This is a genomic window from Mucilaginibacter sp. SG564 (assembly GCF_013149275.1).
GTDB lineage: Bacteria > Bacteroidota > Bacteroidia > Sphingobacteriales > Sphingobacteriaceae > Mucilaginibacter.
This window is the reverse complement of sequence record NZ_JABGNA010000005.1, coordinates 403701-494044: the sequence shown is the minus strand read 5'-3', so window position 1 is coordinate 494044 and position 90344 is coordinate 403701. Positions and strand designations below refer to the sequence as shown.

85 protein-coding genes and 1 tRNA gene (1 of these 86 only partly in view) are annotated in these 90344 nt (G+C 42.8%); 55 read left to right on the top strand and 31 right to left on the bottom strand.

Annotated elements, in window-relative coordinates:
* Window positions 1-125: 125 nt before the first annotated feature.
* The 3 genes from FHW89_RS14550 to metK all read right to left on the bottom strand — a co-directional run bounded on the left by FHW89_RS14550 (window position 126) and on the right by metK (window position 2810).
* Window positions 126-980: an NAD(P)-dependent oxidoreductase gene (locus FHW89_RS14550; RefSeq protein WP_172335769.1), complete on the bottom strand. Its 855-nt coding sequence runs from the start codon at window positions 978-980 to the stop codon at window positions 126-128.
* Between the two features lie 161 nt (window positions 981-1141).
* The gene (locus tag FHW89_RS14545) at window positions 1142-1480 is read right to left on the bottom strand and encodes a hypothetical protein (protein ID WP_172335768.1); all 339 of its coding nucleotides are present in this window, start codon (window positions 1478-1480) and stop codon (window positions 1142-1144) included.
* Window positions 1481-1559: 79 nt separating this feature from the next.
* On the bottom strand, window positions 1560-2810 hold the full coding sequence (gene metK, locus FHW89_RS14540; RefSeq protein WP_172335767.1) for a methionine adenosyltransferase: 1251 nt from the start codon (window positions 2808-2810) through the stop codon (window positions 1560-1562).
* Window positions 2811-3029: 219 nt separating this feature from the next.
* Between metK and FHW89_RS14535 the strand changes: the two genes are divergently transcribed.
* The 31 genes from FHW89_RS14535 (at window position 3030) to FHW89_RS14385 (ending at window position 33542) form a co-directional block, all read left to right on the top strand.
* A complete protein-coding gene (locus FHW89_RS14535; protein WP_172335766.1) occupies window positions 3030-3920 on the top strand; it encodes a diacylglycerol kinase family protein in 891 nt (296 codons plus the stop codon).
* A gap of 95 nt (window positions 3921-4015) precedes the next feature.
* On the top strand, window positions 4016-4351 hold the full coding sequence (locus FHW89_RS14530) for a translation initiation factor (RefSeq protein WP_172335765.1): 336 nt from the start codon (window positions 4016-4018) through the stop codon (window positions 4349-4351).
* Between the two features lie 379 nt (window positions 4352-4730).
* A complete protein-coding gene (locus tag FHW89_RS14525; RefSeq protein ID WP_172335764.1) occupies window positions 4731-5570 on the top strand; it encodes a MotA/TolQ/ExbB proton channel family protein in 840 nt (279 codons plus the stop codon).
* A gap of 114 nt (window positions 5571-5684) precedes the next feature.
* Entirely contained in the window at window positions 5685-6308 is a 624-nt protein-coding gene (locus tag FHW89_RS14520; RefSeq protein ID WP_172335763.1) for a biopolymer transporter ExbD, read from the top strand.
* Between the two features lie 6 nt (window positions 6309-6314).
* Window positions 6315-6848, top strand: a complete 534-nt coding sequence (locus FHW89_RS14515) for a biopolymer transporter ExbD (protein WP_172335762.1) — start codon at window positions 6315-6317, stop codon at window positions 6846-6848.
* Window positions 6849-6898: 50 nt separating this feature from the next.
* Window positions 6899-7726 carry an energy transducer TonB gene (locus FHW89_RS14510; protein ID WP_172335761.1) on the top strand — a complete coding sequence of 276 codons (828 nt, stop codon included), beginning with the start codon at window positions 6899-6901 and terminating at the stop codon, window positions 7724-7726.
* Window positions 7727-7945: 219 nt separating this feature from the next.
* Window positions 7946-8872, top strand: a complete 927-nt coding sequence (locus FHW89_RS14505; RefSeq protein WP_172335760.1) for a PstS family phosphate ABC transporter substrate-binding protein — start codon at window positions 7946-7948, stop codon at window positions 8870-8872.
* Window positions 8873-8878: 6 nt separating this feature from the next.
* Entirely contained in the window at window positions 8879-10591 is a 1713-nt protein-coding gene (locus FHW89_RS14500; protein ID WP_172335759.1) for a hypothetical protein, read from the top strand.
* A gap of 114 nt (window positions 10592-10705) precedes the next feature.
* The gene (locus tag FHW89_RS14495; RefSeq protein ID WP_172335758.1) at window positions 10706-11077 is read left to right on the top strand and encodes an NADH-quinone oxidoreductase subunit A; all 372 of its coding nucleotides are present in this window, start codon (window positions 10706-10708) and stop codon (window positions 11075-11077) included.
* Window positions 11078-11335: 258 nt separating this feature from the next.
* Window positions 11336-11878 carry an NADH-quinone oxidoreductase subunit B gene (locus tag FHW89_RS14490; protein ID WP_172335757.1) on the top strand — a complete coding sequence of 181 codons (543 nt, stop codon included), beginning with the start codon at window positions 11336-11338 and terminating at the stop codon, window positions 11876-11878.
* Entirely contained in the window at window positions 11878-12381 is a 504-nt protein-coding gene (locus tag FHW89_RS14485; protein ID WP_172335756.1) for an NADH-quinone oxidoreductase subunit C, read from the top strand. The genes FHW89_RS14490 and FHW89_RS14485 overlap by 1 nt, the downstream gene beginning before the upstream one ends.
* Window positions 12382-12508: 127 nt before the next feature.
* The gene (locus tag FHW89_RS14480; protein ID WP_172335755.1) at window positions 12509-13720 is read left to right on the top strand and encodes an NADH-quinone oxidoreductase subunit D; all 1212 of its coding nucleotides are present in this window, start codon (window positions 12509-12511) and stop codon (window positions 13718-13720) included.
* The gene (gene nuoE / locus FHW89_RS14475) at window positions 13713-14237 is read left to right on the top strand and encodes an NAD(P)H-dependent oxidoreductase subunit E (protein WP_172335754.1); all 525 of its coding nucleotides are present in this window, start codon (window positions 13713-13715) and stop codon (window positions 14235-14237) included. Before FHW89_RS14480 ends, nuoE begins: the two co-directional genes overlap by 8 nt.
* A 5-nt stretch (window positions 14238-14242) precedes the next feature.
* On the top strand, window positions 14243-14578 hold the full coding sequence (locus tag FHW89_RS14470; RefSeq protein ID WP_172335753.1) for a hypothetical protein: 336 nt from the start codon (window positions 14243-14245) through the stop codon (window positions 14576-14578).
* A gap of 2 nt (window positions 14579-14580) precedes the next feature.
* Complete coding sequence (gene nuoF, locus FHW89_RS14465; RefSeq protein ID WP_172335752.1) at window positions 14581-15945, top strand: NADH-quinone oxidoreductase subunit NuoF; 1365 nt, start codon at window positions 14581-14583, stop codon at window positions 15943-15945.
* A gap of 38 nt (window positions 15946-15983) precedes the next feature.
* The gene (locus FHW89_RS14460) at window positions 15984-16337 is read left to right on the top strand and encodes a four helix bundle protein (RefSeq protein WP_172335751.1); all 354 of its coding nucleotides are present in this window, start codon (window positions 15984-15986) and stop codon (window positions 16335-16337) included.
* 34 nt (window positions 16338-16371) lie between these two features.
* Window positions 16372-17361, top strand: coding sequence for a 2Fe-2S iron-sulfur cluster-binding protein (locus FHW89_RS14455; protein ID WP_172335750.1), 990 nt, complete (start codon window positions 16372-16374; stop codon window positions 17359-17361).
* Entirely contained in the window at window positions 17361-18404 is a 1044-nt protein-coding gene (gene nuoH, locus FHW89_RS14450; RefSeq protein WP_172335749.1) for an NADH-quinone oxidoreductase subunit NuoH, read from the top strand. Before FHW89_RS14455 ends, nuoH begins: the two co-directional genes overlap by 1 nt.
* 5 nt (window positions 18405-18409) lie before the next feature.
* Window positions 18410-18907, top strand: coding sequence for an NADH-quinone oxidoreductase subunit I (locus FHW89_RS14445; RefSeq protein ID WP_172335748.1), 498 nt, complete (start codon window positions 18410-18412; stop codon window positions 18905-18907).
* Between the two features lie 58 nt (window positions 18908-18965).
* A complete protein-coding gene (locus FHW89_RS14440; RefSeq protein ID WP_172335747.1) occupies window positions 18966-19463 on the top strand; it encodes an NADH-quinone oxidoreductase subunit J in 498 nt (165 codons plus the stop codon).
* The gene (gene nuoK / locus FHW89_RS14435; protein ID WP_172335746.1) at window positions 19463-19792 is read left to right on the top strand and encodes an NADH-quinone oxidoreductase subunit NuoK; all 330 of its coding nucleotides are present in this window, start codon (window positions 19463-19465) and stop codon (window positions 19790-19792) included. The genes FHW89_RS14440 and nuoK overlap by 1 nt, the downstream gene beginning before the upstream one ends.
* Window positions 19793-19925: 133 nt before the next feature.
* Window positions 19926-21842, top strand: a complete 1917-nt coding sequence (gene nuoL, locus FHW89_RS14430) for an NADH-quinone oxidoreductase subunit L (RefSeq protein WP_172335745.1) — start codon at window positions 19926-19928, stop codon at window positions 21840-21842.
* Between the two features lie 23 nt (window positions 21843-21865).
* Window positions 21866-23332 carry a NuoM family protein gene (locus FHW89_RS14425; protein ID WP_172335744.1) on the top strand — a complete coding sequence of 489 codons (1467 nt, stop codon included), beginning with the start codon at window positions 21866-21868 and terminating at the stop codon, window positions 23330-23332.
* 52 nt (window positions 23333-23384) lie between these two features.
* A complete protein-coding gene (locus FHW89_RS14420) occupies window positions 23385-24761 on the top strand; it encodes an NADH-quinone oxidoreductase subunit N (RefSeq protein ID WP_172335743.1) in 1377 nt (458 codons plus the stop codon).
* 57 nt (window positions 24762-24818) lie between these two features.
* Window positions 24819-25460 carry a DedA family protein gene (locus FHW89_RS14415; protein WP_172335742.1) on the top strand — a complete coding sequence of 214 codons (642 nt, stop codon included), beginning with the start codon at window positions 24819-24821 and terminating at the stop codon, window positions 25458-25460.
* 19 nt (window positions 25461-25479) lie between these two features.
* Window positions 25480-26025, top strand: coding sequence for an inorganic diphosphatase (locus tag FHW89_RS14410; RefSeq protein ID WP_172335741.1), 546 nt, complete (start codon window positions 25480-25482; stop codon window positions 26023-26025).
* A 7-nt stretch (window positions 26026-26032) separates the two neighbouring features.
* A complete protein-coding gene (locus FHW89_RS14405; RefSeq protein WP_172335740.1) occupies window positions 26033-27373 on the top strand; it encodes a hemolysin family protein in 1341 nt (446 codons plus the stop codon).
* Window positions 27374-27476: 103 nt separating this feature from the next.
* Window positions 27477-28187 carry a 16S rRNA (uracil(1498)-N(3))-methyltransferase gene (locus FHW89_RS14400; protein WP_172335739.1) on the top strand — a complete coding sequence of 237 codons (711 nt, stop codon included), beginning with the start codon at window positions 27477-27479 and terminating at the stop codon, window positions 28185-28187.
* The gene (locus FHW89_RS14395) at window positions 28184-28846 is read left to right on the top strand and encodes a DUF4159 domain-containing protein (RefSeq protein WP_253952235.1); all 663 of its coding nucleotides are present in this window, start codon (window positions 28184-28186) and stop codon (window positions 28844-28846) included. Before FHW89_RS14400 ends, FHW89_RS14395 begins: the two co-directional genes overlap by 4 nt.
* Before the next feature lie 211 nt (window positions 28847-29057).
* Window positions 29058-32114 carry a TonB-dependent receptor gene (locus FHW89_RS14390; protein ID WP_172335738.1) on the top strand — a complete coding sequence of 1019 codons (3057 nt, stop codon included), beginning with the start codon at window positions 29058-29060 and terminating at the stop codon, window positions 32112-32114.
* A 15-nt stretch (window positions 32115-32129) separates the two neighbouring features.
* Complete coding sequence (locus tag FHW89_RS14385) at window positions 32130-33542, top strand: RagB/SusD family nutrient uptake outer membrane protein (RefSeq protein ID WP_172335737.1); 1413 nt, start codon at window positions 32130-32132, stop codon at window positions 33540-33542.
* A gap of 298 nt (window positions 33543-33840) precedes the next feature.
* On the opposite strand, the gene FHW89_RS14380 is transcribed toward FHW89_RS14385, so the two are convergent.
* Window positions 33841-35505 (bottom strand): SUMF1/EgtB/PvdO family nonheme iron enzyme, encoded by a 1665-nt coding sequence (locus FHW89_RS14380; protein ID WP_172335736.1) that lies wholly within the window; start codon window positions 35503-35505, stop codon window positions 33841-33843.
* 240 nt (window positions 35506-35745) lie between these two features.
* Here FHW89_RS14380 and porV point away from each other — a divergent pair, with 240 nt between their 5' ends.
* Both porV and ispF read left to right on the top strand, forming a co-directional pair.
* Complete coding sequence (gene porV, locus FHW89_RS14375) at window positions 35746-36927, top strand: type IX secretion system outer membrane channel protein PorV (RefSeq protein ID WP_172335735.1); 1182 nt, start codon at window positions 35746-35748, stop codon at window positions 36925-36927.
* On the top strand, window positions 36927-37409 hold the full coding sequence (gene ispF / locus FHW89_RS14370; protein WP_076375898.1) for a 2-C-methyl-D-erythritol 2,4-cyclodiphosphate synthase: 483 nt from the start codon (window positions 36927-36929) through the stop codon (window positions 37407-37409). Before porV ends, ispF begins: the two co-directional genes overlap by 1 nt.
* Here the strand turns inward: ispF and FHW89_RS14365 are convergent.
* The 4 genes from FHW89_RS14365 to FHW89_RS14350 form a co-directional block, all read right to left on the bottom strand.
* Window positions 37406-39319, bottom strand: coding sequence for an alpha-L-fucosidase (locus FHW89_RS14365; protein WP_172335734.1), 1914 nt, complete (start codon window positions 39317-39319; stop codon window positions 37406-37408). The two genes, ispF and FHW89_RS14365, sit on opposite strands and share 4 nt — an antisense overlap.
* Window positions 39320-39734: 415 nt before the next feature.
* The gene (locus tag FHW89_RS14360) at window positions 39735-43118 is read right to left on the bottom strand and encodes a glycosyltransferase (RefSeq protein WP_172335733.1); all 3384 of its coding nucleotides are present in this window, start codon (window positions 43116-43118) and stop codon (window positions 39735-39737) included.
* A gap of 68 nt (window positions 43119-43186) precedes the next feature.
* A complete protein-coding gene (locus tag FHW89_RS14355; protein ID WP_172335732.1) occupies window positions 43187-43348 on the bottom strand; it encodes a FeoB-associated Cys-rich membrane protein in 162 nt (53 codons plus the stop codon).
* A gap of 68 nt (window positions 43349-43416) precedes the next feature.
* Complete coding sequence (locus FHW89_RS14350) at window positions 43417-44610, bottom strand: hypothetical protein (RefSeq protein ID WP_172335731.1); 1194 nt, start codon at window positions 44608-44610, stop codon at window positions 43417-43419.
* Window positions 44611-44729: 119 nt separating this feature from the next.
* On the opposite strand from FHW89_RS14350, the gene FHW89_RS14345 reads away from it, so the two are divergent.
* The 3 genes from FHW89_RS14345 to FHW89_RS14335 are packed head-to-tail and all read left to right on the top strand — an operon-like array spanning window position 44730 to window position 46484.
* Window positions 44730-45737 carry an NAD(P)H-dependent glycerol-3-phosphate dehydrogenase gene (locus tag FHW89_RS14345; protein ID WP_172335730.1) on the top strand — a complete coding sequence of 336 codons (1008 nt, stop codon included), beginning with the start codon at window positions 44730-44732 and terminating at the stop codon, window positions 45735-45737.
* Between the two features lie 41 nt (window positions 45738-45778).
* Window positions 45779-46114 carry a hypothetical protein gene (locus FHW89_RS14340; RefSeq protein WP_172335729.1) on the top strand — a complete coding sequence of 112 codons (336 nt, stop codon included), beginning with the start codon at window positions 45779-45781 and terminating at the stop codon, window positions 46112-46114.
* A 43-nt stretch (window positions 46115-46157) separates the two neighbouring features.
* Window positions 46158-46484, top strand: coding sequence for a hypothetical protein (locus FHW89_RS14335; protein ID WP_172335728.1), 327 nt, complete (start codon window positions 46158-46160; stop codon window positions 46482-46484).
* 288 nt (window positions 46485-46772) lie between these two features.
* On the opposite strand, the gene FHW89_RS14330 is transcribed toward FHW89_RS14335, so the two are convergent.
* Window positions 46773-48620 (bottom strand): DEAD/DEAH box helicase, encoded by a 1848-nt coding sequence (locus FHW89_RS14330; protein WP_172335727.1) that lies wholly within the window; start codon window positions 48618-48620, stop codon window positions 46773-46775.
* A 218-nt stretch (window positions 48621-48838) separates the two neighbouring features.
* On the opposite strand from FHW89_RS14330, the gene FHW89_RS14325 reads away from it, so the two are divergent.
* Window positions 48839-49627: a class I SAM-dependent methyltransferase gene (locus tag FHW89_RS14325; RefSeq protein ID WP_172335726.1), complete on the top strand. Its 789-nt coding sequence runs from the start codon at window positions 48839-48841 to the stop codon at window positions 49625-49627.
* A 242-nt stretch (window positions 49628-49869) separates the two neighbouring features.
* On the opposite strand, the gene FHW89_RS14320 is transcribed toward FHW89_RS14325, so the two are convergent.
* On the bottom strand, window positions 49870-50337 hold the full coding sequence (locus FHW89_RS14320) for a DUF4293 domain-containing protein (RefSeq protein ID WP_172335725.1): 468 nt from the start codon (window positions 50335-50337) through the stop codon (window positions 49870-49872).
* Window positions 50338-50455: 118 nt separating this feature from the next.
* Between FHW89_RS14320 and truA the strand changes: the two genes are divergently transcribed.
* Entirely contained in the window at window positions 50456-51283 is an 828-nt protein-coding gene (gene truA / locus FHW89_RS14315) for a tRNA pseudouridine(38-40) synthase TruA (protein WP_172335724.1), read from the top strand.
* A gap of 125 nt (window positions 51284-51408) precedes the next feature.
* On the top strand, window positions 51409-53208 hold the full coding sequence (locus FHW89_RS14310; protein WP_172335723.1) for an ABC transporter ATP-binding protein: 1800 nt from the start codon (window positions 51409-51411) through the stop codon (window positions 53206-53208).
* Between the two features lie 44 nt (window positions 53209-53252).
* Here the strand turns inward: FHW89_RS14310 and FHW89_RS14305 are convergent, their stop codons facing one another.
* Window positions 53253-53486, bottom strand: coding sequence for a hypothetical protein (locus FHW89_RS14305; protein ID WP_172335722.1), 234 nt, complete (start codon window positions 53484-53486; stop codon window positions 53253-53255).
* Between the two features lie 328 nt (window positions 53487-53814).
* On the opposite strand from FHW89_RS14305, the gene FHW89_RS14300 reads away from it, so the two are divergent.
* The 9 genes from FHW89_RS14300 (at window position 53815) to FHW89_RS14260 (ending at window position 64068) form a co-directional block, all read left to right on the top strand.
* Window positions 53815-54693: an ABC transporter permease gene (locus FHW89_RS14300; RefSeq protein ID WP_172335721.1), complete on the top strand. Its 879-nt coding sequence runs from the start codon at window positions 53815-53817 to the stop codon at window positions 54691-54693.
* 86 nt (window positions 54694-54779) lie between these two features.
* Window positions 54780-55037, top strand: coding sequence for a DUF3098 domain-containing protein (locus FHW89_RS14295; RefSeq protein WP_172335720.1), 258 nt, complete (start codon window positions 54780-54782; stop codon window positions 55035-55037).
* A 27-nt stretch (window positions 55038-55064) separates the two neighbouring features.
* Window positions 55065-55862 carry an undecaprenyl-diphosphate phosphatase gene (locus FHW89_RS14290; protein ID WP_172335719.1) on the top strand — a complete coding sequence of 266 codons (798 nt, stop codon included), beginning with the start codon at window positions 55065-55067 and terminating at the stop codon, window positions 55860-55862.
* Window positions 55863-56079: 217 nt separating this feature from the next.
* The gene (truB, locus tag FHW89_RS14285; protein ID WP_216650574.1) at window positions 56080-56802 is read left to right on the top strand and encodes a tRNA pseudouridine(55) synthase TruB; all 723 of its coding nucleotides are present in this window, start codon (window positions 56080-56082) and stop codon (window positions 56800-56802) included.
* A 76-nt stretch (window positions 56803-56878) separates the two neighbouring features.
* Entirely contained in the window at window positions 56879-57802 is a 924-nt protein-coding gene (locus FHW89_RS14280) for a bifunctional riboflavin kinase/FAD synthetase (protein WP_172335718.1), read from the top strand.
* Window positions 57803-57974: 172 nt separating this feature from the next.
* Window positions 57975-61283, top strand: coding sequence for a preprotein translocase subunit SecA (secA, locus tag FHW89_RS14275; RefSeq protein ID WP_172335717.1), 3309 nt, complete (start codon window positions 57975-57977; stop codon window positions 61281-61283).
* Between the two features lie 129 nt (window positions 61284-61412).
* Window positions 61413-61874, top strand: coding sequence for an SPOR domain-containing protein (locus tag FHW89_RS14270; RefSeq protein WP_172335716.1), 462 nt, complete (start codon window positions 61413-61415; stop codon window positions 61872-61874).
* Window positions 61867-63051 (top strand): M20 family metallopeptidase, encoded by a 1185-nt coding sequence (locus tag FHW89_RS14265; RefSeq protein WP_172335715.1) that lies wholly within the window; start codon window positions 61867-61869, stop codon window positions 63049-63051. Before FHW89_RS14270 ends, FHW89_RS14265 begins: the two co-directional genes overlap by 8 nt.
* Window positions 63052-63141: 90 nt before the next feature.
* On the top strand, window positions 63142-64068 hold the full coding sequence (locus FHW89_RS14260) for a hypothetical protein (protein ID WP_172335714.1): 927 nt from the start codon (window positions 63142-63144) through the stop codon (window positions 64066-64068).
* Between the two features lie 4 nt (window positions 64069-64072).
* On the opposite strand, the gene FHW89_RS14255 is transcribed toward FHW89_RS14260, so the two are convergent.
* Window positions 64073-65083, bottom strand: a complete 1011-nt coding sequence (locus tag FHW89_RS14255) for an AraC family transcriptional regulator (protein WP_253952234.1) — start codon at window positions 65081-65083, stop codon at window positions 64073-64075.
* Window positions 65084-65226: 143 nt separating this feature from the next.
* On the opposite strand from FHW89_RS14255, the gene FHW89_RS14250 reads away from it, so the two are divergent.
* Complete coding sequence (locus FHW89_RS14250) at window positions 65227-65745, top strand: nuclear transport factor 2 family protein (RefSeq protein ID WP_216650573.1); 519 nt, start codon at window positions 65227-65229, stop codon at window positions 65743-65745.
* A 111-nt stretch (window positions 65746-65856) separates the two neighbouring features.
* Here the strand turns inward: FHW89_RS14250 and FHW89_RS14245 are convergent, their stop codons facing one another.
* The 13 genes from FHW89_RS14245 to FHW89_RS14185 form a co-directional block, all read right to left on the bottom strand.
* Window positions 65857-66165 carry an isochorismate lyase gene (locus tag FHW89_RS14245; RefSeq protein WP_172335713.1) on the bottom strand — a complete coding sequence of 103 codons (309 nt, stop codon included), beginning with the start codon at window positions 66163-66165 and terminating at the stop codon, window positions 65857-65859.
* Window positions 66166-66173: 8 nt separating this feature from the next.
* Complete coding sequence (locus FHW89_RS14240; protein ID WP_172335712.1) at window positions 66174-66548, bottom strand: hypothetical protein; 375 nt, start codon at window positions 66546-66548, stop codon at window positions 66174-66176.
* A 9-nt stretch (window positions 66549-66557) separates the two neighbouring features.
* Window positions 66558-67046 (bottom strand): OsmC family protein, encoded by a 489-nt coding sequence (locus FHW89_RS14235; RefSeq protein WP_172335711.1) that lies wholly within the window; start codon window positions 67044-67046, stop codon window positions 66558-66560.
* Between the two features lie 175 nt (window positions 67047-67221).
* Window positions 67222-67827, bottom strand: a complete 606-nt coding sequence (locus tag FHW89_RS14230; protein WP_172335710.1) for a hypothetical protein — start codon at window positions 67825-67827, stop codon at window positions 67222-67224.
* A gap of 142 nt (window positions 67828-67969) precedes the next feature.
* A complete protein-coding gene (locus FHW89_RS14225) occupies window positions 67970-68374 on the bottom strand; it encodes a tautomerase family protein (RefSeq protein ID WP_172335709.1) in 405 nt (134 codons plus the stop codon).
* 82 nt (window positions 68375-68456) lie between these two features.
* Window positions 68457-69485, bottom strand: a complete 1029-nt coding sequence (locus tag FHW89_RS14220; protein WP_172335708.1) for an NAD(P)-dependent alcohol dehydrogenase — start codon at window positions 69483-69485, stop codon at window positions 68457-68459.
* Between the two features lie 103 nt (window positions 69486-69588).
* Window positions 69589-70368: an N-acyl homoserine lactonase family protein gene (locus FHW89_RS14215; protein ID WP_172335707.1), complete on the bottom strand. Its 780-nt coding sequence runs from the start codon at window positions 70366-70368 to the stop codon at window positions 69589-69591.
* Window positions 70369-70388: 20 nt separating this feature from the next.
* The gene (locus tag FHW89_RS14210; protein WP_172335706.1) at window positions 70389-71357 is read right to left on the bottom strand and encodes a zinc-dependent alcohol dehydrogenase family protein; all 969 of its coding nucleotides are present in this window, start codon (window positions 71355-71357) and stop codon (window positions 70389-70391) included.
* Window positions 71357-72364: an aldo/keto reductase gene (locus FHW89_RS14205; RefSeq protein ID WP_172335705.1), complete on the bottom strand. Its 1008-nt coding sequence runs from the start codon at window positions 72362-72364 to the stop codon at window positions 71357-71359. Before FHW89_RS14205 ends, FHW89_RS14210 begins: the two co-directional genes overlap by 1 nt.
* Before the next feature lie 657 nt (window positions 72365-73021).
* Complete coding sequence (locus FHW89_RS14200) at window positions 73022-73924, bottom strand: AraC family transcriptional regulator (protein WP_172335704.1); 903 nt, start codon at window positions 73922-73924, stop codon at window positions 73022-73024.
* 75 nt (window positions 73925-73999) lie between these two features.
* Window positions 74000-74446 (bottom strand): nuclear transport factor 2 family protein, encoded by a 447-nt coding sequence (locus tag FHW89_RS14195; RefSeq protein ID WP_172335703.1) that lies wholly within the window; start codon window positions 74444-74446, stop codon window positions 74000-74002.
* Window positions 74447-74526: 80 nt separating this feature from the next.
* The gene (locus FHW89_RS14190; protein ID WP_172335702.1) at window positions 74527-75132 is read right to left on the bottom strand and encodes a hypothetical protein; all 606 of its coding nucleotides are present in this window, start codon (window positions 75130-75132) and stop codon (window positions 74527-74529) included.
* Window positions 75116-75592 (bottom strand): RNA polymerase sigma factor, encoded by a 477-nt coding sequence (locus FHW89_RS14185; protein WP_172335701.1) that lies wholly within the window; start codon window positions 75590-75592, stop codon window positions 75116-75118. The genes FHW89_RS14190 and FHW89_RS14185 overlap by 17 nt, the downstream gene beginning before the upstream one ends.
* Window positions 75593-75762: 170 nt before the next feature.
* Between FHW89_RS14185 and FHW89_RS14180 the strand changes: the two genes are divergently transcribed.
* The 4 genes from FHW89_RS14180 (at window position 75763) to FHW89_RS14165 (ending at window position 79984) form a co-directional block, all read left to right on the top strand.
* Window positions 75763-77010 (top strand): RNA polymerase sigma factor, encoded by a 1248-nt coding sequence (locus FHW89_RS14180; protein ID WP_216650572.1) that lies wholly within the window; start codon window positions 75763-75765, stop codon window positions 77008-77010.
* A gap of 120 nt (window positions 77011-77130) precedes the next feature.
* Window positions 77131-77478, top strand: a complete 348-nt coding sequence (locus FHW89_RS14175; protein ID WP_172335700.1) for a TfoX/Sxy family protein — start codon at window positions 77131-77133, stop codon at window positions 77476-77478.
* Between the two features lie 43 nt (window positions 77479-77521).
* Window positions 77522-79087 (top strand): T9SS type A sorting domain-containing protein, encoded by a 1566-nt coding sequence (locus FHW89_RS14170; RefSeq protein ID WP_172335699.1) that lies wholly within the window; start codon window positions 77522-77524, stop codon window positions 79085-79087.
* A 195-nt stretch (window positions 79088-79282) separates the two neighbouring features.
* Window positions 79283-79984 (top strand): NUDIX domain-containing protein, encoded by a 702-nt coding sequence (locus tag FHW89_RS14165; protein ID WP_172335698.1) that lies wholly within the window; start codon window positions 79283-79285, stop codon window positions 79982-79984.
* A 372-nt stretch (window positions 79985-80356) separates the two neighbouring features.
* Here the strand turns inward: FHW89_RS14165 and FHW89_RS14160 are convergent, their stop codons facing one another.
* The 6 genes from FHW89_RS14160 to FHW89_RS14135 form a co-directional block, all read right to left on the bottom strand.
* Window positions 80357-81568 (bottom strand): efflux RND transporter periplasmic adaptor subunit, encoded by a 1212-nt coding sequence (locus FHW89_RS14160; RefSeq protein WP_172335697.1) that lies wholly within the window; start codon window positions 81566-81568, stop codon window positions 80357-80359.
* A gap of 1 nt (window position 81569) precedes the next feature.
* A complete protein-coding gene (locus tag FHW89_RS14155) occupies window positions 81570-85946 on the bottom strand; it encodes a CusA/CzcA family heavy metal efflux RND transporter (protein WP_172335696.1) in 4377 nt (1458 codons plus the stop codon).
* An 80-nt stretch (window positions 85947-86026) separates the two neighbouring features.
* Window positions 86027-86341 (bottom strand): DUF6660 family protein, encoded by a 315-nt coding sequence (locus FHW89_RS14150; protein ID WP_172335695.1) that lies wholly within the window; start codon window positions 86339-86341, stop codon window positions 86027-86029.
* Window positions 86342-86419: 78 nt separating this feature from the next.
* Window positions 86420-86596, bottom strand: coding sequence for a histone H1 (locus FHW89_RS14145; protein WP_172335694.1), 177 nt, complete (start codon window positions 86594-86596; stop codon window positions 86420-86422).
* Window positions 86597-86716: 120 nt separating this feature from the next.
* Complete coding sequence (locus FHW89_RS14140; protein WP_172335693.1) at window positions 86717-87889, bottom strand: chondroitinase-B domain-containing protein; 1173 nt, start codon at window positions 87887-87889, stop codon at window positions 86717-86719.
* A gap of 177 nt (window positions 87890-88066) precedes the next feature.
* Window positions 88067-88140 (bottom strand) — tRNA-Ala (locus FHW89_RS14135).
* Between the two features lie 752 nt (window positions 88141-88892).
* Between FHW89_RS14135 and FHW89_RS14130 the strand changes: the two genes are divergently transcribed.
* Together FHW89_RS14130 and FHW89_RS14125 are read left to right on the top strand one after the other, a co-directional pair.
* Window positions 88893-90089 carry an MFS transporter gene (locus FHW89_RS14130; RefSeq protein WP_216650571.1) on the top strand — a complete coding sequence of 399 codons (1197 nt, stop codon included), beginning with the start codon at window positions 88893-88895 and terminating at the stop codon, window positions 90087-90089.
* Window positions 90090-90305: 216 nt separating this feature from the next.
* Window positions 90306-90344, top strand: the beginning of a protein-coding gene (locus FHW89_RS14125) for a hypothetical protein (RefSeq protein ID WP_172335692.1). It continues 135 nt past the right edge of the window; the window shows 39 of its 174 coding nt (coding positions 1-39); it begins with the start codon at window positions 90306-90308; the stop codon falls past the right edge of the window.

Genomic DNA, 90344 nt, shown 5'->3' with positions numbered 1-90344 from the left:
GTAAGAAACAAAATCATACACCGAATCTTTGCTGTCATTAAAAACCAAATACCTTATCAAAATCATTTGCTTTTATCATAGAAATCGCAATGACGCATGGAAAGAAAGGGCCAGCGCCCTCTCAATTATTTTCCTATCTGCTTAATTACCGCGATGATATCCTCTTCGCCGTGCTTGGCTTCGGCTTCCTGGAAAGTTTGGTATGCTATTTTAGACAGGGGAGAGTTCAGGCCTTCCGCTTTGGCCAGGCGCAGATCTTTAGCGATATGCTTTAGCGCGAAGGCGGCTTTGTAATTATCATTTAAAATGGCATCGCCCTTGATTTTGGTAAAAATATTTCCCAGCGCGCTGTTATTGATAATGGACAGCATATCCCCGGTTTTAATGCCTTTTTCCTGTGCGAAAAGAACGGTTTCGGCCAATCCCTGCGCGTGGAAGCTCAATAAGGTATTGATGGCCAGTTTAGCGCTATTACCCGCGCCGGTTTCACCAACCAGCAGGGCGAGTTTACCCAGTTTTTCCAATAAGGGCTGCGCTTTTTTAAATGTTGCTTCTTTACCACCTACCATGATCACCAGGGCGGCATCTTCGGCTTGTTTTACACTGCCAGATACAGGCGCGTCAAGATAGTCGTTGCCCTGTTCATGGCATAAAGCGGCCATTTCTTTACTGATAGCCGGCGATACGGTGCTCATATTAATGATGATCTTACCTTTGGCCTTAGCGCTCAGCAAACCCTCTTTTCCATTAAATATATCGCCAATGGCTTCATCATTGGACACCATAATAAAGATCACATCGGTTTGTTGTATCAGCTCTCCTGGTGATGAGGTAACGGCCGCATCCATGGCTTTTAGCGGCGATTCTTTTTCTTTACTGCGGTTATAAACGGTTACCGGGTAGCCGGCTTTGATCAGTTGCAGCGACATGGGGATACCCATATTGCCCAGACCGATCCATCCTATTTTTGTTTTACTCATGGTATATGTTGATTTAAAAATATGGTGCAAAGTTTCGTAAACAAAACGGATAGAATGTTCACCAAATTGGTAAAATCTTCTTTACGTAACGTCATTTTTTTAACAGGCAATCATTATGCCGGGAATTGAATGCCTGATAAACGCGCGTAAATAGGAAAAACTTAAAACTCCACATCTAAATCTAATTCGGGGTTTGAGGAATTTTCGTCAACCTTTATTCCATATGTTAATAACAGGCTGAAGTCATTGACATTAAAAGTGAAAGAGCTCACGTTTTTTATCAGCGGAAAATTAAAACTAAACCCGTGACAGGTAAATTCTACCTCAATATCTTTAGTCTTTTTTAATTTGAAATCTAAATAACGTATAACGCCACTTATGCTATCCTGCATTTTCAAACTATAGCTATCAGGCTTGATTAAGTCATACGTATATTTCATTCGTCCATCTAAATTGGATTCAATAGATGTCAATATAGCTTTAGCTTTGCTAAATGTCATTGTTGGTTAAAATAAAAAAAGCCACCTGTTAAGGTGGCTTAAATGTATAAAAGTTATCTTAAATCGACGCTGCTTGGTTTTACAAACCGAAAGCCTGTTTTACTTTGTCAACGTAATCCAGTTTTTCCCAGGTAAACAGTTCTACTTCGCGTTTCAGTTCGCTGCCGTCATGAGCAATGAATGATTTGGTTACCACTTCGCTTGGTTTACCGAAATGACCGTAAGCCGCGGTTTCGCTGTATATAGGGTTGCGGAGTTTAAAGCGGGTTTCAATAGCGTACGGGGTCATGTTAAATACTTCCTCTACTTTTTTTGCTATTTCACCATCGTGCAGGTTTACTTTGGCTGTGCCGTAGGTGTTTACATAAATACCCATCGGTTGGGCCACACCAATAGCGTATGATACCTGCACCAGTACTTCGTCGCAAACACCGGCAGCTACCAGGTTTTTGGCGATGTGACGGGTTGCATAAGCCGCGGAACGATCTACTTTCGACGGATCTTTGCCAGAGAAAGCACCACCGCCGTGTGCTCCTTTACCGCCGTAGGTATCTACAATGATCTTACGACCGGTTAAGCCGGTATCGCCATGTGGCCCTCCGATAACGAATTTACCGGTTGGGTTGATGTGATATTTGATCTGATCGTTAAAGAAGTGAGCGTATTTTGGATATTTGGCTTTAACCCGAGGGATCAGGATGCTGATGATATCCTGTTTAATTTTGGCCAGCATGGCTTTTTCCTCATCAAAATCGTCATGTTGTGTTGATATCACAATGGCATCGATGCGTTGTGGCTTATTGTCGTCGCTGTACTCCAAGGTAACCTGCGATTTTGCGTCTGGGCGCAGATATTTGATCTCGTTGTTTTCGCGGCGGATGGCTGCCAGCTCAATTAAAAGGGCGTGGGCAATATCCAGTGCCAGGGGCATGTAGTTATCAGTTTCAACAGTGGCATAACCAAACATCATACCCTGGTCGCCGGCGCCTTGTTCTTCTTTAGCCTGACGGTCGACACCCTGGTTAATATCCGGCGATTGCTCATGAATGGCCGATAGTACACCGCAAGAGCTGCCATCAAACATATATTCGCCTTTGGTGTAACCAATTTTATTGATCACCTCGCGGGCAATTTTTTGTACGTCTAAATAAGCTTTTGATTTTACCTCGCCGGCTAAAATTACCTGTCCGGTGGTTACCAGTGTTTCACAGGCAACTTTTGAATTTTCGTCGAACGCCAAAAAATGATCGATGAGGGCGTCTGATATTTGGTCTGCAACTTTATCCGGATGTCCTTCTGATACGGATTCAGAGGTAAATAAGTATGGCATATAAGTTTGATAAAAAATTAATTAAAAAAACCGAAAGGAGTAAGTTTTAACGGATCGAGGTAAAAAGAAGCGTTGGTTTTAGCACTTTTTTACGTGGTTGCAATCCAGCCTTGTGTTATAAAGGCAATTAAATCAGTCCACTTTCGGGTGGCAAAAATAAAACAAATTTCACAAAGCCGAAAATACATTTACTTTTGGGGGCTGAAATAATACAGATAATTGAAACGTAAAGCGTTATTTATAATAAACCCCATATCGGGAGGGAAGAAGAAGGACGGGGTGCCCGATCTTATTGATCAGAATATTGATAAGGCGGTGTTTGACGCGACCATTGTTTTTAGCGATGGCGTATCGCACGCGCGGATCATCGCGCTGGAGGCCGTAGGCAAATATGATATTATTGTGGCTGTTGGCGGCGATGGTACGGTAAATGAAATAGCATCGGCCATAGTAGGGAGTGATACAGCCCTGGGTATTGTGCCTTACGGATCGGGTAACGGGCTGGCCCGCTTTTTAGGCGTGCCCATGAGCCCCAACCAGGCCATACAGGCATTGGTAAAAGGCAATGCGGAAACCATTGATTCTGGAACGGTGAACGGGCAGCCGTTTTTTAATATGGCAGGTATGGGTTTCGACGCCCACATCAGCGAAGTGTTTTCGCACGGCAAAAAGCGGGGTTTTATATCCTATATCAAATCATCCATAGAAGAAATATCCCGCTATGGCGAACAGCAATATCATATTGAGATTGATGGTAAGGTTTATGAGCGTAACGCGTTTATGCTAAGCATTGCCAATTCATCGCAATATGGTAACAACGCGCACATCTCTCCCAAGGCATCCGTGCAGGATGGTTTGCTTGATGTTTGCCTCATACGCAAGTTCCCGTTGTGGCGCTTTCCGGAAATGGGTATCCGGATGCTCACCAAAACATCAGAGAGTACCAGTTATGTTGAAATTATACGCGGTAAACAAATTAATGTAACCCGCCAAACCGAAGGACCTATACATCTTGACGGTGAGCCGCAAGTAATGGGTACCGCTATACATATTAATATAGTGCCCAATTCGTTAAAAGTTATTGTGGGCCCAACGTATAAAAAGAATTAAGTAAAAGAGCGAGAGCGAGTGTGTGGTGCGGGTGTCTGATTTAGGGAATTCTGTTTTGGCAACACGCTTCTCGCTCCCGCTTCAAAACTAATGTTATGGCTAAGAAAAATTTCACCGGGGTAGTATATTCAACCGATCCTGATTTTGAGTACCAGGAAAATGGTGGGCAATCTGCGCAAACACTACCACCGCAGCAGCAAAACCTTAAAATTTATCTCGACCGTAAGGGGGGCAGCAAGCTGGTTACCCGGCTTTCGGGCTTTATCGGCACCGATGCTGATCTGGAACTGATCGGCAAAAAATTGAAAACTAAATGCGGTGTTGGTGGTTCGGTAAAGGATGCCGAAATACTTATACAGGGCGATTTCAGGGATAAGATCCTGACTTTGCTGCAAACCGATGGATATAAGGCTAAAAAGGCGGGCGGGTAATAAATAACAAAACGTACAATGTACACTAAAATAAAAAAAAATATTTAGCGTTATACTACTCCCGGCCCGCTATAAAACGGCTTTAAAACTAATATTGTAACATATTAGTAACACAATTTTTATCAGTTAATGCTTGATAATCTAAAAAAAAATGGTTTTCATTGCAAATAATTGTCGTGGCAACACACAATATTTAAGCATTGTTACGTTAATAATGACCAATTAGGGACAAAATGTAATTCGGTATTAAAAAATTGTAAAGAATAACATAAAAGATTTTTTTATTTCATTAAAATTCTATTTTTGTTATTCGCTAATTCAAAAGCACATTTAACAAACTTATAATATAAACAAAAACTAAAACTAAAATTTAAAAGTAATGGCAAACGCACCAACAAAACCAACTACTCCTGTTAACAAAGAAAGCTCAAGTGCATCTGGCTTGTTTGCATCCTTAACTATTCCAATCTGTCTGATTGTTACTACTCTTATTTTCATATTCGTTCTGGGCGATCCAAGCCACTTCAAAGGTGGTGATGTTAATGGTTACCCAACAGACCCATTTGGACAGGTTCACAGTGGTGGTGTAATCGTACCGGTGATCATGGCATTTTTGTTAATGGTTATCGTTTTCTCAATTGAGCGTTTCGTAGTTATCGGCAAAGCTTCAGGTACTGGCAGTGTAGATGCTTTTGTTAGAAAGATCCAGTCACAACTGAATGCTGGTAACATTTCTGGCGCATCAGCAGAGTGCGACAAACAAAAAGGTTCTGTAGCAAACGTTATCAAATCGGCACTGAAAAAATATGCTGAAATGGAAGCTGAACCAAATCTTGACGTTGACCAAAAAGTATTAGCTATTCAGAAAGATATTGAAGAAGCAACTGCGTTGGAAATGCCAATGTTAGAGCAAAACTTAACTATCATCGCTACTTTGGTATCTATCGGTACATTAACCGGTCTGTTAGGTACGGTTGTGGGTATGATCAAGGCCTTCGGTTCATTAGCGGTATCAGGTGTACCAAACCAGATCGAACTATCTGCTCACATTTCTGAAGCGTTGATCAACACTGCATTCGGTATCAGTACTTCTGCTGTATCTATCGTAATGTACAACGTATTTACATCAAAAATTGATAAATTAACTTACGCCATTGACGAAGCAGGTTTCAGCATAGTACAAACATTTGCTGCTTCACACAAAAATGCCAACAGATAATAAATATATAGGTTAATTAGCTTTCGTCCCCCCGTTTGTCCTATATGTAATCAGGAATAATGCGTGGATGTATTAATAATTATTGTAAACTATATATTTTAAAAAAAATCAAATATGGCAAGGATAAAAGTTCCAAGAAAGAGTACAGCGATTGACATGACCGCTATGTGCGACGTGGCGTTCCTGCTGCTAACTTTCTTTATCATGACCGCGAAGGTCCGTACCGAGGACCCGGTTCCTATCGATATTCCAAAATCATCGATACAGCAGCCGATCCCGGAATCAGACTTCGCTACTATTTCTGTAGGTTCACAGAAAGCATTTTTTGGAATGGAGGGTGTAGATCTGCGCAAGCAAACCTTAATTCAAATGGGCGAAATTTATAAAACAACATTTACGCCAGATGAGTTGAACAGGTTTTCTACACTTACATCAGTAGGTGTTCCATTTGCTCAGCTGCATCAGTTTATTGCTTTATCAGCTGATGACCAGAAAAAACTTAACAAACCAGGTATCCCACGTGATTCGGTAAGTAACGAATTGTTTAACTGGATACGTGAGGCCCGTAAAGCTACCGTGGCATTGCATAACGTGCAACTGCGTATAGCTATTAAAGGCGACAGCAAGGAAGAGTACCCGGTTATTAAAGATGTTATAGGCATTTTGCAAAAGCAAAAAGTGAACAAGTTTAGTTTAATAACAAGCTTAGGTGGCGGCGGCGCTGCTCCTAAAAAATAAAAGATCATGGCAGAATTAGACACCTCCGGGGGAGGCAAACACAAAGACGGGAAGGTTCGCAGTAAGAAGCAATCCACCCGTGTAGATTTGACAGCGATGGTTGACTTGGCCTTCTTGTTGATCACTTTCTTTATCATGACCACAACATTGGCCAAGCCAAAAGCTATGGACCTTGCAATGCCTGATAAGGACGAAAAAACCAAGGATCAATTAGCTATTGCTGCTTCACGCTCATTAACCTTGTTATTGGGCAGCAATGATAAGCTGGAATGGTACTTGGGTGAGCCCGGAAAATCGGCACCAACCATTGATAATTACAGCAAAGACGGTTTGCGTAAAACCCTTATTGAAAAAAGTAAAGAGGTTTTAGAAAAAACAGGTAAAACCATGTTTGTTGTAATTAAACCAAGTGATAAATCAACTTACAAAAACGTAGTTGCCGCTCTTGATGAGATGAATATTACCAATATATCCAGTTATGGTATAGTTGATATTTCACCAGTTGAGATCGAGTTACTCAAGAAAGATGGTTTATACTAATAATAAATTAATTTAAAATAACGTTACATTAACCCATTAAATCTTAAAAGATGTTTGGATCGAAATTAGATATATTGGATCAGAAATGGATCGACGTTGTTTTTAGTAGCAGAAATAAGGCCTACGGGGCTTACGAGCTGAGAAGAGATAACTCCAAAAATACAAGCAAATCGCTTATTATAGCCATTATTGTGTTTGTATTTGTTGTTGCTTTGCCTACTATTATCAACAGGATTCAGGGACTTATCCCTAAAGCTGATCAAAAAGTGAAGATAACAGACGTTGTGCTGTTACCTCCACCACCTGTGGATCAAACCAAAAAACCACCTCCGCCGCCACCTGAACCACCAAAACCAAAGGTTGACCAGGTACGTTTCCCTCCTCCGGTTGTAAAACCAGATAACGAGGTTAAGGAGAAAGATCCACCAACTGTAAAAGAATTGGCGGTTGCTGACCCGGGTCAGAAAGATCAGAAAGGTGACCCAAATGCCGACATTAGAATTGATGAGCCGGTGGGTAACTCGGATGTTAAGCAAGTGGTAGAAGCCGATCCTAACCAGATCTTTACCTCGGTAGAGCAGGTTCCTGAATTCCCGGGAGGTTTGGAAAAATTTGGTAGCTATTTGGGTAAAAGTATCCGCTACCCTGCAGTTGCCCGTGAAAACGGAACTCAAGGTAGGGTAATTTGTACCTTCGTTGTGGAAAAAGACGGTTCGTTAACAGACATTAAAGTTACCAGAGGTATTGGTAGCGGTTGCGACGAAGAAGCCGTTCGTGTATTGAAAAACTCTCCACACTGGAAACCTGGTATCCAGAATGGTCGTCCGGTACGTGTACAATATAGTGTGCCTATCAGCTTTACGTTAGCCAGCGAATAATGCCATTTAATATTAATAAAGAACAAAAATCGCCCAAAAGGCGGTTTTTGTTTATTTTAGGCGCAGTCACCTTTGTCTGTTTTATTGTTTTGGGCTTGATGATCATGTTTTGGGATCAGCTGCCTTTACAGTTACCGCGATACCAGCGCATGCTCTTTGGAGCCTTTGTTATTGCCTATTCCATTCTGCGGTTTTCGAGGTTGTTTAAGAAGGATCAGTATGAAAATTAATATTAACGGTAAGCTTTTATTTTTCGCATTGTTTTTGATAGCAGGCTTACAGGCTTGTAAACAAAAAACCTCAAAATTTGCTGGTGATAATAATGTTAAAGCAGGTACAGCAACATTTGTAGCCGATGCTTCTTTTTCGCCTATTTTAGACCAGGAGCTGTATATTTTTTTAAATGCAAATCCCAATGCCAAAATCAATGTTTTGTATAAAACAGAGAATGAGGCCGTAAATAACCTGCTCAACGATAGTGTTCGTGTAGCCATCCTGTCGCGTGAGCTTACCGCCGATGAGCGTGCTGTGCTCACGAAAAGAACACTGGCTATTGAAACATTACGTTTTGCCATTGACGCCGTTGCGCTTATTGTAAACAAGGCTTCTAATGATACGACCATTACTGTAGGGCAATTAAAAAAAATGCTCACCGGACAGGCCGATTTAAACAGAACTATTGTTTTTGATAACCCAAATTCGAGTTTGGTAAGATATTTGAAGGACTTTAGCGGAAGCAAAGGATTTACACAAAAAAATATTTACGCCCTTAAATCAAATAAAGAGGTTTTAAAATATGTAAGCGAGCATCCCGATGCATTAGGTATAACCGGTTTTAGCTGGTTGAATGATCCGGATAAAGATTATGCGGGATACGTAGATAACGTTAAAATAGTAGGTGTCAGGGATGAGTCAAATAAACAATACCCGGACACTTATTTTAAACCCTCGCAGGAGTCGCTTGTCTTAAAACAGTACCCTTTAAGCAGAGGGCTTTATATAATCAATTGTACCAGCAAGGTAGGCTTGGCCATGGGGTTTGCCAACTTTTTAGGCAGCCAGGTAGGCCAGCGTATCATACTAAAATCGGGCCTGTTGCCCGATTCTATACCAACGAGAGAGATTAGTATAAAAAATAAATTTTAATTAAAGATGAAAATGATCAGTAAAATAGCTACGGCATCATTAGGACTGTTATTAGGGGGTTCATCAGTTTTTGCGCAAAGTCTAGCCGACGCCAAAAAAGCTATTGACGCCGAACAGTATCAGAAAGCTAAATCGATGCTTAAAAACCTTACGGTAACACAAGCCGATAAGGATGAGAACTTTTTTTACCTGGGTTGGGTATATATTAAACAAGATTATGCTGACTCGGCAAAAACGGTTTTTAACAAAGGTATTGCCGTAAATTCTAAATCGGCTTTAAACTATGCCGGTTTAGGCGCTGTTGCCCGTTTAGATAAAGATAACGCCGGAGCAACCAACAACTTTAACCAGGCTATCACATTGGCGGGTAAAAGCTCAAAACCATATCAATACGTAGGCGAGGCTTATTTATTGGTTCCGGCCGGCGGTAAAGTGGCGGCTGCCGATGCTAATGCTGCTATTGCGGTTTTACAAAAAGGTAAGGTAGTAAACCCTAAAGATGCCGACTTGTTGATCACTTTGGGTAATGCCTACCGCTCACAGTTAAAGAGCAACGAAGCTTATCAGGCTTATTCTGATGCAGCAACCATCGATCCTAAAAACCCGGCTGCAAAAGTAGCTACCGGTGTTTTATGGCAGTTTGCCAATAACTTTGAAGATTCTGAAAAACAATTTCAGGATGCCTTAACTATCGACCCTAACTACGGGCCGGCTTACCGCGAATGGGCCGAAACAGACCTGCGTTGGGCCAATACAGACCCGAAAATGGCATCTGCCAAAATCAAAGAGGCTGCCGATCATTACAAAAAATATATCAGCCTGACCGATCAGTCTGTAGAATCACAAATGCACTATGCCGACTTCTTATTGATGTCTGGTAATTACAAAGACTTGCAACAAGTATCTACAGATCTTTCCAAATCAGCAAACAGCAATGCAAGGGCATACCGTTACCAGGCTTATGCAGCTTATGAGAACAAAGATTATCCAGCTGCTTTAAGCGCTATGAACACCTGGTTCCAGAAGGCTGAGCCAAAACGTATCCTGCCACGTGATTATTTATACCTTGGCCGTATACAAATAGCATCGAATCAGGATTCTTTAGGTATCAATACCTTAAGGAAAGCATTAACATTAGATACAACTCAGGCTGATGTTTATGGTGAGATTGCTAAAAGCCTTTATAATCAAAAGAAATATGCCGAAGCTGGTGATGCTTACAAGGCATTTATTTCTAAATCGCGTACAGCTACGTTGAATGATTATTTAAAAGAAGGTGTAAGTTATTACAATGCATTTAAATTGCAGTATTATAGTACTGCTACTCCAAAGCCGGTAGCTGATACTATGTTGCTTATAAAAGCCGACACTGCGTTTAGTTATATACAACATAAAGCAGCGGCTCCACTTGCAGCGGTAGCACTTTACCAGGCCAGGGCTAATGATTTAAGAGAGCCAAGCAGAAATACAACTAATGGATATGCTAAACCGTATTACGAGCAATACATAGCTTTATTAACAGCTAAACAACCTGTTGCTGATACGGATAAACCATATCTGGCAGAAGCTTACTCTTACTTAGGTGCTTATTATGAGTTTAAAGCAAAGGATGACGCCAAAGCAACCGAGAATTACACTAAAGCCCGGGAGGCAGATCCAACTAATAAACAAGCTGCTGCTTTCTTTGCCCGCAAAGGCGGTGCTGGTAAAAGCAAATAAGGTTTTATAACGGCAGGTATAAAGGCTTATCCTTTATACCTATTGCCTAAAAATAAAAAAGGCCTCTTCAAAAAGAGGCCTTTTTTATTATGGTTGCATTAGTATATTTGCAGCATGGAATTACACAGTACACCAGTTAATTATTTACCCATCATATTTCAGATGTTGGTGGCTATAGGCTTTGTGGTAACAACCATGTTTGTAACACATAAAATTGGTCCTAAACGTAAAACTAAGGATAAACTGACCCCCTTTGAGTCGGGCATCGAGGTAGTGGGTAACGCCCGTACCCCTATATCCATCAAATATTTCCTGGTAGCCATATTGTTTGTGCTGTTTGATGTGGAGGTAATATTTATGTACCCCTGGGCTGTAAATTTTAAAGCGATGGGCACCAAGGGCATGATCGAAATGTTCATTTTCATGGCTACACTTTTATTAGGTTTTATATACGTAATAAAAAAGAAAGCTTTGGACTGGGATTAAGTTTAGATGGGCAAATATGTAGATGTGCGGATAGGCAGATGATAGGATTCAGTTAATTCTTAAATTCTGCAGATTCAGGTTCAGACAAAATCATCTGCACATATAAAATTCTCCTATCTGTACATTAAAATCCCTCTTTAGATTGATTCTAAATATGGCTTCCGGATGGTCATCGTGTACTTTTTACATGGTTATTATTGTAAATTTGCGCTCGTTATCCGTCTTTTCCGGATAGTGGATTTCTATTAAAATAGTTCAATGAGTGATATTCAATTAGTTGACGCTCCTGCTGGAGTAGAAGGCGCCGGATTTTTTGCTACCTCGCTTGATAAAGTAATAGGTATAGCACGCTCAAATTCATTATGGCCCCTGCCATTTGCCACTTCATGCTGTGGTATTGAATTCATGGCTACTATGGCTTCTCATTATGACCTGGCCAGATTTGGCGCCGAGCGTATCAGCTTTTCGCCCCGCCAAGCCGATCTGTTAATGGTTATGGGCACTATCGCCAAAAAAATGGCTCCTGTATTAAGACAGGTATACCTGCAAATGGCCGAACCCCGCTGGGTAATGGCTGTAGGCGCCTGTGCATCAAGTGGTGGCATATTTGATACGTATTCTGTTTTACAGGGTATCGATGAAGTAATACCGGTTGATGTTTACGTGCCAGGTTGCCCGCCCCGTCCCGAAGCTATTATCGATGGTTTTATTAATATTCAACAGCTGGTACAAACAGAATCGCTTCGCAGAAGAAACGAGCCTAAGTACCAGGAGTTGTTAGCTAAATACGGAATTCAATAATGGCCCAGATCCCTAACGAAGAGCTTTTAAAAAGAATTGCTGAGAAATTTGATCAGCAGGTAAGCCTTGTGGGCGAGCCGTATGGTTTGCTTACCGTAGAAACCGGTCGCGAACAGATCATTGATCTGTTAACCTTTTTAAAAACTGATGATGCGCTTCGGTTTATATTTTTAACAGATATTACCGCCATACATTACCCTGAGCAGGAAAAGCAAACTGGTATTATTTACCATTTGCATAGCCTTACAACAAATACGCGCATCCGTATAAAAGTTTTTTTAGCTGATGGCGATGTGCATATCCCAACAGCTACTGTTTTATGGGAAGGCGCCAACTGGATGGAGCGTGAAACGTATGACTTTTTTGGGGTTATATTTGACGGCCACCCCGATCTGCGCCGCATATTGAATGTTGATGACATGACGGCTTTCCCGATGCGAAAAGAGTTTCCATTGGAAGACCCTAACCGTGTTGATAAAAAGGATTACTTCTTCGGAAGATAACACATATAAAATTTAGTATCAAGTAATTAGTATCAGGTATCAAGATTTTTTAAGCGCTTAAACGGCACATGACAACAGTCTTGATACCTGATACTAATTACTCGATACTGATTAAAAAACTATACTGATGCAAAATCATCCTGTATATACAGACAACGATCCGCAAAGCGAGCTTTCAACCCTGAACCTGGGGCCAACTCACCCTGCAACCCACGGTGTATTTCAAAACGTGCTGCAGATTGACGGTGAAAGAATTGTGAGCGGCGTATCAACCATTGGTTATATACACCGCGCGTTTGAGAAAATTGCCGAACACAGGCCTTTTTACCAGATAACCCCGCTTACCGACCGTTTAAACTATTGCTCATCGCCTATCAACAACATGGGCTGGCATATGACGGTTGAAAAACTGCTGGGAATCACCACGCCAAAAAGGGTTGATTACCTGCGCATCATTATCATGGAACTGGCCCGCATATCAGACCATATTGTTTGTAACGCTATTTTGGGTGTAGATACAGGCGCCCTAACCGGCTTTACCTACATGATGCAATGGCGCGAGCATATTTATGAAATTTATGAAGAGGTTTGCGGCTCGCGGTTAACTACCAATATAGGTCGCATAGGTGGTTTTGAACGTAATTTTAATACTATAGCATTTGCCAAGCTGCGTAAATTCATAGCCGGATACCCTAAGGTATTAAAGGAATTTGAATCGCTGTTTAACCGTAACCGTATTTTTGTTGACCGTACCAGGGGAGTAGCAGCCGTTACACCCGAAGAAGCATTAAACTTTAGCTGGACAGGCCCGATATTACGCGCAACCGGTGTGGATTATGATGTAAGGGCGATGAACCCCTACTCGAGCTATGAGGACTTTGATTTTGATGTTCCTGTGGGCGATAATGGTGATGTTTACAGCCGCTTTTTGGTACGTAACGAAGAGATGTGGCAAAGTCTGCGCCTGATTGAACAGGCACTGGCAAAACTGGAAAAAGAGCCAACAGATGTTTTCCACGCTGATGTGCCCGAGTTTTACCTGCCTCCCAAAGAAGAAGTTTATAATAACATGGAAGCCCTCATATATCACTTTAAAATTGTGATGGGCGAGATACCTACCCCAAATACCGAAGTATATCATTCGGTAGAAGGTGCCAATGGCGAGCTGGGCTTTTACCTGGTGAATGATGGCGGGCGCAGCCCATACCGTTTGCATTTCCGCAGACCAAGCTTTATCAATTACCAGATGTACGCGCCAATGAGCCGTGGTATGTTGTTATCAGACGCTATTATTAACATGAGTAGTTTAAACGTTATAGCCGGAGAGTTAGATGCTTAAAGTGGAAGATACTCAGGTACCGGTTGACTTTTCGCCGGAACTGATCAGTAAATTTGATGATGTTGTAAGCCGTTATCCACAGGGAAAACAAAAATCGGGCTTGCTGCCCATTTTGCACCTGGTACAAGCCGAGTTTGGCTGGGTGAGTGTACCTGCCATGGATAAAGTAGCCGCTTACTTAAATATATTACCTATCGAGGTATACGAAGTTGCCTCGTTTTATACCATGTACTTTTTACGCCCGCAGGGTAAATATGTACTGGAGGTTTGCCGTACCAGCGGTTGCTGCCTGGTAGGCGCCGAAAAGATCATGGATCATATTGAGCAAAAGCTGGGTGTAAAAGAGGGTGAAGTTACTGCCGATGGCCTGTTTAGCTGGCGCGGTGTAGAGTGTTTGGCAGCCTGCGGCTTCGGTCCGGTTTTACAAATTGGCCCTGAATATACTTTTTATGAAAACCTGACCAACGAGTCGGTTGATAAACTGATAGGCGATTTAACAGCAAAGGCAAAAAATTAAATGCAATGGCCTCGCAAAAGGATAAAGATTATCATAAACTACGTAACCCAGAACAATATTCAGAGTTAAGTACAAATGATACTTATGGTTATCGTACCAAAGAAGGTGCTGAAGCCCATGCGAGATATAAAGCTATTTGGAACAAATATGGGTTTAAATCTATGGTAAGTGACAAACGTAGACGAAATTCAACTCGAAAGAGCAATCAAAAGAATAAACAGATATTGCATCAAATAGAAAGATCTCAAAATAGAAATAGTTTAAGAGTTCATTTGATAGATCAAGATAATTCAATAGGAACTAAGACAGTAACCGGAAAAGGTTATGTATTTGTAAATTAGACATGGGACGCAAATTATTATTAGAACATATAAACGTACCCGGCATCAATACTTTTGATGTTTACCGCTCCAAGGGTGGTTACGCTTCTGTTGAAAAAGCTATTAAAACCATGTCGCCCGATGCGATTGTGGAGGAAGTAAAGAAATCCGGATTACGCGGGCGTGGCGGTGCGGGTTTCCCAACCGGTATGAAGTGGAGCTTTCTGGCCAAGCCCGAAGGTGTAGCACGTTACCTGGTTTGTAATGCCGACGAATCGGAACCCGGTACTTTTAAAGACCGTTACCTGATGACCTATATCCCTCACTTATTAATTGAGGGAATGATCGTATCGAGCTTTGCGCTGGGCGCCAATACATCATTCATCTACGTTCGTGGCGAAATGATGCCACAGATCAGGATCCTGGAAAAAGCTATTGCCGAAGCCAAGGCCAAAGGTTTTCTGGGTAAAAATATTTTAGGCTCGGGTTATGATCTGGAGCTTTATGTACAACCCGGTGGCGGTGCATATATCTGCGGTGAAGAAACCGCCCTGTTAGAATCACTGGAAGGCAAACGTGGTAACCCGCGTATTAAACCACCATTCCCGGCTATTGCTGGTTTGTATGGTTGCCCAACCGTGGTGAACAACGTAGAGTCTATTGCAGCAGTTGTGCCTATCATTAACGAAGGTGGCGACGAATACGCTAAACTGGGTATCGGCAGAAGCACAGGAACCAAGCTGATCTCGGCCGGTGGTAACCTGAAAAAACCTGGTGTTTATGAAATTGACCTGGGCTTACCGGTTGAAGAGTTTATATACTCCGACGAATATTGCGGTGGTATTGCCAATGGCAAACGTTTAAAAGCGGTTGTGGCTGGTGGTTCATCAGTACCTATTTTGCCGGCTAACCTGATCCTGAAAACAGTGAATAACGAGCCTCGCCTGATGAGTTATGAATCATTGAGCGATGGTGGTTTTGTGAGCGGCACCATGTTAGGTTCCGGTGGCTTTATTGCTTATGACGAGGATGCCTGCATTGTTAGGAATACCTGGAACTTTGCCCGTTTTTACCATCATGAAAGCTGCGGACAATGTTCGCCATGCCGTGAGGGTACCGGATGGATGGAGAAAGTATTGCACCGTTTAGAGTACGGTCATGGTAAACAAAGTGATATGGACCTGTTGGTTGATATCTCTAAAAAAATTGAAGGCAACACGATTTGTCCGCTTGGCGACGCGGCAGCATGGCCGGTGGCCAGCGCTATCCGCCACTTCAGAGATGAGTTTGAATGGCACGTTACTAATGCAAGCGAAGCAACAACAAGGAATTATGGTTTAGCACATTATGCTGATCCGTTGCCTACGCCCGAGCCGGTGGCCGGATAAGTCAAAATTAAAAAGTCAAAATTCAAAAATAGAAAGCATTGAGTGAAAAGCCTTTTGACATCAAACATAGATGTTATCAATTTTCAAAAGAGGTGATTCAATTTATATCAACAGCAAACTACGATAGAATTTACTTTTCGATTTTTGACCAGTTGCTTAGAAGTGCAACTTCAATAGGAGCAAATGTAGTGGAAGGCAAGTCCGGAAGCTCAGTAAAAGATTTTAAGAACTTCTACACGATAGCCTTAAAATCTTCAAACGAAACAAAATATTGGCTCTGTTTGATCAGGGACACTATAAATGTGGAGAAGGATAAAATAAAAGATTTGATTAACGAAGCTGATGAGCTTTCAAAGATCATTGCCTCAATAATTATTAATCTTCAAAAGTAGTTTTGACTTTTGAATTTTTAATTTTGACTTAAAAATGAAAGTAACCATAGACGGAATACCCGTTGAAGTAGAACCAGGAACAAGCATACTAAATGCCGCGAGGCAGATAGGGGGCGATATTGTTCCGCCTGCTATGTGCTATTACTCCAAGCTGGAAGGCAGTGGCGGTAAATGCCGCACCTGTTTGGTTAAGGTAAGCAAAGGCTCTGAGAAAGATCCGCGCCCTATGCCCAAACTGGTAGCCTCTTGCCGTACTACGGTAATGGATGGCATGGAAGTGCAGAATATTACCTCGCCCGAAGTAATTGAGGCCCGTAAAGGTGTGGTGGAGATGTTATTGATCAATCACCCGTTGGATTGCCCGGTGTGCGATCAGGCTGGCGAATGTCACCTGCAAGACTTAGGTTTTGAACACGGCGCGGCTAAAACCCGTTATGAGTTTGACCGCCGTACATTTGAAAAAATTGATATCGGCGATAAGATCCAGTTGCACATGACTCGTTGCATCCTTTGCTACCGTTGTGTGTTCACTGCCGATCAGATCACCAATACCCGTTTACATGGTATCCTGAACAGGGGTGATCACTCTGAGATCTCAACCTATATATCAAAAGCAATTGACAACGATTTCTCGGGCAACGTGATCGACGTTTGTCCGGTAGGTGCGTTAACCGATAAAACTTTCCGCTTTAAAAACAGGGTTTGGTTCACCAAACCGGTCGACGCGCATCGCGATTGTGATAAATGCTGTGGAAAAACAACTTTGTGGTATAAAGGCGAGGATGTGATCAGGGTAACCGGTCGTAAAGATGTTTATGGCGAGGTAGAGGAGTTTATCTGCAATACCTGCCGTTTTGATAAAAAGAAAACAGCTGATTGGGTTATCGAAGGTCCGCGCAAGATATCGCACAAATCGGTGATCAGCTCCAATCATTACGAATTTACACCGCTGCCAGTGGTTAAAACCAACCCGGTGTTGATGGAAGCGAATAAAGAACAATTTGAAAGGGATACCCGTTTATAATGGAAACTGCCGACTTAATATTTAGGATTGTATTGATAGTGATCGTATTCGCTATCAGCCTGGTTGTAGCCATGTACTCTACTTACGCAGAGCGTAAGGTAGCAGCATTTTTCCAGGACAGGATTGGCCCTAACCGTGCCGGACCGTGGGGTATTTTACAGCCTCTGGCCGATGGTGGCAAAATGTTTTTAAAGGAAGAGATCATCCCGACCAACGCTACAGGTTTCCTGTTTATCGTGGGACCGTCATTGGCTATATTAACAGCGTGTATAGGTTCGGCGGTTATTCCATGGGGGAAGGCTATCTCTATAGGCAGCCATACTTTTGATTTACAGGTTACTGATATCAATGTAGGTGTGCTTTACATATTTGGCGTGGTATCATTAGGCGTTTATGGTGTGATGATAGGCGGCTGGGCATCAAACAATAAATATTCGCTGCTTGGCGCTATCCGCGCGGCATCGCAAAATATCAGTTACGAAATTTCGATGGGTTTATCCATCATTGCCCTTTTGATGTTGACCGGTACCCTGAGTTTAAAAGAGATCGCCGAACAACAACATAGCTGGCACTGGAATATAATACGTCAGCCGCTTGGTTTTATCCTGTTTATTGTATGCGCGTTTGCCGAAACCAACCGTACCCCGTTTGATTTGCCTGAGTGCGAAACCGAGCTGGTAGGTGGTTATCATACCGAGTACTCATCCATGAAACTGGGTTTTTACCTGTTTGCGGAGTATATCAACATGTTTATATCATCGGCGGTAATGGCTACCTTATATTGGGGGGGGTATAACTATCCGTTTATGGACGATGTTGCTGCGAGCCTTGGCGCAAATCCGGCAGCAATTATAGGGGTGGTTGTATTATTTGCTAAAATATTCCTGTTCATTTTCTTTTTCATGTGGGTACGCTGGACAATACCACGTTTCCGTTATGACCAATTGATGGACCTGGGCTGGAAAATATTAATACCACTGGCTATTGCCAACATTGTGCTTACCGGTATAGGTAGTACATTGCTTACACACTTAGGATATTAATTAAAATGGAATCATTAAGTAATAAGAAAAAAGTACTGGAAGTAAAGCCACTCAATTTTTTAGAGCGTGCTTACCTGCCGGCTATTGCTGGTGGTCTTGCCACTACCATGAAACACTTTTTCAAGAAACCGGTTACCATCAGTTATCCTGAAGAAAAGCGTGAATATTCAGAAAACTTCAGAGGGATGCACTCGCTAAAACGCGATGAGAATGGTAAGGAACGCTGTACCGCCTGCGGACTATGCGCCCTTTCATGCCCGGCCGAAGCCATTACGATGACTGCCGCTGAACGTCAGCCAGGAGAGGAGCATTTATACCGCGAGGAAAAGTATGCTGCTGTTTATGAAATAAATATGCTGCGCTGCATTTTCTGCGGACTGTGCGAAGAGGCCTGCCCTAAAGAAGCTATTTATCTTGACGGTGATCACGTTCCTGCCGATTATTTGCGCAAGGATTTTATTTACGGTAAAGACAAATTAGTAGAGGCGCCCTTAAATCAATAAAGAAGTTTTATACCTTTGCCCAAACTTTAATGGGAAAGGGTATTTTGTAAATATAAACATGAGTACATTTTACTTCATCGCGTTTTTGTCCATATTCTTTTCGATATTGGTTATCTCGGCCAAAAACCCGGTACATAGTATCCTTTACCTGATACTTACCTTTTTTACGTTCACCATTCACTATATTTTACTGAATGCCCAGTTTTTGGCCATCGTTAATTTTATTGTGTACATGGGGGCTATCCTGGTATTGTTCCTGTACACGCTGATGCTGATCAACCTCAATAAAGAGAGCGAACCTGTTAAGCCGTTTATGGTAAAAATAGCGGGTGTATTTGGCGGCGGTATATTGGCGGTTGCTTTGGCATCATCCTTAAAACTGGTAGCCGCATCAAACCCGGTGATATTAAAAAATCCCGATCTGGGCCTGGTGAAAAACCTGGGTAAAGTATTGTTCAATGAATTTTTACTGCCGTTTGAAGTATCGTCGGTATTGCTGTTATCGGCAATGGTAGGCGCTGTTTTGCTGGCTACTAAAGACCCTAAAACTGCATAATGGAAAGTTTAACAAATACCATACACGCGGTACCGCTTAATCACTACATATTATTAAGTGCCATCATTTTTTCGATAGGTGTAGTGGGTGTATTGATACGCCGTAACGCTATCGTGATCTTTATGTCTGTCGAGCTGATGCTTAACGCTGTAAATTTGCTGCTTACTGCTTTCTCGGTTTACCGTGGTGATGCCAGCGGACAGGTTTTCGTGTTCTTTATTATGGCATTGGCTGCTGCAGAAGTAGCGGTTGGCTTAGCCATCATCGTGATGATATATCGTAATACCAATTCGATCGACATCAACGTGCTGAACAGGCTGAAATGGTAGAGCCCCCCGGCCCCCTGAAGGGGGAGGGTTAGAAAATGAATAACTAATTAACACCTTCTGCGAGGAAGGCATATAAATAAAACAATAAAAAACTAAAAGTCTCACCCTTAAGGGGGAGATTTAGAGGGGGCTTATGAATCAATACATCTGGCTTATTCCTATATTACCGTTAGCCGGTTTTATTATTAACGGACTTGGCCGCAATTCATTATCAAAAAACGTAATCGGCTTTATTGGCAGCCTGCTGGTACTGGTGTCTTTTGGTTTAAGTCTGGCGGTTTTCTTCCAGATCAAATCATCGGACCATCCTATTAATATTACTTATTTCGATTGGATCTCTGTTGGCGAACTTAAAATTCATTTTGCGTTTTTGGTCGACCAGTTAAGTGCTATCATGCTGTTGATCATTACGGGTGTTGGTTTCCTCATCCACCTGTATTCAATAGGCTATATGCATGATGATAATGGCTTTGGTAAATTCTTTGCCTACCTCAACCTGTTCGTGTTCTTTATGCTTTTACTGGTGATGGGTTCAAACTATCTCATCATGTTTATTGGCTGGGAAGGCGTAGGTTTATGTTCGTACCTGCTTATCGGTTTCTGGTATACCAATCCTAGTTATGCCGATGCCGCCAAGAAAGCCTTTGTCATGAACCGTATTGGTGACCTTGGCTTTTTATTAGGCATATTTTTGATCATACATTTTTTTGGCAGCATTGACTTTGCTACCATATTTCCTAAAGCAGCAGCTTTAACCGCGAAAGAAGCGGTGCCTTTAACTGCTATAACTTTATTGCTTTTTGTGGGGGCTGTTGGTAAATCGGCTCAATTACCATTATTTACGTGGTTGCCCGATGCGATGGCCGGCCCAACACCGGTATCGGCATTGATACATGCGGCTACCATGGTTACCGCCGGTATTTACATGATAGCGCGTTCCAATATTTTCTATACTCTGTCTCCATTTACGATGGAGCTGGTAGCCATCATTGGTTTGGCAACGGCCTTGTTTGCGGCGCTGATTGCTTTAACACAAACCGATATTAAAAAGGTACTGGCTTATTCAACTGTATCACAATTGGGTTACATGTTTTTAGGTTTGGGCGTTGGTGCTTACACCGGTGCTTTCTTCCACGTGTTAACACATGCCTTCTTCAAAGCTTTATTGTTCCTGGGTGCTGGTTCGGTGATCCATGCCATGAGCGGCGAGCAGGACATGCGCAAAATGGGTGGCTTAAAAGGGAAGATCAAAATAACCTTTGTTACTATGCTGGTAGGTACTATCGCCATAGCTGGTATCCCGCCTTTCTCTGGCTTCTTTTCAAAAGATGAAATTTTGGCCCATGCCTACGCGCATAGCACCACCTTTTATGCCATCGGTGTATTTACTGCCATGCTCACCTCATTCTATATGTTCCGGATGCTTTACCTTACTTTTTACGGAAAGTTCCGTGGTACGCATGAGCAGGAACATCATTTACATGAGTCGCCGGCAACTATCACTATCCCATTGATTGTGCTTGCAGTGCTGTCCGCTACAGCTGGTTTTATCGGAAGGCCTAAAGTCTTAGGTGGTCATCACCTATTGGAGCAGTTTTTGACCCCTGTGTTTGAAAAATCAAACGCAATATTGGGCGAACATGAAATGTCTGCTCCTACAGAGTTTCTGCTGATGGGTATTTCGGTAGCAGTGGCTCTCGTAGCCTTAATTTATGCATATGTTAAGTATGCAAAAGGAGGCAGCATACCGGTTGCAGATACAGAAGAGCGCCCGGCATTAACCAGTTTGTCCTACAATAAATTTTATATCGATGAGCTTTATGATATGATCATCCGTAAACCTTTGGATTTTCTGTCCACCTTCTTTTATAATGTGGTGGAGCGCCTGGGTATTGATGGTTTGGTGAACGGATTGGGTAAGGGTACTATGGAAACCAGTAAAGGCTTGCGTTTATTGCAAACCGGTAATGTAGGTTTCTACATATTTATCATGGTACTTGGAATTATTGCTGTATTGGCGTATAGCATATTTGGATTAACTAAAATATAAACGATAAGCGTTTACCATATAACATGACCGTTAGTATATTAATATTTTTACCAGTAGTAGCCGCAGTTATAGTAGCCTTATTAAAAAATGGGGTTGCCAAACATGCAGCATTATTTCTTTCAGTTGCCGAACTGGTAATTGCCGGTTTATTTTTAAGCAAATTTATACCCGATGCAAGTACCCAGTTTGCTATAGACGTACCATGGATACCTAAATTTGGCATTTACTTTAGCGCCGGTATCGATGGTATCAGTATGATCATGATACTGTTGACCACCTTGCTGGTACCACTTGTTATTTTATCAACCTATCAGCACAAACACAATAACGAAGGTGCTTTTTACGGTTTGATATTGTTTATGCAGGCCGGTATGTTAGTTGTATTTACAGCTTTAGACGGATTTTTGTTCTACGTAGGCTGGGAAGCAGCGCTTATCCCTATCTATTTTATATGTGCCTTATGGGGTGGCGAAAATCGTATCCGCATTACCATTAAGTTTTTTATATACACGTTTGCCGGTTCGTTATTTATGCTGATAGGTATCATTTACCTGTACCTGCAGTCGCCGGGCAAAACATATGATATTCATGAGTTTTACCGCCTTGGGTTGGATGCAAAACATCAGTCGCTGGTATTCTGGGCATTTTTCCTGGCCTTTGCCATCAAGATGCCATTGTTTCCGTTCCATACCTGGCAACCCGATACCTATACCGAAGCACCAACTGCCGGTACCATGATGTTATCAGGTATTATGCTTAAAATGGGTATCTATGGTGTTATCCGCTGGTTAATACCCAATGCGCCGCTTGGTTTTTTACAATGGCAAAGCCTGGTGATGATATTAGCGGTGATCGGTATCATATATGCTTCACTGATCGCCTTTAACCAAAAGGATGGTAAACGACTGGTGGCTTATTCGTCTATAGCACACGTTGGCCTAATAGCCGCGGGGATATTTGCGTGGACAAGTATAGGCGTACAGGGAGCCATGATACAAATGCTTAGCCATGGTATCAATGTGGTAGGTATGTTCCTGATCTGGGATATCATCAGCCGCAGGTTAAATACCCGCGATATCAGCCAGCTTGGCGGTATAGCCAAGGTTGCGCCAAAATTTTCAATAGCTTTTTTAATTATAGTATTAGGTACGGTAGGCTTGCCTTTAACCAACGGTTTTGTGGGTGAATTTTTACTGCTTAACGGTGTATTTGAATATAGTGCATATCATTATTTCAATATTGCACTGGCTACCGTTGCCGGTTTAACCATTATTTTTGGTGCGGTATACATGCTGCGGATGTACAAAAATGTAATGCAGGGCGAAACCAATGAGTTAACCGCTACTTTTACCGATGTTAGCGGATCTGAAAAACTAACCTTATGTATTATTTGCGTGCTGATCATCGTAATAGGTGTTTATCCGCATCCTATTCTGCATATATCAGAAGCGGCTGTTAATAATTTAATACGATCAATAAACATTAAATAATAATAAACCCTGTATAAGAGAAGATAACCTTACAGAGCTTTTAAAATATAAAATGAATACTTTAATCATCATATCTGTTTTACCAATAGTGCTTTTGTACCTGGGCTTATATAAAGCCACAAAAGCGTTATTACCGGTTACTATTATTGGTTTGCTGGCGGCCTTAGGCTTAGCTATTGCCCAATGGAATAATGTTGCCCTGCCTATATACAACGGTATGATGATGTTTGATAATTTCTCTATCGCGTTTTCCGGCATTACTATTATAGCTACTGTGCTTATCCTGATGTTGTCAAAAGGATATTTTGATAAGATCAGTAAACACGTGGCGGAGTACTATGCTATTATCCTGTTCTCATTGGCGGGTATCATTGTGATGGTATCGTTCTACAACCTGGTGATGTTGTTTATCGGTATCGAGATTATGTCGGTAAGCTTGTACATCCTGGCTGGGATCAAGAAAAGTGATTTCGCATCAAACGAAGCTGCTTTAAAATACTTTTTAATGGGGGCTTTTTCAACAGGTTTTCTGTTGTTTGGTATCACGTTATTATATGGCACAACAGGCTCATTTAGCCTGGAAGCGATCCGCGATTGGGTTGTAGCACATCCGCACACCGATCCTATGTTTTACACAGGTGTAGGACTGATCATTGTAGGGCTTTGCTTTAAAGTAGGCGCGGCACCATTCCATTTCTGGACGCCGGATGTGTACGAAGGTGCGCCAACGCTCATCACCGCGTTCATGTCGACTGTGGTAAAAACCGCTGGCTTTGCCGCTTTCCTGCGTCTGTTCTCGGCTTGTTTCGCGCCACTGTCAGATTTCTGGGTGCCGATCATATTGGTTATCACCGTTATCACTTTATTTATAGGGAACATTACCGCATTGTATCAGCAAAGCTTTAAACGCATGCTGGCTTTTTCGAGCATATCACATGCGGGTTACCTGTTATTTGCTATTGTGGCATTAGGTTCTGGCTCGGCTAATTCGGTATTTATTTATGCAACAGCATACTCTATCGCTTCGATCATCGCTTTTGGTAGTTTGATCCTGGTTCAGCAACAAAGCGGCAGCGACAATTTTGAAAGCTTTAATGGTTTGGGTAAGAGTAATCCTTTCCTGGCATTTGTATTAACCATAGCTATGCTTTCATTGGCTGGTATACCGCTTACGGCCGGCTTTATGGGTAAATTCTTCATGTTCTCGGGAGCTCTTGCCAAGTACCATGTTTGGCTGGTTATTATAGCGGTGATAAATGCCATCATCAGCATTTTTTACTATTTCCGGGTTATTATTGCTATGTACTTCCGCTCGGCCGACCGTACAGAGCTGGTAGTACCTGCTTATTATAAAATAGTATTTATCATTTCGGCGCTGGTAACTATTCTTATCGGTGTTTACCCAGATTTCATTACCCGGTTTATTTAATCGGTTACTGGATAACTGCAAATTGATTTAATATTTGTAGTTTTACAGATATAGTGAATGGAAAGTTTTTGGGAATACCTTCAAAATTTAACGGACGCTCAATCCATTATAAGCAGGGGAGGGTTTTATCTCCTGCTTGTTGTTGTGTTTGCTGAAACCGGCCTGTTTTTTGGTTTTTTTTTACCGGGAGATTATCTGCTGTTCATGGCAGGCCTGCTGTGCGCGGCAGGGAAAGTCGACGTATCTATATCCACATTAGTTTTATCGCTTATAGGTGCCGGTGTATTAGGCAATTTTGCCGGTTATTGGTTCGGCTATCGAACGGGGCCGGTATTGTTCAACAAGAATGATTCCCTGTTCTTTAAAAAACGATACGTGACGCTGGCCAGCGATTTTTATAACAAGTATGGCGGCATGGCATTGATTTTAGGTAGATTTTTCCCTATAGTTAGAACATTTGCCCCTATATTTGCAGGTGTGGTAAAGGTTGATATAAAGAGGTTTACTTTATTTAACTTTATAGGCAGTATAACCTGGGTATGCGCGTTTACCCTGAGCGGTTTTTTTCTGGGAAAACGTTTCCCTCAGTTAAAAGATTATCTGCAATACATTGTTTTAGGGTTGATCATAGCTACTTCTATTCCGTTGATTGTAGCGTATATCAGAAAGAAAATAATAGAAGCAAAAGAAAATAAATAATATAAACAGAATATACTAAATGAGTACACAACACCCCTGGCACCAGGTTTCTCCTGGTGATAATATTCCTGAAGTTGTTAATGCGATCATCGAGATCCCCAAAGGTTCAAAAGCTAAATACGAAATTGATAAAGATTCAGGGTTATTAAAACTCGACCGTGTTTTATTTTCGTCGGTAATGTATCCGGCCAATTATGGCTTTATCCCGCAAACTTATTGTGACGATAAAGATCCGCTTGATATCCTGGTGTTATGCTCTATTGACGTATTCCCGATGTCGATCATCGAGGCCAAAGTAGTAGGTGTAATGCACATGGTTGATAATGGCGAGCAGGACGATAAGATTATCGCGGTAGCCAAAAATGATATGTCGGTAAATTATATTAACGACTTGAATGAGCTGCCCCCGCATGCCATGACCGAGATTGTACGTTTCTTTAAAGATTACAAGAAACTGGAAGGCAAAAACGTAACCATTGAGCATTTGCTGGGTGTACGTTATGCCCATAAGGTAATACAAGAAAGTTTGGAATTGTATAAGACTACTTTTCCTGTCACGCAATAATTAATAGATGGACCCCGCGCATTACGAAATAAGTACCTTTTATTTAATTGCAACCGTATTTCTGGTTTTGCTCAACGGTTTCTTCGTAGCCGCCGAGTTTGCCATGGTAAGGGTACGAGGCTCACAAATTGAAATAAAAGCCAAATCGGGAAGCGGGGTTGCCAAAGTTGCACGTGGCATATTACATAATTTAGATGGTTACCTTGCGGCAACGCAATTAGGTATTACCATCGCATCACTGGCATTGGGTGTGGTAGGCGAAGAAGTTGCCACAAACATCGTGATCAGAGGCTTTATGGCTGTAGGGATAAATCTTTCAAACGGGTTTATTACTGCAAGCCATATTCTGGCTTTTACCTTTATTACGGTATTGCATATTGTATTTGGTGAGCTTGCTCCCAAATCAATAGCCATTCAAAAATCGGTACGCACGGTGTTGGCGGTTTCTCTTCCACTCAGATTTTTCTTTGTATTCTTTAAGCCATTAATCTGGTTGCTAAACGGCTTTGCTAATTTTATCCTTAAGCTTTTAGGCATTAATACTTTAGAAGGCGGAGAGGCCCATCACAGCTCCGAAGAATTACAATATCTGCTTGAGCAAGGTAAAGAATCAGGCGCTCTGGATTCAAACGAGCATGAACTGATCCAAAACGTATTTGATTTTAATGAACGCGTGGTAAAAAATATCATGGTACCGCGTACTAAAATATCGGGCGTCGACATCAATTCCACCAAAGAAGAATTGCTGGATATGATCATTACAGAGGGATATTCGCGCATGCCTGTTTATGATGACGTGATAGATAAGATCATCGGGATTGTACACGCCAAGGATATTTTGCCATTGCTGGCCCGTAATGAAGAGATCGTACTCAAAAATATTATCCGCAAACCTTATTTTATTCCCGAAACTAAAAAGATCAACGATCTGATGGCCGAGCTGCAGCAGAAACGCATTCAAATAGCGATTGTGCTTGATGAGTTTGGCGGTACCGCCGGTATGGTTACCCTGGAAGATATTGTGGAAGAGCTGGTAGGTGATATTCAGGACGAATACGATGAGGAAAAGCCTATCGTTGAAAAAGTAAATGATCGTGAATTTATTGTAAATGCCCTGGCATCGATATATGATGTAAATGAGCATTTGCCGCATGATCTGCCCGAGGATGGCGACTTTGATACTGTATCCGGCTGGCTGGGCGATATCTTTGGTAAGATCCCCGATGTAGGTGAACAAAAAGAATCAAACGGATATAATATCACCGTGCTCCGGAAATCGGACCAGAACATCGAATCAGTTAAACTGGAATTGCTGATCAATGAAGAAGATACGGTAGATTTGCATTAGTAGCAGGTATCAAGTAGTTAGTATCAAGTATCAAGATTTTTTAACTACTTGAAGTAAATGCAGCTGTCGTGATACTTGATACTAACTACTTGATACTAATCAAATGCATCTATTCTACACACCTGATATCGACTCCGCACACCCTCAGTACTTTCTTAGTGAGGAAGAAAGTAAACACGCCATTCGTGTGTTGCGGTTGGAAGCAGGCAGCGAAGTTCAATTAATTGATGGCCGCGGAGGATTTTATACCGCGTTTATACATGATGCCCACCCCAAACGTACCATATTAAGTATTACTTCGGTTACAACTGATTTTAATAAGCGTAACCATTACCTGCATTTAGCAGTTGCCCCCACGAAAAATATAGAGCGCCTGGAGTGGTTTCTGGAAAAAGCTACAGAGATTGGTATTGATGAAATATCCTTGATCATCAGTCAACGATCTGAGCGTAAGGAGGCCAAGACCGAGAGGCTTAACAAGATTATTACCGCTGCGATAAAGCAATCCCTTAAAGCCTATCATCCCGTTTTAAACGAGCCCGTGAAACTAAATGAGCTACTGACACGTCCGTTTGACGGGCAAAAGTATATTGCTCACTGCGAGCCAGGCGACAAGCTTAGCCTGCGTGATGAATTACAACAACAGGGCCGTTACCTGATATTGATAGGGCCTGAAGGCGATTTCGCCCCTGCCGAAATAGAAAGCGCTTTGCAAAACGGGTTTAAACCCATAACTTTAGGTATAAGCCGCCTGCGCACCGAAACCGCGGCACTTGAGGCCTGCTTTGAGGTGAACTTTTTGAACCGCGTATGAAGACCATTAAGATTTTTGTAATTGCTTTTACAGCCATCATACTGATGAGCGGTTTTAACAATCCTGCTTATAAAATTGCACGGCTTAAATATAATGGCGGCGGTGATTGGTATGGCGACCGTACAGCACTCCCCAACCTGATCAAATTTTGTAACGAAAATTTAAAAACAAATTTTGAAGCCGATGATGACGTAGTGGAAGTGGGCGGCAGTTCCTTGTTCAATTATCCTTTCACATTTATGACCGGCCACGGCAACGTGATATTTACCGATCAGGAAGCCCGCAACCTGCGCAAGTATTTAACCGGAGGCGGTTTTTTACATATCGACGATAATTATGGCCTCGATAAATTTATTCGTCCGCAAATGAAAAGGGTTTTTCCGGAGCTTGATTTTGTGGAATTGCCGGTTAATCATCCTATCTATCATCAAAAATACCCTTTCCCTAATGGATTACCCAAGATCCATGAACACGATGGTAAACGGGCACAGGGCTTTGGGCTCATCTACAAAGGCCGTTTGGTGTGTTTCTATACCTATGAGTGCGATTTAGGTAATGGATGGGAAGATTATGGTACTTATGCCGGTGATACCCAGGAAGCACGCTTAAAAGCACTAAAAATGGGTGCAAATCTTATTCAATACATATTTACACAGTAGAAACACTTGTTCTGGGTGTTTTTTTATAAAAATAGAGGATATCACCGGTAATTGGTCGATATTTCTGTTTAGGTAAAATTTTGATCATCAATTAGTTAGTTTTTGACCAGTATTTGATACAAATTGCAATGAAGGGAACGCTTTTTTAAGATTTTTATTGTTTTTGCCCCCGATTTTTATTAGCTTGAGTTTTTAACTCAATACTGATTATATGAAGAAAAATTTACTAACAATTTTGTTGTTGTTTTCTTGTATTACATTTGGTTTAGCACAAAGCCGTATTATTACAGGTAAAGTAACAGATCAGAAAGACGGTTCGCCCTTACCTGGGGTAAGTGTAACTGTGAAGGGGGCTCAGGGAACAGGCACTCAAACCGGTCCAAATGGTACATTCAGCCTCACCGTTTCGGCTACCGCAAAGGTGCTGGTTTTTAAATTTCTTGGATTTAAAGAAATCGAAGCTCCCATTAGTAACAAACCTCTAAATGTACAACTGGAGTCAGATTCAAAACAACTCTCTGAAGTAGTGGTTGTAGGCTACGGAACACAGAGTAAGCGATCATTAACGGGCTCTGTATCTCAGGTCAAAGGAGCAGATATTGCAAACATCCCTGTACCCAGTTTAGAGTCGGCAATACAAGGCAGAACACCGGGTGTTTACATACAAGCGCAGAATGGTAAGCTGGGCCAGGGCATACAGGTACGTGTACGCGGTGCTTCGTCGGTATCGGCCGGCAGCCAGCCGCTATATGTAGTAGATGGTTTGCCTATTACGGTTGATGATTTTTCGACTAATGGTGCGTCAACCAATCCGCTGGTGGATCTCAACCAAAATGATATTGAATCTATTGAAATATTGAAAGATGCTTCTGCAGCTGCAATCTACGGTTCAAGGGCATCAAATGGGGTAGTATTGGTTACAACAAAAAAGGGTAAAGCGGGTAAAACAAATATTAGTTATAATCAATATTACGGTTTTAGCAAACCCACACATGAACGTGAGTTTATGAATGCTCAACAATACGTTGCCTATATGCGTGAAGCTGCTGAAAACGGAGGGGTTTCATCAGCTTCAATCGAGGCGAGGTTAAAAAGATACTCGGCTGGTAATGATGATTATAAAACCTATAAGGTAAATACCAACTGGTTTGATGAGATCGTACAGCACGCGCCTGTACAAAACTATAACTTGGTGTTTTCTGGTGGTAATGATAAAACCAAGTTTTATATGTCAGGCACCTATAATAACCAAAAAGGATATCTGCTCAATAATTCAATTAACCAATATAGTTTCAGAACTAATATCGAGAACCAGGCTACTAGTTGGTTAACTGTGGGTGCAAACTTAAGTATTTCGCGTACCAGAAATAATCGTTTAGATAATGATAACGCGTTTTCAACACCGATGCAAATTGTAGCTTTGGCTCCAATTACACCGGCAATTGACCCGCGTACCGGCTTGGTCAGTGGCGCTTTAGATCCAACAACAGGCGAACCAAACACTAATTATCCTACTTATTTTAACCCGATACTGAATGCTATCGATGGTTATTATAAAACAACGGATTACCGCAACCTGGGGAATGTTTTTGCGCAGGTAAAATTACTTCCCTTTTTAAATTTCAGATCAGAGGTTGGCGTTGATATATTAAATTCTGGCGAAGATACTTATACCGGCAGCCTTACTGTTCGTAATACTTCTACACCAAATGGAACAGGTTTCAGTTCGTCAGTATCATCGGTAAACTTTAACACAAACAACTTTTTGCAGTTTACGAAGGATATTGATAAAAGCCATATAGACGCAGTTGGCGGTATGACCTATCAAAGGCAACAAAATGATCTTAACCAATTACAGGGTACGCAGTTTCCGAGTGATGCTTATAAAAAGTTGACCAGTTCGGCAAACATTATTTCAGGATCATCAACTACTTCGGCTTACTCCTTATTGTCATATTTCAGTAGGGTGAATTATAAATATGACGAGAGATACTTGCTGTCATTAAGTGGACGTGTTGATGGTTCATCAAGATTTGGTGACAATCACCGTTATGGATTTTTCCCTGCAGGTTCAGTGGGTTGGGTTGTTTCAGAAGAAAGCTTTATGAAGAAACAACAACTTGTTTCTGAGTTAAAGTTAAGAGCCAGTTATGGTCTTACAGGCAACTCCGAGATTGGTAATTTCCCGGCACGCGGACTATTTAGTGCATTTGGCTACGCTGGTGTAGCGGGTGCAAGGCCAACGCAACTACCCAACCCTGATTTGAAGTGGGAAACTACCGCACAAGCTGATCTTGGTTTGGATATAGGTTTTTTCGAAGGGCGCTTAGCTGGAACGTTTGATGTTTATCAGAAAAAAACAAGGGATCTTTTATTAAATGTACAGGTACCTGGTACTTCGGGCTATACAACTATTACTCAAAATTTGGGTAAACTGCAAAATAGAGGATTTGAGCTGCAAATTGATTCCAAAAACCTTGTTGGTGTGGTTAAGTGGTCAACCAGCGTTAACCTATCCATTAACCGCAACAAGATTACCGATTTGAAAGGGCAGGTGATTACCGGTAGCGGCGATGCCGTAAACCGTGCAGTTGAAGGCCAGCCATTGGGCGTGTTTTTTGCACCAGAATTTGCAGGCGCTGACCCTGCTAATGGTGATGCGCTTTATTACAAAAACACAGATATGGGAAATGGTCAGCGCGACAGGACTAAAACCAGTGATTATAATCAGGCAACGCCAGTTAAAATTGGCGATCCAAACCCTAAATATATAGCGGGCTTAAACAACTCGGTAGCTTTTAAGGGTTTTGATTTTAGTTTCTTATTGCAAGCTGTTCAGGGCAACAACATCTATAACGGAGCTGGGCAGTACATGTCATCAAGCGGTAGCAATGGTTATGACAATCAAACCATTGATCAGCTAAACTCATGGAAAAAGCCAGGCGATATTACCAATGTACCACAGGCTCGTTTATTTGGTGGTAACGGTATTAGCCCAAGCTCAAGATATATTGAGGATGGGTCATATGTAAGGTTAAAAAATATTATTATAGGTTATAATTTCCCCAAGGAGATATTGACCAAAATTAAATTGCAGAGCCTTAGAATATATGCACAGGCAACTAACCTCGCGACCTGGACCAAATATAAAGGCTGGGATCCGGAGTTAAATTCAGATGCTTTTTCGGGAAATATAACCCAGGGCTATGACTTCTATGCTGCACCACAGGCTAAAACAATCACTTTTGGAATTAACGTGGGCTTTTAAATTAAGCTGAAAAAGATGAAAAAAATTAAATATTCAATCATAGCATTAAGTACATTGGTAATGCTGTATAGCTCCAGTTGCAAAAAGCAACTAGATATTAAGCCTCAAAACGATGTTGAGGCAGATCAGGCGATAAAAAACTCTAAAGATGTTGAAGGTGTGCTGATTGGCGCATATACTGCCGCCGCTTTACGGGGTATTTATGGTGGCAGGCTCATGTCAACTACTGATTTTTTGGGCGATGATGGCGATTTCTCCTATTTTGGCTCATTTTCAGAATATACGGAGCTAAGTAATAAAACGATCACTGTTAACAATGCTTTTGTTGAAGGTGTTTGGAATAGTGGCTATAATACTATAAACGTGTGTAATACGGTTTTGGCTAATATCAATTTAGTTGATACTGCGAAAGGTAAAAAGGTAAGGGTACAGGCAGAAGCCAAGTTTTTACGCGGTATGACCTATTTTGACCTGGTAAGGATATTTGGTAAGGCCTGGAATGACGGTACCCCTTCTTCAAACCCTGGCGTACCGATTGTCCTTACACCCACTACTACAATAGCAGGTATACAAAAAGTGAAACGTAATACCGTAGCCGAGGTATATGCGCAAGCTATTGCCGATTTGCAGGAAGCGGAAGCTAATCTTGTAGTTGGGAGATCGACTTATGCAAGCTCATCAGCTGCATCAACTGTTTTAGCGAGGATTTACCTTACCCAGGAAAATTTTGTACTTGCAGAAACTGAAGCATCTAAAGTGATCAACAGCGGTGATTTTACTCTGGTGCCCAAATTTGTTGATGAGTTTCAGGTTCCTCCTCAGGCCACACACGTATTTAATACTTCCGAAGATATTTTTGCTATTCAAATGTCGAGCCAGTCGGGCTTTAATGCACTAAATGAAGTTTTTGCAGCCAGCAATTTTGGCGGGCGTGGCGAAACTGTAATAAATCAACAGCATTTTGACCGTTATGAAGAAGGCGATGACAGGGCCAATGAATTTACAGACTCGGGAGGTGATACCTTTACTTCAAAATTTAACAACCTGTATGGCAATATTCTTTTAATGCGTTTAGCCGAAGTATATTTGATCAGAGCAGAAGCGAGGTTAAGAAAGCCATCTGCTGATTTAACCGGTGCTGCAGCAGATATAAATGTAGTAAGGAACCGGGCTAAATTAGATAATACCACAGCAACAGATTTTGATGGTTTATTTGCTGCCGTTAAGCAGGAACGCAGAGTTGAGCTTGCTTTTGAAGGTTTCAGGTTAAACGACTTAAAACGTTATCATGAATCGGTAATACTCCATGACGATGATGGTAATGTAACTGATACTTACGTGTGGAATTCACCAAAGTTGATATTTCCGATACCTAAACGTGAGCGGGATGCAAATCCGAACTTAACGCAAAACGAAGGTTATCAATAAAATACTATTGAACAAAAAAGCCCTGGCTATATAGGCCGGGGCTTTTTTTGTTATAAGGAAAACAGGCGTATTAAAGCGCATAGTCATTTTTTTAAATTAATTGATTATCACAGAATGCGGATATTATCCTTTGATTATATATGATGAAATGAAGCTGTAGCAGAAGATGGCTAAATAACGGAGCCTTTTTGTTGTTAAAGAAGACTACAAGGAAGCCTCCATACATGAGCTGGAAATATGAGTATAAAAAAAGCCATCTGTTTACCAGATGGCTTTTTTTATAAATAAGAAGAATATTTTATTTTGATTTAAAAGTTTTGGCCTTTTTAACACCGTAATGTGGTTTGCCATTCGGGTAAATTTCCGGCGCGCCAACCAGGGTCATCGCGCAGCGGAAACCGATTTCGGCGCTGGCTTCGTCCTGATCCATAAAGCGACGGGTAGCCGGGTTTAGCCAATAAGCCATATCGTTCCATGAGCCACCCTTGTAAACTTTTGAACGGTTGTTAACAAGCGTAGTGTTTCCGTATAGAGCAAGGTTAACGGTATCCTTGTCTCCCCTCAAATCGGGATTAAATGCTTTACCCGAATTGCGGACAGCTAATTGTGCATTAGCACTTGCCGCATTGGCAGCTGCTACGCTGCCATTTGCTACAGGGGCAGCCTGTGTTGCATTGGTTGAGTCCGGACGCTGACCTTGCAAGGCTAAAAGCTCACTGTATTTTAATTTTCTGTTGGCTTTTGCCGGATCTTTGATCGGGCGACCGTATTTGTCTTTGGCGTAAAGACCTTTTGATGGATCGGCCATACGTTTGTTGGTGTATTCGTTACCACGGAAGGGGTTAAAGTCATCAAACTCTTCAAATGAGGTTTGGCGGTAGGTATCAGCAACCCATTCGTTTACGTTACCAGCCATGTTATACAAACCAAAATCGTTTGGTGCATAGGAGCGTACCGGAGCGGTAATATCGGCCTTGTCATTCAAGTAACCACCAACACCAGCGTTATCACCAGCACCACGTTTAAAGTTAGCCATTATTAAACCACGGGTTTTGCTCTTGGCCGAGCGTACGCCCAAACCATTCCATGGGTACATTTTACCGTCGTCGATGTTTTCAAACTGAGTATTGCCTGCTAAAGCTAAAGCCGCGTATTCCCATTCAGCTTCCGAAGGTAAACGGTAACCTTGTTTTAGTATACCATCTTCCATACGTACTGGCCTTACGGGCTTGCCGTTTTTGCCCGTGCCGGCCTGGGCATTTGGACTCAGATCCGGCATCATTTTCTTGCCGTCAAACCCGGGACCTCTTTGCTGACCGTTAAGGTACATGTCATTATTGTAAGGTTCTGTTGATGCAGCCGGTTGCCCGTTTTTGCCACCATTTAAATCCTTCCAGGCCACCATTCGGCCCGATTCACGTAAAATATTTTCATTGGTACGGTCGGTACGCCATTGGCAATAATCCTGTGCCTGATCCCAGGTTACACCCACTACAGGATAGTCCTGAAAAGCAGGATGACGCAGGTAATTATCTACATAAGGCTCATTGTACGATAAGGGTTTACGCCATACCAGGGTATCGGGCAAAGCATCATAATATAACTCCCGGTCATTCGGGAAAGTGATAGCCGTCCAATGCAGGTAATCAAGCCAATCCTGGTTAGATACCTCGGTTTCATCCATGTAAAAAGATGGGACAGTTACTCTGCGTTTTACGTTATTATAGTCATAAGCAACATCCTGGTCAGCGCTGCCACCCATCACAAAAGTACCACCCTCAATGGGTACCAGACCCGGGCCCGGTGCGGGATGGGTTTGCCTGAACCGCACATAACCACCATTGTTTTTGTCGTTATAAGTGATCCCGGTTTTTTGCGAAGTTTCGTGTTGTTTACTGCAGCTGCTTACCACGGCACTTACAGCCAACAGCACGAAAGCAGTTTTAGTAAAAAGTATTTTCATATTTTTACGGTTATATTATAGGGTAAATTTAGAAAAAAATGGATATAATGCTAATGCACACAACCCATTATTCAAAATAATTCAAACTATTATCAGGCATTTGAACGAAAATTTGTTGAAATTAGTTGCACCGGTTTGCTTTTTTTGATTGAGCAATTATTACAATAGTTCTTTAAAAATGCTGAGTAAATTTTGGGAGTACCTGTATATGAATTAAATTATAAAAGCTAAATTCACCCAATGAAGTTTTCTACCTTTCGCTATCTTGTTTATTCCGTGCTCTTTCTGCTGCCGGTTTCGGCTATTGCGCAAACGCCTGTAGGTACAAGTACTGATGGGAGCAATATTAAGGCGATACCGGTCCAGGTGCCTTTTTTAAATATATCCCCTGATTCTCGTTCGGGAGCTATGGGCGATGCTGGTGTGGCTATTTCACCAGACGTTAACGCCAATTTCTGGAATCCATCCAAACTCGCTTTTCTGGAGAGTAACGATGCACTTTCGCTATCTTATAGCCCTTGGTTACGACATTTGGTGCCCGATATCAGCCTTTCCTACCTGAGCTATGCACATAAACTGAATGATCGTAATACCATTGGAGCATCCCTCCGTTATTTTAATTACGGTTCGGTTCAATTAACAGATGATCAGTCAAATGACCAGGGCACTTATACGCCAAACGAGTTTTCGATAGACGGTTCATTTGCCCGTAAATTTGGCGAGAATCTGTCGCTCGGATTAACGCTGCGTTATATACGTTCAAGCATATCAAGTATATCCTTTGCGCAGGGATCGGGGCAGGTTAACAAGCCGGGTAACGCGATTGCTGCTGATGTATCGTTGTATTATAAAAAGCCCTGGGGTAGTGAAAATCTTTTTGCCTTTGGTGCGCATATCTCCAATATAGGCACAAAAATAGGCTATAGCGATGTAGGACCTAAATACTTTTTACCCACCAATTTAAAATTGGGCGTGGCCAATACCTGGGAGCTTGACGAAACCAATGAATTAACCGCCACTTTTGATATCAATAAATTACTGGTGCCTACACCTCCCATACGCGATGTGAATGGAAATATCATCAAAGGGCACGATGATGATGTATCTGTACCGGCGGGTATATTCCAGTCGTTTGGTGATGCTCCGGGAGGTTTTAGTGAGGAGTTGAAAGAGATCAGCTTTTCGCCTGGGGTTGAATACTGGTATAATCACCAATTCGCGGTTAGGGCCGGGTATTTTTATGAAAACCCAGATAAGGGCGACAGGCACTATCTAACCCTGGGTTTAGGCATGAAGTATAATATTTTTAATTTCGATTTTTCATACCTGGCAGCGAGCCAGCAAAATAGTCCTTTAGCCAATACGCTGCGCTTTACCTTGTCGGCAAATTTTGGCGGTATATCAAATGTGGGTAAACGGTAATGGGTAAGATAAAAGTAGGTTTTGGGTTTGATGTACATCAGTTAAAAGAACAGCACCCATTTGTTTTAGGCGGCGTAAAGCTGGAGCATCATTCCGGTGCTTACGGGCATTCGGATGCCGATGTATTGTTACATGCTATTTGTGATGCCTTACTCGGAGCCGCGAATTTACGCGATATAGGCTTTCATTTTTCCAATACCGACAACCGCTGGAAAGGCATCAGCAGCCTGGTACTGTTACAGCATGTGGTAGTGCTGATCAAAGAGAAGGGTTTTAGTATTGGCAATATCGATGCTATGGTATGCCTGGAAGCGCCCAAGATAAACCCGCACATACCGGCCATGAAAACCTATATAGCCGAGGCCGCGTCCATCAGCGAGGAGGATATATCCATTAAGGCCACTACTAACGAGCAAATGGGCTTTATTGGCCGTGAAGAAGGTGTAGTAGCCTACGCGGTTTGCCTTATTGAACGCGACTAAGGTGTACTCACTGGTATCAGCTGTATCTCTAATATCTTCATTAAACCGGCTTTCTTTATTTCAACCGGTGTAATGCTCAGGCTATGCGCGCCCGGTTCAAGGCTTACAGTACCTAACTCCTGTTCTTTAACCTGTACGCCTTTAGCTATAGCTTCAACGCTGCCTTTTACTTTATGGTTTCCACTACTTAATTCATAAGTGCCTTCATCAACATTATCTGCCGCGTACTTTAAAAGTATTTTATAGGTAGCAGGCTCTATTAGCCTGAAATCCCAGTTTACAGATTGGTTGGTGTTTTTCCAGCCTTCTACATAATAGCTGCTGGTTTTACCGTCACCAAAACCAAAGCCCTTGCCTTCCAGGCGGGCATCAAATGCCAGTAAACGATTGGTTGTTTCACGGCTTGCCAACAAGCGTACGGTATCGGTTTCTATCTTTCCGGTTGTTGTTTCTAATACAATAACCGTGTTGCTGGTATCGGGGGCCTGTGCAGGTAAATGAATGGCCACATCAAGCGGATCGAGCCTGCTAAACTTTAACTCCTTTTTATCAGCCAGCACCCATGCTTTGCTGATCCCGCTTTTTAAGCCACCCACTATCAATTGGCCATTTTTTGGCCAGTTAAATACATGCAGATAAAGCAAGTTGTTTTTTCGGGTTGATACGCCCCAGCTTTGATAGGGTAGTGCGGTTTTAGTTGTTTGATAGATGCTTGCCGAATTTTTGCTCATCCAGCGGCCTATGCCTTGCAGAATAGCTGTATCTTCCGGAGCAAATTCGCCATCACCCATGGGGCCGATATTCATCAAGAGGTTACCCCCGCGTGATGTGGCTTTGGCCAGTAAACGAATAAAAAAGCTTACCGGTTTATGGCTCTTATCAAATTTCGAGTAACCGTATGACTCATTGGTAGTGGGTATAGCTTCCCAATCGCCGATTACAGGGAAAAACTCTGCAGGGCGATCGGCGGTGTTTTTATAATCGCCCAGCTGTAAATTACCGCTGCCCCGTGCCAGTCTTCCGTTCACTATAATATTCGGGTCGGTTTCCCGGATGGCTTTCAGGATGCGGATGTTTTCTGATAGCGGTAGTTTTTGCGGGGTATCAAACCACAATATATCTGGATGATACCTGGTGATGAGTTCTTTGATTTGTGGTATGGCCTTTTTATCTACATAATTAACCGCTTTAGGTAACAGCTCCGGGTGAACATCATACCAGTCGCGGCCGCCAAACAAATTCAGATCGCCTCCGGGGTTCTGGTAATCCCAATCGTTACCAGGCGCATCGGGATGTTCCCAATCAAAGGCATGCGAATAATAAAAGCCGAACTTAATGCCATATTTTTTACAGGCCGCAGCCAGATCAACCATGGGGTCGTGTTTCCAGGCGGTTTGTTTAACCACATTGTAATCAGAAACCTGCGAGTTATACATTGCAAAACCATCATGATGCTTGGCCGTAATGATCAGATACCTCATGCCTGCGTATTTGGCTGCCTGTACCCATTTATCGGCATTAAATTTTGTTGGATCAAAGTGATGCGCCAGTTCCAGGTAGGTTGAACGTGGTATTTTAGCCTTGCGCATCAGGTGCTCGGCATAGCCGCCGATATTTTTACCTTCCCATTCGCCGGCAGGTAAGGAGTATATGCCCCAGTGTATAAATATCCCAAAACGGGCGTCGCGCCACCAGGTTAGCCGGCTGTTCCGTGTTTTCATGGATGCCGGCCACCAGCTTTGCATAGCCTCGTCAATGGCTTTTTGATCGCGGGTTTTAACACTGTTGGCCATGGTTTTATCCTCATCGCCTTTATCCTGCGCTACGGTTGTAAGCGCGGATATACTAAAACATAAAATCAACAGGTATGGAAGCCATGAGGGCCTTATAGCAGGTATCTTATTGGTCATTAGGTAAAAATTGGTACCGACCAATATCGTTTAATTTCCAGCGTATTTAGTTTCCAAATTAAGCATATCTATAAACTCAATTGACATGATGCTTGTCTTGGGAGGGGCTCCTCTAAACGACGAAGCCCTCATGTAACAGCGCATGAAAAGATAGAATAGGTCTTGTTGAGAAATAGCAGGGTGCAGAGCCGACTCACACGGTCTACGCTTCGCTGGACCTGCCTCTCTTCGCCTTCGGCGGAAAGAGAAAAAAGGAATGAAAATCCCCTCTATGCGCGAAGCGGAGAGATGGGTGATAAGCGCAGCGATGTCGGGATGAGTCGATACCGCGCGATTGAGCCACTTCATGGGTTATTACTTTTTGACGAGAGTTGGGTGAGGGGCTTGCTTTGTTCCTCGCAATGACGTGTAGGATTTAAACCTGATTTTCCTTTTCTTTTTCAACCTTTACGTTACCTGTACGTTTCAGTACACCCCAGCCGCTCAGCTCGCCTTTTAATGCTTTTCTGATAGATTTAAACAGAACGTAATACATTAACTGGCGCCACATAAAACGTTGCGGGATAATGTAAATGAGCTTTCTGTAGTCCTCTTTTTCCATCCGGAAGGCGATGATGCCCACGATGAAATCGATCAAAACAAAGGCTATATAGTAGAATAGCATTTTCTCGGGTTTGGCACCAAAAAGGGCAAATATCATCATCAGGTCAGCCAGCGGCGAAAACAGCGGCAATATGATCTGGAAGATCAAAATGTTTGGCATGCCCACCATCCCAAAGAATTTATACTTTTTGTTGAACAGCGCGTCGCGGTTTTTCCAGAAACTCTGGATTACGCCAAAGCTCCAGCGGAAACGTTGTTTCAACAGCATGTTGATGGTTTCGGGGGCTTCGGTATAAGCAATGGCTTCGGCACAATTTTTTACAATATAGCCTTGCTTTAGGATGCGCATGGTGAGGTCGCAATCCTCGGCAAGCGTATCATAAGTAAAACCGCCTGCTTTAAATATTGCCGATTTGCGGAACGCGCCAATGGCTCCCGGCACCACAGTAATACTATTGATCAGGTCAAATGCCCGCCTATCCATGTTTTGCGCCGTAATATATTCTATAGATTGCCAGCGGGTAATGATATTGGTTTCGTTACCTACTTTTACGGTACCCGCTACTGCGCCTATTTCCTCATCGGTAAAATAGGTCATTAAGTGATAAATGGCATCGGTTTTTAGCTGTGTATCGGCATCAATACAAACCACATAATCATTTTGAGCATGGGTAATACCAAAATTAAGTGCCGATGCTTTACCGCCGTTTGGCTTGGTTAGTATTTTAACCAGCGGATTATTGGCATAAGCGGAGTTAACCACTTCAAAGGTTTTATCCTTTGACCCGTCATCCACAAAAATGATCTCAAATGATGGGTATTCTGTTTTTAATAAACTTTGTATGGTAGCAACGGCATTTACCTCTTCGTTATAAGCAGGCACAATAATACTCACCGGTGGCAATGGGAAATTGTTGCCGCGGGCTTTTACCATCTTTTTATTTTCGCCATGCTGCCTTACGGCCAGTACTCCAATTAAAACAATACGGCCAATCGCCAGGAAAATAGCCGATAAAAATATATAGATGAGTATCCAGTTGATATAAAAATAGCCATGCACCGCCACGTCATATACCGGCCCCAGGATACCTGTATGCGGATCATTTGGAATAGGCGGCATCAGATCGGCTTTGGTTTTGCCCAGCACGTCGGCAATGGTGGTAAACTGGTATCCGTGCGATTTAAAGAAATGGATAATTTCGGGCAATGCCTTTACCGTTTCTTCCCGGGTATCGCCACCAGCATCGTGCAGCAATATCATCGAGCCATTATCTTTTTGCCTGATGGTACGGGCAATAATACTGTCGGCTGTTACACCCGGCTGCCAGTCCCAGGGGTCAATAGATTCGCCAATGGTAATATAACTTTGCCTGCGGCTCTCGGCTACTGGGATAACCTCGGCCAGGGTTTGTGGCTCGGCATCGGCATTAAACGGAGGCCTGAAAAGTATGGTGCTTCTTCCGGTTATGGATTCAATAAGCTTACGGGTTGAGTTAAGCTCCAATATAACCCGGTCAAGACTGATGGTTGAGATATCCGGGTGGAAGAATGTATGGTTACCTATCTCATAGCCTTCCTCATATTCACGCCGCACCAGCTGCATGTTCTTTTCGGCCATGGAGCCCACCACGAAGAAAGCTGCCGGTACATTTTCCTTTTTAAGGATATCTAAAATACGTGGCGTAAAATCCGGATCGGGGCCATCATCAAAAGTTAAAACTACTTTTTTAGGGGCATAGCCATAGCGGCGTATTACGTACTTGGTGGGTAGTTTAATATACTGTTGATTGGTAATGGTATAGCTGCCGGTATCCAGTTTTACGTCTATCTGGCCCGTAGTAGGAGTAGTGATGAGATCCAAAACTTCGCCTTCGCCATCATAATCAACATTCACACGGTTATTTAAACCTACCGTAGTTAGCTTTTTAAGATCGATGCCTGTTTTTCTTAAAGAGTCTATCGAAAGATTCTTTTGGAAATACGACCATAAACGCGGATCCTCAGATCCCAGGCGCCATAAAGCTACACCACCGGTGGCCCAATCGTCGGCCATTCGGATAACGTTGAAATTGGTAGCGGCGTCTGTAAAATAAGTGGTATGTGGAAGGCCATTCTGGTCGACATAATTAAAATGCAGGTTGGCCGATAGCGGGTCAAAAATAATTTTACTTTGTTTTTCCTGCGCGGTACTTATAGCTTGCTGGTAACCTATGGCATGGCCAACACTCTTTTCGGGCCAGTCGTATCCGCCCGCGGCAAAAGTTAAAATAACTTTTTCGCTGGGCACCTGGCTGCAAACGTCGTCCAGTATCTGTTCAACCCAGTGCTGATTTGACAGGTCGCCGGCATTGGTGGCATCATAGTGCTCATCAATAGCCATTACAAACAAAAAGTCGTTAAAATGCTGTAATTTCTTTAGGTTATAGGCTTCATCATCGGGCACCACATTTTGGGTTACCAGGAAATTTTTGGCGTGCAGAGCCTTGTAAAGTTCCTGCAAAAAGGTAAGGTACTCTGCGCTGTTGCGATCTTTAATTTCATTAAAATCAACATTAATACCTTGGAATTTATGTTTAGTAAGGCTATTGATAATGCTGTTAATAAAGCCTGTACGGAGTTTTTTGCTTTTGATGATCCGTTCAACATCTTTACTGTCAAAACCGCCGCTTACGTTGTTATAGTTAACGTAGTTAGAAAGCATAATGAGCACTGGCTTATTAAACTTTTTATTGATGTTGACAAGCCCGGTATCAATTTTAGTAATTACGGTATCAACTTTGGGTGCTATCGAAAAACCTTCGCTTACCACCATATCCAGGTGACCGAGATTGGTGATGAGTGAATTATAAGCCTGAGGATCCCAGGCCAGGTAAAAGGCCGCGTTAATACGGTCTTTATTATTAGGATGCTTGAGTTGGTGCAAACGACGGGTTCGCTCCATGGCCTCAATTTCAGACTTTTGTATATTGAAGTACTTGAACTTGGTTGACCGTTTTAACTGGTCAAGTTCTTCTTTCGACATTTTTTTCGGGGCCGGGTTCAGGTTGGGCAGATCGGGGTAATAAGTTGATTTGATGGTAACTATTACGGCTATTATCCCAATTACAAGTACTGCAAGAAGTATGCGGCTGAGCCACTTGAATTTATTCCATCTACCTGGTGAATCGGCTTGAAAAACTTGCTTGTTTGAAGACATTAAGTGAGTTTACTTCTAAATTTAAAAGTACGGGTTACAAATGAAGATTTAATGAATGGTATTGTTGATTATTTATGCGCGTTCTCTGGCTCGATACCAGAAAAATCAACTCCACATTTACAATTACCACCACACCCCTTTTTCGCGGTCAGGCTTTTATACAGCATACGGCCGATGTAAAAGACTGCGCCAGCAAAAAGAATAATTACTATAATGGTTTGAATATTCATGTCGCAAAAATACTACATTTTTAATATATACAATATTATACGTACAGACGCTCTAATTAGTATAAAGTTTAACGCTGCATAAAGGCAATTGTTCCGCCTACCCAGTCAAAATTTTGATTATAACGCACGCCTATCATTTTGCCACGGCTAAGTCTGGCCAGGTTAATGGCCAGCGTAGGCTTAGCATCGCCATCGGGCCATAGATAAAGTAAGCGTATCTCGGCCTTAACACCGCCATCCGGTGCTTGTACTACCGGCTCATAATTTACTTTTTGTTGTAATATCCAGTTTTCGGGATCAGTAATATTATTAATATCATCGGCGGTTACGTCAATGATCACCCCCTGACCCGCGAAAGAGAACAAGGGTTTAAGTACATAATTCTCCAGGTCGGTAGGTATTGGCGTTACCTGGTGTAAAAATCGTGTTTTGGGAATATAATCGCCATGCAGGTAAGGCATGGTAAATTTACTAATACGGTAAAACCAGTTTGGGTGAGTTATCCACTCAACATCAAGCGGCTGGCGTATATCAACAACCTTGTCAAAAATATTTTCGTCGCCGTCTATCTCATCAAATATCAACCGGTTATACATACGACGGATGCGTTTTTTTTGACCATTTGCTTCGTAAAAAAGCTGGTCGCCCTGTTGTTGCAGATCACTCAGCGAAATAACGGGAATGCCCAGGTAGCGCTGGGTGATATAAAAATCAACCGAGGTTTTTTGTTCAGGCGCGTTTACATCCATCAAAACCACTTCGTCGGGCTGATAGGGGCCAAGGATGGTTTTTTTGAGCAGATCAAAGTAGGATTGATCATTAAGGCCATTAAAATAGATGGTTTTGTTTGTATCGATATTGAATACTTCACGATAGGTATTGCCCAAATGAACCTGGAAACCATACAAAGAAGGGAAGCCCTGCAGTTCGATCAATTTAGGGACTATCCGGCCATCGGCATCCTTACAAACACCAAAATCAAGTGCGATGAAATGTGGATGGGCATTTTCATTGGGCAGGCGCCACTTATCAGGTATGGATCGTTCTGTAAGTTCCTTAAACCCGGCTTGTAAAATGGTATCCATGATGCCCTCGCCGGCAGCCATGAGTTTATCGCGAAAGTCATCAGTCAGGAAAACCGGTGTTTCTGCTACACGAAATAATACGGGATTGCGCAGACCATCGTTAAGGCGGGTTAAAAAGCCCTCGTATTTTTCTGTCGTAAAGTGCCGGTTAAATGTTGCTCTGGCTGATGGATCCATAGGTATAGGGTATAAAACAAACTTAACTATTTAATGAGCAAGGAACAAAAATCCATTCTCCTTTTACCTCAATTTTTCATTAATTTGCTTTGTCAATTAAAACCTGGCAACACTATTTAATGCAAAAAAACAAGAAAAAGATCGCGGTTGTTGGCGGAGGGAGTTGGGCTACAGCCAATATTAAAATGCTGGCTGATAATACTACAGAAAAGGAGATTTTTTGGTGGATGCGGAATGTACAGGCGGTGGAACATTTGCATAAATTTGGGCATAACCCGCATTATTTAAGCTCGGTTGAAATTAAACTGCCCAAACAAAATATCTCGGTTAATCTTAAGCAGATCATACAGCATGCTGATATTATTTTGCTGAATGTACCAGCCGCATTTTTAAAAGATGCCTTGACGGGTATAACCCCTGCCGATCTGGCCGGTAAAAAAATAGTATCAGCCATAAAAGGAATCGTGCCTGATGAAAATCTGATTATTGGTGATTTCTTAAACCAGAAGATGGGCGTTTCGTTTAATGATTTTATGGTGATCAGCGGTCCCTGCCATGCCGAGGAAGTAGCGCTTGAAAAGCTCTCTTATCTTACCATCGCATCAGGAGATGCCGAACTGGCTGCTGAGTTTGCAGGCATGATCAATACCCGTTATATCAAAACCATCGTATCTGATGATATATATGGTACGGAATACGGCGCTGTGTTAAAAAATGTTTATGCCATTGCCAGTGGTATTTGCCATGGTGTGGGCTATGGCGATAATTTTCAGGCAGTACTAATATCAAACGCTATACGCGAGCTGGAACGTTTTGTTGCTGCGGTGCACCCGATCAACAGGGACATTAAAGAATCGGCCTACCTGGGCGATCTGCTGGTGACCGCGTATTCGCAGTTTAGCCGCAACCGTACTTTTGGCAATATGATAGGTAAGGGGTATACAGTAAAATCGGCCCAACTGGAAATGAATATGATAGCCGAAGGATATTATGCAGTAAATTGCCTACACGAGGTGAATAAACAATACAATGTGGATATGCCTATATGTGATGCTGTTTATGCCATTTTATATGGGAAAAGCTCTCCGGTATTGGAAATGAGCAATTTGGCAGAAAAATTGAGTTGATTATTTTATTAAATTAGTAATAAACTTAATTACCGTTCCTTATGAAAAATCTATTCAAAATTACCCTCCTTGCTGCGTGTGTATTTATGATATCCCCAGCCTTTTCACAAACTAAAACCAAAAAGGATACCAGCTTCTTTAAAAAAGTGGGCGACAAGACTGGTAAAGTGGCTACATCAGTTGGTCATAAAACAGCCGAAATTGCATCCAAAGGCGCGGCGGCCGTAGCTGATAAAAAGTATGCTGATAAGGTGGGGCCAAGGGGGCAAACCATTTATATTGATAAGAATTCAAAATATTTCTATGTCAATAAAAAGGGTAAACACATCTATATTAGCAAAAGCAAATTGAAAGATAAACCTGTTGAGAAAAAATAACAAAATCTGGTAATACGGATTGCCACGGGTATAAAAATTAAATATGAAACATAAAGCTTTATTGATCCCCGCAGTTGGATTGATATTATTGGTTTTTGCCTGCAACAGTGCGCCTGAACACCCGGTTAACAAAAAACTGGTGGGCAAATGGCAGTCAAAAGATGGCGAAACCAAGCTTGAAATAACCGATAAAGGATTTACGATGGACGATGGCAAGCCTGTTACGGAAGACTACTTTGTAACGAATGATACCATTTTTACATCGTACCAGGGCAGCAGGCCGTTTACCAAATTCCTGATCAAAAATCTGGACGATCATAAGCTGACGCTGTTTTACCCAGACTCTGACCTGGTAGAATTTAGTCGTTAAAAGAGTCAAGTCATTAGAATCAAGAGTCAAGAAAATAAAATATAGTTTTGCCTTGATTCAGATGGCTGCTCAAAATCCTCATTAAAAACAAAAGCCTTCATGCTGCTGATGCGGCTGAAGGCTTTGTTAACAAAACTAAACTAAAACTATGCTTCTTTACCAGAGAAGCTACATGAAAAACTATTTTCTTTTTAGAATCAAGAAGTAAGATTCAAGAATCAGGACAAAATTGCCATTGTTTCTGGCTTTCGGTCCTGACTCCTGACTCTCATCTCCTGACTCTTTAAATTAGAATCTTCTGCGACGTTCCGGACGTTCCTCGCGGGGTTTTCCAGAGAAATCACGGAAACCACCACCAGAGCCGTTTCTTTCGCCACCACGGTAACCACCGCCTTCACGGCGTTCGCCACCACGGTAACCGCCACCGCCTTCGCGACGCTCACCACCACGGTATCCGCCTTCACGACGTTCGCCACCGCCACGGTATCCACCGCCGCTGCTGCGATTATCACTGGTGCCTTCGCCAGATATTTCTATCCTTACCGGACGGCCTTTGTATTCGATCTCTTTATAAGCAGTCATTACTTTTTCTACATCCTCATGCGGAACTTCGAAAAATGAGTAAACGCCTTTTACATCAATTTTACCAACAGTACGGCCGCTTATTTTGGTGGTGTTACAAATGTAACCCAGCAAATCGCCGCGGTTAAATTCATCAACAGAACCTAAGTTTATAAATAAACGGGTGTAAGCTGATTTGCCACCTGAAGTGCGTTCGCCACGGTCTTCAAAACGACGGCCTTCTTCAACACTTGCGTTCAAATCAGGAGCGTTTTTGTAATAATCCAGGAAGCGGTTAAACTCGATAGAAGCAAAACGTTTGATAAACTCTTCTTTGCTTACATCTTTAAACTCCTCGATGATACGTGGCAGGTATTGCTCAATCTGCTCGTCGTTAACGGTAACGTTATGTACTTTATGTACAATAGAGAACAGTTGTTTTTCGCAAACGTCAAAACCTGTGGGGATCTCGGCTTTTGAAAACTTTTTACCAATAACACGTTCAATCTGGCGAATTTTGCCAAGCTCTTTACCGTTAACGATAGAGATAGATACACCAGTTTTACCGGCACGGGCGGTACGACCGCTACGGTGGGTGTAATTCTCAATCTCGTCTGGTAACGAGTAGTTGATTACGTGGGTAACATCATTAACGTCGATACCACGGGCGGCAACGTCTGTAGCTATTAATAGCTGCAGGTTACGCTCACGGTAACGTTTCATAACTTTATCACGTTGTTGTTGCGATAAATCGCCGTGTAAAGAATCGGCATTGTAACCGTCTTTGATCAGCGCTTCTGCAATATCCTGGGTCTCTATCTTGGTACGGCAAAAAACAATACCAAAAATATCGGGGTTAAAATCAACAATACGTTTAAACGCGGCATACTTGTCACGGGCACGTACTATATAGTATTCGTGCTCAATGTTGGCATTACCGGTGTTTTTGGTGCCCATAGTCAGCTCAAACGGATTCTCCATGTATTTTTTGGCGATCCGCCTAACTTCGGCAGGCATCGTGGCTGAAAACAGCCAGGTTTTTTTCTCGTCGGGCGTGGTAGATAAGATATTATCAATGTCTTCCTGAAAGCCCATATTGAGCATTTCATCAGCTTCATCCAATACTACGTATTTTACCTGCGAAAAATCTATCGCCTTGCGATTGATGATATCAAGCATACGGCCAGGTGTGGCCACTACAATCTGTACACCGCGTTTGATTTGGCGTAACTGATCAGAAATACTTGCACCACCATACACAGCAACAACGTGTACGTTGTTCATTTGCTTGGCGTAATTTTTAATGTCGTTCGTGATCTGTAAACAAAGTTCACGTGTTGGGCATAAAACAAGTGCCTGTGGATGATTTTCTTCGAAATCCAACAGCTCTAATAATGGTAGGCCAAAGGCAGCAGTCTTACCGGTCCCGGTTTGGGCTAATCCGACAAAATCGTTGCTGCCTGTTAACAATACCGGAATTGACTGTTCCTGGATTGGCGTTGGGTTTTCAAACCCTAACTCAGAGATGGCATTAACAATATCATGACGGATTCCCAGTTGAATAAATGGGTTCATGAATTAAAATAACGAATTTGGCAACATCGCCAAATCGGGCGCAAAGATAGAGTTTATATTTTTTAAAAACAATAGCTTGTTGAATTTTTAAAAATATGGTAACTTTTTGATAATTTGAGAGTTAAGCGATAAGCGGGTGCCCGGGTGTTATTCAAATTGAATTTCAATTTGGCAGTCGATTTTTTTTATGTAGGTTTAAAGCCGTTAATTAAGCTGAAATGAACGATCTGGAGTTATATTTTAATAAAAATGATAAGCGGGTAATTTATAAATGGGCTCATTATTTTGATGTTTATGAGCGTCATTTTAGTAAATACCGTGGTAAAGATATTGTGATATTGGAAATAGGTACCCTGCATGGCGGTAGCCTGCAAATGTGGAAAAGCTATTTTGGCGATAAAGCGAAAATTTATGGAATGGATATTAACCCGGCTTGTAAAGCGGTGGAGGAAGAAAATATTAAAGTACTGATAGGCTCACAAACAGATCGTAACTTTTTAAGGCAGGTGAAGCAGGAAATTCCACCGATCGATATTTTAATTGACGATGGGGGGCATACCATGCTGCAGCAAATTGTATCATACGAGGAGCTTTTTGATCATGTTAAACCCGATGGTGTATACCTGTGCGAGGATGTTCATACCTCATACTGGCTAAAATACGGAGGTGGTCATAAAAGGCGTGGCAGCTTTATCGAATACTCTAAAAATTTTATTGATCAGCTGAACGCTTATCATTCGGTCGAAAAATCGTTGCCGGTTAGCTCATTCACCCGTTCGGTAAATTCTGTTCATTATTACGATTCGATTGTGGTTGTAGAGAAACGCCCGACGCCGCAGCCTACATCATCACAAACCGGAACCATCAAAACTCCGCCCATGAACCTGGAAGCCCATGGTATGGCAAAAGTTAAAAAGAACTTGAGGTACCGCTTAAAACATATAGCTAATGTGATAACAGCTTTCTTTAAACTGCCGTTCAAAAAAGGAAGTTTCGACTATTCTTAGGGGACTGTTGGACTTTGGGATTTTAGGACTTTGGATTTGAAGAGCAAAGAGTAGGGGTTTGTGGAATAAAGAACCAAGAGGGTAATAAAAAAAGGAGCAAAGATTAGGGATAAATATTTTTATGTCCTTAATATTTGCTCCTTTTATGTTTTATCAAAAACGTTTGGCCTTAATCCTCTGGTCATGAAAATTTCAAAGTCCCTCGGTCTTATAGTCCTAAAATCCTACAGTCTAACAAAAAATTATCTCAATCTATCGGCTGATCGCACCAGCTTATCGTCGCGTTGTATACTTTTGGCTGCCAGTATAAGCAGTACAATACTTAGTGAGGTAAGGAAGATGCCTATGCCCATGGTATGGGTATCAAGCTGTCCACTGCCTATAATATTTTTAACGGTTTGGGCCATCCAGTAGCTGTATCCTATTAATGCCGCTATGGCTACGTAGCAAATAGTAATTTGCTGTTTGCGGTTTTTGTATAAAAAGATAATTGCCAGGGGAATAAGGGCTACAATAGCGGTTACGGCGGTAAGTGCTGTAAAAGATTCTGTGTTTTGCTGGGCTCCGTTTACATCCTGAAATATGCCGGTAACCATAATGCTTACAGGTTTGCCGGCAACATAAACGTTATGGGCCAACGGAAAAAAGAAAAGCGCGAACAGCACGAGGCTGGCAAATAACAGATAAATGCTTTGAATACGTTGCAGCATGATATTTAATAAATTATATGGGCAAATATAATTGTTTTTAGCCCCCTAACCCCCTGAAGGGGGAATTTTTGATATGCCTGTCCGAAATCTGCCAATTTGAAATCATTAACTTTGCTTCGTGACCAATAAACAACGTTATTTTATTGAACTGGCTTATGATGGCACCCATTATCATGGCTGGCAGATACAGCAAAACGCAATAAGCGTACAGGAACTATTAAATAAGGCCCTGGCTACTATTCTGCGGCAGCCGGTTGAAACTACTGGTTGCGGCCGTACAGATACGGGTGTACACGCCCGGGAGTTTTTTGCACATTTTGATGTGGAGGTCCATAGTCCATTGACCATAGACGATAGTCTGAAAACGAACGAAAGTGAATCTATGAACCATGGACTATCGACTATCGACTATGGACTAAAAGTGCGAGGTCTCAATTCCCTTCTTCCGCCTGATATTGCTATAAAAAACATCATCCCGGTTCATGCCGAAGCGCATGCAAGATTCGATGCCACACAGCGTTCCTATCAATACCATATCCATTTTCAGAAGGATCCGTTTTTGCATGGCTATTCGTGGCTGGTACGCGATGTGCCCGATACGGTGTTGATGAACCAGGCGGCAGGTATTATTATGGAGTATACCGATTTTAGTTGTTTCAGTAAATCAAATACGCAGGTAAAAACCAACAATTGTAAAATAACCCGGGCCGAGTGGGTGAAAACAGAACGGGGTATTGTTTTTCATATTTCAGCCGACAGGTTTTTGCGTAATATGGTAAGAGCCATCGTTGGTACATTAATAATGGTAGGGCGCCATGAAATAGAACCCGAAACTGTACGTGCCATTATTGAGAGCAAAAACAGGTCAAACGCTGGTACCAGCGTGCCTGCGTGCGGCTTATATTTAACCGAGGTGAAATACCCATTTTTAGTATCAGGTAGTTAATATCAAGTAGTACGATTTTTTGTCTTGATAATTACGATGTTGCAATCTGCAAACACAATTGATCTGTTTTTATTCGATATTTGCTAAGCTAAGGTCTTGATACTTGATACTAATTACTTGATACTATGTCGGAAGTAACCGGAAAAGCGCTTGATTGGAAACTGTTAAAACGGGTAATGCATTATGTAAAGCCGTATAACAGCACGTTTGTAATTTCGGCGTTTCTGACCATTTTCCTGGCAGGCGGCGCGTTGCTGCAACCCATCCTGATACAACACACGCTGGATAACGATATCCTGAATGATAATTACGATGGGCTACTTCTTATGGTTATATTGATGATAGCACAACTCATGGTATTAACCATTGCCCAATATTATCAAACTTATTTAACCAACGCCCTGGGGCAATCTGTTATCCGTGATCTTCGAATTGATATTTTTAACCACATTACCAGTTTGCGCCTGAAGTATTTTGATCGTACGCCTATAGGTATGCTTATTACCCGTACGGTATCAGACCTGGAAACCATTGCCGATATTTTTTCGGAAGGGCTGATCTCTATCATGGGGGATATGCTGCTGGTGTTCGCGGTGATCGGCTTTATGTTATATGAGGATTGGAAGCTGGCGCTCATTACACTGATCCCGATGCCGTTCCTGTTTGCATCAACCTATGTTTTTAAGGAGGCTATTAAATCCTCCTTCCAGGATGTACGTACTCAAGTGGCCCGGTTGAATACTTTTCTGGCCGAACATATCTCGGGTATTGGTATCATTCAATTGTTTGCCCGCGAAGATCAGGAAATGCGGAAGTTTAAGGAAGTTAACCTGAAATATCGTGATGCCAACATCCGCTCCAATTGGTATTATTCTATATTTTTTCCGGTGGTCGAAATTCTGTTTGCCATTTGTATGGGTCTGCTGGTATGGTATGGTTGTAAAAGAATGTTGTCTGATAGTCAGCTGGCTGCTATTTCGGCAAGACCGGGCGGTATCACCCCTGGTGTTATTACCAGCTTTATCGTATTGCTTAACATGTTGTTCAGGCCAATACGTCAACTGGCTGATAAGTTTAACACCTTGCAAATGGGTATGGTGGGTGCCGACAGGATATTTAAAGTGCTTGATACCGATGAAGTTGCTGTAGATACCGGCGAGATTAAAACCGGCAGGCTGCAGGGCGATATTGAATTTAGCAAAGTATGGTTTGCCTATAATGACGAGAACTGGGTTTTAAAAGATATCAACTTTCACATTAAACCAGGTGAAACGTTGGCGCTGGTAGGAGCCACTGGCGCAGGTAAATCATCAACCATTAATATCCTGAACCGCTTTTACGAGATAGGGGCAGGTAGCGTAAAAGTTGACGGTCACGATATTCACGATTACCAGGTGGAGTTTTTACGATCGCAGATCGCAACCGTGATACAAGATGTGTTTTTGTTTACCGATACCATTGCCAATAACATCAGTCTGAATAATCATTCCATAACACGTGAACAAATCATAGCTGCGGCCAAAGATGTTGGCGCGCATGAATTTATTGAACGCTTGCCTGGTGGTTACGACTATAACGTAATGGAAAGAGGCTCTACACTTTCGGCAGGGCAATCGCAGTTGATCTCCTTTATCAGAGCACTGGTGTATAATCCTGCTATTTTGGTTTTGGATGAAGCCACCTCATCTGTAGATACTGAAACCGAAATGCTGATCCAGAATGCCATCAATAAACTGATGCAGGGACGTACAGCTATTGTAATAGCTCACCGTCTTTCCACCATCCAAAACGCCGACCGTATTATTGTACTTGATCACGGCGAGATTATGGAGAGCGGCACCCATCAGGAACTCCTCAAAATTGAGAACGGGCATTACCGCAAGCTGTATGATCTGCAGTTTAATTCGGCTGGGATAGCGAGATAGACCTCACCCAACCCTCTCCAAAGGAGAGGACTACAAAAACATTTTTAAAAAGTCCTCTCCTTTGGAGAGGATTTAGGAGAGGTCGGCGCAGTCTTTATCGGTTCAACAGGTTGCTCTTCTTTCTCGTGTTTTTTGGCGATGTCGCCGCCATGCGGTTTATCGGCATGATATTGTTTGTCTTCCTTGCGCACTTTGCTTTTACCGCCATTGTCATTCGGCCTTTTAGTTGGCGTGTCGGCAGGCGAAGGCTTATTGGGTGAATTTGCTGGCTTTGTCATGTAGTGATAACAAGTGATAGAATGCTTTGTTTACGATTGTCTGAACCCGGATTAACTCCGTTGAGAGTTGCGCCGTTTATTGAATTAGAAAAATGGACAGAATTGCCGAACAAATTCAAAAAACTCCTTAATTCGACAAATTCGGGTTCAGACAAATAGTTAATAAATGTTAAAACTGACTGCCCTAAAAGCTATTAAACTATATTTATAACTAATAAACTTTTACCTTTAAAGCGGGTTTCTTAATTTCGCACAAATCCAGATATGTAAAAAGAGAAATGCGGGTAATGTCTCAAATTTCAAATCTCATATCTAACATCTCACAAGAATGGAAGAATTTGAAGCAAGCGCGTCAGCAAAAAAAACAAAAACGATATACATATCAACCGTATTCGGTATTGCCATGGTATTGTTAATGATAGGACTTTTAGGCCTGTTTTTGGTATATGCCAATAATATTTCACGCTACGTAAAAGAAAATATCGTGCTGAATATTTTTGTTGACGATGCCGCGCACGAAACCGATGTATTGCAGCTGCAAAAGCAACTGGAAGGCAATGCTATGGTAAAACAAACACAGTATGTGAGTAAGGAGCTGGCCGCGCGAAACCTGCAAAAAGACCTGGGCGAGGATTTTGTTAAATTTTTAGGCTATAATCCTTTGTCGCAGTCCATAGATGTTTACCTGAAGGCCGATTATACCAATAATAAAGACATTGAGAAGTTTAAGGCCGAATTGCTCAAAAACCCATTGATCAAAGAGGTTAAATATCAGCAATCACTTGTTGACCAGATGAATCAGAATGTAACTTCTATCAGTTTGATTATCTTAATATTTGCAGGCATATTTGTGGTATTGTCAGTTGCGTTGATTAACAATACCATCAGGTTGGCTATTTATTCCCAACGTTTCCTCATCAAATCCATGCAGTTGGTAGGCGCCACCAAAAGCTTTATCCGCAAGCCATTTTTGCTATATGGCATATGGCATGGCCTTTTGGGTGGATTGATCGCTATTATTTTACTGGTGGGTACGCTATATGTGGCTTATAGGAATATTCCCGACCTGGTTTTCCTGCAAAACTATACCGAGTTTGGTATCGTGTTTTTGGGAGTCATTGGCCTGGGTATCTTTATATCGGGTTTCAGTACCTTTTTGGCCGTTAATAAATTTTTACGTTTAAAAATATACGATCTATATAGGTAATTCAAAAATTAATAAGTCAAAATTCAAAACCTCCTGGGCGCGAAAATTCACTAAATAACTAATTCAACAATTCATTAATTAAAGATATGGCACAACAAGTTAAACCAACCGCAGCTAAACCTACAACAAAAGCAACCAGTACCGAGCCAGTACAGTTTATATTTGATAAAAGTAATTACCGGTTGCTGATCATTAGCGTTGCCGTAGTAGCCTTTGGTTTTGTATTGATGGCAGGCACAACTGACATTTATAGCACAACCAAAATTGTGATAGCACCAATTGTTGTATTAGCTGGATTTGCTTTAGGCTTTTTCGCTATATTAAAAAAGCCAGCAACCAATTAATAGCTAATCCAACTCAATCTACCCCTAATGAACATCATCCACGTTATTGTCCTGGCTATAATTGAAGGCCTGACAGAATTTTTGCCTGTGTCCTCAACCGGACATATGGTTATTGCATCATCTTTAATGGGCATTGGTAAAGATGATTTTGTAAAACTATTTGAAGTAGTGATCCAGCTGGGGGCTATCCTGTCGGTAGTTGTTTTGTATTTCAAAAGATTTTTCCGTTCTATAGGATTTTATTTCAAACTTGTTGTTGGTGTTATACCGGCGGTTATTGTAGGGGTATTGTTTAAAAAACACATTGATCAATTTTTGGAGAGTCCGCTTATTGTGGCTTTTTCACTGTTAATTGGTGGTGTTGTCTTATTATTTGTTGATAAGTGGTTTAATAAAACAACGGTTAAAGAAGAGGCTCAGATCAACTATCCTACGGCTTTAAAGATCGGTATTTTTCAATGCCTGGCTGTTATTCCGGGAGTGTCACGGTCTGCTGCAACTATTGTGGGTGGTATGAGTCAGAAATTAACCCGTACCGCGGCTGCCGAATTTTCTTTCTTTTTAGCCGTGCCCACTATGTTAGGTGCAACCTTGAAAGAAATTTGGGATTTTCATAAAACCCATACGCCGCTTTTTACAGGCGAGCAGCTTAAGTTTTTAGTCATCGGCAACATTATTGCCTTTATTGTAGCTATGCTGGCTATTAAATCGTTCATTACTTTCCTGGAGCGTAAAGGCTTCAGATTGTTTGGCTGGTATCGTATAGTAGTTGGTGCTGTTATTATCGGTTTAATATTGAGCGGGCATACATTGGAAATCTTATAATTTTCCTCAAATTTCTCAACCAAGGCACCTTTACTATGAGTTTGCTGTGAGGAGGGGGTGATAATGAATTCAATCCTTCATTCCACCGCAAACAAAGGGTGACCAAGCGTAGCAATAGTCGGGTGAATCGACGGTATATAGTAATTCTGTTCATTCTAAAATCCAGGAAATTCTGATTCAGACTATTTCCCTACCTTTGCCGCTTTAATTGCACTCATTGAAGAAAATATACACACATATACAGGAATTTGCCGAAGGGCAGTTATTGCTGGTGAATAAACCCTACAAATGGACAAGCTTTGACGTAGTAGGCAAAATTCGCAACGCATTTAAACCGCTTAAGCTCAAAGTAGGGCATGCGGGCACGCTCGATCCGCTGGCTACCGGCCTGCTCATCATCTGCACCGGCAAAATGACCAAACAGATCGATACCTTCCAGGCCGAAGAAAAAGAATATACGGGAACCATGACGCTGGGCGCCACCACGGCATCATACGATATGGAAACCGAGCCCGATAATAAATTCGACATCAGCCAACTTACCGAAGAAAAGTTGCGTAATAATTGCAAACAGTTTACCGGCGATATACAACAATACCCACCGGCACATTCGGCCATAAAGGTTGACGGCGAGCGTCTGTACGAAAAAGCCCGCAGGGGCGAGGATGTGGAACTACGCCTGCGCAACGTCACTATCACCGAATTTGAACTGACGCGTATCGAGCTACCTGAAGTTGATTTCAGGGTGGTTTGCAGCAAAGGGACTTATATCCGGTCGCTGGTAAATGATTTTGGCGCGGCTTTGAACAATGGGGCCTATCTGTCCAGATTGAGGCGTACACGCAGCGGCAATTTTCAGGTGGCTGATGCATGGGAAGTAATGGAACTGGTAACCATGATCAGGGAGCTAAAGACCGGCGATGGGGCGCCTGTTGAATAATACATCCCAAAGTCAAAATAACTGACTTTTATAGTAGTAACGGTCAAAAAATTAACTTTGTGTTTTTACGCATATCATGAAGGTTTACAATCATATCGACGAATTTACAGCGGTAAAAAACGCGGTGGTTACCATCGGTACTTTTGATGGGGTACACATCGGTCACCGTAAAATTATATCAGGGATAAAGGAGATTGCCGATAGCATTGATGGTGAAACGGTAATTTTAACTTTCTTTCCGCATCCGCGCATGATACTGCAGCCCGAGGATGAAAGTCTCAAGCTGATCACCACCATTAACGAAAAAGCACAGCTAATGGAAGACCTGGGTGTGGATCATCTGATCATCACTCCGTTTTCCAGAGATTTTTCGAACCAGACCGCCGAAAGCTATATCCGCGATGTACTGGTGAATAAAATAGGTACCAAAAAAATAGTGATCGGGTATGATCATCGCTTCGGTAAAGACCGTCAGGGCGGTCTGGAAGATCTGCAAAGGCTTGGTCCGGTTTATGGTTTTGAGGTAGTTGAAATACCCGAGCAGGATATCAACGAGGTAGCCATCAGCTCCACCCGTATCCGCAACGCGTTATTAAACGGAGAGGTTGATCTGGCTAACTCATTCCTGGGATATACTTTCTTTATCACCGGTACTGTGATCCGCGGCGACCAGATTGGCAGGCAATTGGGTTATCCTACGGCCAACATCGTGGTTGAAGAAAAATATAAGCTTATCCCATGTGATGGTATCTTTGCCGTAACGGTTGTTGTAGCGGGTAATAAGTACAAAGGCATGGCCTATATAGGCAGCCGGCCAACGGTTAATGGCCTCACCCGTAACATTGAGGTGAATATTTTTGATTTTGATCAGGAGATCTACAATCAGGCCATCCGCATGGAATTTCATCATTATGTACGCGGCGATGTGAAGTTTGCTTCGTTAGATGAACTTAAAGTACAGCTGGCCAAAGATAAGGAAGACGTGCTGGCGTTGTTGTAACCCCATCCAACCCCCCACGAGAGGGAGGGCTTTAAGCCATAATCCATGTTTTTTTAAAAAGTCTCCCCAATCGGGGGAGATTTAGAGGGGGTTTTGTACCTTTACCTGTCAATATGACTCAGTTAGTTGCCTTGGCGCAATTGTTGAGTTTGTTCGATTATATCAAAATAATATGTTAGATTTTATCAGTAAGCTTTTTGGAAGCAAATCAGAACGGGATGTAAAAGCAATACAGCCTATAGTTGAAAAAATTAAGGCTGAATTTGCAAAACTCTCAAACATCAGCAATGATGAGCTTAGAGCTAAAACCATAGATTTTAAAGAAACCATAGCCCAGGGGCTTTCGGGCATTGATAGCGAAATAAAAGCTATTAAAGACCGCACCGAAACCGAACTGGATATGGATGTAAGCGAAAAAGTGGAGCTTTACACCCAGTTGGATAAACTGGAAAAAGACCGCAACAAAGAGCTGGAAGATATATTATTAAATATACTGCCCGAAGCGTTCGCGGTTGTAAAAGAAACTGCCCGCCGCTTTGCCGGCAATAAAACCATTGAAGTTACCGCTACCCAATTCGACCGTGAGCTTGCCGCTCACAAGAATAACGTGGTGATCAAAGGCGATCAGGCAATACACCACAATACCTGGCTTGCTGCAGGTAATGAGGTTACCTGGGATATGGTACACTATGATGTACAGCTGATTGGTGGTATTGTATTGCATCAAGGCAAGATATCAGAAATGGCCACAGGTGAGGGTAAAACGCTGGTAGCTACGCTGCCTGCCTACTTAAACGCGCTTGCCGGACAAGGTGTACACATCGTAACGGTGAATGATTACCTGGCCCGTCGTGATAGTGAGTGGATGGGACCTTTGTATGAATTCCACGGCTTATCTGTTGATTGTATTGATAAACATGAGCCAAATTCTGAGGAACGCCGCAATGCTTACCTGGCCGATATTACTTTTGGCACCAACAACGAATTTGGTTTTGACTACCTGCGTGACAATATGACACGTAGCCCCGAAGAATTGGTGCAACGCAAGTTACATTATGCCATGGTGGATGAGGTTGACTCCGTTTTAATTGACGATGCCCGTACACCTTTAATTATATCTGGCCCGATCCCTCGCGGTGATGAGCATGAGTTTTATGAGCTGAAACCACGCATTGAGCGTTTGGTTAACGCGCAGAAAGCCTACATCAACGGTGTATTGAACGAAGCCAAAAAAGCTATTAACGAAGGTAATGCCGAAGTTGATGGCGGCGGTTTAGCTTTACTACGTGCTTACCGCGGTTTGCCAAAAAGCAAGGCTTTAATTAAGTTTTTGAGCGAAGGCGGCAACCGGACAATTTTGCAGAAGGTGGAAAATCACTACATGCAGGATCAGGGTAAAGACATGCCAAAGGTTGACGCGGAACTTTACTTCGTGATCGACGAAAAAAATAACCAGGTTGAACTGGCCGAAAAAGGTATCGAGCTGATCACCTCATCGGGCGAAGATCCTCACTTTTTTGTGATGCCTGATGTAGGCACCGAAATTGCCGAGATCGAAAAATCAAGCCTGAGCGCTGAAGAAAAAATTGCCCGTAAGGACGAGCTGATGCGCGATTTCTCCATCAAGTCTGAACGTATCCACTCCGTAAACCAATTGCTGAAAGCTTACACCCTGTTTGAAAAAGATACAGAGTATATTTTGGACGAAGGCAAGGTGAAAATTGTGGATGAGCAAACCGGTCGTGTGTTAGATGGTCGCCGTTACTCTGATGGTTTACACCAGGCTATCGAAGCAAAAGAAAACGTTAAGGTAGAGGATGCCACACAAACCTTCGCTACCATTACTTTGCAAAACTACTTCCGTATGTACCACAAACTTTGCGGTATGACGGGTACTGCCGTTACAGAAGCAGGTGAGTTCTGGGAAATATACAAGCTCGACGTGGTAGAGATACCAACCAATACCCCGGCCAGTCGTGCAGACAGGCAGGACCTGGTTTACCGTACCGTTCGTGAAAAATATAACGCCGTTGCCGATGAGATCGTGAAACTGACAGAGGCCGGGCGCCCGGTACTGGTAGGTACAACCTCAGTTGAAATTTCGGAATTACTGAGCCGTATGCTCAAGCTGCGCGGTATCAAACATAACGTACTGAACGCCAAAATGCACCAGAAAGAGGCCGATATCGTGGCCGAAGCCGGTAAAACAGGCACCGTGACCATCGCTACCAACATGGCCGGTCGTGGTACGGATATTAAACTGGGTGCGGGTGTTAAAGATGCAGGTGGCTTGGCCATTGTAGGTACAGAACGCCATGAGTCACGCCGTGTAGATAGACAGCTGCGTGGTCGTGCCGGTCGTCAGGGGGACCCCGGTTCTTCACAGTTTTTCGTGTCGCTGGAGGATAACCTGATGCGTTTATTCGGTTCAGAGCGTATCTCTAACCTGATGGTACGTATGGGTATTGAAGAGGGTGAAGTGATCCAACACTCTATGATCTCCAAATCAATAGAGCGTGCCCAGAAAAAGGTAGAAGAAAACAACTTTGGTATCCGTAAACGTTTGCTGGAGTATGATGATGTGATGAACTCACAGCGTACGGTGATCTATACCAAACGTAAAAACGCGCTGTTTGGCGAACGTTTGGATGTTGACCTGAGCAATACCATATTTGATGTGGTTGAAGATATTGTGACCGAATACAAAGAAGCGAACAATTACGAAGGCTTTACGCTGGAAGTGATCCGCCTGTTCTCGGTTGATATTGAACTGAGTATTGACGAATTCGCATCGAAAAATATAGCGGCCCTTACCGACAGGACCTTCCAAACGGTAATGGACTTTTACAAACGCAAACAGGAAGCCGTTGCACAACAGGCTTACCCGGTATTGAAAGATGTGTTTGATACCCGTGGGCAGTATGTGGAAAATATTGTGGTACCATTTAGCGATGGTATCCACGGTATACAGGTTTCTGTACCCTTGAAAAAAGCTATAGAGAACCATGGGGTGGAGGTATTTAAATCGTTTGAAAAGAACGTGACCCTGTACCTGATAGATGATGCCTGGAAAGAGCATTTGCGCGAGATGGACGAGTTAAAACAATCGGTACAGAACGCGGTTTATGAGCAAAAGGATCCGCTGCTGGTTTATAAGTTTGAGGCTTTTGAACTGTTTAGAGGCATGCTGGCCAATGTGAATAAAGAGATCGTTAGCTTCCTGTTCAGGGGCGGTATCCCGGTTCAGCAGCAGCCAGATGAAATCAAAGAAGCCAGACCAGAACCAAAATTGGATCTGCGTAAAATGAAAACCACCAAAGCCGAGCTGGTAAGCGAAAGCAATGGCATGCCGATGGATGATTTCCGCGAGCAGCAGAAAGCTACCCCGGTTAGGGTGGAGAACAAGATAGGTCGTAACGATCCTTGTCCATGTGGAAGCGGTAAAAAATATAAAAACTGCCACGGCGTAGGGCAGAATTAAGAATATACAGTACGTTATTGCGAGGAACGAAGCAATCTCTATACTATACAGAGCGAACTTACCTGTTTGACCTGCTTATATAGAGATTGCTTCGTTTCTCGCAATGACAGCTTAAAGAAAATTTACCAAATGAAAAAAGCAGTATTTGATCATCAAGCTAAACCAGCGGTTATCAGATACTGCATTTTTTTTGTGCTTTTCATAGCATCAACCCAGGCATTTGCGCAGCAAGCACGCGGCAGGGTAGAGGTAATTAGAGATCCCCTTGTGGATACGCTGATAGCCAAACGTTATGAGATGAGCAGTGCGAGCGGGATTTCCGTTGCCTCTTCATCTTACGGTTATAGGGTACAGTTCTTCAGTGGCTCCAACCGCAAGGATGCTTACAACGCCCAGGCGCGCCTGCAAAGCGAATATCCAGAGCTGCGTACCTACATCATTTATAACGAACCCAATTTTAAGGTGCGTGCCGGCGATTTCAGGACCCGCCTGGAAGCGCAGAAGCTGATGCAGGAACTGCGTGCTTCATTCCCGAGCCTGTTCATCATCTCAGAAAAAATAAATCTACCCAAAACGGATACCAATGATTAAAGAACAAATACAGGAACTATCCCAAAAAATATTTAATGATGTAGTGGCTAATCGCCGCCACTTGCATACCAATCCGGAGCTGTCATTTCACGAACAAAAAACATCGGCTTTTGTAGCCGGCAAGTTAGACGAGCTGGGTTTAACCTACGAAAAAATGGCCGATACAGGCCTGGTAGCCTTGATCAAAGGTGATCTGCCATCTGATAAGGTAGTTGCCCTGCGTGCCGATATGGACGCGTTGCCGATTACCGAAGCCAATGATGTACCTTACAAATCGCAAAACGTTGGCGTAATGCATGCCTGCGGTCACGATGCGCATACTTCATCGTTATTGGGTACCGCGCGAATCTTAACCGAGCTGAAAAGTCAGTTTGCAGGTACGGTAAAGCTGATATTTCAGCCTGCCGAAGAGAAACTTCCCGGTGGTGCCAGCCTTATGATTAAGGAGGGGGTGCTGGAAAATCCTAAACCACAGGCCGTATTGGGACAGCACGTAATGCCATTGATCGATGCGGGTAAAGTAGGTTTCCGCGCAGGCAAATATATGGCCTCAACCGATGAGCTTTATGTTACCGTAAAAGGTAAAGGCGGCCACGGTGCGCAACCACAACAAAACATCGACCCGGTAATTATTACCGCTCATATATTAACCGCGCTGCAACAGGTAGTAAGCCGTTTTGCCGATCCTAAAAGTCCATCGGTATTGTCATTTGGAAAAGTGATTGCCAATGGCGCTACCAATGTGATCCCGAACGAGGTTTACCTGGAAGGCACCTTCCGCACCATGGACGAAAAATGGCGCGACGAGGCCCATAAACGCATGAAAAAAATGGCCGAAGGCATTGCCGAGAGCATGGGCGGCAGCTGCGATTTTAACATTATGCGCGGCTACCCTTTCCTGATCAACGAAGAGGTGCTGACCGCCGCAACCCGTGGCCATGCCGAAGATTACCTGGGTAAAGAAAATGTACTCGACCTGGATATCTGGATGGCCGCCGAAGATTTTGCTTACTACTCGCAAGTAGCCGACAGTTGTTTTTACCGCCTGGGTACCCGTAATGAAAGCCGTGGTATTACCTCATCGGTACATACGCCAACTTTTGATGTGGAAGAGGACGCGTTTAAGATCAGCACTGGTCTGATGGCTTACCTGGCTATTAAACAGCTGGGAAACTAATATGTAAGTTCATTGGTTCATTTATTCAACTGGTTCATTAGTAAAAATGCGACCAATGAACAAATGGGCCAGTGAACCAATGAACTATCTATGAAAAAACTTCTGCTATTATTTATTTTCTGTATTATAAGCACTGTTACTTTCGCACAGCAGATCAAGCGTTTTAATCCGGATACCATTAAAACCATTGTTATCGACTCGCTGGTTGATATCAAATCGCACAGGTTAAACGCGCAGGATTTTATTGATGCCGTACTGGCCGATACCAGCTTTTACAAAGCGTTTCAAAACATGAAACGTTACGGTTTTACCGCCGAGAACCGCATTTTTACCTACGACAAAAAGAACAAGGTTGACGGTAAGATCTATCGCAAAATTATCCACAGTAACGCCGCCGGCAAGCACAGGATGGAATATGTAGCCAAAACGGATAGCGGCAACATGTTTAAAAAGAACGGGAAATACCAGCTATATACTGTTGAAATGTTCGACTATATTTTCATGAATGCTTACAACTCGGATTTTACTAAGGGCGATGCCCTGCCAGGGTCGGGAGGGAAGAACGAATCCTATAAAGACAAGCTGAAGACGCTCATCTTCACTCCAGGACGCAGGGTAAAAGGTATCCCTTTCATCAGCAGCAAAACCGAGATATTCGCGGGTGATATGCGCGGGTATTATTATTATGAATTCGCGCGTGGTAAGTACCTGGATACCATCCCGGTTTACCGTTTCCGGGTGCGTTGCAAACCCAGTACGTCAGACGGTGACACTATGATCAAGGAGATGACTACCATATTTGATGAGCGCACTTTCCAGATCCTGGGCCGCTATATTGACATGAAATTCAGCAATATGTTTGTTGATTTTAATGTGCAGATGAACATCGAGCTCAACAGCTTTGAAGGCGAACTACTGCCTACCAAAATAACCTACCAGGGTAACTGGAACATCCCTTTCCACAAAGAAGAACGCGCCAGCTTTTTAATTGTGCATAAAGATTACAAAAAGGAATAAACGGTTAATTATAATTCTTTTGGTAAATGGCCGGGGTAATGCCTGTCCATCGTTTAAACGTGCGGGTAAAAGCGCTTAATTCGTTATAGCCAAGCATGTAAGAGATTTCCTTTACCGGATAAGAGCCCGTCTTTAAATAATTAATGGCCAATGATTTGCGTGCCCCATCGGCCACCTGTTGAAAGTTGATGCCTTCTTCCTTAAGTTTCCGTTGTAAAGTTCGCACACTGATGTTAAAGTTGGCTGCGATATCCTCCAATGATACGAGACCCAGGTAAGAATTGGCTATCAAATAATTGTGAATGCGGTTTCCGAGTGTTTGCTTTTCGGCCAGCGTATCTTTTAACGGGTTTACCTTTTGCAGCAGGGGTTGTTGTAGTTCGTAATTAGCGGTAATGATCGGCTCGTTCCAGTATTTTTTGTCGAAGGTAACGGTGTTCGTGGCTGCGTTCATAACCGGTTTGCAACGCATTACGCGTTCATATTCTGCCGGGTTATCAATCGGCCTGCCATAGCTAACAGCCCGCGGACTTATCTTTTTCATCATCAGCCCATCCAATTCATGTACTACAAAAACCATCAGCAGATCGAGCGTTTGTACCGATGTAGTGGAGCTTTGCCAATCGGGCGCTGTAGGAATAAATGCTACCGAAAATGTATCATCATTCTGCTGTACCTCCAAAGTAAAAGCCGTGGTGATTAAATGAGTTAATGACGCGGCAATGGTTAAAGCGGCGCCAACGGTTTCGCTGCTTTTAATGATCTCACCAACAATACCCAGCGCCGATAGCTGTAACGACTCGCCAAAGTGCAGGCCAAACAACGTATCCTTACTTAAATGGATAGCGTTGAGCCACAAGTCGCCGACTTGTTTGGGGGTGAACGGCTGTTTATCATTTTGCAACTGGGGCATAGATATATTTGATAAACGGCACAGTGTTCCGGCCGACAAATCGCGCTGTACGGCGTAAGCCAGTAAGCTTATCGTTAGTTTTTTAAGCTGGTCTTCCATCATATTTTGATTGCTGTACTAATGTACCTGTAGCAAATGGCTTCGCCAAAAAATGGCGTAATGTGATAAGTACATGTCGTGTAATGGTAAGTTATGAGCAGTGTCTCCAGCCGACCTTTGGTTTATCAAAATGAAAGGAAAACACCATGAGGCTATTCAAAGCAAAACATTTATCTGTCAAACTTACCGGGGTACTATGTCTGTTGGCTACCTCCGGTTATAGCCAGGCACAATTAACCCATACTATTCATCAAACAACAAGTAACATGAAAAACGAAGCAAAACAAGTAGTAACCAATTTCTTAAACGCCGTACAAGTAGCCGATATTGAGCAGCTAAACGCCCTGTTGCATCCCGATGTACAATGGAGCCAGCCCGGCAACAGCCGCATTTCTGGCATCAAGCACTCCAGTAACGAAGTGTTCCAGATGGTAGGGAAGATGTTTGAGCTATCGGCCAATACGCTAAAGCTTACGGATATCAAATCTATCTGTGTTAGCGGTAACAAAGTAGCCTGTTTGCTGCACTGGAATGCCGCCCAGCCCGCCGGTGGTATTTTGGATGTGGATAATATTGATGTGTACACGGTTGAAAACGGTAAGATCATCAAAGTAGAAGTATTTACTGCCGATGAATCCAAAGAAGAAATGTTTTGGGGCGATTGAGATAGTTGTACAATTTGTTATATACGGAGACGCATCACATGCGTCTCTTTTTGCATTGTACGTATCATATGATCAGAGACTCATGTAGTGTGTATCTACAAAATAAGAATCTTAATGATTCGCCTTCCAGGTTTTCAATTCCTCGGCAATAAAATGGTTTACCAGGTCGGCGTACATTTTCTCTATGGCATCGGGGCAAAGCCCTTCGGCTTGTGCCCATGATCTTCTTTCGGCGAGCATGGCTTTAAAGCGCTCTGGTGAGGCTACATCTGTTGGGTTTCTTTTGAATTTGGCTGCTGCCTGCACATATTTAAATCGCCGGCCAATCAACGCAATCACCAGTCGATCTATGGCATCAATTTCCCGCCGTATATCGGTCATGTCCCGGCATTCTTCCGGTTGGTTACTGGTGGTGGTCATGTTCCTATTTATAATGACTTAGCCTCGTTGTAATAAAACTTCTCCTTTTTTACCCGGCCGTTCTCCCATTGCTGTACCGAAATTTCGGTTCTGTATATAAGTTTCTGGTCTTCCTTATTCTTATTGGTAATGGTCATTTCATACTCGCTAAAAACCCCCTGGTTTGCCTCATCAATAGCCTGCTTGGTTATCACCAATGCCAGCCCAAACTTACCCAACAGAAATTTTTCGCGGCTTATACAGTTTTGTTTCCCGGTGGTTGGGACGGCTTCGTTTTCCTGTAGTTCTACCTCTTCGGCATAAAATAGCTCCATAGCCTTTACCGTCTGATCGGTAGTGATTAACCGGTTAAAAACTTCAACTTTATCTTTCAGTTTGTTCATAATGATGTTTTATACGGCCAGGTCTTCTTCCGCTAACACCTGATAGCGCGGTTCATGCAGTATCGGGAAATTGCAGGAGTTAGCAATAAAACACATTTTATTAGCCTCTTTGTGCAACTCATTGGCCTTGTCTATCATTGCTCCGTCGGTAACGGTGATCAACGGTCTTAGCAGGATCACGGTAAAGCAACCACTTCCGTTTGTGTTTTCGAGCATTACGCCTTCGGCGCTGTCTTCATAGGCCGTTACCACAACACCGGCTGTTGTGCATAAATGCAGATACCACAGCATATGGCATGATGAAACCGCAGCAACCAACAGATCCTCAGGACTATGTTTTGACCGGTCGCCACGGAAGTTCGGGTCGGATGAACCGAGAATGCACTGCTTACCATCAATGTTGATCTCGTGACATCGTTCATAAGCCCGGTAATCTTTGGTCCCACAACCCGTATTGCCGGTCCATGTTACGGTTGTTTGATAATGATGATTTTTCATTGGTATAATTATTCGTTAATAAGTTGTTTTTCAACAGTACTCGTGAGTGCTTCGCAGTTTGTTTTTTAAAGGTAATGAAGCTATCATGAGCTGTATTATACATTCCGGTTGAAGAGCTTAGCTCATGATGGTTTCATAGATATAATATAAAGCAGGTTGGCCTATTATAAATTCCTTACCTGTTATTATTTTTAATTAAGTTGAACGCATTAACCAGCATGTAAAAACCATAAGCAGAAGTGGCCAAAGCCACGCCGATACCCATGATAGTTAAAGCAAATGCCTGCGTATATTGATGACCGGCCGTTATAATAATACCACCGATAGCTACCAGACAAGTCCATGTAGCCAAATAGTAATCAATTTTTCTGTTGAACACTTTGGCCATCGGGTAAAAGTGTAAACCAACGATCAGGGCAATGGCAGGTAAAGTATACTGTTGATATCCCGTAACCAACAAGATCACCGAAACAACGGGTATGGCAGTGCCTTCGATGCCAAAAATGATCCCGAAGCGGGTAGCCATCATTTTACCTTCAGCGGCATCACTATCGCTGGTAAACTTCGGAAATCTTTGTGCTGCTATCAGTACCACAATGCCATACATCACAAAGGTGATACTAAAAGCCGAAAAAAGGATCAACACCACGTGATGGTCATGCCGTTGCAGGCCACCCTGCGCTATGCCCGCCCACATCATGGTAAAAAGCGCCATGAGCAGTAAGCCCCCACCAATACTGCGAACGGCTATTCTGGGTAAAATTTGTGCTTCTTTTGTCATGGCTTCCAATTTTTTTACGCAGGTTAGTTACAAAGTGATACAACAAACGGGTTGCTCTTTACAAAACTGCAATTATCAGATCGTAAAAAATTGTATAAAAACGACAACTAAGCAACTGGCGACCGTTATTATACGGGATATTTTACTCCGCAGCTTTTATATGGCTCAGGTTTTGAATTTTACCTTCACCGAATGACCAGTTTTCTTTACCGCCGTTTTCTACCAGGGTTATAATCACATCGTTGATCAGTACCGGGGTTTCGGCTGCTATTTTACCGGCAATGGCTGCGTATAGTTTTTCTTTTTGCTGATAGGTGCGGCCTGAGCCTGCAGTTATTTGCACATACACCATATTGCCACTGTGTGTTATGCCAAGGTAGTTTTTGGGGTAGTGTAATTGCGATGCCTCCAGTTCTTCAATAACATGGAAGTAATCGTCAAGGGGCACATTAAATTCAGCCATTAATGATTCATGTACCGCCTTAGATATTTTATCCTTGGCATCAGCAGCCAATGTTTTCAATAAGCTTATTCGTACAAAAGGCATAAAACTAAATTATGGATAAATATTATACTAACTTATTTCAGATAATTTTTTTAGCATTTTGTTACTTCATAATGACAAAAGCTTACTCATTTAGCACGATAATTACCTTGCCTAATTGTTCACCTGCCGCTACATAATGGAACGCCTCTTTTACTTGTTTAAACGTATAAATTTTATCAATAACCGGTTTAATGACGAATACTTCGATGGCCCGGTTCATGGCTTCAAAGCTTAAACGGCTGCCTACAAAAATTGGTCGTATGCTAATCATTTTAACAAACAAGGGGGCAAGCACGCTTTTTAAAAGCACTGTTGAATTGTTCAACACTCCCGCGCTGCTTACCAGCGTAATTTCGGCGCCAAAGCCTGCTGATTTTACCGACTGTTCAAACGTGTCAATACCCCCGGTTTCTATCACCCGGCTCACTCCACTACCCCCTGTTAATTCTTTTACCTGCTGATGCCAGTCGGCATGGGTAGTATAGTTGATCACCTCATCGGCACCCAGGTTATGCAAGGCTTCAAATTTTGAATCTTTTGATGTTAACGCGATAATGCGGGCCCCCATCATTTTTGCAAACTGAATGGCAAACACAGCCACACCGCCGCTACCAATGGTAAGTACTGTATCGCCAGCCAAGACCGGCTTTGGCCCTGTTAATGCCGACCACGCCGTTAGAGCCGCACAAGGCAATGTGGCTGCTTCTTGCCAACTCAGGTTAGCAGGGATCCTGACCAGCCAATCTTCGTTCAATATTACATACTCGGCAAGCATGCCATCCAATGTACAACCCAACTGATCGATAATATCCATATCAATTTGTCCGTCGCGCCAGTTGGCAAAATAATTACCCGCAACACGGTCGCCGGTTTTAAAACGGGTAACCTGGGCGCCGGTAGATATTACTTCGCCCACGCCATCGCTCAGGGGTATAATGCCTTGTTTAGGGGGCAGCGGGTAAACCTGGTTGAGTATATAAATATCCCGCCGGGCAATGGATACGGCTTTTACTTTGATTAAAACTTGATTTGGGCCTGGTGTTGGTACAGGACGTTCGGTTAAGGTAATCCCGTCGATAGAGCCAAAATTTTCAATAATATACGCGTTCATGGTGTTTTTGTTTGATGATGTAAACCTACCTTGGTCAACACACCAAACAGCAACCATTTCACGACAGCGATTTACCACTTCGCGACAAAATGGACCCCGATAATTAATAATACTCCGGGTATACTTTTATGGCTTTGGCCTGCTTTTCATCATGCCCAAAAATGGGAAAGGCGTCATACTCCGCGGCGGTAGTCTGTATTTTTTTTAATGACGCGGCCGCCAGTTCCGGATCGGCAGCAGCATAAGGCGCATTGTTCCTGAAATTAGCTTCTGTGAGCGCCGCATCGATACAAAGCAGCACATAGCCTGAACTTGCCGTATTGATCAGTATCGACTGATGGCCGGGGGAATGACCGGGTGTTGATATCAGGCGGATGTTATCGCAAAGCTGATAGTCGCCATCAATTACCTGATAGTTCAAATCCTTAATTCGGCATGCCGGTGGCGAATAATCATCATCATCTAAAACAGTGAGTTCTTTTTTCTGTACCAGAACTGGCGTTTGGGTTTCCAAAAAATAAGGATTACCTCCGGAGTGGTCGCTATGAAAATGGGTAGCTATTACCAGTTTGATATCCTCGGGCCGGTAACCTACTCGTTTAAGTAGTTCGGGCAAGCGATGTTCTTCCTTCATGTGCATATACAAAAGGCCATCGAGCGGCGTGCCCTTGTAATAATCTGGATTGTTGAGGAAAACTTCGGCAAAGCCCGTGTCTACCAGGATTGGCCCGTCGGTGGTATCCAGTAAATACACGCAAAGCGGCGAATAAAGCATTTGCGGGTTATCGGCCCCCAAATCAGTATTAAAGAAAAACGCTTTTAACATCCCATGACCTGCCGGGATGATATATAACTTATTTACTGCAAGATCTTTACTTAGCATACATTGGTGTATTGAGATGTTTAAAATTTAAACAACACTTTTCCTTCTTTTTTTGTCTCAACAGCGGTTTTGATGGCTTCCTGGTAATCATCAAGCGGAAAGCTTGCGGCGACTTCCATTTTAAAATCAGGATGGCCAATAATGGTTACCAGCGATTGTATAATACCGGACTTTTGTTCGACTGTTTTGCTTTCCAGATAGGCCCTGATACCAAAGCCGTTGATGGATATATTTTTGTAAAGTACATCGGCGCTATAAAGCTGTATAGGGTCGGTACTTAAACGGCTGTAAATAATTAACCGGCCGCCAGGTTGGAGGCATTTTAAAACATCGCTGCCGGTGTTGCCACCCACCGCGTCCAGAGCCACATGAGCGCCTTTGCCATCGGTTATCTGCTGCACATATTCAACCAGGTTGTCTTTACTTATATTGGTCACATGGGCTCCATAAGATGTTAAGGTAGCTGTGTTTTTATCATCACGTACGGTAGCTATCACATTGATGCCGCGCAGTTTAGCCATTTGTATGATGAGTCTTGATACAACGGAACCACCTGCGGTGATCAATAGCCAGTCGCCGGCCTTCAGATCAGCCCGCTCCAGTAAACCCCAGGCGGTAATAGGGTTGAGGGTAAACTGGCTGGCTTTATCTACCGGAAAATCATTGGGCAATACCAGCACATCATCTTTTGACAACAATACATACTCGGCCCATGCATTGCGACTGAAAAAAGATACCAGAGTGCCAACCGGTAAGTCGACACCCGGGCCTGTACTTTCAATAATGCCGGCCCCTTCCAGCCCAGCTATTTGCGGAAACTCGGGCTTAAACCGGTATGTACCACTGATGAAGAAAAAATCTGAAGGATTTATAGGGCAGCCCAAGGGCTTTACAATTACCTGGTTGGCTCCTGGAATGGGTTTCTCAAATTGCTTTAATAACAGCACATTCTGAGCCTCGCCCGTTTCTTCAAAATAAATGGCTTTCATTACAGGTTAGTCAATTTTAAAGAAGCTTCATTGTAACGACCACCGGTATCCGGGTATTTTAGCAACAAGGCGCCTATTTCTTCTAAATCAGCCGCGGACAGTTTCACATCAACAGCGCCGGCATTTTCCTGTAGATATTTACGTTTTTTGGTACCAGGTATTGGTATAATATCATTGCCCTGTGCCAATACCCAGGCTAAAGCCAGCTGTGCCGGGGATGCGTTTTTTTGTTGGGCAATATCGGCAAAGGCATGCGCTAGTTTTTGATTGTTATCCCAATTATCGTCGCTAAAGCGAGGCAGTGTCCTGCGGAAATCATCGGCAGCTAATTCGTCTTTACTTACCGCATTGGTCACCAGGCCACGAGCCAGCGGACTGTAAGGCACTAATGAAATATTCAGTTCGCGCAGAGTAGAAAGGATCTCACCTTCTACGTCGCGGCTCAGTAAAGAGTATTCGCTTTGCAAGGCGGCTATAGGGTGAACGGCATGTGCCTTGCGGATGCTGGCTGCAGATGCTTCTGATAAACCCAGGTAACGCACTTTGCCTTCTTTAACCAACTCGGCCATCGCACCAACCATTTCCTCAACGGGAACGTTAGGGTCGATGCGGTGAGCATAGTACAGATCGATGGTGTCGATACCTAAACGTTTCAGGCTTCCCTCCACAGCGTTTTTGATATGCGCGGGCGATCCGTCGAAATAAACATTTGAGTTTCCGCTGCCTGCATAAGGAGCATTCGGGTCGCGGTACCTGAACCCAAATTTGGTTGCGATGAATACTTTATCCCGATTGGTTTTAAGTACCTTTGATATCAGTTCTTCGTTTTTGCCGTTGGCGTACATATCGGCAGTATCCCAAAAGTTGATACCAAGGTCGAGCGCCAGATTAAGCGTGGCTATTGATTCTTCATTATCTACGGGGCCATAGGCAAAGCTCATGCCCATGCAACCCAGGCCAATGGCCGATAGTTTTTCGTTTGTATTTCCCAAATTTCTGTATTCCATGGTATTTCTGTTTTGATAATACAAATATATGGACACAATAACTGCACCGTTTACACATATCAAACCAAAACCTATAAAATTCAAACAATGCGCCTTACCTAAATCCTCTCCAAAGAGTAATAGCGCATGATTAGACATTTGCCAAGAAAGGCTGTCATGCTGAGCACCGTCGAAGCATGGCGGGCAGGCCTCTGCGCTCGACCCTTCGACGGCGCTCAGGGTGACAGCCCTTTTTTGCGATAGTATTGATGTATCTGTTTAACCATGGGCTATTACTCTCCAAAGGAGAGGGCTTCAACGCTCCTTCTTATAAGGGAGCAATGTAATTAAGTTAGGGTTTTATGTAAACCCCATCTGGGTTAAAGCTTTGTAGAAAAAACGATTTCTGGGTCAGTGCCGTAGGTGCTGCACTCAGGTTGCTTACCTACGGCATGCTAAATCTTATGCTTTTGCTTTCTACAAAGCTTTTACTCCTCCGGAGTACTTTTAACCCCATCTGGGTTAAAGCTTTGTAGAAAAAACGATTTCTGGGTCAGTGCCGTAGGTGCTGCACTCAGGTTGCATACCTACGGCATGCTAAATCTTATGCTTTTGCTTTCTACAAAGCTTTTACTCCTCCGGAGTACTTTTAACTGAGGAGAATGTAAAGCCCTTAATTTAAACCCGGTAGGCTTTTGGATTGAGCGCGGTTTGTTTTTTGAAGAAATTGTTAAAGTAAGCCGGATATTCAAAACCCAGGCTATAGGCAATATCGGCCACGTTCCAGTCGGTATAGCGTAGCAGGGCTTTGGCTTCTTTGGCCACACGTTCGGCAATATGCATGCTCGTAGTTTTGCCGGTGATTTCTTTTACTGCCCGGTTCAGGTGGTTTACATGTACCGATAAGCGATTGGCATAATCGGCAGGAGTACGCAGCTTCAAAGCATAGTTGGGCGAATCAATAGGGAACTGGCGCTCCAGTAACTCCATAAATAAGTTGGCTATGCGCGATGAAGCATTACTGTGCTTGAAGAAATTATCGGCCGGTTTTAGTTTAAGTGCTTCATGTACAATAAGGTTTACGTAATTACGCAGCAGATCGTATTTGTATATATAATCGCTATCGATCTCATCCAGCATTTTGCAAAATATATCGCTGATGATCGTTACCTGTTCATCATTAACAAAATAAACCGGGCTACCCCCCACATTAAATAACGGCGAATCGATAAAGCTTTCGCTGCGGTTGTTGCTGCTGATAAAGTCCTCGGTAAAGAGGCAAAAATAGCCTGTTTGCTCAACCGGGGCTGCCTCCCAGGAGTAGGGGATGGTTGGGTTTGAAAATACCAGGGCGCATTTATCAAACGTGATGCCCTTATCGGCATAATACAAAGTACCGCCACCAATGCTTAGCGATATTTTATAAAAATCGCGGCGGTGATAGCTGGTAAGATTATGGCAGATCTCGCCCCTCGGGTATACATTGAAATGTCCGGCGCCACGCTGATTATCGCCCGGGAGCTTCATCTTCATGCCGGGATGACCTTCATAAAATTCTTCGATTGTTTCGGTAGGCTGCATACTCAAAGTTATGAAATTCAAATAAGCACGAAAATGGCCGCACTTTATATGCAGCCATCACCATAGATTTTTACATTAAGATTGCAGCTTGGCTAACCGTTCTTTGGCCCGTTGGGGCAGTCCGGTATTACCGCTTTGCTTATCGTAGTTTAATTGAAGATGAGTGACCAGCCAAACGCCGTTTCGTTTTTCCAGTTTGGTATGATAAGATCCGGAAACTGTCCACACATCATCGTCCAGAAAATGGTCGGCCTTGCCTACATAATCCGCGTCGGCCTGGTTGCCGTGCAATTTTACCCTGAACTCGGAAATCTGGTGATGCGTAGAGTCAAAGCCCGGCATAAAATGCGACCACAGATCTGTAATTTCCTGAGGAGTTTGTACAGAAGGTTCACCGCCTATCATCGAAGTATAGTCGTACAAAACAGTTTCTGCCATTACGTTGTGCACTGATTCCCAATCGCGGTTATCAACGCTTTTGAATAAATGTGTAATTGCCTGTATTATTTTGTTACCTTCCATAACCCCTTAGATGTTAAAATACTGAATTTGTTTCAAACTTAAGCCTAATTAATTAATAATTTATCAATATAGGCAGTATATCATTCCAGATGCCCCGTTTGAGTTAACTGATCGTTAATAGTCTGTAGTTTTTCGATAATAGCCGCCCATTCGGCGCGTTGTTTTTTAATTTTCCGCGGTATTAGGTAAAAATAAGCGAAAGCCATCCATGCGAATAAACAAATATACACAACACTTCCCCAAATAACACCCATTTTTATAGCCGGCCCTATCATAAACAGAGTTACGCCTATGGATAATGTTATGATATACAATTTTAATACCTTAGTTTGAATAAACTCCTGTTTCCGGTTGATAGCCAATAGTTTTTTTAAATAAGCAAAACTATCTACCTCTGTATGGCTTTTGAACAGATCTATTAATAAACCGTTTGAAATTACCAGATAGCCTACAAAACCAATAATTACAAGCGTACCCCCCATAAGCGTGGTGATCTGGTGGTTGCTCCAGCACAGAAAAAGGATATAATAAATAGTTACTGCTATCAGCACGCCATTTGTCCAAAGTAGTTTATTTCTGGCCTTTTTCTTTAACCGTCCGGCTTTTTTAATAACCTCCTTTATATCGGGTTTAACATCAACATGCTGTTGCTGCCAAAGCGCTTTAAAATCAATATTGGTGCTCATACTTTTTAAATTTTTGTGAGAGCTTTTCTTTTATGCGGTAAACTTTTACCCTGATGTTGGTTTCGGAAAGGCCTACTATAGTGGCTATCTCGGCTTGTTTAACATCCTCCAGTTCCAATGAAATAATAATACGATCGATCTCGGGTAACTCGGCAATACATCGGTACAGCAAAGCTACCTGATTGCCGGTATCTGGTGGTGGTTTATCTTCCAGTTGAACAGGCATTTCGCCTTTGGGCATTTTACTTTGCTTTTCCAACTGCCTTAAACAATGGTTGGACGCTATACGATATATCCAGGTACCCAGGGCCGATTCGTTACGAAACTGCGATAGCTTTTGCCATACGGTAATAAATGTTTCCTGCGTAACATCCTGCGCCCAGCCATGATCGTTCATATACCCCATGCACAGGCGGAATATCTTGCTGTAATAAGTATCGTATATTTCTTCGAATGACATATTTTGAAACTACCTGGGCCAGTCCGTATGCGTTGTTAGATACGGGCTTTTTTAAAATGCTACACTTGTATAAAAGTATTAATGATAGATTGTAAAGTTTGTGCCATGCTTTTAAAAGTTTAAACAGCAGTGCAGAAATTCCGTTTATATTAGGATCCTGATAAACCAATATGGCTGCCGATATCAATAAACAAGAGTTATTACCCCATTTATTCCGTACCGAATACCGTAAAATAGCCTCGGTGCTTTATAAGCATTTTGGTTTTGAATACCCCGAAATTGCCGAAGATATTGCCAGCGACACTTTTTTAACAGCATCGGAAGTATGGAGTTTAAAAGGCTTGCCCGATAATCCGGTGGCCTGGCTATATACCGTGGCCCGCAACAAGGCCAAAGACCATCTGAGGCGCGACAAACTGTTTGCCCAAAAAATAACGGGCAACTTGCAGGCGGCTTATGAAGGTAGTGAAGAAATGGTGATCGATCTGTCGGACGAGCACATCCGTGATAGTCAGCTACAATTGATGTTCGCTATTTGTCAGCCGATACTACCACCCGAAGCACAGATAGGCCTGGCGCTTCGCATCCTTTGCGGTTTTGGTATTAACGAAATAGCCGATGCATTTTTATCCAATAAAGAGAGCATCAACAAAAGGCTTTTCCGTGCGAAAGAAAAACTGCGTGAGGAAAATGTAAAGATTGAGTTTCCGCCACCGTCGCAGATCGGTACCCGGGTACAACCTGTTTTAACAACCCTTTATCTATTATTTAACGAAGGCTATTATTCCAGCAGTAAAGACACTACCCTGCGTAAAGACCTTTGCCTGGAGGCATTGCGCCTGGCCGTTTTATTAACCGAAAACAAAAGCACCAATTTGCCCGATACCAACGCGCTTATTGCCCTCATGTGCTTTCATGCCTCGCGTTTTGAAGCACGTACCGATGAGCATGGCGAAATGATACGCTATGATGAACAGGATACCAGCTTATGGAACGCCGAGCTGATAGCAAGGGGGAATGATTACCTGAACCGGGCATCGCACGGTGATCAATTAGGCAAATATCACCTGGAGGCGGGCATTGCCTACTGGCATACCATCAACACTGATACGCCCCAAAAGTGGGAGAATATATTACACTTATATAACGGCCTGCTGCAAATCGCGTATTCGCCTATTGCAGCGCTAAACCGAACTTATGCCCTTTTTAAAGCCCGGGGCAATCAGGAAGCTATAGCCGAAGCCGAAAAGCTGCAGTTGGGTGACAACCATTTATATCATGTGTTACTGGGACATCTGTATACCGGGGTTAACCAGGATGAGGCTATAAAACATTTACAGATCGCGCTGAAACAGGCCAAAACAACTACCGAAAAGAACCGGATACGCAAGGATCTGCAAAAATTGGAGCAGTTTTAAAAAAGAATCAAGATATTAGAGTCAAGAATCAAGAGCTGATTTAAATGCAGCCAGTGATGCGATGATTAGCCCCTTGGTTTTAATCTTGATTCCTGACTCTTAATATCTTGACTCCCCATTATGGCATACGACGAATTATTAGCTAACCGCATCCGCGAGGCTCTTAGCGATCAGGGGCAGGTTGATGAAGTAAAAATGTTTCAGGGCCTATGCTTTATGGTTAACGATAAAATGTGTGTTTGCATTCGCGATAAGGATATGTTATGCCGCATAGGTAGGGAACAGGCCGCTATTGCGCTGGAAAACGATAATTGCCGCCAGATGGTAAATGGCAACCGGGTAATGAAAGATTTTGTTTTTGTGGAAGCGGAAAACCTGCAGAAGATAAAAGATTTTGACCATTGGATAAGTCTTTGTCTGCAATTTAATAAGATCGCAAAACTATCCAAAAAGAAGAAAAATAAGTAAAATATTCGTAATATTATACTAAATAAACTAAACCTAACTTGCCATGAAAAAAATCTACATTATTTTATTCTTTTTATTTCTGGTTCAAATTGTCAAGGCTCAGGATCGTATAACGGGAGGAAATATGACTGATCAAACACATGCTATTGCCTGTCCCGGGTCAACCGTGCAGTATGGCTTTATTCACCAGGGTACCCCTTATAGTTTTTATAAATGGAGGATTACAAAAGGTAATGTAAGCGGGCAGACACAAGTATGTACCGCACCAACAATAAGTGTTACCTGGGATACAAATATGAGTAATGATGGTATGCTGGAGGTTTTTCCAATTACGGGCAGCTGCAATACAGCCATAAGCGGATCGCCGGTTGCTGTTTTATATATACAGAAATACGTTTATCCAGCCGGTTTTGCCAATGGCGGCACCAATGCATGTGACCAGGCCATCGCCCCGTTGAGTTGTGGAGTGGCCCAAAACATATCTATAACATTTTGGCTACCAGTGTCTTATTCAAACTATAATGATAATCTCTGGTCTGCAGTTAATTCAAGTAGTACTATTTCACTGCCCACCGGTTGGTCTGTAAATAGTGTTACCCGAAACACTAATGCTACGTGTATTAACACAGATTATGCACGTGTAACCATATCTGTACATACGGATGGTGTGCATGCGGGCAATGTTAAATTTAGGGTTAAAAGCGCTTGCGATGGTGGTTATAATGGTTACGGTGAATGGACAACATCACCCTCCCTCAGTTTTCCTCCTATTGATCTGACACAAAACAATCCGAATCTTATATTTTGTAATTCAACAAGTAGCAATACGGTAACTGTTTCATCAACCAAGGCGACATCGTATAGCTGGTCAGTGCCTCCCGGTTATCTGGTCAATGGCTCGGGCACCAGCGCTACAACCGCTTCAAACTCTGTAACGATAACAAGCCCAACGGCAACGGCCAACGGCGCCGTAACAGTTACTGGTTTATCAGGATCTTGTGGCAATTCAAACCCGATAAGCATACCCTTATATTTTGGGACTCAAGTACCCGGCCTGATTTCTTATGGTGTAAATGCTCCTCCCGGTCGTTTTTCGATATCTGTAGACCCGGTACTAAATGCTACATCTTATAATTGGTACGTAAACGCAGTTTATAAAGGCAATACAACCCTGCCTCGCATAGTTTTGCCCATAAACGGTAATTTAGCATGTGGAAACGATTATTATTTTGCCGCGGAAGCAGTTAGCACCTGCGGTACATCTGCGCAATCATATACTTTAGCACCCGATCCGTTAGCGTGTGGTAGTGGCAGCGCTAATTTTACTGTCTACCCTAATCCTTCAAATTCCGTACTAAATGTTTCTTACAATCCAACCAACACCGCCAGTAATCAAAGTAAAATAAAAGAACAGGCATCATCGTCAGACCAACACAATGATTTCTCGACAACATTGTATGATGACAAAGGGAAAGTTTTACTTTTTTCTTCCAAGAAAAATGGAGGAACATTAACAATGAATATTCAGAATATTCCTGATGGCATATATTACCTTCATATAAAAAACAGCAATCAAACCATCAGGAAGCCTATCTTTATCAAACATTAATTCACAAGTCGGTTTAAAATACGCCACATTAATCGTTTAATAAACAATTAATGTGGCGCATCAAAATCACAGACCTTACTTTATTTTTGCAATCAATATTTGTCCTTTTATTTTTTTTCTTGGAAATCCTTTTATTTATGCTTATATCGAATGTAATTCTATATTTGTTTTTTATTATAATTCGGATTATATAAGATGCTAAAATACTCTAAACAGACCAGGTTACTGCTGGCTGTGGACTGCATTATTTTTGGGTTTGACGGAGAGGTTTTAAAACTATTACTGATCAAGAGAGGATTTCAGCCCGAGAAGGGAAACTGGAGCCTGATGGGTGGTTTTGTGCAGGGCAATGAAAGTATTGATCAGGCAGCAAACCGGATCCTCAAACAATTAACCGGGCTGGAAGGTGTATACCTGGAGCAGCTTTATACTTTTGGCGAACCTAACCGCGACCCTATGGAACGTACTGTTTCTGTAGCCTATTTCGCGCTTATTGATATACAGAAGTATCAAACCCAGATCAGTTCAGACTATCATGCCGAATGGTTCCAACTCAAGCGTACCCCCAAATTGATATTTGACCAGCAGGAAATGCTGGAGCAGGCCAAAAAGCGCATCCGTTATAAGGCCGCTATGCACCCTATTTTGTTCGAGCTGCTACCTACCAAGTTTACCATTCCGCAGTTGCAAACACTTTATGAATGTGTTTTTAATACCACCATTGATAAGCGCAATTTCAGCAAAAGGGTATTGGCAACCGGCTTGTTGATTAAGCTGGCCGATAAGGATAAAGCGGGCTCAAAAAGAGGCGCGTATTATTACCAGCTTAACATGCAAAATTACTACGCCAAGTTCCAGGCTTTCATGAATTTTATCCCAAACCCGGATACGCTATAATTTAATATGTATACTTTTTAAAGTTTTTTAATTAGAGACTACTCTTTTTAAGAAATGAATAAAAGTGATTTCTACAATTATTAGCTGTAAAAGGTAATTTAAGGATACTCTGGAGGAATAAAAGCTTTGTAGTAAACAAAGAGAATAAACATTTAGCATGCCATTTGTGTGCAGTACCTACGGCACTGGATTTTGAGCTGAATTTTTCTACAAAGCTTTAACCTCGATGGGGGTTGAAAAATTCTTTTGCTTCCGCGAGATTAGCGTATCTCGTGGATGGCATGATTAAAGCTTTCAGCTGAAAGCTGAAGCCATGCATACCACGGGCTGAAAGCCCGCGGCAGCTGAGCTATTCTTATTTAGGCCAAATAATTAATCATCATCCGATCCACCTTCGGCTTTTGATTCCAGGTAGAACGCTCCTTTTAGTGCCGCTTTGGCATTGGCGGGTAAATTGCTCATGGGTTTAATTTCTATATAGCCCAATTCCATTACACCGGTTGCTACTTCTGCTTTTTTAAAGCTGTAACTGGTTGTTTTACCTGCGCCTGTTTGTTCGTTGGTTACGATGTAAATGTATTGTCTGCCGCTTGAGCGAACCACCGCTTCAACCGGCACTGCCGGTACCATGTGGCTGCCTATATTGATGAGGGCGGTAACATACATTCCCGGGATCAGGTTTTTGTGCTGCCGGTTATCGATCTCAGCATGAACAATAACGCCTTTGCTTTCGTTCTCGAACGATTTGTTGATACCATTGATCTTACCTGTGATCATCATATCGCCCTGGTTGGTGAGCTGAAAATTTACTTTTTGACCAAGTTTTACCTGCATCAGGTCTTTTTCAAAAACGGTAAGATCACAATGGATCTTGGAGTTATCAACCACCTCCATAATCGATGTACCCGGCTGAACATAAGCCCCGGTGTTGGCAGATATTTTACCTACGGTTCCGGTAATGGGCGAAACCACCGGGAAACTGGAAACAATATTACCGCTGTTGATCCTGCCAGGATTGATACTTAATTGTCTGAGCTGGCTTTCAAAAGCGTTGATGCGCGAAAGCTCCGCATTATAGGTAGCCTGCGCCGATTGAAATGATTTGCCGGTTCCAGCGCCTGCATCCTGTAACTGGCGTTGCCGGTTAAACTCTGCCTGTACATAAGTAAAATTGCTTTTTGCAGCCAAGTAATCCTGCTGTATTTTGATAAGGTCCTGATTACTGATGGTAGCCAGCACCTGCCCGCGTTTTACCTGCTGCCCCTCGAGCACGCTGATATGGCCGATAACCCCACCTGAAAGGATGCTCACATCCGCCTTGTTTTGCGGCGGAACGGCCAGCTGACCGTTTGCTTTGATCACCGCGTCGAGATTCTTTTGCGGGATAACACCTACTTCAATACCCACATTTTTCATTTGTGCTTCGGTAAGTATCAAGTTATCCGGTTTGACAGCTTTTACATTGGCAGCCTCCTGCGGGCTGTCATTTTCTTTTTTTGCCGAATTGCCCGAACAGGCAGCCAGCAAACCGGCACCCAAAATAATCAGTACCGGTATAGCATATTTATATTGTTGAGTTTTCATTTTATTTCCCTTTGATATATTGAATTTGTATAGCCGATTGATTCAGGCGACTCACTGCGTCGAGGTAAGCCAACCGGGTTTGTATAGCCGCGGATGTATTCTGGATGTATTCGATATAGCCTATCTCGCCCAGATTGAAGGATACCTGTGCTATTCGTAATTGCTCATCGGCTTGCTTTAATCCACCGGAGGTGTAATAATCCACCGCTTGCCTGAATTTTTGATATTGCTGTAATTCCTGCTCATATTGGGTGCTGAGTTGCTGACGGGTTTGGCGGTAATTGATCTCGGCCACCTGTGCCCCCAGTTTTTCTGAACGGATACGCGCCGTATAAGCCTTACTGAAAACTGGTACGGCAACCCCCACTTGGAAACCACCAATGCGTGTACCCGGCGAGTAGCTCCGGTTGATATTGGCCGGATTGAAGCCAGCAATAAGCAGCTGCTGGTTATAGCCCAAAGTAAAATCGGGCATCAATCGCGATTTTTCAACGGCCACTTTTGCCCTGGCCACCTCAATCTGCTGAAGTCCCATGCCTACCTGCGGGTTATCGGCCACATTAGCGGCATCAGACCGCAGATCAAGCAGTATCGGTAAGGCGCTTTCGCTTACCGTCACAGGCTCATCCATATTCAATAATTGCTGGAGGGCCAATTCATTACTGCGCAGATCAGCTTGGGTGCCGATCCGTATCGCTTGAATCTCCTGGTATTTATTACGGGCGCTGATCACTTCCAGAGCGGATGTTTCGCCGGTTTTGCGCCGAATCTCCGCCTTTTTTACAAAACCTGAGTAGATGCTGTCCTGGTGGTCCAAAACCCGCAGCATTTCCCGGTTCAGGAGGTAAGCATACCAGGCACTACGTACCTGTTTAATGATATCGGCACGGGTTACAGCGCCCGAGCTTTCGGCCAGTTGAGTTTGCCGGTTCAGCAGTTTTCGTTGGTTTTTGTACAATCCCGGCCAGGCAATGTTTTGGGTTACGGCGATACTGTTATCAATGTTACCCCCACTGGTAGGATCCTGCGTAAGCAGAAACTCGGTCTTGGGCAAATCGGCCGATGATTTTTGTAAAGCCCGGGCCTGCTCAACCGATAGCCCGGCAGATCGCACTTTCAGATTTTGATTTAATGCTTTGGCTATCGCGCTATCCAGTGTTAATGGTGCGTTTTGCTGCGCATTTGCTTTGGGTGCACCGGCTATTGCCAGCATGCCCATGATCAAAATAGTTAACACTGCCTTGGGTAGTTTTATTTTACTTACCTCTTTCCGGTTAAATAGCAGGTACAGGCAAGGCAATACAAACAGGGTTAAAAACGTGGCAGTAACCAAGCCGCCTATCACTACGGTAGCCAGTGGTTTTTGCACTTCGGCACCCGCACTTGATGACAGCGCCATAGGCAGGAAGCCCAGCGAAGCAACAGAGGCCGTCATCAGTACGGGGCGCAGCCGTGTTTTGGTGCCTTCGAGTACACGATCGTAAATATTGCTCATGCCTTCTTCTTTCAGTTGATTGAAATAGCCAATGAGCACAATGCCATTGAGCACCGCTACACCAAACAGGGCAATAAAGCCAACCCCCGCCGAAATACTGAACGGCATTCCGCGAAGCAGTAATGCTGCTACACCACCCATAGAAGCCAAAGGTACAGCCGTAAAAATGAGCAGGCTTTCCTTAACCGAGCGAAAGGTAACATACAGCAGCACCAGTATAAACAACAAAGCAGCAGGCACGGCAATAGCCAAGCGGCTTTTTGCCGCCTGCAGATTCTGAAACTGCCCGCCATAGGTCATATAATAACCACCGGGTAATTTTATCCGGTTAGCCAGTTTATTCTGGATCTCGGTTACGGTTGATTCCACATCGCGGCCTTCTACGTTGAAACCTACATAGATACGGCGCTTACCATCCTCGCGGGATATCTGGGCCGGGGCATCTTTGATACCGATATCCGCCACCTGGTTCAGCGGAACTTTATTGCCCGAGGGGAGTGGGATGAGTAGGTTCTCCACGTTGGCAATGTTTTCGCGCAGGTTGCGGTCCATGCGCACCACCATATCAAAACGTTTTTCGCCCTCAAATACCACACCGGCCACATTGCCGGCAAAGGCGGTTTTGAGTATCATATTCACATCGCTGATATTTAAGCCGTATTGGGCCATCCTGTCGCGGTTATAGGCTACCTGGATCTGAGGCAAACCGATCACTTTTTCGATATAGGGCTCGGTTACACCTTTTACTGTCGATATCTCTTTTGCGATCTTGCCAGCCTCATCAGCCAGTACATCCAGGTCTTCGCCATAAATCTTAATGGCAACATCCTGCCTGATGCCGGTCATCAATTCATTAAAACGCATTTGCATGGGTTGCGAGATAGAGGCATGGATACCGGGAATTTCCTCCAGTACGGCTTCCATTTTTGCTGACATTTCTTCCCTGGTCGCGGCGTTTTTCCATTCACTCTTTGGTTTCATCGCCAGCATCATATCTGCTTTTTCAATAGGCATAGGGTCGGTCGGTATCTCCGAACTGCCTATCCGGGTAACCGCTTGTTTGATCTCCGGGAAACGAGCTTTCAATAATTTCTCGGCCTTTCCGAAGGTTTTAACCACTTCGGAAAGTGAGGTGCCCTGCATCATCGAGATCTCCACGGTGAGGTCGCCTTCTTCCAGTGTAGGAATAAATTCGCCACCCATGCGACTGAATGCCCATATCGAGATACCAAATAATATAAAAACCACCACAACGATAAGCGTTTTTACTTTCAATACAGCCACCAGCGCGTGCTGATAAATACGCTGTAAAAAAGTGATGATACGATCTGAAATATTGGTTTTGTGTACCGTGTTTTTGCTCAGGAACAAGGCGCTGGCCATCGGTACATAAGTAAGCGAAAGGATGAACGCACCCAAAATGGCAAAGGCCACGGTTTGCGCCATCGGCCGGAACATTTTACCTTCGATACCGATGAGCGACAATAGGGGGAGATAAACGATGAGGATAATGATCTGCCCGAAAGCCGCCGATTTCATGAGCTTGCCAGCGCTGTTTTGTACCTCCGTATCCATTTGTTCGGTACTCAGCTTTTCGATAGTATTATTTTGGTAGCGACCGCTCGTAATGTGATGCACCACGCTTTCCACAATAATTACCGCGCCATCCACAATAAGTCCGAAGTCGATAGCTCCTAAACTCATCAGGTTGCCAGAAACATTAAACAGCCTCATCATCAGAAACGCGAACAACATAGCCAGCGGAATAACCGAAGCCACCACCAGGCCTGCCCTGAAGTTGCCCAACAGGAGCACCAGCACAAAAATAACGATCAGCGCACCCTCTAATAGGTTACGCTTTACGGTACCGATGGCCCGGTTAACCAGTTCGGTGCGGTCAATGAAAGGCTCAATGGTTACACCCTCGGGCAATGATTTTTTGATCTGCACCATGCGCTCTTTTACATTTTTGATCACCTGGCTAAAGTTTTCGCCTTTGAGCATCAAAGTAACACCGGCAACAACTTCGCCTTCGCCATTCCGGGTTACTGCGCCGTAGCGGGTGGCACTGCCAAACTGCACCATGGCAATATCGCGTATTAAAACGGGCGAGCCTTTTACATTTTTTACAACAATCTTTTTGATATCATCCAGTGATTTTACCTGCCCCAGGCCGCGGATAAAGTAAGCGTTGTTGAGTTGCTCGATGTAGGAGCCGCCTGTGTTTTCGTTGTTTTTTTGTAGAGCGGAGTACACATCGGGTATAGTAAGTCCCAGTGAATTGAGCTTGTCGTTATCCAGCGCAACTTCGTATTGTTTAACAAAACCACCCCAGCCACTTACTTCGGCTACGCCAACTGTACCAGCTAATTGTGTGCGTACCAGCCAATCCTGTATGGTCCGCAGATCGGTAGCTGTGTACTTTTGCTCATAACCCTTTTTGGTATGGATCACGTACTGATAAATTTCGCCAAGGCCGGTAGTTATTGGGGCAAGTGTGGGCTGACCAAGATCAGTTGGTATACTGCTTTCGGCTTCTTTTAACTGGGCAGTTACCTGCTGGCGTGCCCAGTATATATCAATATTGTCTTTAAAAACCAGGGTTATAACGGAGATGCCCGAACGGGAGATAGATCGTTTTTCAACTATCCCGGCAATATTGGCCATGGATAGTTCAATAGGAGCAGTAATAAACTGCTCCACTTCCTGTGCACCCAGATTGGGTGCCTGCGTAATGATCTGTACCTGGTTGTTGGTAATATCAGGCTGCGCGTCGACCGGTAAATGGGCAGCGGAATAAATTCCGGCAATCACCAGCAACAACGTCATGATTCCGATAGTTACCTTGTTCCGGATAGAGAACGCGATAATATGATCAAACATGAAATTTTATTAAATTAATGCGACAATCCATGCCTCGTCATTGGTGATGACAGGCAAAAAAAATAAAAAGGAAATTCGAATTAACTTAATTGCGGCGGCTGCCAGATTGCTATATCCTGCTCAGATAAGGCAGGGATGATGAGATCGGGATATGGAACAAAAGTGTTTTGCTGAAAGGTTGGAACTTGCGCCTGTGAGTCGATATCCCGAACGCTTGAACAGCAGGAGCAGGAGCAAAGCGGTGTGCAGGCTTCGCGGGTGCAATCCTTATTGCCATCATGAGCCTGCCTGATGGTCAGGTGTGTTTGAGCCCATGCCGCATCGTCCCTGTCCTGGCACGGCATTACCGACAGGAGGGAGATGTACAAGCTTATGATGATGGCGATATATTTCATCGGGCACAAAGTTAGGCTATTTATGGCAAACAAAAAACCCCGACCAATTTGGTCGGGGTTTTTTAAATCGTTGTTTGATTATTGAGCGTTTTTTTTCTCAGTTACTTCTTTACGAATATCGCTCGCTAAAACTTTTAAAGCCTGCATAGCATTCCTTAAACGGGTACCGGCAGCTTTGTTACCTTTTTCATAAAAACTGGCAGCATCAGCTTCGGCCGCAGCGATTAATTCTTTTAATTTTTGAAAATTTTCCATAATTATTATTTGAGCTGGCTAAACTAAAAAATTTATGCAAATAAAATACCTGAACTTTGTTTCTATCGACATCAAGTTCAATAAAGTGTTCTTAGGTTAACATTTATTTAAAACGAACTATCATTCTTTGATCGTTTGACCGCAATCGGTAAAAATATTATCACCAATTGTATTGTCAAAGGGTGCCACATCCTGTATTACCCGCGATGGGTAGCGTGTAGTATTAAACTTGCCCGTCCAATCGGCATTTTTGTTATCTCCCACCAGTATTCCTGTAGCGGCTTTTTCGATATGGTTATTTTTAATAACACAATTGCTGGCTGCTATGTAAAAGCCAATCTCCGATTTCCCCCTGCCCATACCGTACATCAACCTGATGCCGGTTTTAACATTGCTGATGGTATTATGAGTAATGATATGACCTGTGCCGTTAATGCGTATGCCGCCGGTGCCGCCATTAATTACATTGCTATCAATCACACAGTCGTGCCCGCCGCGCATAACCAGTTCGCCCTCACAGTTTTCAAAATAGTTATGGATATAACTATTGCCAGAACTTTTATTGCTGATCACTTCGGGTTCGCCATTGCAATTGATAAAACGATTGTAACGCACTATAGATTTGGCAATGGAAGTTCCCAACAATACCGGATCCTGACCTATCTGCACGCATTCGCCGCCATTAAATACCTTCCAGTTAACCTTTGCCTTGTTTTCAAATATATTATTTTCTATAAGGGTATTTACCGGGCAAGCCTCTTTGGTGATCTTTATTTGTAGTTCCTGGTTATCGATGTTGGAGATAAAACGGCAACTGTCTACCCGGTTGTGCTGCCCTGTACCAGATACAATAACCAGTGGCGTAAACTGGGCTTTAGCCGCGTTTTGTGTAAATAAGCATTGTGTTAAACGACAGTCTGTGGAATTTTTAAATTCTACCAATACACCGACTTTTCCATCGGCTTTAAGCACATTGCAGCCCTTAAAAATTAAACCCTGTAATACGATATAACTCCCGGATATTTCGAATACCGACTGATCGGTATCGCCTGTAAATATCACCTTGTCGCGGGTTTCTGCGCGAATGCTTAAAGGGTGAGCTGCGTTAGCTACGGTCGGCACCTTTACGGCCCAGCCGGTATAAGTACCATTGGCGATGATGATTACATCTCCTGCGACCGCCTGTGAGACTGCAGTTTTAAACTCTTCCTGTGAGCGAACGGTAAAGTTTTTGCAAATGGCTGCCTGGCTGAACAGCAAAGCCAATAGTATAATTAATGTGTTTTTCTTCATGTTTTAATTGGTGTATGGTTGGTGAATTTCACCAATAAATAACCAAAAAAATATAGACTTATACAGGATTATCTACGAAAACGATTGCGGTACCGGGTGCTGAATCAGTATTGGGAAACAGATTTTTAATAGAAACAAAAAAGGCTTTACAAGAAATTGTAAAGCCTTTTTTCAAGGTGGAGAATATCGGAGTCGAACCGATGACCTCTTGCATGCCATGCAAGCGCTCTAGCCAGCTGAGCTAATCCCCCGGATTGGGCTGCAAATATATCACATTATGCAGTAAAACAAAATCTCTTGTTAATAATTTTTTATTATTCCCTATCAGTAGCAATAACATTGTTATCTACAGAACTTTAAAAAGAAGTAAAACTGAGATGGATGGTAACAGGAAACCTAAGCTCTTAAAATAAGTAAAGCCCCTGATGGGCAGGGGCCTTTACTAACCAATTATAAACCTAAATTATGAGAAGACTTTTTTATCGTTTTTTTATTATGGTGTAAAAGTAACACTAAGTTTTCAAATTCACCAATTTTATTTTGTAATTTTTTTGTAACATTTATCAAATACTTGTCTGTTTTGTATTTGATTATCAAAAATACTAATAAAACTTTAATAATGTGATAAATTTTAAATTTTTTTATCTCGCTTTGTATTATTAGTAAGTTTTGTGTCTATTTATTTATAGTACAAGCCTGTTTTTTTTAAAATTTTTATTTAGGGCTATATTTTATGTTAAAAAAATGTTAAAAAAACGTATTAAAATAAGATATGCCTTGATTTTTATATGGTTTTTTGATAAAAATTCTAACAAATTGATGAAATTCTCTTTTTAATAGGTCTGTTTCTCAAAAAAATAATTGCAAATCAATTCTTTTTATCAAAATATTAAACTCCATAAATTCTATCTTATTGTTTGTTGTGAAAGAAAAATTACTTTAAACAAGCATCATTTTAAAAATGCTTTGTCACTTTTGCAGGTGATTTTATATTTTATTGATCATGACCGCTACCGATACCGCTAAAGAACACCCGCATTTAACATCATTTACTTTATGGATCATGACCATTGCTACCGGCTTGGTGGTAGCCAACATCTATTATAACCAACCTTTGCTCGCCGATATCGCACACACTTTTGGTATCACCGATAAAAAGGCCCAGCAATTATCCCTGTTTACGCAAATTGGTTATGCCAGCGGACTATTGTTTATTGTACCGCTGGCAGATATGGTAAAACGCAAACAGTTAATATTATTGGATTTTATCCTGGTAATTTTTGCTTTATTGGTCAGCGCGCTTGCCCCATCTATATTGGTGCTAACCATTGCCGGCTTTTTATTGGGTTTATCCTCTATTATACCACAATTATTAATTCCCATGGCTGCCCATTTGGCTAAACCGCATGAACGGGGTAAAAAACTGGGCTTTGTGATGAGTGGATTGTTGATAGGTATATTGCTTTCCCGTACACTGAGCGGTTTTATTGGGCAGCATTTTGGCTGGCGAAGTATGTATTATATAGCTACAGGCCTAATGGCGGCTATGTGGCTGATGATATTTTTCTTTTTACCCGAGGTGGAGCCTGATTATAAAGGCAACTATAAAAAATTGATGACCTCGCTTATTCATTTAATAAAAACACAGCCCAAACTCCGCATGGCGTCTTTCAGGGGGGCTTTGTGCTTTGCTGGTTTCAGCGCCTTTTGGACTACCCTTGTGTTTTTATTAAAACAGCCCCAGTTTAACGAGGGCAGCGCGGCAGCAGGAGCCTTTGGACTGGTGGGGGCCTTTGGTGCGCTGGCAGCAGGTTTAATGGGCCGCCTGAGCGACAAAATGAATCCTTATAAGTTATCCGGCTATACTTTATTGCTGGTGCTCATCTCTTATATTATCTTTTATTTCTCCAGCAGTAGCATTGCCGGACTTATTATAGGCGTAATTGTTTTGGATATGGGGGTACAGGCCACGCACATCTCTAACCAATCTATCATTTTTGCTTTGATACCCGAGGCCCGCAACCGTTTGAATACGGTATACATGGTGTCTTATTTCGTGGGCGGTGCATCCGGAACATTCCTGGCCAGTTTGCTTTGGAATAATTACGGGTGGGCGGGGGTATGTGCCATTGGCGGTGGGTTAGCGGTTATCGCGTTGATCGCCCACTTTATTAATTATAAAGAAAACGTCCGGAGTTAGCATTACTGTACGCATTGTTCGGTTAACGTACGCTTTTTTGGTTATGTAAGCATGAGCGCTGTCTACAAAAACAGATTTTTCCGTCGATATAAAAGTATCTCAAATACAGTCATTTACATCAAATTGTAATTTTTTTTACAGATTTTGATGACTTTTTTCTGCTGCAATCAATTTTTTGGCACTGATTTGGAATAATAGTTATTAAATGTAACTGTTATGAAAGCTATAAAGAAAACCATTAAGGAAGAAGAGAAA

Coding starts and splice junctions, on each gene's coding strand:
- FHW89_RS14415 (WP_172335742.1), top strand. CDS start 24,819: ATGGAAAGTTTTTGGGAATACCTTCAAAATTTAACGGACGCTCAATCC.
- nuoE (WP_172335754.1), top strand. CDS start 13,713: ATGCTTAAAGTGGAAGATACTCAGGTACCGGTTGACTTTTCGCCGGAA.
- FHW89_RS14290 (WP_172335719.1), top strand. CDS start 55,065: ATGAACATCATCCACGTTATTGTCCTGGCTATAATTGAAGGCCTGACA.
- FHW89_RS14510 (WP_172335761.1), top strand. CDS start 6,899: ATGTTTGGATCGAAATTAGATATATTGGATCAGAAATGGATCGACGTT.
- FHW89_RS14300 (WP_172335721.1), top strand. CDS start 53,815: ATGGAAGAATTTGAAGCAAGCGCGTCAGCAAAAAAAACAAAAACGATA.
- FHW89_RS14140 (WP_172335693.1), bottom strand. CDS start 87,889: ATGAAGAAAAACACATTAATTATACTATTGGCTTTGCTGTTCAGCCAG.
- porV (WP_172335735.1), top strand. CDS start 35,746: ATGAAGTTTTCTACCTTTCGCTATCTTGTTTATTCCGTGCTCTTTCTG.
- FHW89_RS14345 (WP_172335730.1), top strand. CDS start 44,730: ATGCAAAAAAACAAGAAAAAGATCGCGGTTGTTGGCGGAGGGAGTTGG.
- FHW89_RS14355 (WP_172335732.1), bottom strand. CDS start 43,348: ATGAATATTCAAACCATTATAGTAATTATTCTTTTTGCTGGCGCAGTC.
- nuoH (WP_172335749.1), top strand. CDS start 17,361: ATGGAAACTGCCGACTTAATATTTAGGATTGTATTGATAGTGATCGTA.
- metK (WP_172335767.1), bottom strand. CDS start 2,810: ATGCCATACTTATTTACCTCTGAATCCGTATCAGAAGGACATCCGGAT.
- FHW89_RS14165 (WP_172335698.1), top strand. CDS start 79,283: ATGCTAAAATACTCTAAACAGACCAGGTTACTGCTGGCTGTGGACTGC.
- FHW89_RS14240 (WP_172335712.1), bottom strand. CDS start 66,548: ATGAACAAACTGAAAGATAAAGTTGAAGTTTTTAACCGGTTAATCACT.
- FHW89_RS14145 (WP_172335694.1), bottom strand. CDS start 86,596: ATGGAAAATTTTCAAAAATTAAAAGAATTAATCGCTGCGGCCGAAGCT.
- FHW89_RS14270 (WP_172335716.1), top strand. CDS start 61,413: ATGAAAAAAGCAGTATTTGATCATCAAGCTAAACCAGCGGTTATCAGA.
- nuoF (WP_172335752.1), top strand. CDS start 14,581: ATGGGACGCAAATTATTATTAGAACATATAAACGTACCCGGCATCAAT.
- FHW89_RS14200 (WP_172335704.1), bottom strand. CDS start 73,924: ATGCAGCCTACCGAAACAATCGAAGAATTTTATGAAGGTCATCCCGGC.
- FHW89_RS14280 (WP_172335718.1), top strand. CDS start 56,879: ATGAAGGTTTACAATCATATCGACGAATTTACAGCGGTAAAAAACGCG.
- FHW89_RS14220 (WP_172335708.1), bottom strand. CDS start 69,485: ATGAACGCGTATATTATTGAAAATTTTGGCTCTATCGACGGGATTACC.
- FHW89_RS14445 (WP_172335748.1), top strand. CDS start 18,410: ATGGAATCATTAAGTAATAAGAAAAAAGTACTGGAAGTAAAGCCACTC.
- FHW89_RS14185 (WP_172335701.1), bottom strand. CDS start 75,592: ATGTCATTCGAAGAAATATACGATACTTATTACAGCAAGATATTCCGC.
- FHW89_RS14325 (WP_172335726.1), top strand. CDS start 48,839: ATGAACGATCTGGAGTTATATTTTAATAAAAATGATAAGCGGGTAATT.
- FHW89_RS14480 (WP_172335755.1), top strand. CDS start 12,509: ATGCAAAATCATCCTGTATATACAGACAACGATCCGCAAAGCGAGCTT.
- FHW89_RS14230 (WP_172335710.1), bottom strand. CDS start 67,827: ATGACAAAAGAAGCACAAATTTTACCCAGAATAGCCGTTCGCAGTATT.
- FHW89_RS14455 (WP_172335750.1), top strand. CDS start 16,372: ATGAAAGTAACCATAGACGGAATACCCGTTGAAGTAGAACCAGGAACA.
- secA (WP_172335717.1), top strand. CDS start 57,975: ATGTTAGATTTTATCAGTAAGCTTTTTGGAAGCAAATCAGAACGGGAT.
- FHW89_RS14195 (WP_172335703.1), bottom strand. CDS start 74,446: ATGGAAGGTAACAAAATAATACAGGCAATTACACATTTATTCAAAAGC.
- FHW89_RS14400 (WP_172335739.1), top strand. CDS start 27,477: ATGCATCTATTCTACACACCTGATATCGACTCCGCACACCCTCAGTAC.
- FHW89_RS14390 (WP_172335738.1), top strand. CDS start 29,058: ATGAAGAAAAATTTACTAACAATTTTGTTGTTGTTTTCTTGTATTACA.
- FHW89_RS14225 (WP_172335709.1), bottom strand. CDS start 68,374: ATGCCTTTTGTACGAATAAGCTTATTGAAAACATTGGCTGCTGATGCC.
- FHW89_RS14245 (WP_172335713.1), bottom strand. CDS start 66,165: ATGACCACCACCAGTAACCAACCGGAAGAATGCCGGGACATGACCGAT.
- FHW89_RS14250 (WP_216650573.1), top strand. CDS start 65,227: ATGAGGCTATTCAAAGCAAAACATTTATCTGTCAAACTTACCGGGGTA.
- FHW89_RS14420 (WP_172335743.1), top strand. CDS start 23,385: ATGAATACTTTAATCATCATATCTGTTTTACCAATAGTGCTTTTGTAC.
- FHW89_RS14470 (WP_172335753.1), top strand. CDS start 14,243: ATGGCCTCGCAAAAGGATAAAGATTATCATAAACTACGTAACCCAGAA.
- FHW89_RS14160 (WP_172335697.1), bottom strand. CDS start 81,568: ATGAAAACTCAACAATATAAATATGCTATACCGGTACTGATTATTTTG.
- FHW89_RS14215 (WP_172335707.1), bottom strand. CDS start 70,368: ATGCTAAGTAAAGATCTTGCAGTAAATAAGTTATATATCATCCCGGCA.
- FHW89_RS14520 (WP_172335763.1), top strand. CDS start 5,685: ATGGCAAGGATAAAAGTTCCAAGAAAGAGTACAGCGATTGACATGACC.
- FHW89_RS14180 (WP_216650572.1), top strand. CDS start 75,763: ATGGCTGCCGATATCAATAAACAAGAGTTATTACCCCATTTATTCCGT.
- FHW89_RS14380 (WP_172335736.1), bottom strand. CDS start 35,505: ATGAAAATACTTTTTACTAAAACTGCTTTCGTGCTGTTGGCTGTAAGT.
- FHW89_RS14495 (WP_172335758.1), top strand. CDS start 10,706: ATGGAATTACACAGTACACCAGTTAATTATTTACCCATCATATTTCAG.
- FHW89_RS14310 (WP_172335723.1), top strand. CDS start 51,409: ATGTCGGAAGTAACCGGAAAAGCGCTTGATTGGAAACTGTTAAAACGG.
- FHW89_RS14500 (WP_172335759.1), top strand. CDS start 8,879: ATGAAAATGATCAGTAAAATAGCTACGGCATCATTAGGACTGTTATTA.
- FHW89_RS14545 (WP_172335768.1), bottom strand. CDS start 1,480: ATGACATTTAGCAAAGCTAAAGCTATATTGACATCTATTGAATCCAAT.
- nuoK (WP_172335746.1), top strand. CDS start 19,463: ATGGAAAGTTTAACAAATACCATACACGCGGTACCGCTTAATCACTAC.
- FHW89_RS14235 (WP_172335711.1), bottom strand. CDS start 67,046: ATGAAAAATCATCATTATCAAACAACCGTAACATGGACCGGCAATACG.
- FHW89_RS14505 (WP_172335760.1), top strand. CDS start 7,946: ATGAAAATTAATATTAACGGTAAGCTTTTATTTTTCGCATTGTTTTTG.
- FHW89_RS14440 (WP_172335747.1), top strand. CDS start 18,966: ATGAGTACATTTTACTTCATCGCGTTTTTGTCCATATTCTTTTCGATA.
- FHW89_RS14130 (WP_216650571.1), top strand. CDS start 88,893: ATGACCGCTACCGATACCGCTAAAGAACACCCGCATTTAACATCATTT.
- FHW89_RS14365 (WP_172335734.1), bottom strand. CDS start 39,319: ATGACCAATAAGATACCTGCTATAAGGCCCTCATGGCTTCCATACCTG.
- FHW89_RS14265 (WP_172335715.1), top strand. CDS start 61,867: ATGATTAAAGAACAAATACAGGAACTATCCCAAAAAATATTTAATGAT.
- FHW89_RS14515 (WP_172335762.1), top strand. CDS start 6,315: ATGGCAGAATTAGACACCTCCGGGGGAGGCAAACACAAAGACGGGAAG.
- FHW89_RS14335 (WP_172335728.1), top strand. CDS start 46,158: ATGAAACATAAAGCTTTATTGATCCCCGCAGTTGGATTGATATTATTG.
- FHW89_RS14255 (WP_253952234.1), bottom strand. CDS start 65,083: ATGATGGAAGACCAGCTTAAAAAACTAACGATAAGCTTACTGGCTTAC.
- FHW89_RS14525 (WP_172335764.1), top strand. CDS start 4,731: ATGGCAAACGCACCAACAAAACCAACTACTCCTGTTAACAAAGAAAGC.
- FHW89_RS14210 (WP_172335706.1), bottom strand. CDS start 71,357: ATGAAAGCCATTTATTTTGAAGAAACGGGCGAGGCTCAGAATGTGCTG.
- FHW89_RS14550 (WP_172335769.1), bottom strand. CDS start 980: ATGAGTAAAACAAAAATAGGATGGATCGGTCTGGGCAATATGGGTATC.
- FHW89_RS14360 (WP_172335733.1), bottom strand. CDS start 43,118: ATGTCTTCAAACAAGCAAGTTTTTCAAGCCGATTCACCAGGTAGATGG.
- FHW89_RS14175 (WP_172335700.1), top strand. CDS start 77,131: ATGGCATACGACGAATTATTAGCTAACCGCATCCGCGAGGCTCTTAGC.
- FHW89_RS14340 (WP_172335729.1), top strand. CDS start 45,779: ATGAAAAATCTATTCAAAATTACCCTCCTTGCTGCGTGTGTATTTATG.
- FHW89_RS14425 (WP_172335744.1), top strand. CDS start 21,866: ATGACCGTTAGTATATTAATATTTTTACCAGTAGTAGCCGCAGTTATA.
- FHW89_RS14485 (WP_172335756.1), top strand. CDS start 11,878: ATGGCCCAGATCCCTAACGAAGAGCTTTTAAAAAGAATTGCTGAGAAA.
- FHW89_RS14260 (WP_172335714.1), top strand. CDS start 63,142: ATGAAAAAACTTCTGCTATTATTTATTTTCTGTATTATAAGCACTGTT.
- FHW89_RS14350 (WP_172335731.1), bottom strand. CDS start 44,610: ATGGATCCATCAGCCAGAGCAACATTTAACCGGCACTTTACGACAGAA.
- FHW89_RS14320 (WP_172335725.1), bottom strand. CDS start 50,337: ATGCTGCAACGTATTCAAAGCATTTATCTGTTATTTGCCAGCCTCGTG.
- FHW89_RS14385 (WP_172335737.1), top strand. CDS start 32,130: ATGAAAAAAATTAAATATTCAATCATAGCATTAAGTACATTGGTAATG.
- nuoL (WP_172335745.1), top strand. CDS start 19,926: ATGAATCAATACATCTGGCTTATTCCTATATTACCGTTAGCCGGTTTT.
- FHW89_RS14405 (WP_172335740.1), top strand. CDS start 26,033: ATGGACCCCGCGCATTACGAAATAAGTACCTTTTATTTAATTGCAACC.
- FHW89_RS14530 (WP_172335765.1), top strand. CDS start 4,016: ATGGCTAAGAAAAATTTCACCGGGGTAGTATATTCAACCGATCCTGAT.
- FHW89_RS14190 (WP_172335702.1), bottom strand. CDS start 75,132: ATGAGCACCAATATTGATTTTAAAGCGCTTTGGCAGCAACAGCATGTT.
- FHW89_RS14395 (WP_253952235.1), top strand. CDS start 28,184: ATGAAGACCATTAAGATTTTTGTAATTGCTTTTACAGCCATCATACTG.
- FHW89_RS14490 (WP_172335757.1), top strand. CDS start 11,336: ATGAGTGATATTCAATTAGTTGACGCTCCTGCTGGAGTAGAAGGCGCC.
- FHW89_RS14330 (WP_172335727.1), bottom strand. CDS start 48,620: ATGAACCCATTTATTCAACTGGGAATCCGTCATGATATTGTTAATGCC.
- FHW89_RS14155 (WP_172335696.1), bottom strand. CDS start 85,946: ATGTTTGATCATATTATCGCGTTCTCTATCCGGAACAAGGTAACTATC.
- FHW89_RS14295 (WP_172335720.1), top strand. CDS start 54,780: ATGGCACAACAAGTTAAACCAACCGCAGCTAAACCTACAACAAAAGCA.
- FHW89_RS14150 (WP_172335695.1), bottom strand. CDS start 86,341: ATGAAATATATCGCCATCATCATAAGCTTGTACATCTCCCTCCTGTCG.
- FHW89_RS14410 (WP_172335741.1), top strand. CDS start 25,480: ATGAGTACACAACACCCCTGGCACCAGGTTTCTCCTGGTGATAATATT.
- FHW89_RS14205 (WP_172335705.1), bottom strand. CDS start 72,364: ATGGAATACAGAAATTTGGGAAATACAAACGAAAAACTATCGGCCATT.
- FHW89_RS14305 (WP_172335722.1), bottom strand. CDS start 53,486: ATGACAAAGCCAGCAAATTCACCCAATAAGCCTTCGCCTGCCGACACG.
- ispF (WP_076375898.1), top strand. CDS start 36,927: ATGGGTAAGATAAAAGTAGGTTTTGGGTTTGATGTACATCAGTTAAAA.
- FHW89_RS14170 (WP_172335699.1), top strand. CDS start 77,522: ATGAAAAAAATCTACATTATTTTATTCTTTTTATTTCTGGTTCAAATT.